Here is a 114,343-nt window from a genome sequence, read left to right as displayed (position 1 = left end):
GATTTGGTGCAGCGTCTACAAGAGAGCCCTCATCATGTGCTCATGCCCGCTTTTGTCACCCTGTCCGGGCGCTCCGTGCGCCTGGAACCTCTCAGCCACGCGGTGGTCGACGACCTGGTCACCGCGGCGAGTGAAGACCGCTCCACGTATGCCTTCACCCGCGTTCCCGTTGGCCGGGAAGAGATGACCTCGTACGTCGAGGCGGCTCTGGCTGAGCAGGCGGAGGGCCGTACCGTGCCCTTCGCCATCCGGTGGCTGCACACCGACAGAATCGTCGGTGCCACCCGTCTCATGCACCTGGAGTACTGGCAGGGCCCCCTGCCCTGGCCTCCCGGCGCGCGGGGCGTGGTGGGCGAGGTCCCGTCCGTGGCGGACATCGGTTACACCTGGCTGGCCGCATCGGCCCAGGGCACCAGCGTGAACCGGGAGAGCAAGTACCTCATGCTCTCGCTCGCCTTCGAGACCTGGCAGGTCCACCGCATCACCCTGAAGGCAGACGTACGCAACGTACGTTCCCGGGCCGCCATCGAGGCCCTCGGCGCACACCTCGACGGGGTGCGGCGGGCGGACAGCCGAGGCGCCGACGACACGGTCCGAGATACCGCCTACTACTCGATCCTCAGCACCGAGTGGCCGCAGGTCCGAGAACGGATGCACGCCAGGCTCGGCCTCGTGGAAGCAGCGTGAGACCCCCGTACCTTCGATGAACCCATGGAACAGACAGCCCGCCCGGTAGCCTTCGCGGCTTCCGGGCGGGCTGCCCTGTTTTCATCGGTCCTTGGGTTCAGCGGTGAGGATCACTGCTCGTCGGCCTCGTAGATGTAGTCCCAACGGCCGCAGTACTTCTTCGTGCCGTGGCTGTTGTCGTAGTAGCAGACCCGGACCTGGATGTTGTCGACGTCGTCCTCGTAGAAGTGGAAGTAGCGGTAGCCGCTGGAGCCGCACTTCTTGGCCCAGTACGTCGAGTCGTCGCCGTCGGAGTTCTCGAACTTCACCTGGACGTAGCCGCAGAGCCAGTTCGGGGAGTTCTTGTCGTACAGCTTGCCCTCGACGTGGAAGCTGCCGTCGTTGTCCTCGTAGACGTGGCCCTTGGCCTTGGCGCGCGAGCCGTGGAAGTACTTGGAGTAGTCGTAGCCCCAGAAGTCGTCGAAGTCGAGACTGGAGGCGGACGCGGCCTTCGTCGTGGTCGCCGCGCTGGCCGAGGAAGCCATGGCGGGAATTCCGACGACGAGGACGGCGGAGGCGGCGGCGAGGCCGAGCATGTTGCGGATCGAGCGGCGCATGATGGTTCTCCTGAAATGAGGGGCTCCCCGGATTCCTGGCTGCCCGGGGCTTATGTCCAAGTGATAGAACCCATCGCCTGCAGGGCGCTTACAACGGCCTTACCTCCGCCTGCAAGGCGCTTGAGCCGGCCCCGCCGGATCGGTGTCGAGCACCCGACCCGGCATCGACGGCCGGTGTCTTACGTGACCGCCCCCGCTCAGGGGCCACGCTCAACTGGCCTCAGCATGGAGTCTTGCGTTCAACGCCAGATCAACGGGGAATCAACGCGCGGATTAACGCCAAGGCACTCGCATATGGCAGAAAGCATCTGGGGAACTATCATTTGCCTATAAAACTGTGTTTAAGGGTGGGGTATTAGGAAAATGGCTGGTCAAGGCACTGAGGCTGGCCTTCGTTTCGCCGTACTCGGACCAGTCCAGGCGTGGCTGGACGGCCGGGAGGTCGAGCTCGGCACGCCTCTGCAACGGTCCATCCTGGCCATGCTGCTGCTCCGCGAGGGCCGCGCGGTGACCCCGATGGAGATGATCGACGCGGTCTGGGGGGAGGACGCTCCGCCCCGGGCGCTGGGCGCGCTGCGCACGTACGTCTCCAGGCTGCGGGCCGTGCTGGAGCCCGACCGCTCGCCTCGCATGCGCCCCGAGCTGCTCACCTCGGTCGGACGGGGCTACGCCCTGCGGCTGGCGCCCGGCGCCCTCGACCTGACCGTGTTCGAGCGCCGCGCCGCCGACGCCGAGACGCAGCGCAGGGCGGGCGACCTGGCGGGCGCCGCCGAGACCGTGCGTAAGGCGCTGGCGCTGTGGTCGGGCGAGCCGCTCGCCGGCGCCGTCGGGCCGTACGCAGAGAGCCAGCGGGGCAGGCTGGTCGAGCGCCGCATCGGCGTCGTCGAGACCCTGATGGAGCTGGACCTGGAGCTCGGACGGCACGCCGACGTCATCCCCGAGCTGATCTCGCTGACGGCCGAGCACCCGCTCAGGGAACGCCTGCGCGGGCAGCTCATGCTCGCCTACTACCGGTGCGGCCGGCAGGGGGACGCGCTCACCGTGTTCACCGACACCCGGCACGCGCTGGTCGAAGAGCTCGGCATCGACCCTGGCCACGAGCTGGCGTCCCTCCACCAGCGCATCCTCGCCGCCGATCCGCGGCTCGCGTGGACGCGCGCGGAGCCCGTACGCCGAGAGCCGGCCACCCGGGGCGCCGGGGACGAAGGGGAGCCCGGGGGCTCGGGCAGGCCGGGCGAGGCGGCCGGTGCCGGCACGGACGAGGCCGAGCACGACGTCCTCCACGAGATGCCCCGACCGGCGCAGCTCCCCGCCGCCGTCAACGACTTCACCGGTCGCAGGGAGGTCGTCAACCGGCTGCGCACGCTGCTGACCAGTGTCAGCGGCAGCGAAGGCGTGCCGGTCGCGGCCGTGTCGGGCATAGGCGGGGTCGGCAAGACGACCCTGGCCGTGCACGTGGCGCACTCCGTGCACGAGGTGTTCCCCGACGGCCAGCTCTACGCCGACCTGCGCGGGTACGGCGAGGAGCCGACGGCTCCCGAGTCCGTGCTCGCGGCGTTCCTGCGCGCGCTCGGCATCCCCGTCGACGTCATCCCCGACGGGCTGTCCGAGCGCGGCGCGCTGTTCCGGTCGCTGCTCGCCGAACGGCGCATGATCGTCCTGCTCGACAACGCCCGCGACGCCGAGCAGGTGGAGCACCTCCTGCCGGGCACGGCGGGCTGCGCGGCCATCATCACGAGCCGCGTCAAGCTGGCGGACCTGCCCTCGGCCCGGCTGCTCGACCTCGAGGTCATGGAGCCCGAGGAGGCCCTGAGCCTGTTCTCGGCCGTCGCCGGCCCCGAGCGCGTCGCCGTCGAGCGCGCCGCCGCGATGGACGTGGTGGCCATATGCGGATTCCTGCCGCTCGCCGTCCGCATCGTGGCCGCCAGGCTCGCGGCCAGGCCGTCGTGGACGGTCGCCTCCCTCTCGCCCCGGCTCGCCGACGAGCGCCGCCGCCTGGACGAGATGCGCATCGGCCACCTCGCCGTGGACGCCACCTTCGCGCTCGGCTACGGCCACCTCGAACCAGGGCAGGCCCGGGCGTTCCGGTTGCTCTCGCTGCCGAACGGCCCGGACATCTCCGTGCAGGCCGCCGCGGCGGTGCTGTCGCTGAGCACGATCGAGACCGAGGACATGCTGGAGTCCCTGGTCGACGTCAGCCTGCTGGAGGCCCCCGCTCCCGGCCGCTACCGCTTCCACGACCTGCTCCGGCTCTTCGCGCGCAAACAGGCGGAGGTGAGCGAGGACGCGAGCGCCCGCGCCCTCGCGTTGCGGCGGCTGCTCGGGTTCTACCTGGCGTCGGCCCAGGCGGCGCACCGGCTGGCGTACGAGGGCAGCGTGATCTCCGACCACCTGGTGTCCACGGGCATCACGGGACGGAGCTTCGGGGGAGCCGACGAGGCCGTGGCCTGGCTCACCATCGAGGCCGAGGCGCTGTTCGCCGCGATCGGGCAGATGGCCGAGATCGTCCCGACTCACGAAACCCTGCTGCCCGCCGCCGACCTGCTCGTCGCCATGGAGCCGCTGCTGGAGTCGGGGGCGTACGTCCGCGAGTTCGCCGGCCGTACGGGCGCGGTGCTGTCGGCCGCGCAGGCCATCGGCGACAAGTCCAGCGAGCTGCGCTGCAGGTACGTCCTCGGGCGGGTGCTGTTCGGGGCCAACCGGCTCAGCGACGCCGAGGAGCAGTTCCGCGCCGCCCTGGCGCTGTCGGAGACCACCGGCGACCGCATCGTCACCGGCGAGATCTTCAACGCGCTCGCGGTGGTCGCCGGGCGGCAGCGGCGGCACGAAGAGGCTCTGACCTGGTTCGACTCCGCGCTCAAGGCGTACAGGGAGATCGGCGCCGCCGCCGGAGAGGCGCTTGTGGCGAGCTACTCCGCCCGTGACCATCTCGGGCTCGGCCACCCCGAGGAGGCGATCGCCGCCGCCGAACGCGGCCTGGCGATCTTCTCCGAGCTCGGCAGCGGGGCGGGCACGGCACGCGCGCGCTACCACCTCGGCATCGTCCTGTCCCGGGTGGGACGGCTCACCGAGGCGGTCGTCCACCACGCCGAGTGCCTCGACTTCTTCCGCGTCGGCAACCAGAAGGTGTGGGAGCAGCGGGTGTGCTGCAGGCTGGCCGAGACCTTCATCGCCGCCGGGCGCTACCAGGACGCGGCGCGGCACGCCGAGCAGGCGCTCACGCTGAGCAGGGAGATCGGTCATCCGTACGGTGAGGCGTTGTCGCTGACCGTGCTAGGGCGGGCCCTCGCCGGGCTGGGCAGTGTCCGGCGGAGCGGCGACTGCCTCAAGCGCGCCCTGGACATCTTCACCCGCCTCGGCTCCCCCGAGGCCGACGACCTGCGCGCCCTCCTGAAGCTCGACCAGGTCAGCGATTAGCTCCCGGACGTTGTAGGAAGGGTCGTCGTCCAATCGCGTCATCCACACGTGGTTGATCACTTATGGTCACCATGTCCCGTTCGATGGGGGACTAAGGAATTAATCCTTTATTTATGAGTGATTCGGGAAATGCCGGTGAGCGCTTGCTTTGAGTGCTTGCTTTGAGTGCTTCTAGGTGCCCGGCCGGTCGTCTAGCCGCCGCTCGGCGCCAGGGGGCCCGGTTGTTTTCCGGAGGCGCCTCGCGGCGGCCGGCCGCCTTACGATGACGACCGGCCGGACGTCGACACGGATCTCGAACCCCCCAAGCTCCGTGCCCACATCCACAGCCTTCCGCCTGGCGTTCAACATCTGATCAACGCCGGATCAACACCCAAAAAGCACGACAAAGCACCAGGTAGAACCGTGATTCAATGACCTGGAGCGCCGGGAACTCAAGTCGTTCGCAAGCCGCGGGTAAGCGGGTACAGATACGACTGGGGCGTACGCCACCCGCACCAGAAATGTTCCAAGGAGCGGATCTCGATGTTGATCCCGTGCTACGCATGTGAGTCCAGGTTCCAGCCGGACGAATATTTTCCCGCGTGCCACGATTACAACCGCGGCATGGATCTCGTCGCGTGGACCTGCCCGAGCTGTGGCAACCGAGATGACCTGAGAGTGCTGCCCGGCGCGATCGGCTTCGGCTACCCGCGCCGCGGGCGCTTCGACGTCCAAGACCGCTTCCAGGTGCCCGGCCTGCGCCGCCACCGCCAGGATCTGCGCCTCGACATCACCCTCGACCAGGAGATCTGGCGCGTCCCCACCCGCCTCCGCCAACTGGCCTAGTACGGCCCCTCAATCCGCCCTCGCCGACATCGGCCGACCGACAACGAACGATCAGGGCAAGATGTCGGCGATGCGGTCGATCTGGGCTATGTCGGAGGACCAGCAGTAGAGCATCACCTCGTCGGCGCCGGCGTCGGTGAAGGCCGTGACGGAGCCACGGATCGCCTCCGGTGTGGTGAGCATCCCTGCGACGACCTTGTCCCTGTAGTCGATGAAGTTGTAGTACGCGCTGATGGCCCGGCGAGCCTCGTCTACGACGGGTTCTGGGCCGAGTGCCACGTTGGCCTGGGCGACCAGGCGCGGACGGCCGGCACGCCCGGCCACCTGCCACGATCTCTCGACCGTACGGAAGAAGCGGCCCATCTCGTCGGGCGAGAACATCGCGCCGAGGAACCCGTCGCCCCAGCGGGCGATGCGATCGGCGGTGGCTGGGACGAAGCCGCCGAACAGCACCTCAGGGCCACCTCGCCGAGCCGGTGCGGGGCCGATCGGCCCGATGCCGTCGCCGTACGCCTCGCCCGACCAGACGCGTCGCAGGGTCGCCATCTGCTCGTCGAGACGACGGCCGCGACGGCGGTACTCCACACCAGCCGCCCTGAAGTCGTCCTCCCGGACCCCCACCCCGACCCCGAGCGTGAACCGGCCGCCGGAGACGCGATCGAGTGTCGCGGTCTCCTTGGCGAGCAGGGCCGTCTGACGCAGTGGCGCGACCAGCACTTCCGTCATCACCCGGATCCGCGAGGTGGCCCCGGCGATGGCGGCCAGGGTCACCAGCGGCTCCGGGTTGTCGTACACGATGCGATCGAGCAGGCCGAGGGTGCTGAAGGGACCGGCCTCGGCACGACGCGCCCAGGACGCCAACGAGTCGGGTTCGCCGATCGGCAGGCCAAGACCTACGTTCATGAGCCGTTCTACCGTCCTGGTCGAGCGTTCCTCGAAGTAAGCCGTTCTCCGTTGAGCGTTCCTCGAAGACCATGATCGGCGGGATACGCCCACTCTAAACGGGGGCTCGGCGGCGCGCCGGACAGGCTCGCCGAGGGTGAAACGCCGGCTCAGCCCATTAGCCCAGTCGTACTGTGACCGTTTGCGAGCTGCCGCCCCGGTCCGAAAGGCGGCCGAAGGTGAGGGTGAGGCTCGGGCCGGTTATGGCGTTTGTCAGGAGGGGGTGTCCGTGGAGGAGTTCGGTCACGGGCCGGTCCCAGGTCACGGTCAGCTCGCTCAGGTCGCGCCGGGGATCCGACACGGTCAGCGTCGCCGTGCCGTCGCCGGTCTCCCTGACGAGGACGGCGCACGGCGCGGAGGCGGCCAGGCCGCCGGCGGCTCCGTCGTTCCAGAAGTTGACGGCGGTGATCCCGAGAGACGGGACGTGGACTCCCTGCTGACGGCCGGTGTTGACCAGCACGCGCGCCCAGCCGAGATCGGCGGCACGGACCCGGGTGGTCGCCAGGCTCGCACCCGGCAGGAGCAGGTAGACGTAACCCGCCTCGCTTGGGTCGCCCCCGTGGTCCAGCCAGAGGGTCACATAGTTCCTGGTCACCGAGCTTGAGCCGCCGGTGCGTTTCTCGCGCGACGTGTTCAGCCGGGGGCAGGCGGGCACGACATAGCCGCCATGTCCCTCCAGATGCGCCCAGCCCGCCGCGTGATCCACCGTGAGCGGCGCGTCGGTTCTGCGGTTGTCCACGATGGTCTCGACCGGCACGCCGTCCTCACCGGTGATCGCGGCGCCGAGGCACACCACCGCGTCGTCGAGGAAGAACCAGGACTTGAAGGCCTCCATCGTGCTCTCGAAGCCGTTCAGGTGCTGGCCGACCGTCGCGTACACGCCGTCGGTCGCGCCGCCCACCCACCGGCCCGGTGGGCAGGTGCCGCCCCACGCCTCGCCGGCGCCGTCGGCCAGTCGCTTGGTGGAGACGGTCGTGCCGGGCAGGCGGTACGGGTCGACGGTGGGCCAGAAGGAGTCGGAATACTGGTCGCCGTGGCCCTCGGCCCACCAGTAGAGCATCCCCGAGCCGGTGTGCCAGCCGCGGAGGTTCTCGCCGTTGCCGTGCTCGTAGTGGCCGATGCGGTAGGACGCCATGCTGAGCGCCGCGCACCATCCCGGCCTGCGGTGGACGGCGCGGGCGCTCATCGGGAACAGCCGGTGCCCCACGGGTTCCCCGGCGGTGGGCACCGCGTCGTCGTCCATGATCGCGGCGAGGCGGGCGTGGAACGCCAGGTCGACGGTCTCGGCCGCCTTGAGCATGGGCTTGGCGGTGTCCCGCAGTGCCCATCCTTTGACCATGCCCTGCCAGCGGGCCCGCTCGGCGGCGGAGGCGGTGTCCCCCAGCAGCAGGATCGAGGAGGCGATCTCACGTCCCCTCCTGTGGTCGCCGAACGGCTCCCTGGCGACCCCCCGGCCGCGGACCAGGTCCATGCAGAAGCCGTCGTGGACGAACGGGGCGAACGACCTCTCCACCATGTCGAAGATGTTCTGGTGGGTGACCTCCCACGGCGAGCCGCGCAGCACCGCGAACAGCGTCGCCAGCCCGGACAGCAGCGAGGCACCGTACGCGCCCTGATAGGGGATGGACGTGTGCTGGATGAACGAGCCGTCCCGGTAGAACCCGTCGCCCTCGGAGACGTACGGGAAGACCGGGGCGAGCGCCGAGACGGCCAGCGCGGCCTTCCTCGGGTCGGACGCCAGCATGGCGCGCAGCAGCGTCACCATGCACAGGTCGACCCGGTTGGCCCCGGTGCTGGTGCCGCTGTAGTCGTCCAGACGGCATTGGGGGACGAAGTGGTCCACCGCCTCCCGTAGCGCCTGGCTCTGCCCGCCGGTGAGGTGCGGACCGATCAGCACTGCCGCGTCAAGGAGCGCCTTGGGGACGCCGATCTGCCAGTGCCACCAGTTGCCGGCCTCGTCGGCGTCCGCGGCGTACACCTGCCGCCGGTAGTGGTCGATGCCCGTGGCGACGGCCCCGGCCAGCTTCGCGTCGCCGGTCAGGCCGGTGCCCGGCAGGACGTACACGCGGGCCATGGACAGCAGCCGCCTCGGGGTGGCGACGAACGAGGGGAACGCCAGATCGGGCCAGAGCGACCCGCCGGCCGGCGCCATGGTGTCCCGATATCCGGCCGCCCTCGCCCCCAGCTTCGCCAGCCGGGTGCGGTACGGCTCGGCCCCGGCGTCGAACCCGGACCCCGCCGTCACCTCCCGCCACCGGCGGCGCAGCAGCGCGAAGGAACCATCCCCGGTGCGGACGGGGTGCGCCGCCGGGGCCGGCACTCCGGTCGCCGGGATCAGCGCCCCGGCCGCGGCGACACCGCCGAGCCGAAGAAACAGCCTCCTGGGATACTGATCCACGCCTGCATTATCGCGAAGATCAGCGCGACCTCAGGCGAGGCGGAGGCTGTGCCAGGCGGCCTCGCAGAGCGCCTGGATCTCCTCTTCGGTCGGCTGGTGGGCGCCGGAGAACCACAGGCGGCACATCTCCGTCGCAGGCCCGAGCCACAGGACGTAACACATGGTGGGGTGGACGGGCCGCAGGATGCCGTCCTTCATGTGGGGGCGCCACCAGTCGGACACCTGGCGGAAGAACGCCCTCCGGGACTCCGCGACCTCCGGACCGCCGGGCTCGTCGCGGCGGGGCGGGCGTTCGCTGATCAGGATGCGCGCCCGCTCGGGATGCTCGCCGCACCAGGCCATGTGCATGGCCACGATCGCCTCGATGCCGCCCTGCGCGCTCTCGTGCCGGCACAGCTCGTCGACGAAGGTCTGCTGGTACATGTTCTGGATCTCGGAGTAGAGAACCCCGAACACGTGCTCCTTGCTCGCGAAGTGGTGGTAGAAGCTGCCGACGCTGACCCCGCTCTCCTCGCGGAGGCTGGCGAGCGTGGTGGAGGAGACCCCGTCCTGGCTGAAGCGGCGCAGGGCGCCCTCGATGATCCTGGTGCGGCCGTCTCGCCCGTTCTTCGCGCTCTTCACACTGTCAATGGTGACCCAACAGAACGTTATTCTGCAAACTCCAGAGCTAATTCATCCTAACGACCTTCACCACCGAACGGATCACGCACATTCCCGAATCGCATTCCGAAAGAGGTGATCTGGTCCGGGTTGCCCAAGAGCGCGCCGATCGGTGCGAGAACCTCGACGGTGCCGGATTCGACGCGCATCTCGGCGTCCGGCCACCAGCGCTTGATGATCGAGAGGACCTTGCGGTTCTCTCCCATGACGTCCATCCCGACCGAGACCGCCCCTCGCGCCGCGGCCCGCCGCAGCAGCACCCGTACGAGACGCGACCCGAGTCCCACGCCCTGCCATTCGTCCGCGACCACCACGGCGATCTCGGTGGCGCCGTCCCGCTTGAAGCTCATCGCGTGGCCGATGACCCGGTCGTCCCCGTCCACGGCCAGCAGGACGTCACGGCGGTCGTCCGTCGCGATCAGCGCGCTCACCAGGCGGCGGTTCGGCCGGGTCAGCCCGGCGAAGAAGCGCAGCGTCCGGCTCCTGAGGGAGAGCTCCTCGACGAACGACCTGACCCTCTGCTCGTCGTCCATCCGGGCAGGCCGGATCTCGACCGCCGGGACCGCCGCGTCGGTGGAGACCTGCGGGATCGCCACCTGAGTTCGTGTCATGGACTCAGCCTTTCCCAGCACACCTGAGTCTGTCAACTAGACTTAGGTGGCGTTGGAGGGACGAAAAATGAGCGCCTACGATGCCTTCATGAGCGAGCCGAACCCCTACCGGGTGGAGAACTGCTCGATCGAGCGCACGCTCGCGATCCTCGGCGAGAAGTGGACCTTCCTCGTGCTGAGGGAGGCCTTCAACGGAGTGCGCAGGTTCGCCGACATGCAGGCCGGCACCAGAGCGCCCCGGCAGGTGCTCAGCGCCCGGCTGGCCAAGCTGGTGGAGGAGGGCCTGCTGCGCAAGGTTCCCTACCGCGAGCCCGGCCGCCGCAGGCGTGACGAATACCGCCTGACGCAGAAGGGTCTCGACCTCTATCCGATCATGGTGAGCCTCATGCACTGGGGCGATCACTACATGGCCGACCCGGACGGCGCGCCGGTGGTGCTCACCCACCGGGGCTGCGGCTCGCCCATCGACGTGCGCCTGATCTGCGACGAGGGCCACGAGGTGCCCTCGCCCCGCCAGGTCACCCCGAGGCTGGGCCCGGGCGCGCGGCTCGCGGGGTAGGCCGGGGCCTCAGTGCCTCTGGACGGCCCGCAGGACGCGCTTGAAGGCGAGCAGCGAGGCCAGGGCCGCCAGCACCATGAGCAGGGCCACCGCCGCCGTCCTGACGATCAGGTAGGTCTCGATGGACTCGCTGAACAGCAGCCACAGGCTGAGCGAGCCGTTGACGAACTGAACGGTGCCCCACAGCAGCGACAGGTGCACGAAGAACCGGCGCATCCGGGGATGGTGCACCAAGTGGTCGGGGAGCGGCACCAGATCGGTCGTGACCCGCTCGATCAGCGGGCGCGGCGCGGCGGCCGTGCCGAGGAACGCCAGGCTCGCGCAGAACACCCCGAGGGTCGGCTGCAGAAAGTAGATCACGACGTCCCCTGTGACCAGGGCGAGCACCGCCCGCACCGTGATCGCCAGCATGGCGAGCAGGACCGTGCCCGGCACCGTCTTGCGCCTGACCAGCCGCAGCGCGACCCCTCCGTACACCCAGGCCACCGCCATCAGCAGGCCGCCGTGGATGCCCGCGACCAGCAGCCCGGCGTAGAACACGGCCACTGGAAGGATCATGCCCTCCAGGACCCGCGGCACCGCGTGCCGGATCAGGACGGGGATCCTGGGCAACACCGGATGCTGCGCGGGCGACGGCAGCGCGATAGTGGGCGCGGTCATGTGGAGAGGGCTCCCGAGGGCCAGAGCGAGGTGCCGGAGACGAATCCCAAACGACCGTACGGCATGCCCCAGCCGTCCGCGAGCGGTTCCACGAGATCATGATCAGCCGGTGCCGGCACCTTCACCACGCGGCTTGCCAGTGCCCCTCCAAGCGGTCCCCGGCGGCGGCGCCGGAGCAGGTCTTCTCGTTACCCGAGGTCGAAGGGCCGCAGGCGAGTCACGGACCGCTCACCTGCTTGCCTAGGCTGAGAGCGTGTACCGGTTCCTCCTGACGCCCCGCTGGCTGGCACTCCACGTGCTGGTCCTGGTGCTCATCCCCTCGTTCGTCTTCCTGGGCAGATGGCAGTTCGGGCGCTACGAGCAGAGGTCCTCCGCGAGCAGCCTCGCGACCGGCAACCTCGCGGCGGCGCCGGTGCCGCTGACCAGCCTCGACGGCCCGGGAGCCGCAGTGCCCGCCTCGGTGAGGTACCGCTCCGTCACCACGACCGGCCGCTACGACCCCTCGCACGAGCTGCTCGTGCGGCGCCGCACCCAGAACAGCCGGCCCGGCTTCTACGTGCTCACTCCGCTGGTCACGGCCGACGGCACCGCCGCCCTCGTCAACAGGGGCTGGGTCAAGATGGGGCCGACCGCGGACGCGCCGCCCGAGGTCCCTCCTCCGCCCTCCGGTGAGGTAAGTGTCACTGGGCGGCTACGCCAGGCCGAGACCGAGGAAAGCACCGGCATCACGAACCGCAGCGGCCTCCCGCCCCGCCAGGTGCTGCTGATCAACACCCCTGACCTCGCCAAGACCGTGCCGTACAAGCTGTTCGGCGGGTACGTCGAGCTGACCGAGCAGCGGCCGGGCGCCGCGACCGCGCCCGAGCCGGTCCCCGACCCCGACATCGGCGGTGGCGGCGGGCTCAACCTCGCGTACGGCGTGCAGTGGTGGATGTTCATCGGCATCGCCATCGGAGGGTGGATCATGTTGATCCGCCGCGAGGCGCGCGATCTCAAAGCGGAGCGCGAATCCTCGGCCGACGCCGGAGCCGTCCCCGCCCCCGGCCATTGACCGCCCCCCGGAACCATCCCCCGGCCACTGACCGCCCCACGGAACCGCCCCCGCGGCCGCTGACCGCGCCCGCGCGGCCGTCCCCGGCCGCTGACCGCGAAGCCGTCCGGAGCCCGATGGTCTCGTCGCCCGATACCCTGGAACGGCGGAGCAGGATGCATGCTTTGTCAGGAGCTTCACCTTATTTGGTAAGCCCCTTAAGCAGGTTGGGTGCCGCTCCTCGGATGAACGGATACCAACCGGAGACCTGCCAGCTTGTCTGGTGTTATTCCTGCGGCATACGGTTTTCCCTGTGAACACATCGCTGCCCCCTGACCCCGAGCCGAGGCGGCGAGATTATGTGATCATCAGCGTCGACGATCACCTGATTGAGCCGCCGGATCTGTTCGACGACCGGCTCCCCGAGAAGTACGTCGACCTGGCGCCCAAGGTCGTCGAGACCGAGGCGGGCCATCAGGTGTGGCGGTACGGCGGAGGCACCTACGCGTGCGCCGGCCTCGACGCCGGAGCCGGGCTGCCGCGTGACCAGTGGACCCTCGACCCGGTGCGGTTCGAGCAGATGAGGCCCGGCTGCCACGACATCGAGGCCCGCATCCAGGACATGGACATCGCGGGGGTATGGGCGGCGCTGAGCTTCCCCGGCATGCTGGCGGTGCAGTCGGGCATGGCCTTCGCCAAGACCCGCGACCAGGACCTCGGCCTGGCCCTCACCCAGGCGTGGAACGACTGGCACTGCGACGTCTGGGCCGGCACCTACCCCGAGCGCATCATCGCGCTCCAGCTCCCCTGGCTGCCCGATCCCGAGATCGCCGCCAAGGAGATCCGCGCCAACGCCGCGCGCGGCTTCAAGGCCGTGGTGTTCCCCGAGTTCCCGACCCGGCTGCGGCTGCCGTCCATCCACACCGGCCACTGGGATCCCTTCTTCGCCGCGTGCGAGGAGACCGGCACGGTCGTGTGCCTGCACACCGGCGCCTCGTCGTGGTCGCCGGTGCCCTCGCCCGACACCCCCATCGAGGCCATCACCACGATGATCCCGGCGAGCGCGATGTTCGCCTGCGCCGACTGGCTCTGGTCGGGCGTGCCGCTGCGCTTCCCGAAGCTGCGCATCCTCATCGTCGAGGGCGGGGTCGGGTGGCTGCCCATGCTGGCCTCCCGCGCCGACTACGCGCTCGACCACCCGGTGGCCGGGGAGGCCACGTGGGAGGGCGGCCTCAAGCCCAGCGAGGTGCTCCGCCGCAACTTCTACTTCGGCACGCTGGACGACTACGCCCTGTCGGGCGTGCGCTTGGCCGTTGGGCTGGAGCACGTGCTGCTCGAAAGCGGCTATCCCCGCTCGGAGTCCACCTGGCCCGACGTGCAGCAGGCGCTGGCGCGTCACCTCGGCAGCCTGCCGCCCGCCGACATCGCCAGGGTGGCGTACGGCAACGCGGCACGCCTATTCGGGCATCCCCTGCCCTCGCGCGCCTGGCTGCTCAGAGAAGAGCTCTAGAACCCGCTGTACGGCCCCGGGAACGGTCCTTCGCGCAATCCCGGGGCCCGGTGCGCCGCGGCGCTCCAGCCGGCACTACAGGACTTCACCGCGTACCTTCTTGTGCTCCCAGTCGAGGTATCGGCCGCTCTCGCCGAGGAGAGAGGTCATCAGCCACAGGAACACGCCGAAGTCGTCGGTCACGCCGATCAGCGGCAGGAAGTCGGGGATCACGTCGATGGGCGAGACGATGTAGAGGATGCCGAGCCCCATGAGGGTCAGCTTGCGCTTGCCCAGGTCCTGATACTCCCCGCGGAGGGAGCCCCCGATCATCCTCGGCAGCGCCTTGATCCGGGTCATCAGACCCGGCGAGCCCGGCCGGCTCACTTCCCGGTAGGCGCGATAGGCCGCGGTCGCGCGTCCAGCCTTGCTCATGATGGCCACCTCCGTCTGTGCCCACGATCACGCGCGCACGGTCGGATCATTTGACCGCGCCACTACCCTTCCGTGCTCCTCGATAACGTCCGGCGCGCCGCCCGGAGTTCCCTGCCTGGTAGGGGCATCAGGGTGCGACCGGGGCCAGGTCGCGCACCGCCTGCGGGATCGGGACCTCGGCGCCCGCGATCGGTGCGAGCACGGGGGTCGTCAGGCCGTTGTCGACGTACTGCCGGATCCGCGCCCGGCAGGTCGCGGCGTCACCGTGCACGATCAGCTCGTCCACGACCTCGTCGGGGATGGCCTTGAGCGCCGCCTGGCGGTCGCCCGCGGCCCACGCCTCGCGCATCGGGCGGAGCACCTCCCCCCGGCCGAGCCAGTCGTGGAACGCCGCGTACACCGGCACGGTGAGGTAGGCGGCCAGCATCCTCCTGCCCAGCGCGCGGACCTTCTCGGCGTCCTCGCTGACGCACACGAACAGGCGGGCGATCAGCTCGGTCTCCCGGCCCACCTCGGCACGCACCTTGCGCACGTCCTCGGGCGAGAGCCAGTTGGTGATGGCGCCGTCGGCCTCCTCGGCCGCCAGGTGCAGCATGCGCGGGCGGAGGGCGGCCAGCACGATCTTCGGGGCCACCTTGGGGGCGCGCTCCAGCCGGAAGCCCTTGACCTCGAACGTCTCGTACTTCTCCGTGACCTTCTCCCCGGCGAGCGCCTTCCTGAGGAAGCGCAGGGTGTCGCGCGTCCTGCCGTACGGCCTGACGAACTCGCCGGCGTTCCAGCGCTCCACGATGACCGGGGACGACGCCCCGATGCCGAGGACGAACCGCTCGGGCGCGAGGTCGGCGAGCGTCGCGGCCGACATCGCGAGCAGGGCAGGGCCCCGGGTCGACACCGGAATGATGGCGGTGCCGAGGCGGAGCCCGGGGGCCCAGTCGGCGGCCAGGGCCAGCGGGACGAAGCCGTCGGTGCCGCCCACCTCGGCGGACCAGGCGTCGGTGTACCCGAGATCGGGCAGCTCGGCGACCAGATCCTTGGACTCGGCCATGGTGAGATCGAAGAACGGGATCGTGATGCCCCAACGCTTCACTGTCCACCTCCTGCCCCGACCATACCAACCGGACGGTATGGAGCGTAGGGGGTTCCGGTGGACCATGCAGCCGGCGACGCCGTCAGGCCCTGAGCTCCCGCATCGCGGTGATGAAATCCTTGGTCACCCCGCGCAGGCCCGGCAGGTGCGACAGGCCCACCAGCCGGTCGATGAGCGGCACCATCACCTCGATCAGCCGGTACGTGCGCTCGCAGCCGGGCGAGGTGTCGTGCACCCAGAACAGCACCATCCCCATGGACGACAGCCACAGCAGCTCGGGCAGCTCCTCGCGCAGCTCGGCGTCGATGCGGTCGGCCGAGCCCTCCACGACCTGCCGGTAGATGCCGATCGCCGCCTCCCTGGCGGGCGTCGACTCCCCGCTGAAGGGGCTGAGCGGGTTGCTGGGCTCGGACGCGTGCTTGAAGAACTTCACGGCGAACCCGTGGTACGGCTCGGAGACCTGAACCCAGGCGCGGAGCACGCCGCTGAGTCGGGCGGCGAACTTACGCTCGGTGGCGAGCAGCTCTCGGCAGGCGATCTCGTGCTCGGTCTGCGCCCGATCGTAGTAAGCCTGGACTAACTGCTCTTTGGACGAAAAATAGTAATAAGCGTTCCCCACCGAGACGCCCGCCTGGGACGCGATGGCCCGCATGGTCGTCGCCTCGTACCCCCGCTCCCGGAAGAGGCGCAGGGCCGTTTCGACGATGACCTCCCGGGTCTTTTCTCCCCCACGCGCTCTCGGCGTCGATTCGACCACGTGGCCACTGTACGACCCGTAGCCCTTCAAGGTCACAGACGCACAGCATGCCCGCCATTTTCCCGCAAAAACACGCAGAGTAGTGGAGTCAGCACTTTCCGAGGGTGGGATAGATCCTCTTGGCGGAGGGGCGCCCTGCGACAGAGGATCAATATGGGTTTGCATCCATGCACTCGGGGGCCCGCATGGCTTGGTGCCTGCGCGTTGCTCGCCGTGCAGATCACGGTGACGGCACTTGCCTCCGCGGGACCGGCCTCGGCGGCGACTCCGAACCGCTCGGGCACGACCGCGCACGGGGCCATGCCCCACGAGGCCCGCAAGCGGGCCGGCGCGCCTGCCGACGCCCGCGCCCAGCGGCTCCGCGCCGTGACCTACTCGACGGCGGCCACGCCCCGCGCGGTCGACGCCAGGAGGCTGCGGCAGGCCGCCCTCCGGCAGGCGCGTGCCGGGCGCGCCGCCGGGATGGTCAGCCCGGTGCTGTGGAAGCAGCACCGGCTCTTCCGCGCCGTACGGCTCCAGCACCCGCAGGCCGCGCGGCGTCTCCAGCACGCGGGTCTGAGGTGGAGGTCATCGGGCCACTGCGCCAACCGGCACCGGCACTCCTGCACGTCGCTGGCCTCGGTACGGCTCGGCACGCTGTGGGGCCTGGTCAACCTCAAGCGGCGCAGCGGCTGCGACGTCATGGTGACAGGCGGAACCGAGGTGGGGCACGCCCCCGGCGCCCACAGCCACGGAGCGGGCTACAAGATCGACGTCGAGCACAACAAGTGCGTCGACAGGTTCATCAAGAACAAGCGCATCGGGCGCGTGCGCGGCGACGGCGCCCGCCTGTACTACGAACGGCGTCCACAGGGCTACACGGTCTACGCCAACGAGCCCAGCCACTGGGACATCATGTTCCTGTGACCCGCACGGCCCGCCCGCACCGGCGGCCGGGCATGTGCGCGACCGAGCACGCGGCTCGCGGCGGCACACGCGTCTCCGACCCGAGGCGCGCGCACCCCCGCGGCGGCGCGCATGGCCGGTGGGAGTCCCGCCGAGACTCCCACACTCCCCATCACTCCCAAGGCGGGCGCCGCGGTCGTGCGCCCCAGCCGGGCGCCGCACCCTCGGGGTGCCACGCCCGAACCTCGGGATGCCTACGCCGAGAACTCCGCCGCGAGCAGCTCGGCGATCTCAGCGGTGTTGAGCGCCGCGCCCTTACGGAGGTTGTCGCCGCAGACGAACATGTCAAGGGTGTTCGGGAAGTCGAGCGCCTGGCGGATGCGGCCGACATAGGTGGGGTCGGTGCCGACCACGTCGGCCGGCGTCGGGAACACGCCGTTCGCCGGGTCGTCCAGGACCACGACCGTGGGGGCCGCCTCCAGCACCGCCCGCGCGGACTCCACCGTCACCGGCCTGGCGAAGGTGGCGTGCACCGCCAGCGAGTGGGTGGTGACGACCGGAACCCGCACGCAGGTCGCCGAGACCTTCAGGCCGGGGATGCCGAGGATCTTGCGCGACTCGTTGCGGACCTTCAGCTCCTCGGAGAACCAGCCGTCCTCCTTGAGGGAGCCCGCGGCGGGAACCACGTTGAACGCCAGCGGCGCGGGGAACGGCGAGTCGACGAGGTCGGGAACGGCCTTGCGGACGTCACCGGCCACGGTGCCGATGGTGCGGTTGCCCGCCACGGCCGCGATCTCGTCGTACAGCCGCTCGGGCCCGGTGACGCCCATGCCGGAGACCGCCTGGTAGGAGGCCACGACCAGCTCCGTCAGGCCGTACTCGCGGTGCAGGGCGCCGAGGGCGGCCATCATCGACAGCGTCGTGCAGTTGGGGTTGGAGATGATGCCCTTGGGCCGCTCGCGCACCTGCTCGGGGTTGCACTCGGGCACGACGAGGGGCACCTCGGGGTCCATGCGGAAGGCGCCGGAGTTGTCGACCGCGACCGCGCCACGGGAGGCCGCGATCGGCGCCCACTCGGCCGACACCTCGTCGGGCACGTCGAACATGGCCACGTCGACACCGTCGAAGGCCTCGGGCGACAGCGCGACGACCTCGACCTCCTGCCCGCGGACCAGGAGCCTCTTGCCCGCCGAGCGAGCCGAGGCGATGAGGCGGATCTCTCCCCACACGTCGGGGCGGTTGGACAGGATGTCGAGCATCACCGTGCCGACGGCACCGGTCGCGCCGACGACGGCGAGGGTGGGCTTGGTGGCGTTCACTCCGGGGTCACTCTCCTCGCTGGCGCGCACTGGCTGGTCGCTCATCGTCCGGTACCCCCGTAGACCACGGCCTCGACCTGGTCGACGTCGAGGTCGAACGCCCGGTGGGCCGCGGTGACGGCCGCGTCCACCTCTTCCTGCCCGACGATGACCGAGATGCGGATCTCGGAGGTCGAGATCATCTCGATGTTGACGCCGGCGTCGGCCAGGGCGCCGAAGAACTTGGCGGTGACGCCGGGATGCGAGCGCATGCCCGCGCCCACCAGCGACACCTTGCCGATCTGGTCGTCGAAGAGGATCTTCTCGAAGCCGATCTGCTCCTGGATGCGCTTCAGGGCCGTGACCGCGACCGTGCCGTCGGCGGAGGGCAGCGTGAAGGAGATGTCGGTGCGCCCGGTGGCGGCGGCCGAGATGTTCTGCACGATCATGTCGATGTTGATCTCGACATCGGCGAGCGTCCGGAAGATGGCCGCGGCCTCTCCGACCTTGTCGGGCACACCGACGACAGTGATCTTTGCCTCGCTCCGGTCGTGTGCGACACCGGAGATGATCGGCTGCTCCATCTCGTTTCCTTCAGTGTTGGGATCGGAGACGACCCATGTGCCTTCCTTGCTGCTGAACGAGCTTCTGACGTGGATCGGCAGGTCGAACCGCCGGGCGTACTCCACGCAGCGCAGGTGCAGGATCTTGGCGCCGCACGCGGCCATCTCCATGGCCTCCTCGTAGGAGATCCTCGGGATCTGGCGGGCGGCGGCGACGATGCGCGGATCGGCGGTGAAGATGCCGTCGACATCGGTGTAGATCTCGCAGACGTCGGCTTCGAGTGCCGCCGCGAGGGCGACCGCCGTGGTGTCGGAACCACCCCGGCCGAGCGTCGTGATGTCCTTCTTGTCCTGCGAGACGCCCTGGAAGCCGGCCACGATCGCGATCTGGCCGACCCTGACCGCCTCCTGGATGCGGCCCGGGGTCACATCGATGATGCGCGCCTTGCCGTGGGTCGAGTCGGTGATCACACCGGCCTGCGAGCCGGTGAACGACCGGGCCTCGTGACCCAGGTTGGCGATCGCCATCGCGAGCAACGCCATCGAGATGCGCTCGCCGGCGGTCAGCAGCATGTCGAGCTCGCGCCCGGGGGGCAGCGGCGTCACCTGCTGGGCCAGGTCGAGCAGCTCGTCGGTGGTGTCACCCATCGCCGAGACGATCACCACGACGTCGTTGCCGGCTTTTTTCGTCGCGACGATTCGCTGAGCGACCCGCTTGATGCCGGATGCGTCGGCGACGGAGGAACCACCGTATTTTTGGACAACGAGCGCCACGGGATGTCTCCCAAAGGTTCAGTCTGCGGAGCTCACAGTCTACTGGGGCCTCCGAAAGGCCCAACTGATTTGGCCAGCATGTGGACAGCCCCGGCCCTGAGCTGTGGAAAGCCGGGCCGGCCTGTGGACAATCAGCGGCCGTGATCTGCTGACGGCCGACCCGAGCACCCGTGGAAGGTCAGGCGGTCGTGGTCTCCTCCACCACGTCCAGCCGGGTGTGCGCGACGAGCGCCTGCAGCGCCCGCATCGCGGCACCCGCGTGGTTGCCCCAGGTGTTGAAGTAGGAGTACTGCCACCACCACAGCGCCTCCAGGGGGCGCCCCGCGCGGTAGTGGCCGAGCCCGTGGATGAGGTCGGCCGCGACGGCCGCCAGATCGTCGGACAGCCGGTAGGGCGTGACGACGGTGTCCTTGTACGGGTCGAAGACCTCGGCGTAGTCGTCCACGGGGCCGAGACGCGTGGCGAGCGCCGTGCGCACCCCGTCGAGGTCGGGGTCGGGGCCGGTCGCGGGCTCGAAGTTGCCCTGCAGGATCACGTCCTGCGCGGCTCCGAGCTGCGAGCCCGCCAGGCTGACCTGGGAGACCTCGACGAGCAGCATGGGAAGCGTCGCGTCGCCGCCCTCGCCGCTCGCGAGCCTGGTCAGGCCATCCAGGTAGTTCTGCGCATGCACCGCGATGCGATCCGCGAGAGCGCTCCACTCATCAAACATCCAGCAGCCTCCGTCCTTCGAAAGCGCGGCCCAAGGTGACCTCGTCGGCGTACTCGAGGTCTCCGCCCACTGGCAGACCGCTGGCCAATCGTGTCACCTTCAAACCCATGGGTTTCACCAGCCTGGCGAGATAGGTCGCCGTGGCCTCCCCCTCGAGGTTCGGATCGGTCGCCAGGATCAGCTCGGTGACCCGCCCGTCCGCCAGCCGTGTCATCAGCTCGCGGATGCGCAGGTCGTCGGGGCCGACGCCCTCGATGGGGCTGATCGCCCCGCCGAGCACGTGATAGCGGCCACGGAACTCACGAGTCTTTTCGATGGCGACGACGTCCTTGGATTCCTCCACCACGCAGATGACGGCGGGGTCGCGCCGGACGTCCCGGCAGATCCGGCACTCCTCCTCGGCCGCGACGTTCCCACAGACGCGGCAGAACCGGACCTTCTCCTTGACCTCGAGCAGGGCGTGCGCCAGCCGCTTGACGTCGGCAGGGTCCGCGGACAGCAGGTGAAAGGCGATCCGCTGCGCGCTCTTGGGACCGACGCCGGGCAGCAGGCCCAACTCGTCGATCAGGTTCTGGACGACCCCCTCATACATGGCGGCTAAAACCCCGGCAGCTGGAATCCGCCCCCGCCAAGGCCCTGCGCCAGCGGGCCGAGCTTCTCCTGCTGGAGCTCGGCGGCCGCCCGCACGGCGTCCCGCACCGCCGCGATCACCAGGTCGGCGATCGTATCGGCCGTGTCCTGCGGGTCGCCGGAGTCGATGGCCTTGGGGCTGATCTTCAGCTCGAGCAGCTCACCACTGCCGTTGACGGTCGCGACGACGAGGCCGCCACCGGCGCTGCCCTCGACCTCCGCGTCGTTGAGCTCCTGCTGGGCCGTCGCGAGCTGCTGCTGCATGAGCTGCGCCTGCTCCAGCAACTGCTGCAAGTTGACATCCCCTGGATTCACGATCTTGCGCTCCTCATGGCTTCGCGTGTGGCACGAGCCTACGGGGTTTGCCACGCATGTTGCACTGGCGCACGTCAGTGTTCGTGTGGGGAGCCCCGGTCGGCGGACCGTCCGCGACCGGCCGATCCCGGAAAGGGCGGATCGGCGTGACCTGCGGCCGATCCCGGAAAGGGCAGACCGGCATGGCCTCGCGGCCGATCCGGAAGGGTAAATCGGCATGAGCCTGCGGCCGGAGGCTACGGGTGGTCGATCTCGTTGATGATCTGCCCGCCGAGCTCCCGCTGGACGAGTGCCATGCCGCGCAGCGAGTCGCCGTCGGCGTCCACGTCGTTGTACGGATCGACCTCGTCGGCCTCACTGGCCGGCGGGCCGGAACGGCGCGGTACGGCGTCGGGCCACCCCGCGGGCCCCGCCTGCCGGGGCCCGGACTGGGCGACCGCCTGCGCCGCCGGACGGGCGGCGGTGAAACCGGCCCTGGGCGCCGTGCCCTCGTCGTCGGGAAGCGGCGCATCCGGCCAGGGGTCGTCCGAGGGCGAGGGCGCGGCCTGCGGCTGCTGCGCGACGGCCGGCCGCCCCCCCTGCGCCGGCGCGTCCTGGGCACCGGCCGGCCCTCTCGGGGCCGCCGGCGGGGAGGGGGCCGCCTGCGGGCCGTCCGGGCGCGATGACGCCGGGCGCGCTGCGGGAGCCTGCCGTACGGCTTGCGCCGGAGCGGATGAGGCCGGGACCGAAGGGGACACTCCGCCCCCCGAGTTGCCGACGACGGCCTCCACGCGCCAGTTGCCGCCCATCACCGCGGCGATCGCCGCCGCGACCACGGAGTCCTTGGCGCCGTTCACGAAGTTGCGCATGGCGCCGACCTGGCTGAAGCCGAGCGTGACGATGTTGCCCTCGACGCCGATGAGCTGGGAGTTGGTGTTGACGTTCGCCCAGACGGCCGGGGAGCGCTGCTTGAGCACGTCGAGGATCTGCGGCCACGTCTGGTGGAAGGCCCCGCCCGCCGGTGACACCTGGGCGGGAGCGGGAGTGCTCTCAGGGCGGCTCTGCGCCGCCTGTGGGGCACCGGGCCGCGACGGGGCGGGCCAGTCGTCCGCGGGCGGGCGGGCGGCGGGCGGGCGCGCCTCGGCCGCCTGAGGCTGCTGCGCGGCCTGTTCCTGCCGCACAGGCTGCGCCGGTCGACCAGACTGAGCGTGCTGTCCCGGCTGAACGTGCTGTGCCGGCTGAGCGTGGTGTGCCGGCTGAGCGTGGTGTGCCGGCTGAGCGTGGTGCGGCTCGTCGGCGGCGATCACCGCGCCGGCCGCCGGAGGCCCGGCGGGGGCGGGTGGAGGAACGGAGCCGGGCACCGGGGCGGCCGTGGCGGCCGGCCCTCCCCGCTCAAGGCGCTCCAGCCGGGCGAGCAGCGCCGCCTCACCCTGCTCGGCCGCGGGAAGCAGCACCCGGGCGCACATCAGCTCCAGCAGCAGCCGGGGGGAGGTCGCACCGCGCATCTCCGTCAGCCCGGCGTTGAACAGCTCGGCGGCCCGGGTCACCTCGGCCGGCCCCATCGACGCCGCCTGCTCGACCAGCCGCTCCAGCTCGTCGGCCGGACGGTCGAGCAGGCCGTTCGCCGCGGCCTCCGGCACGTTGGCGAGCACCACCAGGTCGCGGAAGCGCTCGAGCAGGTCCATGGCGAACCGACGCGGGTCGTGACCGCCCTCGATCACGCGATTGACCGCCTGGAACACCTGGGCGCCGTCGCGCCTGGCGAACGCCAGCACGATCTCGTCGAGCAGGTCCGCGTCGGTGTAACCGAGGAGGGAGACCGCGCGGGCGTAGGTGATGCCCGCGTCGTCGGCGCCCGCCAGCAGCTGGTCGAGGATCGAGAGGGAGTCACGCGCCGAGCCCGCGCCCGCGCGCACGACCAGCGGCAGCGCGGCGGGCTCGTACGGCACCGACTCGGAGCCGAGGATCTCCTCCAGGAGCTGCCGCAGCGTCGCCGGCGGCATCAGCCGGAACGGGTAGTGGTGGGTGCGGGACTTGATGGTCCCGATGACCTTCTCGGGCTCGGTGGTCGCGAAGACGAACTTCAGGTGCGGCGGGGGCTCCTCGACGAGCTTGAGCAGCGCGTTGAAACCCTCACGGGTCACCATGTGCGCCTCGTCGATGATGTAGATCTTGAACCGCGCGGAGACCGGGGCGAAGAAGGCGCGCTCACGCAGGTCGCGGGCGTCGTCCACGCCTCCGTGGGAGGCGGCGTCGATCTCGATGACGTCAAGGTGGCCCGGCCCTGTGGACGAGAGGGCCACGCAGGACTCGCACTTGCCGCAGGGGTCGGGCGTCGGGCCCTTCTCGCAGTTCAGCGAGCGGGCGAGGATGCGGGCGCTGGAGGTCTTGCCACACCCGCGCGGACCGCTGAAGAGGTAGGCATGGTTGATGCGGCCGGTGCTCAGCGCCTGCCGCAGCGGCTCCGTGACGTGTTCCTGACCCTTGACTTCGGCGAAGGTCCCAGGCCGGTATTTGCGGTAGAGGGCGAGACTCATGCCGTCTCCTCGCCTAGGGGGTCGGAGTGCGAATGCGCCGGAAGGCCGGGAGTGTCACGAGGGTCGAGCAGCTCGCTCACGTGACGGAACCGTCCTGGAACTCCAGCGAAGAGACCCCTCGCACACCCGACAGAGCCCGCTTATCCTTGCTGCCTTCCGGCCCTGGGGAGGTTCACAGGATGACGCCGTGCGAGGGGTCCGGTGACAGTCTAGCCGTGCCCGGCAGTGCTCGTGGCCGCCACCGCGCGAACACCGAGACCGATTCGTGGTCATCGTCGTGGTCTTCACAGCCCCCGAAGTCCGGTAAGCTTCTCGGCGGAGGATTCGCCTAGTTGGCCTAGGGCGCACGCTTGGAAAGCGTGTTGGGGGCAACCCCTCAGGAGTTCGAATCTCCTATCCTCCGCCACGGCTGAACAGCCAAAACGCAGAAGCCCGTTCCATCGCGGAACGGGCTTCAGTGCGTCCGGGTCTCAGTTTGGGTCTCAGTCGGCCTGATCGGTGGGGTTCTCGGCCCCGTCCGCCGAGGCGTCATCGACCTTCCAGAGCAGCCCGCCCACTTGATCGGCAACGGTCTGCCGCATGGTGTCGGTCACGTGCTGGTATCGCCCCGTCATGCCGACGCTGCTCCCACTCGGCCCGGGTGATTTCATACTCGACTTCGCCGTGCTCGGAGCCCTCGATCGCCTCTGGCCAGTCCCCAGTAAAGCTCCGGACGAATGACAGGCCGGCCTTTTCCATCACACGCCGGGATCGCGTGTTGACGGTCATGGTGTTCGCGGTCACTCGTTCCACTTCAAGGTCCGTGAATCCCTTCCGGATCAGGGCTCGCGCCCCCTCCGTGGCATAGCCGGCGCCCCAGGCGGCCTTGTTCAGCCGGTAGCCGAGTTCGACCACGGCGGGGCTGTGGTCGGCCACAGGCCGGAACTCGAACCAACCCAGAAAGGTCTTGGTGGTCTTCTGCTCCGCAGCCCAGTAGCCGCGGTTGCCGAAGCATGGGTAGTCGTGGAGGAGTCGCGGCAAGGTCAGTGCCTGGATCACCTCGCGGCTCGTGGGCCGGCCGCCGTTGATGAAGCGCATGACGTCGGGGTCGTTGTCCAGTGCGAGCAGGTGGTCTGCGTCGGCCTCAGTGAACTCGCGGAGCACGAGCCGGTTGGTCTCCAGGAAGATACACATGCCGGAATCTTCACCACCGGCGGCCGGGTTCGCCACGGGATATCGGGTCGGTGAGGAGTGACGGTCTTCATCCGGCGAGAGTTTCCGGGCGTTCGGCCAGGTGACCGCGCTCCAAGCGGGAATCCCGTCCGAGTCCCGAATGGTCCAAGACCATGGTGTCGCCCGGGACACCGCCAGGCAGGCGGTCGGGCCGCGCGTGCGGGCCGGCCCTTTTGGTGTTCCGCCGTAGCTGCTAATGGTGGCCGGAAGGCAGGTCCGGAGGCATGGGCCGCCACTGGACGACGTACGGCAGGCCCGAGTGGTCCGGGGGGCGGGGTTCGGGGCCGAAGCCGCTCGAGAACGGAGCGGTCAGCGCGCACGAGGGGCTCAGCCCGAGGCCCATGCCCGTGCCGGCCGCCAGGGCCAGCACCAGACCGGCGACGAGCGGGCCCTGGGATGTGACCTTGGCCCGTATCCACCTGCCCGTAGGCATGATCGGGCCGCTCCGCACGAAGAAGGCGGGAGGCGGCACCTGATAGGGGAGCGGCTCCTCGTGCACCGTACGCAAGGTCGCCTCCATATCACTGTAAGTGGTCACCTGATCGCCACGATAACCAGCCGTAGACCCGCGGCCCGGTATCCCGCGCCCTGGTCGGGCCGATCACGGCACTCCGTTGGCCCGCAGCGGTGACAGCCTTGAAGAAGAGCCATGTCGCCTCCGGGAGGTGCCGTGACCTGCCACTCTGTACGGGACACGCATGATCGTTTCTCTCCGGGGAACTAGCGGGTTCATAAATGACCCTGAAAACCTAAGAAAAGGGAAAACGGGCCAATGGATTTCCGTGACGATGTCGACCTTGATTCCTCGCAGGTCGAGAACCGTGGTGGCGGTGGCGGGCTTCGCGGTGGCGGGCTGGCCATCGGCGGAGGCGCGGCGGGCATCATCGCCCTTATCGCCGCCCTGATCTTCGGAATCAACCCCGGTGACATCACCGGCGGGGGTGACACGACGGGTGTCCAGCCGACCTCTGACGCCTCCCAGGAATGCAAGAAGGGCTCCGACGCCGACAAGTCGGAAGACTGCCGCGTCGTGGGCGTGGTGAACAGCATCCAGGCCTATTGGACGGACGCCTTCGACAAGGCGGGCAACGGCCAGTACACCAAGGCGAAGACCGTGCTGTTCTCCCAGGCGGTGAACACCGGGTGCGGCCAGGCCACGTCGGAGGTCGGGCCGTTCTACTGCCCGAGCGACAAGCTCGTCTACCTGGACCTGACCTTCTTCGACGAGCTGCAGAGCAAGTTCGGCGCGAAGGGCGGCCCGTTCGCCCAGGCGTACGTCATCGCCCACGAGTACGGCCACCACGTGCAGGACCTCCTGGGGACCATGGACAAGGTCGGCGGCAACAGCCAGGGCGCCGACAGCGCCTCGGTGCGGCTGGAGCTCCAGGCGGACTGTTACGCGGGGGTCTGGGCCAAGAACGCCGTGGACACCGGCTTCTACGAGAAGCCCTTCACCGACACCGACATCCAGGAGGCGCTCGACGCCGCGGCCGCCGTCGGAGACGACCGGATCCAGCAGAAGGCCCAGGGCCGGGTCGATCCGGAAGGCTTCACGCATGGCACGTCGCAGCAGCGCACGAAGTGGTTCAGCACCGGATACAAGTCCGGTGATCCCGGGCGGTGCGACACCTTCTCGGGCAGCATCTGAGCCGCTCGGCACCTCATCGCCGAGTCGCTGAAGCAGGGAAAGGTCGAAAACTCTCTTAAACTGAATAGGTGATCTTCAAGTCAGTCGGTGACAACCGCCCTTACCCCGAGCATGGCCTGTCGCATCGTGAATGGGCGCGCATACCGCCCCGGCAGGTCAGGCTCGACTCATTGATCACCACGAAGGCGGTGCTCGACCTGCATTCCCTGCTCGCCAAGGACTCGACGTTCTACGGCGATCTTTTCCCTCATGTCGTGCAGTGGCGTGGCGAGTTCTATCTTGAGGACGGGTTGCACCGCGCGCTGCGCGCGGCGCTGCACCAGCGCTCGGTGCTCCACGCGCGGGTGCTCGATGTGGACGCTCCCACGGCCGCCCCATCCGAATGATCCGCATACCGCACGTCATCCGCCGGCGTCATAGGTAAAACAGTTCCCTTGCCGGCCATCCCGCGGGCTCCGGGTTCCTAAGCTGCGACAGTCGCGAGGGGCGACACGGCTCAGGCCGCTGGAACGCAACGTCGGACGGTGACCCAATGCGAGATGTCACACACCTCGTGGCGCAGGTCCGTGAAGAGCTCGCCGGAGAGCTGCGCGAACGGCTGCGCGTACGCCTCCACGAGCAACCCACGGACTGGCTGGTCGAGCAGTTGATGGCGTTGGTCCTGCGGCCGGACGAGATCACGTACTCCATCCCCAGGCAGGTGCCGCGGGGCCCTTCGGCCGAGGAAGGCGCGTACGCCCGTCCGGTCCGGGAGAGCGACGGCGAGCACGGCGAGCACGAGGCCACGGCGGAGGACGCCGGCTACGACCAGGCTGCGAACGGTCAGGTCCCTCAGCAGGAGGAGAGCGACCGTGCCGCCAGGGCCGCCCGCATCCGCCGGCTCGCCCTCGACCACACCTCCCTGCCGGGCTACGTCGAGCGCTACCGGGCGCTGACCCGCGAGGTCCTGGAGGGCGAGGGCCACCTTCTCGATCCGCCGCACAAGGGCGGCCCGCTCATCTCCCCCGAGCACCGCGCGCCCAGCGGGGAGGCGCTGCTGACCGAGTCGAAGGATCTCCTGCACGCGCTGCTGTTCGGCGGCGCCGAGGACGGCGTGTGGCTCGATCGCGTGGAGCGCGAGCTGCTCACCCTGACGATTCCCAAGGCCAAGGCGCATGCCATCGGGTCCATCATGCGCACCGCCACGGAGACCGGCGCGGAGGGCGCCTGGCACGATCCCCAGCGCGTAGCCGCCGACGAGCGCGCCGCGAACACGATCCTCCAGATCGAGTACGGCGAGGTGGGCGGCGAGCTAGTCGGCCGCGCCATCACGGCTGCCCTGCGGCTGATCAACAATCTGGAGATCAACGAACAGGTGCTCTACGGCCGCATGGAGAACGTCGAGGAGACCACCCTCGACCCCTGAGAGGGAGACTTCCGGGGCGGGACGGTGATTGCACGCCCGCCCGCGACGGTCGCCCCGAGAGGAGGTCCTCGCGGGGCGACGGAGAAGTGGCCAGGAGCGGGGCCGCTTCTAGTGGTGCCTGATGATGTGCCCCATCCTGTGGGTCTTCTTGTGGGCGTGCGCCTTCTTGTGCAGGCCGCTGGCGTGCTTCTTCTTGTGCTTGGTGCTGTGCTTCTTGTGGTGCGTGACGCGCTTCTTCTTGTGGTGGGCCTGCCTGGTGGCACACCGCTTGCCCTTACAGGAGCTGTGGTCGGTGGTCGGAGAGGCCACAGAGGCGCCTGCCACGGTGGACGCGCTGGCGGAGGTCACCGCCACCGTCCCCGGGATGACAAGGACGGAAGCCACAAGGAATCCGGTGGCGAGAGCTTTTCTGAGCATAGGAGATCACTTCCGTTAATAGAGGTGGTCTGAGGCCCGGGCGACAACCCGGGCATGCGGAGCTTCGTATTGGTTTCCTCGGGATATCCCAAAACGTCGCGAGAAACTACATATCTCACCGTAACCGGACGAAATCCAGCGAGCATCCCGTAAGAGGCAAAGGCTTGGTTTCGGACATTCGGCGCATCTCTGAATCCGATTCGGGCGCTTTCACGGCCACGAGACGGCAGTGGGAGGCTTCCGATTCACCGGTGTACCAAGGAAATCCGGGAAGCTTTCCGCCCCTGCGGGCCCCCGCCCCCGCATCCGTACGGCCCGGCCTCGGGGCTCGGGCCGAGGGCTTATTCGGTTGACGGCTTGTGCTGAGGGCCGAAAGCCTGAACAAGTGTTGATACGACGTGAACTTCCAGCAGATATCCCGAGCATCCGCGAGGTGCACACCGCAGCCTTCGCCACCAGCCAAGCCCCCACGGAGAGCGTTCAGGCGTCCGTGGAGAGCATTCAGGGGTCCGTGGAGGCCCGCCTGGTCGACGCGTTGCGGGCCTGCGACGCCTGGATCCCCGAGCTGTCCCTGGTGGCCACCTCGGGCGACGGATCCGTCGTGGGACACGTGGTCTGCAGCCGGGCTTCCGTGGGTGCCGTCCCCGTGCTCGGGCTCGGTCCGCTCGGCGTGCTTCCCGCCTTCCAGCGCCGGGGAGTCGGTCACGCGCTCATGCACGCCGTGCTCGGGGCCGCGGACGCGCTCGGCGAACCCCTTGTCGTGCTGCTCGGCCACAGCGACTACTACCCGCTGTTCGGTTTCCGCCTGGCCGAGGAGTACGGAATCACGCCGCCGGTCCCGGGATGGGCGCCGAACTTCCAGGCCCGCACTCTGAGCACCTATACCCCCGCCATATGCGGCGAATTCACGTATGCACCGCCATTTGACGACGTATAGCCATAAATCACGGCACGGCCCGGCGGGCACCATCAAGGAAGTCCAAGGAACATAACCCGGCTTATCGCATTATGTCCGGAATGTGCAGCACGAGGCGTCGCCCCCTCGGGACCCGACAACCCAGCTCCCACCACGACGGCCCCGACGGCCCCGATTAAGTCTTTTGTCGGCGACAGCCCGTACCCATGCCAGGTGGTGACACGCGAAGGGCCCCCAGCCGGTGGTGCGGGCTGGGGGCCCTTCGTGGTGGCGGTGGAGGTGGGATTTGAACCCACGGATGGGTTGCCCCATCACACGCTTTCGAGGCGTGCGCCCTCGGCCACTAGGCGACTCCACCGCCGAGCAGCCTACCGGATCCGAGACCCTGCTCGCGCGTCGCAACCGTCCGTCATGCGAAGAAAGGGGGCATTCATCGGCGTCGGTCCGCGAAGAAGTCTCTGAGCACGGCCGAACACTCCTCCGCGAGGACGCCCAGGATCACCTCGGGACGGTGGTTCAGCCGCCGGTCGCGGACGACGTCCCAGAGCGAGCCGGCCGCGCCCGCCTTCTCGTCCACAGCGCCGTAGACGACCCTGTCGACCCGCGCGAGCACCGCGGCCCCCGCGCACATCGTGCACGGCTCCAGGGTGACCACCAGCGTGCAGCCGGCCAGGCGCCATTCCCCGCGTACGCGGGCGGCCTCGCGCAGCGCCAGGATCTCCGCGTGGGCCGTGGGATCGGCGCTCGCCTCACGATCGTTGCCGGCCGCCGCCAGCACCTCGCCAGAGGGCCCGAGGACGACCGCGCCGACCGGCACCTCGCCCCGCTCGCCCGCCCTCACGGCCTGCGCCAGCGCGAGCCGCATGGGTTCCTCGAAGCCGGGCCCGCTCACGTACGCGATCTCGCGCTAGTGCAGCCGGTCGAGCTCGTCGGCGAAGGAGAGCTTCTCGGCGATCACCGACAGGGTGTCGGCGGGGAGGACGCCCTCCTCCATGCTGAGCTCCAGCAGCTCCTCGGCGCTCACCCCGAGGTCGTTCAGCAGCTCGAAGTCACCGGCGGGCCGGACGCCGAGGTCGGCCTCCTTGTCGGGCACCAGCACCCCCGCGAGCTCGCTGAAGAGCTCTCCGAGGGCGTCGCTCGCCGCGGAGTGGACGTCTGAGACGAACGCCCGGGGCTCGGCGTCGCCGTCATAACGGACGAGGGCGAACCACTCGTCCTCCACCTCGACGCAGAGCAGGGCGAGCTCGTCGCCCTGCAGGCCGAGGGCATCCTGCACGGCGTCACCGAGGTCGTCGGCGATCTCGGCGCTCGTGAGGTCGACCTCCGAGCCGCTCCACCCCTGGGGCGTGCGGACGAAGGCGGCGGCGAACATGGCGCTGTGAGTTGGTCTCGAGGGCATGATCGGGGCTCCCGAGGTCAGCCGAGGGCTGAGTCGACGGCACGTTCAAACGGCTGGGAGAACCCGAGCCGCGCGGCGATGCTGGAAAGCACCTCATCAGGCAGCAGTTCGAGATCACCGGAGAGGGCGCCGAGCTCCATCTCGTCGAGCCCGAGGTCGGAGAAGATGGACAGGTCTCCTGCCGGGAGGACCATGTCGAGCTCCTCCTCTTCTGGCACGGGGACATCGAGCAACTCGAGGATCTGCTGGGCCAGGGGCCAGTCCCACGATGCCGTGATGTCGGAAAGAAAGACGTCGACGCGCTCGCCAAACACCCGTAATGCCACGAAGAAGTCATCCCCCACGGCGACCAGGCCAATCGTGGTGCCCATGCTCGGCTGCTGACGCAGGGAGTGGATCAACCCGTGCAGGTCCGCTGTGAGACCCACGGGCAGCATCTCGGCTTCCCACTGGTCGTCCTCGCGGTAGACCACGATGGCGAAGTCAAGAGCATCTACGTCTGTCATCTTCACCCCACCGACGCGGTTCTTACAGTTGGCAATGCTCGCAGAATCACTCAGTCCCCGTACGCCCCTCGGGCAAATTGTGATCAAAAACGGGTGTGCCCGGCCAGCTTAGGGTGTGATGGCCGATACCGCCCCACTCGTACCATTTACCCGGTCTCAGGAGATACCTTTGGCAGCCATGAAGACCCTCGTCGTCGACCACCCGCTCGTCGCCCACAAGCTGACCACGCTGCGGGATGTGCGCACGGACTCCCCGACGTTCCGCAGGCTCGCGGACGAACTCGTCACCCTGCTGGCGTACGAGGCGACTCGCGACGTGCGGGTCACCGAGGCGACGGTCGAAACCCCCGTCGCCCCCGCCCACGGGGTACGGCTGGCGCGCCCCGCACCCCTGGTCGTGCCGATCCTCCGCGCGGGCCTCGGCATGCTCGACGGCATGACCCGCCTGCTGCCCACCGCCGAGGTCGGCTTCCTCGGCATGATCCGCGACGAGGGCACCCTCAAGGCACAGACCTACGCGACCCGGCTTCCGGAAGATCTCTCCGGCCGCCAGTGCTATGTGCTCGACCCCATGCTCGCGACCGGCGGCACCCTCGCGGCGGCGATCGAGCTGCTGTTCGAGCGCGGCGCCGAGGACGTCACGGCCATCTGCCTCCTGGCCGCCCCGGAAGGCCTGGCCTACATGGAGAAGGTCTTCGCCGACTCCCTCCGGCCGCTGCGCGTGGTCACGGCCGCGCTGGACGAGCGGCTCAACGAGAACGGGTACATCGTGCCCGGCCTCGGCGACGCCGGCGACCGCCTCTACGGCGTCGTCTGATTCCTTTCCCTTCTTTTCCTCAGGTTGACGATCGTCTCGTTACATAATGTGTTTCGGTGGGTACACAGAGTGATGACGATGTCACTGTGTTCCGGTCCCTCAGGCCGTGAACGCACACCTGGGAGAGCTATGGACCAGCTGCCGGATATTGACGCCTATACACAGGTCGAGACCGTGCTTAAGGTCGAGTTCGCCGGGGTTCATCCCGCCGCGACGGTGACGCGCTGCATCGAAGCGGCTCACCACGGTGCGATGGAAGTCACTGGTTACGCGTACCCCAGCTTGGTCGAGCGAATCGCTCGCAAGCACCTCCAGGTGCTGGCAGTGGTCGCCGGCGAGCAGGGGTGACGCAGGTCACATCCAGACCCCTAAAGACTATGGGGTGCGGATGCGCTTTACCCGGCCATGCGGCTGGGTAATGTATACGGTGGGTGCAGTGGGTGAGTGGTTAACGGAGGCGGCAGTGCAGGTCAAGAAGGTTCTAACGTACGCAGCCATCGCGTTTGTGGCTTTCTACCTGTTCACCAGACCGGCTGACGCGGCAAGCGCGGTCAAGGGAGCAATGGACACTGTGGTGAATGCCGCGGATTCGCTGGCTCTATTCTTCACGAAGCTGACATGAGACTTGTGACCCACGGGGACTCTGCTCCGTCGTCGGTCAATCGTTACCTTCTCCCCCACGAACACCAGGTCATCATGGTGCGGCGCCACCCGGCCGTCCTGTTACGCCCGGTCGCCGAGGTCTTCGGCGGCCTGGTGCTGGCGGGGCTGCTGAGCAAGTGGCTCGGTGCGAACCAGGGGTCGCAGGCGTTGGTCATCGTCTGGTGGGCCTGGCTTCTGTTACTGATCCGCTTCGTGTGGAAGGTGGCGGAGTGGTCGGTCGACTACTTCGTGGTGACGTCCAAGCGCATGCTGCTGACCACCGGGCTGATCACTCGCCGGGTGGCGATGATGCCACTCGGCAAGGTGACCGACATGAGCTTCCAGCGCTCACTGCTCGGCCGCATGCTGGGGTACGGCGAGTTCGTCCTGGAGTCGGCGGGTCAAGATCAGGCCCTGTCGACGGTCCCCTTCATTCCGTATCCGGAGACCCTGTACCTCGAGGTCTGCCAGATGCTCTTTCCCAGTTCTGACGACGATGATTAGTCCGCTTTCGTCCTGAATCCCGAGGGGTGAGACAGACTTCCCCTCGGGATTCTTGACGTGGGTATACCCGATTCGGCTGCTTCGTGCCATCATGGCGGAACCATTGACCATACCCCCGCCCTAAGAGATCACATGCCGAGTCAGGGAACCATCGGTGACCGCGTCCGCGGGCTGCGTCTGAGCAGGAGAATGTCTCAGGCCCAGCTGGCTGGACCCGACCTCTCCGACAGTTATGTCTCTCTCATCGAGTCCGGCAAGCGCACTCCGACGCCGGTGGTCGCCCGCCTGCTCGCGGAACGCCTAGGATGCACCACCGAGTTTCTCCTCCACGGGATCGAGCCGCGCCAGCGCATCGACACCGAGCTCGGGTTGCGTCACGCTGAGCTGGAGCTTTACCACGGGGACGCGGCCATCGCCGCGGACCGTTTCGGCGACATCGTCAAGGCCGCGGGCGAGGACAACGCGCTCCTCGCCGCGCATGCCCGCCTCGGGCGTGCGCGTGCTCTGGAGGCCCAGGGTCGCATCGGGCGCGCGGTCGAGGCGTACGAGCGCCTGCGCCGCGAGGCCGCCGCGCACCCCGAGCGCCTGGCCGACGTGCCGCTCACCGTGGCGCTGTGCCGGTGCTACCAGCGCGCCGGCGATGTCATGCGTGCCCGCGATCTGGGTACCAAGGCGCTGGACCAGGTGACACAACTGTCACTTTTCCACGGGGAGGTCGCCGTCGACCTCGCCGCGGCGCTGGCCGACGCCGAGATCGGGCTGCCGTACGTCGAGCAGGTGCTCGCCGAGACCGGCGTGCCCGTCCCGGCCGACCGTACGACGGAGATCCTCTCGCTCTGGCAGGCCAGTGTCTCGGCCGCCGAGGGCGAGGATTCGGCGCTCGCGGTGCAGTTCGCCGATGACGCCCTCTCCGCGGGCCGGCCCGCGAGGATCGCCGCCCAGATGGCCCGCATCGCCATGCGCTGGGCGGAGATCTCCGCGTCCCGCGCCACTGGCGGCCTGGACCAGGTCGACGAGCTCGTCTCCCGCGCCACCCAGGTCTTCTCCGTACTCCCGGCCGAGTCCGTCGAGCACTCGCGGAGCCTGATCGCGCTGGCACGCGTCCAGCTCAGGTCAGGCGACGCCCGTCGCGCGGAGGACCTCGCCTCGAAGGCCCTGGAGCTGCTGTCCGGCGCTCCCGGAACCCTCGCGGCGTCCGGGCACCTGGTGCTGGCCGAGGCCGCTTTGGCACGGTCCGACGGCGCTCTCAAGACGCATCTGGAGCGCGCCGGAGCCCTGCTGTCGGCTGCGCCGGCCGCGGGAACGGTCCGCGACCGGGAGATCGCGGGCGTCTGGCGCGAGCTGGGCGACCTGTGGGGCAAGGCCGGTAACCGGGAGCAGCAGACGGGCGCGTATCGTAGGGCACTCGAAGCGGTCGGAGTCAGGTCGACCGTCGCCGGTGCCGTGACGTCCGCGGTTTTCGCACGGTAGGCCTCCCCGCCGGAGCTCCGGATTTGGCGCGGAGACACCGGAATAATTAAGGTCGACCAATCATTGACTCGTAGGATGATTGGTTTCCCGGAGGAGGCAGACTGTGAGTCTGCGTACGGCGCAGCGGGCTTCCCTCGTCGACCAGGTGATCGAGCAGCTCAAGGACCAGATCACCTCCGGATCCTGGCACCTGCATGCCAAGATCCCTACGGAGACGGTGCTCGCTGAGCAGCTCGGCGTCGGTCGTAACACCGTGCGCGAGGCGGTCCGCGCCCTCACCCACGCGGGCCTGCTGGAGTGCCGCCAGGGCGACGGCACGTACGTGCGCGCCACCAGCGAGCTCTCCGGAGCCATGGCCAGGCGCCTGCGTGCGGCCGAACACCTGGAGATCCTCGAGGTGCGCCGGGCGCTGGAGGTCGAGGCCGCCAAGCTCGCGGCCGTCCGGCGCACCGAGGGGGACATCGAGCTGATCGAGGCGGCGCTCGCCCGCCGGGAGCAGGCGTGGGTGGAGGCCGAGGTCGACGCCTTCGTGGAGGCCGACCTGGCCTTCCACATCGCGGTCGTCGAGGCCACGCACAACCGCGTGCTCATCGAGCTCTACAAGGACTTCTCGGCCGCCCTGCGCGCGAGCATCGCCGCCGCGGGCGCGCCGCTGGAGAACGGCCACATCCCCCACGACTCCATCGCCCGTGCGATCGCCTCCGGCGACGCGGCCGCCGCCGAGCGCGCCGGCCACGCCTGCATGGAGCACATCGCGATCGCGCTCACCGACACCCCCGCGCTCCTCGACTGACCGCGCGCCTCAGGCCAGGCGCAGGGACATCACCAGATAGCGGAACGCAGGGTCGTCCTCGTCGTCGGTGATCAGCACGGGACGGGTCGGCGACGCCATGTTGATGCGGGCCGTCTCGCTCTCGACGCCGGCGAGGCCTTCGAGCAGGTAGTGCGGCTGGAAGGCGATCTGGATGTCGTCGCCCTCCAGCTCGGCCTCGACGGCTTCCGCGCCACGGCCGATGTCACCGCCGCCCGCCTGGACCAGCACCTGGCCCTGTGTGAACGACAGCCGGATCGCGGTGTTGCGCTCGGCGACCAGCGCCACGCGCTTGATGGCCTCGATGAACGGGCCGACCTTGACCCCCGCCCTGATCGACCAGTCGTCGGTCAGGCGCGCGCGGTAGTCGATGAACTGGTCGTCCAGCAGGCGCACCGTCGTGACGCGGCCGGCGCACTCGAAACCGGCGATGCCGTCGCCGAACCCGATCGACACCTCGCCCGCGCGCAGCGAGCGCCCCACCTCGACCATCACCCTCGCGGGGACCATCACGGCGGCCGTGTGCCCCTGCCTCTCGGGGTGCCACAGGAAGTCACGCGCCGCGATGCGGTAGCGGTCGGTGGCGGCCATGGCGACGTTGACGCCGTCGATGTCGACGCGGATGCCCGTGAGCATGGGAAGCGTGTCGTCGCGGCTCGCGGCGACGGCCACCTGGCCGACCGCCGAGGCGAAGACGCCCCCGCCCACCGCGCCTGCCTTCGCGGGCATGGCGGGAAGGGTCGGGAAGTCCTCCACCGGCATCGTGAGCAGGCCGAACTCGGCTCCGCCGCAGGTCAGCACCGCCTCGGACCCTGAGGTGACGATCTGGACAGGCTCGGCGGGCAGGCTCTTGGTGATCTCGGCGAGCACCCGGCCCGGGATCAGCACCTTGCCCGGCTCGGCGACGTCGGCCTCGATCGAGGCGCGCGCGGACACGTCGTAGTCGAACGCCGAGAGCGAGAGGCCGTCGTCGAGCGCCTCCAGCAGGATGCCGGACAGCACCGGCAAGGCGGGACGGCCCGGCAGCGTGCGGGCGGTCCACGCCACCGCGTCGGCGAGGATATCGCGGTTCACCTGGAACTTCACCCTGATCCATCCCCTTCGAAACGTCTCGTTCCCAAGAAAGGTAGCGCCTGGGACGGACATTTGGCGGCCAGGTGAACGCCTCCCTGGTCAGCTCCGGGTGCCGTTGAGGTAGGTGAGCACCGCCAGCACGCGGCGGTTGTCGTCGTCGGAGACGGCGAGGTCGAGCTTGGCGAAGATGTTCGCGGTGTGCTTGCCCACCGCGCTCTCGCTCAGGAACAGCCGCTGGGCGATGGCGGCGTTCGAGCGGCCCTCGGCCATCAGCTCCAGCACCTCCCGCTCGCGCGGGGTGAGCCTGCCCAGCGGCTCGTGGCGGGCGTTGCTGGCCAGCAGCTTGGCGATGACGTCGGGGTCCATGGCGGTGCCACCGGACGCGACCCGGCGCACCGCGTCGATGAACTGCCCGGAGTTGAAGACGCGGTCCTTGAGCAGGTAGCCCACGCCCCCCGTGCCGTCGGCGAGCAGCTCCCTGGCGTACAGCTGCTCCACGTGCTGGGACAGGACCAGCACCGGCAGCCCGGGGATCGCCCTGCGGGCCGCGAGCGCCGCCTGGAGCCCCTCGTCGGTGAACGTGGGCGGCAGCCGTACGTCGACCACCGCCACCTCGGGACGCTCGTCCAGCAGGGCTCTGAGCAGCTCGGGCCCCGACTCGACCGCCGCGACGATCTCGAACCCGTGCGCCTGGAGCAGGTGCACCAGGCCGTCACGCAGCAGATAGAGATCCTCTGCCAGGACTACTCTCACGCGTCGTCTCGTTCCTTCGCCTGCTGGGCGGCTTTGGCCGCGAACCAGACCATACCGGCGCCAAGAGCGATCATGCCGATGATGACCGGCCACTGGAGCGGCTCGGGCATGTAGAGCGCGAGGAACCAGCTCCGCTCGTCCGCCCCGAAGATCTTCATGAACATCGCCACCAGGCCCTGGGGGAACAGCGGCAGCCAGAACAGCCCCCAGCAGACGCTCATCAGCTTCTGCTTCCACGCGGGCAGTGTGGACCCGCAGGCCTCCGCGGGGAACGCGCGCGGAAGCTCCACGGTGGCCACGGTCGGTCCCCCCGGAGGGCTGTTCAGCGCGAGGACGCCGTCGAACGCGGACAGCCGCCGCTCGATGCCGCGCAGGCCGCTGCCCCGCGAGGGATCGGCTCCCCCGTGGCCGTCGTCGGTGACGGTGACGCGCAGGGCCGAGCGGCGGTGGCTGATGTCGATCGCGACGTTCCTGGCGTCGCCGTGCCTGCTGGCGTTCGCGAGCAGCTCGCTGATGACGAAGTAGGCGGCCGACTCGACCGGCGCCTCGGGGCGTAAGGGCAGCTCGACGCCGACCGTGACCTTGAGCGGGCTGTCGAGGGCGAGAGCCCGTACGGCGTCGCCCAGGCCGCGCTCGGCGAGAACCGGCGGGTGGATGCCGCGTACGAGCTGGCGCAGCTCGATCAGCGAGGCCGCCGAGGCCTCCCTCACCTTGGCGATGAGCGCCTTGGCCGCCTTCGGGTCAGAGTCCATGAGCTCCTCGGCCGCGCCGAGGGTCATGCCGATGGCCACCAGGCGCGCCTGGGCGCCGTCGTGCAGGTCGCGCTCGATGCGCCGGAGCTCGGCGGCCTGCGAGTCGACCACCTCGGTGTGCACCTGCGTGAGGTGCCGCACCTCGTTGGCCAGGCGGGCCTTGTGGGTGGGGGCCAGCAGCAGGCGTGTCCACAGGCCGTGGACACGGGCGATCCTCGGGGCCACGAGCACCCCCGCGACGACGAGGACGACCCCGGCGAGCACCTCCACCGGCTGCCCCACCCGCGCGAGGACGAGGCCGTACCCCACCATGAGCAGCGGCGAGATGGCCAGCAGGCCGCCGATCAGCGGCTCGGCGAGCAGCCAGGCGAAGTCGCGCCAGGTGGCGGGGTCCTTGATCATCCAGTTCCAGGTCCTGTTGAAGGACGGGACCAGGGACGTGCGGTAGAGCTGCCGGCCCTCGCGGTACCAGCCGTCCCGCTGGGGCTGGGGCGGGGGCGGCGCGGCGCGGTAGGGGGCGGCGATCTCCACTCCCGACCACGCGCGGGCGACCGCGCGTGCCTGGCCCGCGCGGCCGCGGACCATGCGCACCGTGACCGGGAACAGGAAGACCATCCCGAGCCCGAAGCACAGCACGAACACCACCGCGCTGATCGCGAGCATGACCATGTTCGTGACGGCCAGCGTGAACAGCACGAGACCGCGACCGAAGCCGACCACCGTCCTGAGAACCATGCGCCCCAGTCTGGTTCACCGGGCCAGTAGTTCGAAGTAGCCGTGGACACCCTATTCAGGTGTACCTAAGTACACCCCCGTTCGGGCCGCAGGCGCATTCCGGCGGCAGGCCGCGATTCCTAGCGTCGATGGCATGGAAATCATCGAGATCACCAAGCTGCGCAAGCTGTACGGCAAGCAGGTGGCGGTCGACGACGTGTCGTTCGCCGTGGAGGAAGGCGAGATCTTCGGCGTGGTCGGCCGGAACGGCGCGGGGAAGACCACGACGGTCGAGTGCGTCTCGGGGCTCCGCACGCCCGACGGCGGCACGATCAGGGTCACGGGTCTCGATCCGCGCCGCGACCGCGACGAGCTGCGGCAACGGGTCGGCGTGCAGCTCCAGGACTGCTCGCTGCCGGACAAGCTCAGGGTGTGGGAGGCGCTCGACCTCTACGCCTCCTTCTACGCCAGGCCCGCGGACTGGAGGGGGCTGATGCAGGAGGTCGGCCTCGGCCAGAAGCGGGACACGGCGTTCGCCAAGCTCTCCGGCGGGCAGCGGCAACGGCTCTCGATCGCCCTGGCCCTGGTCGGCGCCCCGCGCGTGGCGATCCTGGACGAGCTCACGACGGGCCTCGACCCGCAGGCGAGGCGGGAGACCTGGGACCTCATCGAGCAGGTCAGGTCCCGTGGCGTCACGATCGTCCTGGTCACCCACTTCATGGAGGAGGCCGAACGGCTCTGCGACCGGGTCGCCGTGATCGACGGGGGCCGGGTGGCGGCCGTCGACTCCCCCGCGGGGCTGATCGCGCGGGTGGACGGCGGGCAGCGGGTGAGCTTCCGCGGCCCGCCCGGCGCCGACAGCATCCTCAGGTCGGTCCCCGAGGTGTCCGGTGTCACCAGGGACGGCGAGAACGTCACGGTCACCGGATCGGAGAACCTCCTCCTCGCCGTGACCACGGCCCTCGCGGCCGGCCAGATCGTCCCCACCGGGCTCCGGACGGAGCGCGCCACGCTGGACGACGCCTTCCTCGCCCTCACCGGCCGCCCGGCCACCGACGCGTCCTAGGAGACCCTCATGCCGACCACCGCCCCGCCGCTCATGAACACCCGCAGCCTGCGCAAGCTCGCCCTCACGGAGACGAAGCTCTACCTGCGAGAACCTCTCACCGCCTTCTTCGCGCTGCTGCTGCCCCTCACGCTGCTGCTCGTGCTCGGCAGCGCGATCCCCGGCTTCCGCGACCCCGACCCCGCGCTCGGCGGTGAGCGGGTGGTGGACACCCAGCTGCCCGCCATGATGATCCTGCTGTCGGTGGTGACCTCGGCCTTCAGCGTGATCCCGACGGTGCTCGCGGTGTACAGGGAGCGCGGGGTCCTGCGCCGCCTTTCCATCACGCCGGCCTCCCCCGGCTCGCTGCTGGCGGCACAGCTGCTGCTCAACCTGGTGACGACGGTTCTGGCGACCCTGCTGATGATCCTTTTCGGGCACCTGGTCCTCGGCACGCACGTGCCCGCGCGGCTCCCGTGGTTCGTCCTGGTCTTCCTGCTCGGGCTCTGCGCCATGTTCACCCTCGGCCTGTCCATCGCGGCCGTGGTCCCGAACAGCCGGGCCGCCGGCGGGATCGGGGCGATCGTGATGTTCCCCCTGCTTTTCCTCGCAGGGATGTGGCTACCCCGCGAGCTGATGCCCGAGCTCCTGCGGAGGCTCAGCGACTTCACCCCGACGGGCGCGTTCGGCCAGGCCCTGCGCGACACCTGGGCCGGCGCGTCTCCCCAGGTGCTTCACCTCGGCGTCCTCGCCGTGTGGACGCTGGCGTCCGGCCTGTTCGCGGCGCGGGCGTTCCGCTGGGAGTGACCCTCACCGGGGGTACGGCCCGCGCGGGGCGGCCGTACCCCCATTTAATTTGACCGATCGTTCCTGATACGGTGCAGGCATGGCGAGGACCAAGGAGTTCGATCCGGAGGCGGCGCTCCAGGCGGCGCTGGAGCTGTTCTGGGAGCGGGGGTACGAGGCGACCTCCATGGCCGATCTCGTGGAGCGCCTGCGGGTCGGCCGGGCCAGCCTGTACGCCACCTTCGGCGGCAAGCACGACCTCTACATGAAAGCGCTGGCCCGCTACATCGAGACGCGCAGGCCCTCGCCCATCGAGATCCTCTCCCAGCCGGGCCCCGCGCTGCCCGCCGTACGGGCGCTGGTGGAGTTCTACGCGGCCGACTCGATCGAGGACGTGCGGCGACGGGGGTGCATGATGGTCAACGCGGCCGCCGAGATGCTTCCCGGGGACGGCGAGGTCGCGCGCGTCCTCGACGCCAACTGGGCGGGGCTGGAGGGCGCGCTCACCTCGACGCTGATGCGGGCGCGCGCCGAGGGCGAGCTGCCCGCCGGCAGGGACCCGAGGGCGCTGGCACGGTTCCTGCTGGTGTTCCTGCAGGGTCTGCGGCTGATGAGCAAGGGCTCCCCCGACCCGGCACGCCTCCGCGACGCCGCCGCCCAGGCCCTCTCGGTACTCGACTGACCCACTTGCCCGGCCTTCCTGTACGTGCCGACGCATGCCCCCTATTTGGAATGAACGGTCTAGATATCTTTAAGGAGAAGCAATGAAATTTCAGGACAAGGTAGTGCTGGTGACTGGAGGCGGGAGCGGCATAGGCCGGGCGGTGGCGCTCGGCTTCGCCCAGGAGGGTGCCACGGTCGTGGTCGCCGCCCGCCGCCGGGAGCCGCTCGACCAGACCGTCAAGCTCATCGAGGCCGCGCAGGGCCGTGCTACCGCGCTGACTGCGGACGTGACCCGCCCGGCCGAGGTCGCCGGTCTCGTCTCCGAGATCGTGCGGCGGCACGGCCGGCTCGACATCGCGGTCAACAACGCCGGGGTGTTCACTATGGGGCAGGTGGCCGACATCGACGAGGCCGACTGGTCGCACACGCTCGACGTCAACGTGACCGGCGTCTTCCTGTCGATGAAGCACGAGATCGCCGCCATGCGCGAGGGCGGCGGCGGGGTGATCGTCAACGTCGCCTCGCAGATCGGCGCCCACAAGAGGATCCCCGGGCTCGGCGCGTACGCCGCGTCCAAGGCGGCGGTGGCCGCGCTGACCCGCACCGCCGCACTGGAGTACATCCGCGAGGGCATCCGGATCAACGCGGTGAGCCCTGGCCCGCACGACACCCCGATGTCCATGCGCCCCGGCGAGACCCTGTCCGACCGCGACGACCGCATGAAGGCGCAGCTCCCCATCGGACGGGTCGGCACGCTGGAGGAGATCACCGCCAGCGTCCTCTGGCTGGCGTCGGACGACGCGGGCTTCGCGGTGGGCCACGACCTGGTCGTCGACGGAGGCTCGACCGCGTGACGCGTCGCGGCCTGAAAGCCTCCGCTTACCTGGGACGTAATCGCGGCTGGTGACCCGAGCGAATAGCCTCGCACCATGACGACCACGGCGCTCTCCCAGCGGCCCATAGGCGAGCTCCTGCGCCAGTGGCGCGAGCATCGCAGGCTCAGCCAGCTCGACCTGGCCATCCAGGCCGACATCTCGACCCGCCACCTGAGCTTCCTTGAGACCGGGCGGTCGAACCCGAGCCGCGAGATGGTCCTCCACCTGTCGGAGGAGCTCGACCTGTCGCTGCGCGAGCGCAACCGCCTGCTCCTCGCCGCCGGGTTCGCTCCCGTGTTCTCGGAGACCACACTGGACGCGCCCCAGATGACGGCCGTGCGCAAGGCTCTGAGGCAGATACTCACCGGTCACGAGCCCTATCCCGCGGTCGTGGTGGACGGGCGCTGGAACCTCGTCGACGCCAACGCGAGCCTTTCGCTGTTCACCCGGCTCGTGTCGCCCGACCTGCTGGCGGCCCCCGCCAACGTGCTGCGGGCCAGCCTGCACCCCGAGGGCATGGCGCCCCACATCGTCAACCTCGGCGAGTGGCGGGGTCACCTGCTCGGACGGCTGCGGCGCCAGATAGCGCTCACCGCCGATCCACAGCTTGAGGCCCTCCACGAGGAGCTCCGCTCCTACCCCTGCGACCAACCGGAGCCGGAGGTGGAGATGCCGGGCCCCGGTGAGATCGTGGTACCGCTACGCCTCCGCCACGAAGGTCACGAGCTCGCGTTCTTCAGCACGATCGCGGCCTTCGGCACTCCGCTGGACATCACCATCGCCGAGCTGGCCATCGAGTCCTTCTTCCCCGCCGACCACCTGACCGCGGAGATCCTCAGGTCGACTGCGCCGCAGCCCCTGGCATGAGCGTCTTCCGATCGGAACAACGGCGATAGCGGCCGTTGTGAAAGCCTTGATGTCATGATCACACTGGTCCATGTCAGCGATGTCCATCTCGACGGCTCCGCGCGGAGCACCGAGCGCGTCGAGCGGGTCGTACGCCATATCTCCGGCCTTCCCGGGCCGATCGACGCCGTGCTGGTGACCGGTGACATCGCCGACCACGGGACCGCGGAGGAGTACGAGACCGCCCGCGATCTGCTGCGGTTCCCGTACCCGACGATCATCTGTCCCGGGAACCACGACAGCAGGCCGGAGTTCCGCAAGGTGCTGCTCGGCGAGGCCGGCTCGGGTGCGCCCGTCAACCAGGTGCTGCGGCTGGGCGACGCCACGATCGCCCTGTGCGACTCCAGCATCCCGGGCCGCGACGACGGTTACCTCGACGACGAGACCCTGCGATGGCTCGCCGAGGTGCTGGAGTCCTCCGGCGCGCCGGTCCTCGTCGGCATGCACCACCAGCCGGTGCCGGTCGGCATCCCCTACGTCGACGAGATCGCGCTCAAGGAGCCCGAGCGCCTGGAGGAGGTGCTCCACGCACATCCCCAGGTCGTGGGCCTCCTGGTCGGGCACGTGCACACCGCCGCCGCGACGACCTTCGCCGGCCTCCCGGTGTACGTCGCGCCGGGCGTGGCCTCGACGGCCCTGCTCCCGCAGGAGTCCACGGCATGGCCCCCGATCGACTTCGACCTGCCCCCGGGATTCGCCCTGCACGTACTGGCCGACGGCCGCCTGACCTCCCACGCCCGCGTGGTGCTCTGACCGTCAGTGCCCCTGTAGGAACCGCACTTGCGTGAGCACATGTTGCTGCGGAAACACCGGAATCCGCGCTTGATGCGCGCTGAGTGTCCGGCTCTGGATGAGCAGCGGCTCAGATCTGAGTGCAGTCGCTGGACACGTAGCGTCACGGTCCTCCGGCAGCCTCGCCATCCGACCATGGCTAGTCAGGAGGACCCCGACCATGTTCATGGCGTGGTTGTCCTTCTGTATGAACCCAAGCGCCACGTGATCGGGACGCCCCATCTGCGTGCGTTTCGAGCCAGCGTCGTGGGACTAACGCCAGCTTCGTGGGCAAGATCACGAACGGTTCGGCCATTGACGACATGCTCGCGGGTGAACCACTCTCGGGACAAGAAGTAGCGGCGGGACATGTCCGACATCGCAGAGCGTCATCAAAGGTCATGATCACGCGGATTTGCCGTCAGGTACGGTTCCAGCCGGACAAACCGTGTCCGTCAGTCTTGTTACCAGGGTGTTCGGCTGGTGAGAAGATCGGGGGTGCTCCGAATGGCAAACGCAGTACTCGCAAGATTCCCGGAACCGCTGCACGCACTTGCGCTGAAGCACCGTGAACTGCTGAAGTTCGCGGTGGTGGGTGGAACAGCGTTCTTAATGGACAACACGGTGTTCTATGGGCTGAAGCTGACCATTTTGGAGCCGAAGCCGGTGACCGCGAAGGTCATCGCGGTGCTCGTGGCGACGATCGTGTCCTACGTGTTGAATCGCGAATGGTCGTTCCGGACCAGGGGCGGCCGCGAGCGCCGTCACGAGGCGGCGCTGTTCTTCCTGGTCAGTGGCGTCGGTCTGGTGCTCAGCTCCGCGCCGCTATGGATCTCCCGGTACGCATTCCGCCTGGAAACCCCGGACGTGAGCCTGGTGACCCAGGAGATCGCCGACTTCGTGAGCGCGCAGATCATCGGCACGCTGATCGCCATGGTCTTCCGCTTCTGGGCGCTCCGGAAGTGGGTCTTCCCCGACGAGAAGGCCCAGTCCGGCCGCGTGCGGCTGGCTCCCACTCCCGATCCCACGGACGAGGCGGCTTGATGGCAGCGAATCCGGAAGCCGTTTCAGCGATTGGACTGGTTCATGCCGCTGCTGCGCCCCACGGGCTTGGCCCTGCGGATGACCGCCGAACAACATATCCGGAGCGTACGGATCTACGGCACGTCCCACTCCACGGATCACAAAAGTCCCGTAAGTCCGACATCACGGAACGTTATCAAAGCTCATGATCACGCGGATTTGCTCGGACAGTGCTCATGATCAGCCGCACTTGCTCACGGAATCGCGGATCCTACAGGGGGCGGCTCAGTGCGGAGCCATGTCCACGAAGCGGCTGTAGTGGCCCTGGAAGGCGACCGTCACCGTGGCGGTCGGGCCGTTACGGTGCTTGGCCACGATGAGGTCGGCCTCGCCCGCCCGGGGTGACTCGCGCTCGTAGGCGTCCTCCCTGTGGAGGAGGATCACAACGTCGGCATCCTGCTCAATGGAATTATGCAGGCTTATCCCATTGGCAATGAAGTTGTGGGTGCCCAAAACGGTGGCATCGTAGACCGGTTGTTCTCCGATGCTCTCCACAGAGGCGATCTCATCCCAGAAAATGTCATTCGTGGCGAGCATTTCGAGGTCGGAATCGTCGAGAATCGTCGCTATCTTACTCAACCTCGTACGGCTGGGAGCATGCTTCCAAAGCGTCGTTCCACAGAACTGGGTTCCGAGGGCGGCAGCGAATTCCCGGTGGGTCATCGCGCGCTCCATCAGAGCCTGCCTCACACGGTCCCACACGTCCCTCGGCACCGTGTCCAGGTTCGTGTTGCCCTTGATACCTCTCAGACGCTCAGCACATGTCGTCGCCGCCGCCCCACGCGCACCGTGCACTCCGATTTCATCGAAGAAACGCACTTGATTCTCCGCCCCGCAGATGTGGAGCTGATAGCCCGGCCGATGGGCACCCTTACGGTGTGTCTCTATTCGCGTCATGACGTTGAAGCGCAGCAGAAGGGCCGCCACGTCGTCGATGAGACGTCGGCTCGTAGAAGCGTAGTAAACGCGTGCCTGACCAGCCGACTCATCCCACCATACGCAACCATCCGTGGCCCATAGATGCCGTAGGAAGAGAGCGATCTGTTTCTTGGGGAGAGACAATAGCTCCGCCGGAACGAACTTCTCATGGCTGCGCAGTCCGAAGAGCCCAAGGTCGTCGAGCCAGGCGGCTATCGGATTGCGTTTGCCATGCGTCAAGCGGTACGGAGCCGGAAGCCGCAGCGATGTGCATCGTGCGGCCTCGTGATTGTCACGCACTCCGTTTATGCCGAACCTGCGGCGTGCCGCCGCGGAAACGGCTTCGAGGTTCTCTTCGTCAGTGCTGGCGTAACGGACAGGCTGCCGCCGCAAGAAGGAACCATCACCTATCAGATGGGCAAGAAGGATCAACTCGTCCGGCTCCCACTCCCGGGCATCTAGAGGGGGCGGGACGTGGCGAGGCACGGCGACTCTTGTACCAGGATGCAAATCACCCAGCGGGCGCCACCCGTCGTACGTGAGGAAGGGGTGGTTCGCCGTCGCCTCGACCTCGCGGCCTGACCTCAACCGGACCCGGAATGCTTCTTTCACCCCGCTACGGAATGCGTGGGTCATGGTGCGAGGAACCAGCTTGAGTCTCTCATCTAGCGACCACACGGGAATGTCACGTGCGCCGGACTCCAGCAACTCGCCGAGAGAGATCTCGGCCCCGGTGTCAGCCCGCATGATGCGCGTTCCGGCGGTCAGGCAACCGGACTCGCGCAGGTCGGACACCTGGGGGCGCTTGTCGGTGCGTTGCTCGGGGCCGCGGTTGAGCTGGGAGATCGCGATGACGGGCACCTCCAGCTCCTTGGCGAGGAGCTTGAGGGCACGGGATATCTCGGACACCTCCTGCTGACGGCTCTCGGTCTTCTTCGGGGAGCTCATCAGCTGGAGGTAGTCGACGATGACGAAGCGCAGGTCGTGACGCTGCTTGAGGCGGCGGCACTTGGCGCGGATCTCCATCATCGACATGTTGGGCGAGTCGTCGATGAACAGCGGGGCCTCGGCGACCTCGCTCATGCGGCGCGCGAGGCGGGTCCAGTCGTCGTCGCTCATCGTGCCGGATCGCATCGTGTGCAGGGCCACCCGCGCCTCGGCCGACAGCAGGCGCATCGTGATCTCATTGCGGGACATTTCCAGAGAGAACACGACGGTCGCCATATGGTGCTTGATAGCAGCAGATCTGGCGAAATCCAGTCCCAGCGTCGACTTGCCAATGGCGGGGCGGGCGGCTACGACGATCATCTGGCCGGGGTGGAGGCCGTTCATGAGGGCGTCCAGGTCCTGGAAGCCGGTCGGGACGCCGACCATCTGGCCGCTCCGGCTGCCGATGGCCTCGATCTCGTCGAGCGCGCCCGGCATGATCTCGGACAGCGGGCGGTAGTCCTCGCTGGTGCGGCGCTCGGTGACCGCGTAGATCTCGGCCTGGGCCCGGTCGACCAGCTCGTCGACCTCTTCGTTCTGCCCGCCGTACCCGTAGGAGACGATGCGGGTGCCGGCCTCGATGAGCCGCCGCAGGATCGCCTGCTCCCGAACGATCTTGGCGTAGTAGCCGGCGTTCGCCGCCGTGGGGACCACGGCGGTCAGGGTGTGGACGTACGCGCCGCCGCCTACGCGCGCGATCTCACCGCGCTTGGACAGCTCGCCGAAGATCGTCACCGCGTCCGCCGGCTCGCCCCGCCCGTACAGATCGAGGATGGCGTCGTAGATGATCTGGTGCGCGGGCCGGTAGAAGTCGTCGGAGCGGAGCACCTCGACCACGTCGGCGATGGCGTCCTTGGACAGCAGCATGCCGCCCAGCACCGACTGCTCGGCCTCGATGTTGCTGGGGGGTGTGCGCTCGAAGGGTGCGTCGAAGGCGGGGACCACTTCACTGCTCATCCGGCCGCCTCCTTCTTACTCCCGTGCCACCCCCGCAGTAGCCGGGGTGACAGTTTCGCCGGTTCTGAACGAACCGGCAACGCGTCCTGTCGACAAGCCTGTGGATAACGTGTGCAGTTCTCGTCACGAGATGTGGGCACGCTGGGGACAACCCTGTGGATAACCGATGTGCATAACCTCAGACCTCCTACTGAGCAGGGGAAACGATGTCCACGAGCTGTGGAGAAAAGAAAGTCGGCGCGACACGTGGATACTCGCCCGCCCCGGTCTCAACCACGGCCACGTAAGGGGCAAGATGGATAAGTGACTCTTACCCCCCACGTCGGAAGCCGGGAGATCCTCAGGCTCGCCATTCCCGCCTTCGGCGCCCTGGTGGCCGAGCCACTCTTCATCCTCGTGGACTACGCCATCGTCGGCCGTCTCGGCACGACCTCGCTCGGCGCGCTCGGCATCGCGGGCACCGCCCTGACCACCCTGGTGAACGTCTGCGTCTTCCTGGCGTACGGCACCACCGCGGCGGTGGCGAGGCAGGTGGGCGCGGGGAACCTCGCACGGGCCGTCAAGCAGGGCATCGACGGGCTCTGGCTCGCCGCGGCCATCGGCCTGGCACTGATCGTGACATGCTGGCCGCTCGCCCCGTGGATCGTCGAGCTGTTCGGCGCCTCCCCCGGCGTGGCCGGCCAGGCGGTGACGTACCTGCGGATCAGCCTGCTGGGCACCCCGCCCATGCTGGTCATCCTGGCCGGCACGGGCATCCTGCGCGGCCTGCAGGACACGGTGACCCCGCTGGCCGTCGCGATCGGCTCGTTCACGCTCAACGCGGTGCTGAACGCCGTGTTCGTGCTCGTGCTCCACTGGGGCATCGCGGGGTCCGCCTGGGGCACCGTCCTCGCCCAGGGTCTCGGCGCGGCGGTCTACCTGGTCGTCGCGGCCAGGGCGGCCCGCGAGCACCGGGTCTCGCTGAAGCCGGACCCGGCGGGGATCAGGGACTCGGGCACGGCGGGCATCGCACTGCTGATCCGCACGGTCTGCCTGCGCGTGGTGCTGATCGTCGCGACGGCCGTCGCCACCCGCATGGGAATCGCCCAGCTCGCCGCCCACTCGATCGCAACGCAGATCTGGTCCCTGCTGGCCTTCGCCCTCGACGCCATCGCGATCGCCGGGCAGGCGATCACCGGGCGCGCCCTCGGCGCAGGGGACGTCCGGCGGACGCGTGCGGCCACGCGCACCATGGTGACCTGGGGCATCGGGTACGGGGTGTTCCTCGGGCTCGCGATCCTCCTCCTGCGTCCCGCCATTCCCCACCTGTTCGGCGCCGACCCCGACGTGAGCGCCGAGCTCGCGGCGGTGCTGTGGATAGTCGCGCTGCTCCAGCCGCTGGCCGGCGTGGTGTTCGTCCTCGACGGTGTGCTGATCGGAGCGGGCGACCGGCGCTACCTCGCCTGGGCCTCCGCGCTCACCACGATCGTCTATCTCCCGGCGGTCTTCGGCGTGGTGCACCTCGGCGGCGGGCTCGTGGCGCTGTGGCTGGCGTTCGTCGCGTGGATGGCCGCCCGGGCGGTCACCCTCGGGCTGCGCGCGTACGGCCGCGCGTGGCTGGTCACCGGCGGCTGACCGGCCCCGCGCACGCCTCCCGTACACCACCGTCGTGTGCGCTGTGGTCATATGCGACGGGCGTCGAGCACCCGGCGGAGGAACTCCCGGGTGCGGGGCTCCCGGGGATCTGTGAAGATCTGCTCGGCCGTGCCCTGCTCCAGCAGGACGCCTTCGTCCAGGAAGCACACCTTGTCGGCGATGTCGCGGGCGAAGCCCATCTCGTGCGTCGCGAGGATCATCGTCATCCCCGACTCCTTGAGCTCGCGGATGATCTCCAGCACCTCGGCGACCAGCGCCGGGTCGAGGGCCGAGGTCACCTCGTCGAGCAGGAGCAGGCGGGGACGGGTGGCCAGTGCCCTGATGATGGCCACCCGCTGCTGCTGGCCGCCGGACAGCCGGTCGGGGTAGGCCTCGGCCCTGCCGTCCAGGCCGAACCGCGAGAGCAGCTCGCGGGCCTGCTCCTCGGCCTGCGCCCTGCCGATGCCGTGCACCTTCCTCGGCGCGAGCGTGATGTTCTCCAGAACGGTCATGTAGGGGAAGAGGTTGTAGGACTGGAAGACCATGCCGATGCGCTTGCGCACGTCGTCAGGGTTCGCCCGCACGTCGGTGATCTCGGTGCCGTCGAGCAGGATCGCACCGTCGTCCACGGTTTCGAGCAGGTTGACGCAGCGCAGCAGGGTGGACTTGCCCGAGCCCGAGGCGCCGATCAGGCAGACGACCTCGTGGGAGTCCACCGACAGGTCGATGCCGCGCAGCACGCTGTGCCGGTGGTAGTGCTTCCAGACGCCCTCGATCTCCAGCAGTCCCTGCCCGGGGGTGCGCTCGCTCACACGCCTCGCCGCCTCTGTGAACGGGCCGACAGGTAGTCGGTGAAACGGGCCATCGGGATCGTCAGCAGGATGAACAGCAGCGCCGCCGCGAGGTAGGGGGTGTAGTTGAAGCTCTCGGCGGCGTGGATCTGCGCCTGGCGCAGCGCCTCCAGCGGCCCGATCGTCGCCACCAGGGCGGTGTCCTTCTGCAGCGAGACGAAGTCGTTGAGCAGCGGCGGCACGACCCGGCGTACGGCCTGGGGCAGCACGACGAACCGCATCGTCTGGCCGTGGGTGAGCCCGAGGGATCGCGCGGCGGAACGCTGGCTGGGATGCACGGATTCGATGCCCGACCTGAACACCTCGGCGACGTAGGCGCCGTACGAGAGCGTCAGCGCGATGATCCCCAAGGTGGCGAAGTCGGTCGGCATGCCCTGCAACTGCAGCGCGGGTAGCCCGAATCCCACCAGGTAGATGACCAGGATCGTCGGCACGCCGCGGAAGACGTCGGTGTACAGGACGGCGAGGGCTCTCAGCGGGAAGAACACCGGCGCGTGCAGGTTGCGCACGAGCGCGACCACCAGGCCCACGATCAGGATCAGCGGCTCGGCGATCAGGAAGATCTTGATGTTGAGCAGGAAGCCCCAGAGCACGTCGGGGAACGCGCCGGTGAACTGCCCGAGGTCGAAGAAGGTCTCCTTGACCCTGGGCCAGCCCGGCGAGGCGGTGACCAGCCAGAACACCAGCACGATGAACACGACCGTGGAGGCGGTGGCGACCGAGCTCGACCGCATGTCAATGCGGCGGCGGAGCCGCTCACGCTCACGCTGACGGTCGCTCTTGGCCCACCCCTCGGCGGGACCGCCGGACAGGTCCGTCGGTGTCCCGCCGCGATCGACGGAGCCGACGCCGGACGGATCGCTCACTGCAGCTCCGGCGCACCGGCCGCGGAGCCGAGCCACTGGGACTCGATCTTCGCCAGCTCGCCGGAGGAGGTGAGCTCCCCGATCGCCTTGTTCACGCAGCTCACCAGCGGGCTGCCCTTCTGGAGGACCAGGCCGAACTGCTCGGGCGTACCGGAGCCGCTGCCGAACTGGCCGACGATCTTCGAGCCCTCGACCTGCGCGGCGGTGACGTAGAACGCGGTCGGCAGGTCGACCACCAGGGCGTCGACCTGCTTGTTCTTCAGCGCGGTCACCGCGTCGATCTGCTCGTTGTAGACGTTCGGCTCGGCGGTGGGCTTGATGACGTCCTTCACGGCCTGGAGGGACGTCGTGCCGACCTGGACGCCGATCTTGGCGTCCTTGAGGTCGGCGAGCGAGGCGGCCGAGGCGAACTTCGAGTCGCCCAGCGAGACGGCGGCCTGCTTGACGGTGTAGTAACCGTCGCTGAAGTCGACCGCCTTGGCCCGTGCCGGGGTGATGGACACCTGGTTGACGTCGAAGTCGAACTGCTTCTGGCCGGGCGCGAAGGCGGAGTTGAACGGGGCGACCGTCCAGGAGACGTCACTGGTCGCGAAGCCGAGCTTGTTCGCCACGGCGTAGGCCACGGCGCTCTCGAAGCCCTGGCCGTTCGCCGGCTTGTCGTCCTTGAACCACGGCTCGTAGGCGGGCTTGTCGGTGCCGATGGTCAAGGTGCCCGGCTTGAGCAGCTTGAGCTGGTCCTTGGCGCAGGACTCCGACGCGGAGGGGGCGGCGGTGGTCGTACCCGACGGGGAGGAGGTGTCGGAGGCCGGAGCGCACGCCACCGCCGCCGTCGCGAGGGCGCCGAGCGCCAGCAGCATCGAGGGACGGAGCATTCAGGCCTCCAGAAGGGGGTGTACCCAAGGGAATTCGTCGCTCAGGATATCCGGTACGACGCATTACCACTTACAGCCCCAACTCAGGTGGAACTCCGGCGGCGACATTGCCCGCCATGAGGGCCGTACCGTCACCTGGCGGCGGCTCTGAGCGGGCCCGCGGCGACCTCGGCGGTACGTCCAGGGCGGCCCGCACACGGCGAAGGGCCCCTCCCGGATCGGGAGGGACCCTTCCTTTTACGTCGCGAGCTGGTCGCTCAGTTGCCGACGACCTCGACGTCGAGGTTGGCCGCGACCTCGGGGTGCAGCCGGACCGAGACGCGGTGGGAGCCGACGCTCTTGATCGCGTTCGTGATCTCGATGCGGCGACGGTCGAGCAGCGGACCGCCGGCGGCCTTGACCGCGTCGGCGATGTCACCGGTCGTCACCGAGCCGAACAGGCGGCCGGAGTCGCCCGCCCGGGTCTTCAGCGTCACCCGGAGGGAGCCGAGCCTGCCGGCGACCTCCTTGGCGGTGCCGAGGTCACGGATCTCGCGGGCGTCGCGCGCCTTCTTGATGGACTCGATCTGCTTCTCGCCGCCACGGGTCCAGCGCATGGCGAACCCGCGCGGGATCAGGTAGTTGCGGCCGTAGCCGTCCTTGACCTCGACGATGTCACCGGGGGCGCCGAGGCCCGAGACCTCGTTGGTGAGAATGAGCTTCATGTCTCCGCCTCCTGTCAGCGCGCGGTGCTCGTGTACGGCAGCAAGGCCATCTCACGGGCATTCTTGATCGCGGTCGCCACGTCACGCTGGTGCTGGGTGCAGTTGCCCGTCACCCGGCGGGCACGGATCTTGCCGCGGTCGGAGATGAACTTCCGAAGCAGCGCCGTGTCCTTGTAGTCGACGTAGGAGATCTTGTCATGGCAGAACAGGCAAACCTTTTTCTTCGGCTTGCGCAGTGCCGGCTTCGCCATCGTGGTGCTCCTCCTAAGAGAGCCCCGCTTGATGCGGGAATGGTCGATCGGTTACTGGGATTGAACTACTGATCAGAAGGGAGGCTCGTCGCTGAGGTCGCCACCACCGTGGGAGCCGCCGAAGCCGCCACCCTGGTTGTAGCCACCGCCACCGCCACCGCCGCCGTAGCCGCCGCCACCCGGAGGTGCCGGAGTGGCCGAGGCCCACGGGTCGTCGGCTCCGCCGCCGAACCCGCCGCCACCGCCGCCCTGCCGCGCGGTCTTGTTGACCTTGCACGTGGCATTGCGGAGGGACGGGCCGACCTCGTCGGCCTCGACCTCGTAGACGGTGCGCTTCTCGCCTTCCTTGGTCTCATACGACCGCTGGCGCAGCCGCCCCTGAACGATGACCCGCATGCCGCGCTGGAGGCTCTCGGCGACGTTCTCCGCCGCCTGTCGCCACACGTTGCAGGTCAGGAAGAGGCTCTCGCCGTCCTTCCACTCGTTGGTCTGTTTGTCCATGAACCGCGGAGTGGATGCGATGCGGAACCGGGCCACGGCCTGCCCCGAAGGGGTGAAACGCAGCTCGGGGTCGTCGACAAGGTTGCCGACGATGGTGATCGTTGTGTCGCCTGCTGCCATCGGTCGCTTTCGCCTTCCTGCGTGAATCTGCGCAGCCTGTTGGGCCTCAGAGTACGGCTACCGCCCGACAAAAAGCCGGGCTTCGGCATGACCCGAAGCCGCTCAGTGCATGTCGGGACGCAGCACCTTGGTACGCAGGATGCCCTCGTTCAGGTTGAGCTGGCGGTCCAGCTCCTTGACCGTGGCAGGCTCGGCCGTGAGGTCGACGACGGCGTAGATGCCCTCGGACTTCTTGATGATGTCGTAAGCCAGCCGGCGACGACCCCACACGTCGACCTTCTCCACGGTGCCGCCGTCATTGCGGACGACCGTGAGGAACTGGTCGAGCGAGGGAGTCACCGTGCGCTCATCGAGGGACGGGTCAAGGATGACCATCAGTTCGTAACGACGCATGCGGACTTCCAACCTCCTCTGGACTCTTGCGGTCACGACACCATGCCGTGACAGGAGGACGCCGGCGTTCTCGTGCCGCCTTCGGTGGCGGAGCGACTAGCGCGGTTGATAACACGCACATAACAAACGCGGCCCCAGAAGTCTACCAGGACCGGCCGACTGCCTCGTCGTGATTGTCCGCCGCCCGTAAGGGGAACGTCACGGAGAGAAGAGAGGAGGTGGCCGCCATGCCACAAGCCCTTGGCCCTACCGAGAGCGAGCCCTTCCGACTCACGCTCAACTCCGACGGCAGGAAGCACACCCGCGAGAACACCCTGACCATGGTCGCGTTCGCCTGCGGTCTGGTGGCGTTCGTCAGCGGACTCGTCGTCAGCGCCCACATGGTCGCGTCCTGGGCCGGACTGGTGGGGTTCGTCGTCGGGATGTACTCACAGTACGTCTCCGCGACGACCGCTGAGCGCTCGGTCAACATCGTCGCCATCGTCTTGTCATTCGTCGGCGTGGCGACGGGCATCTACCACGGCGGGTTCATTCCCTGACGGTGACGCCACGAACGACGGGGCGCCCCCCGAGGCGCCCCCGTCGGCGTGCCAGGTGGGCGGATGCGATCTCAGCCCCCGATATGAAGGTCGACGCCGAGCAGGATGAGGAACCAGAGGAAGACAGCGAGCAGGGCTTGGGCGATCTTCTTGAGCAGGCTGGGCGTGATGTAGTCGTGGACCCAAGCGACGTAGATGCCGATGAGAATGTAGATCAGGCCTAACAGGCTGATTCCGCGGCGGGGATAGGCCACAGTCGTCTCCTATGTCTCACGGTACGCGGGTTTCTGGGCGTACCAACCCGGCGCTCCACCTGCCCCTGGGCCGGTTCTTGAAACGGCTACGCTCGTCTCATGGTGCGTATCGGAGCTCACGTCGACCAAGACGACCCTTTGGCCCACGCCACGGCGCGAAAGGCCGAGGTCGTCCAGTTCTTCCTCGGTGATCCCCAGGGCTGGAAGGGGCCGGTCATCCCGGCGGCCGCGGGCGCCCTCAAGGCGTCGGAGGTCGACGTCTACGTCCACGCGCCCTACGTGATCAACGTGGCGACCGCGAACAACCGCATCCGCATCCCCAGCCGCAAGCTTCTGGCGAGCCAGCTTGAGGCCGCGGCCTCGATCGGCGCCAAGGGCCTGATCGTGCACGGCGGCCACGTCGGCAAGGACGACGATCCGCAGGTCGGCTTCGACAACTGGCGCAAGGTGTTCGAGCGGCTCGACACCCCCATCCCGGTGCTGATCGAGAACACCGCGGGCGGCGGCAACGCGATGGCGCGCAAGCTGGAGCGCGTGGCCCGCCTGTGGGAGGCGCTCGACGGCTTCGACGTCGGCTTCTGCCTGGACACCTGCCACGCCCACGCCGGCGGCGAGGAGCTCGCCGACGTGGTCGACCGCGTCAAGGCCATCACCGGCCGCATCGACCTGGTGCACTGCAACGACTCTCGTGACGCCTTCGACTCCGGGGCCGACCGGCACGCCAACCTCGGCAACGGACAGATCGACCCCGAGCTGATCCTGAGCGTGTGCCGCGCGGCGGGGGCGCCGATCGTGGTGGAGACCCCCGGCGATGGCCAGGCGGCCGACATCGCCTTCCTCCGCGACCACCTTTGATCCACAGCCTGTGGATAAGTCCCTGGATTACTTCACCGGGAAAGTGGGTACAGGCTGCGGCTCAGCGCCTCAGCCTGCCCATGCCCCGTTCATGAAGGTCATGGTGTTGAGCACCATGAGCGGCCCCGCCACCAGCGCGTACAGCACGAGCACGGAGCGCCGCCGGGTGGAGACCTGGCCGAGCATGACCCAGAGCGGCCACCACAGCAGCAGGGCGCGCGGGATCGACAGGTAGTACGCCGAGAAGACCAGCGCTCCGAGCTGGAGGCCGACGTAGACCAGCTCGCTCCACCGCCGCGCGAGGAGCAGCCAGATCACCACGGCGAACCCCACGAGCGCGCCGGCGATCTCCATGCGGAACGCCCAGACGAACTGCCCGTCGCCCGCGGCCATCTGCCAGGTGGTCCAGAACGACTGCCACGGCCACACCATCTGACGTCCCCAGCCGGCCTCCTGGGCGTGCTGCCAGGCGAGCCAGTCGCCCGTACGGCCGTGCTGGTAGGCGGAGTAGAGCACGAGCGGCACGAACGGGACCAGCAGCCACGCGGCCTTGCCCGCCCGGCCCCTGCGCATGACGAACTCCACGATGAGAGCCAGCGCGAGGAACAGTCCTGTGATGCGCACGCACGAGGCGCCGGCGGCGAGCAGCCCTGCCGCCATCCAGTTCTGGCGCCGGGCATAGAGCCAGGCGGGCACCGCGAAGGCCAGGAAGAGCGACTCGGTGTACCCCGCGAACAGGAACACCGCCGTGGGGCAGAGCAGCAGCGCCAGCACGGCCCGCCGTCCCGCGCCCTCGGGCCCCTCGAAATCGCCGAGCCTCGCCAGCGCCGTCATCGCGACCAGCCCCGCGACGAGCGAGATGAGCAGGCCGGCGAGCGACCAGTCGGGCACGATCACATGGACCAGGCGCAGGGCGAGGGGCATCCCGGGGAAGAAGGCAGGCAGACCGGCGTCGGGATCGGCGGCCGGGTTCCCGTCATAGCCGTACTTCGCGATGTCCACCAGGAGCTTGGCGTCCCAGTGCTGCCAGCGCTCGAGGAACGGCGTGAGGAGCTTGTCCCCCGCCAGCACGCTCGCCCCCACCGTCGCCGCGACGACCGTCCCCAGGCGCGATCCGAGCCACAGGACCAGCACATCGCCGTCGGACCGGTGCACCGGGGGCACCCGGGAATCGGTCTCCTGGGGGGAGGTCTGCACACAAAGGAGAATAGAGGGTCATCCTGGACTTCCGATCAGGAACGTCAGGCCGAGCTCGACGCCGGCTTGACGTCGGCCGGGCGCGGGGCGACCCGCAGGACGAAGCGGTCGCCGGCCCCGTCGAAGACGCCCCCGGTCGGGTCGTCCACGCCGCCCTGCCTGATCACGTCGTGCTCGGGCCGCAGGATGTCCCTGACGACGAACGCCGCCATGATCGCGATCGTGATCGCCCGCCCCCACACCGCGGTGAAGTACGTGCCGTCGCTGATCCCTAGAGCCTCGTTGCCGGGCTGGATGCCGACCAGGTAGAGCCAGATCGCGAAGAAGTACCAGCACTCGGCCACCTGCCAGAGCAGCAGCGGCTTCCAGTTCGGCCTGGCCAGCACCGCGAACGGCACCAGCCACAGCACGTACTGCGGGGACCAGACCTTGTTGGTCACCATGAACGCGGCCAGCACCAGGAAGCAGAGCTGCATCAGCCTCGGCCTGGTGCGCGAGGTCAGCGCCAGCACGGCGATGGCCAGGCACAGCAGGCCGAACGACACGATGCCGAGGGTGTCGAGCCTGCTCGCGTCCCCGAGGATCGGCCACTGCTTCATCTGGAAGAAGTACCAGAGCGATCCCCAGTCGGCTCCGCGCTCGCTGCTGAAGGCGTAGAACTTCTTCCAGCCCTTGAACGCCAGCACCATGAACGGCAGGTTCACCACCACCCAGGTGATCACGGTGCCGCCGAGCGTCCAGAAGAAGGCCTGGAACCTGCGGGTGCGCAGCGCCAGCAGGAACAGCGGGCCGAAGAAGACGAGCGGGTAGAACTTCGTGGCGATCGCCAGGCCCAGCAGCACCCCGGCCAGGAAGTGCCTGTTCCTGGACCACGCGAGGAAGGCCCCCAGGCTGAGGGCCCCGCACAGCAGGTCCCAGTTGATGAACGCCGTGAGGATGAGCGCGGGCGCCAGCGCGTACCAGGCGGCGTCCCAGGGACGGCCCTGCATCCCGGCCAGCGACGCCATGACCAGGACGCCGACGATCAGCGACGCCGCCATGACGAGCACGGTGAGGTCGTAGAACCAGACCCCCGGCTCGTTCAGCCCGGACACGATCTTCTGGATGACCCACATCAGGGAGCCGATGCCGACGGGATACTCCACGTCGTGGCCGAAGTACGGCGCGAGCCCCTGGTCGAGCTTCTCGTTCCACCACAGCGGATAGATGTCGGTGTAGCAGAAGTTGAGGAACTGCTGGGTGCCGTCGTTCCACGCCCCGCCGAACCGGCACGGCGCCTTCCAGGCGTACGCCAGCACGGCCCCGAGGGCCGCGAGCAGCCCCACGGGAACCAAGGGCAGCACGGCACGCGCGACGGGGCCTGCGGGACCTGGGGCGTACGTCGATCGGCTCATGGCGTTATTCGATCACCGGGTGGGAGTGGGCGTCGAGCGTCGCCCGCCTGTGGGCGTCGGTGAGGGTGTGGGCGGGGGTGGCGTGGTCTTGGTGCTGCCCGTGGCGTCGCCCTGGTTCATCGGATCGCCGCCTCCGTTGTTGCAGGCGTCGTCCCAGGGAAGGCAACCGCCGCCGCCGTTGTCGCCGCCGCCATGGTCCCCGCCTCCGTTGTCGTTCGGCCAGCCGTTGTCGTCGGGGAACCCCGGGTCGGTCGGCGTGGGGGTGGGCGTCGGGGCCGGCTTGGGCGCGAGGTCGAGCGGCGAGCCGATGTTCGTCGGCGGGGGGAACTCCTCGACCTTCTGGCCCTTCATGGCCTCGGACATGAACGCCCGCCAGACGCGGGCGGGGACGGTGCCTCCGTCGAAGTTGTTGCCCAGGGACAGCTCGGCGCCGGTCTTGCGGTCTTCCTTGTACATGCCGACCGCCGACGAGAGCTGCGGGGTGAAACCGACGAACCAGGCTTCCTTGTTGTCATTGTTCGTACCGGTCTTGCCCGCGACCGGACGGTCGGCCAGGGCGGCCGCCGTACCGGTGCCGCCCTTGACCACGGACTGCAGCGCGACGATGGCGTCCGCGGCCACCTCTTCGGAGATGACCTGCTTGGGCGTCTTGTCCTCGGGGATGACCTCGACCTTCTGCTGATTGATCACCCTGATGACCGTGTGGGTCGGGAAGTGCTTGCCGTTGTTGGCGAAGATGGAGTACCCGCCGGCCTGCTCGACGGGGGTCACGCCGGCGCTGCCGATGGAGAACAGGAAGCGGTGGTCGTTGACGTCCTTGTCGAGGCTGTCCTTGCTCAGGCCGGCTTCCTCGGCGATGCGCTTGACGGCGTCCAGCCCGACCTCCGCGCCCATCTGGCCGAAGGCCGTGTTGATGGAGTGCTGCGTCGCGTAGATGATGTCCATCGAGGCGGGCGTCGAGTGGCCGTTGGAGATCGGCGTCGTGCCTTCGAGCTTGAGCGGCTGCTTGCCGCTCACGTAGCTCTTCAGGCTGTGGCCCGCCTCCAGCCACGCCGCCAGCACGTACGGCTTGAACGCCGACGCCGCCTGCTTGCGCGCCTGGAAGGCCTCGTTGAACTGGTCGGGGTGCTTGCCCAGGTAGTTGTTGCCTCCGTAGAAGGCGACCACCCGGCCGTTGCGCGGGTCGACGGCGGCGAGGCCGGTGTGGACCTCCTTGGGCAGGCCGCTGGTGGTCTGGACGACCGCGTTCTTCGCGGCGAGCATGAGGTTCTTGTCGAAGGTGGTGTAGATCTTGTAACCACCGGTCTCGATATCGGAGCGCGGCAGCCCCTTGGACTCCAGCTCCTTGAGCACCTCGGTCAGCATGTAGCCGCGGAGCCCGCCGAACGCCTGGGAGTCCTTGCGGGGGTCCGGCTTCGGGAACTTCAGCGTGGTCGGGAGGTTGCCGTACTCCTTGGGGTTCAGCTTCGCCATCTGCCCGAGGACGTAGTTGAAGCGGAACTGGGTGCCGGAGTAGTTCTTCTTCTCCTCGGCGACGTCGAAGTTGCCCGGCTGCTGGATACGTCCGGCGAGGTAGGCGCCCTCGGCCTTGGTCAGTTTCTTGACGCTGTGACCGAAGAACTTCTGAGCGGCAGCCTCGATGCCATAGGTGTTGCGACCGAAGGGGACGGTGTTCAGGTAGTACTCGAGAACCTTCTTCTTGTCCCAGTCCTTGTCCAGCTTGATCGCGATGAAGATCTCCTTGACCTTCCTCTTGATCGCTACCTCCTGGCTGAGGCCCTTGAAGTAGTTCCTGGCCATCTGCTGGGTGATCGTGGAGGCGCCCTGGAGCTGTGTTCCGGTCGCGGTGCTCCATGCCGACCGCGCGATGCCGGACAGCGAGATGCCGGGGTCGGTCCAGAACGTGTCGTTCTCGGCCGCGACCACCGCGTCCTGGACGTACTTCGGCACGTCGTCGAGCTTGACGGCCTTGCGCTCGGTGCCCAGGCGGGCCATCGCCGAGCCGTCCGCGTAGTAGAAGGTGCTGGCCTGGGCGGTCGCGGCCTCCTGGGCATCCTTTTCGCTCGGCAGCGGGGTGTTGGCGTAGGCGACGGCGATCATGCCGAAGACGCCGGCCGCCAGGACGGCGAAGCCGACCATCACGATCTTCCAGTTGGGGACGAACCGCCTCCAGCCCGTGCGGCCGGGCGGCTCGTCGTCCTTCATGCGCCGCCTGCCGGGGCCATCACCGGGAGGCCCGTCACCCGGGCCCATGCCACCGGGCCCACCGGGACCACCGGGACCACCGGGACCACCGGGACCACCCGGACCGCCCTGTGCCCTGCGGCTTCGCCTGCCGCCCATGTCACGGCTCACGACGGTCTCCGAGCCGGAGACGTCGCGCCGGGGCGTGCCCTGGCCGGGCGGGGGCAACTGCCCTATGGACTGGGTGCCCTCGAAGGCCGCCTCTGAGCGCCGGCCCCGGGGCTCACCCTGGGCACGGCGCGGATCACCGCCCCCCGGGAAGGCATCGGGGCGCGATCGCGGGTCGGGGGACCCGGTACGCGAACGGGGGTCGGCAGGACCCGGGCGCGAGCGCGGGTCCGCGGATCCGGAGCGAGAACGCGGGTCGGGCGAGCCTGGGCGGGAGCGTGGGTCGCCCGCGCCCTGCCTTGGGTCACCGGAGCGGCCCTGTGGCGGCGGCGCGGCGCGCCTGCCGGCGGCCGGGTCGGGTGCCGGGCGTGGTGACGACTGTCCACCTGCGGGCGCGCCCTCTGGGGCAGAGCGACGGCGCCGCCCGGGGCGAGCTGATCCGCCGGGGCCCTCGGCTGGGTCGGGGCGGCCGGTCGGCTCGGAGCCATAGCTGCTGTAACTCACGCGTCCTCGTTGGGTCATCTGGCGATCTGGAGGGTCTTCGACGTCTGTCAGCGGCAGGCGGAGAGGCGTACCTCCTGAGCCGGGGGACTCGACTGCGCTGGACTATGTCTCGGCGGTCTGTCCGTCTTTGCCGGAGTTGCCCGGTGGCCCGCCGTTGCCTAGGACGAAGGAAACCGTCAGGTGATTCCATGAACAACCTTGGCAGACCTCAACAACGTAGACCCGGAATTCCTCGTATTCATGGGCCATCTGAACAAGGTCTGACGTGGCTTTTACACGACCCGCACTGCGTCCTAGCTGGTCGCCGTACACATATGTGACATGAGTCACGTTCCGGTACTCGCAGATTGGGCAGACGCGCTCGGTGGGCTCACCGTGATATCTGGCGGCACGCAGAAGGTAGGGATGAGCATCACACACGTCACTCCTGGCCGCGCGACCGGAGCGGAGCGACTGGACGGTCGCCCGCTTCGCAAGGCCGTAGTCCACGACCCCTCGCTGTGACCACATGAGCGCCAGACTACGACTTTTTTGGCTATTCCGCCCAACCGCTTGAGCTTTTGCCGATTGCACACTATGCCGACCCGACGTATCCTCTGGATGTATCGACTCGATACATCGGCAGAACACATCGATGCGAGAGGGGGCGGTTCCAGTGGCGGTAAGCAGAGGCGGAGTCCTGGAACTGGCCGTGCTCGGCTCGCTTCACGAGACCCCTTTGCACGGCTATGAGCTGCGGAAACGGCTCAATGCCCTGCTCGGCATGTTTCGTGCGTTCTCCTACGGCTCGCTCTATCCGTGCCTTCGGCAGCTGCTGGCCGACGGTCTCATCGCGGAGGAGCCGCCGGACGAGCGCGGTCCATGCACCACGACGCAGAGCCCGCGCGACACCACTCTGCCGCTCACCGGCCGCCGGTCGAAGATCGTCTACAAGCTGACGGCCGAAGGCAAGGAACGCCTGCACGAGCTGCTCACCCAGGCAGGGCCCTCCTCCTGGGAGGACGAGAGCTTCGGCGTCCACTTCGCCTTCTTCCGCCACACGGAGGCCGAGGTACGGCTGCGCATCCTGGAGGGTCGCAGAAGCCGCCTGGAAGAGCGGCTCGACGGGGTCCGCACGGCTCTCGCCCGCACGCGTGAGCGGTTGGACAGTTACACCCTGGAATTACAGCGCCACGGTTTGGAATCAGTCGAGCGTGAAGTGCGCTGGCTGAACGAGCTGATCGATACCGAACGAGCGCAAGCCGTCCGGCCAACTGCGGAGAGGGCGGAGGCGCAGGACGCCGAGCCCGTTCCTGATAAGACGAACGAGTAAAGGAGCGAGTGCGATGGGTTCCGTGCGCGTAGCCATCGTCGGAGTCGGCAACTGTGCCGCGGCGCTGGTGCAGGGCGTGCAGTTCTACAAGGACGCCGACCCCGCCAGCCGGGTGCCGGGCCTGATGCACGTCCAGTTCGGCGACTACCACGTCGGTGACGTGGAGTTCGTCGCGGCGTTCGACGTCGATGCCAAGAAGGTCGGGCGCGACCTGTCCGAGGCGATCGTGGCCTCGGAGAACAACACGATCAAGATCTGCGACGTGCCGCCCACGGGCGTCACCGTGCAGCGTGGCCCCACCTATGACGGTCTCGGGGAGTACTACCGCGAGATGATCGAGGAGTCCGACGAGACTCCGGCCGACGTGATCGCGGTGCTCAAGGAGGCCAGGGTCGACGTCCTGGTGTCCTACCTTCCCGTGGGCTCCGAGGAGGCCGACCGCTTCTACGCCCAGTGCGCCATCGACGCGGGCGTCGCCTTCGTCAACGCGCTTCCGGTCTTCATCGCCTCCGACCCGGTCTGGGCGAAGAAGTTCACCGACGCCGGCGTCCCGATCGTCGGAGACGACATCAAGTCCCAGGTCGGCGCCACCATCACCCACCGGGTCATGGCGAAGCTCTTCGAGGACCGCGGGGTCGAGCTGCTGCGCACGTACCAGCTCAACTTCGGCGGCAACATGGACTTCATGAACATGCTGGAGCGCAAGCGGCTCCAGTCCAAGAAGATCTCCAAGACGCAGTCCGTCACGTCGCAGATCCCGCACGAGATGGCCAAGGCCGACGTCCACATCGGCCCGTCGGACCACGTGCCGTGGCTGGACGACCGCAAGTGGGCCTACGTCCGCCTTGAGGGCAAGTCCTTCGGCGACACCCCGCTGAACCTCGAGTACAAGCTGGAGGTCTGGGACTCCCCGAACTCCGCCGGCGTCATCATCGACGCTGTGCGCGCCGCCAAGATCGCCATGGACCGCGGCATCGGGGGGCCGATCCTGTCGGCTTCGTCCTACTTCATGAAGTCGCCGCCGGAGCAGTACTCCGACGACGACGCCCGCGAGTCCGTCGAGAAGTTCATCCGCGGCGAGATCGAGCGCTGACACGCCGGCGGCCGCGCGCGAGCACCGGGCGCGGGGCCGCCGCCGACATAAGCAGCAGCCACCGACATAAGCAGAGGAGAAGCGCCCGGGTCTCGAACCCGGGCGCTTCTTCGCATGCGGTGAACTACCGGGGGCTTCTGGCCGCCGGAGGCAGGTCCGCAGGGTCCGCGGGTTCCCAGGTGGAGGGGTCGGCGCCGAGAGCGGTGAGGAGCGGCACCTGCTCACCGCACCAGGGGGAGATCGCGAGCAGGCCGCTCATGACGTCGCCGGTGAACTCCTTCCACGGCATCCACCGGGTCTCCCCGACCTCGTCCGGGTTGGGCCGCGGATCGCCGGAGACGATGGCCCGGTAGACGGGGCACATCTCGTGCTCCACCGTGCCGTCCTCCATGACCGCGCGGTAGGCGAACGCGGGGAGCATCAGGTCGAGGCTGTCGGCCGTGAGGCCGAGCTCGTACGCGAGCCTGCGGACCACCGCGTCCACGGGGGCCTCGCCCGGCAACGGGTGCCCGCAGCAGCTGTTCGTCCACACCCCCGGCCAGGTGCGCTTGTGAGACGCGCGCCGGGTCAGCAGGACCCTTCCCTCGCCGTCGAAGACATAGCAGGAGAACGCCAGGTGCAGGGGCGTGTCGGCACCGTGCACAACGGACTTGGGGGCGGTGCCGATGGCCTCGCCTTCGGCGTTCACGAGCACGACCTGTTCGTCAATGGTCACCCGATCGAGGGTACGTGATCATGTCTACTGACTTCATGTACCCACCGGCCCCATCTTTGGAGAAGCGTCATCTCCGGGTGGGCAAACGTCCTCCCTGGTGGAGCAAGCGTCTACCTTCGGCAAACCGGAAAGGAACGCGCCCGGATCGATGGCGTGTTAGGCGATCAGACCCTGGCGAAGCCGCCTTCCACCGCACCGGCCGGGGCTCGGGCACCGCGATCTCGGCCGGACGACTGGCCGCCCGCCGTCCGGGAGGCTCCGCGATGACACGTGCGTAACCCCTCTGGTCCCGCATCTGAGCCCCGGCCCGGACCCGGCGTACCGGCGGGCGTTCGATCCCCTAGGGCATATCCGGGATGTTCCCGATGTGGCCTCCGACACAAGCCCAGTAGGCTGACCCGCGTGTCCTACGTCTCCGACCTTCGTGCCGTCCTTCGAGGCCGGGACTTCAGACGTCTGTTCGCCACTCGCCTGGTCTCGCAGTTCTCCGACGGTGTCTTCCAGTTCGCCGTGGCGGGGTACGCCTTCTTCACACCCGAGAAGCAGACCAGCGCCGCCGAAGCGGCCGTCGCGTTCGCCGTCCTCCTGCTTCCCTACTCCATCCTCGGCCCGTTCGCCGGAGTGTTCATCGACCGCTGGTCGCGCCGCCAGATCCTGGTGATCGCGCCGGTGGTCCGGGGTGTCCTGCTGATCGGCGCCGCCCTGCTGGTGGCGCTGAACGCCCCCGACTGGTGCTTCTACGGCGCCGCGCTCGCGGTGCTCGGGGTCAACCGCTTCTTCCTGTCGGCGCTCAGCGCCGCGCTGCCCCACGTGGTCGACAGCGAGCGCCTGATGCTGGCCAACGCCGTCACCCCGACCTCCGGCACGATCGCCACGTTCATCGGGGCCGGGATGGGATTCCTGCTCCGCCTCCTCTTCGGCGCCGAGCACAGCGGCACGGCCATGCTGCTGGTGGTCTCGGGCGTGGTCTTCGGCCTGAGCGCGCTGATCGCCTCCACCATGCGAAGGACCCTGCTCGGCCCCTCGTACGACCCGAACCGGCCGCAGGCCCGCGAGGCCGTGCGCAACGTGATCACTGGCATGATCGACGGCGGCCGTCACATCGTGCACCTGCGGGCCCCGGCCGCGGCACTGGCCAGCATGGCCGCCCACCGGTTCCTGTACGGCATGACCATCGTCATGACCGTGATGCTCTACCGGTTCTACTTCACCACGAACGTCGAGGCCGGCCTGAACCACATCACCGGGGTGCTCGCCACCTCGGGCCTCGGCTTCTTCGTGGCCGCGCTGATCACCCCGTGGGCCACCGACCGCTTCCGCCCCGAGGCGTGGATTCCGATCATGCTCGTGCTGGCCGGCGTGCTGGAGCTGGCGCTCTGCCTGCCGTTTCAGCAGGTCGGCTTCCTCGTGGCGGGCTTCGTCCTCGGCGTGACCGGGCAGAGCGTGAAGATCTGCACCGACACGATCGTGCAGCGTGACGTCGAGGACGCCTACCTCGGCCGGGTGTTCTCCATCTACGACATGCTCTTCAACGGGATGCTCGTGCTGGCCGCCGTCTTCGTGGCGCTGATCCTCCCGGCCAACGGCAAGTCCTACCTGGTGCTCGTGATCGCCTCCGTGGGATACATCCTCAGCGCCCTCGGCTACCGCCTCATAGCCGGCAAAACCACGCCCCTCACCCCCCAGGAAGTCACCCAGTAGGCACGCCACCTCCCACGGGCAACCCGTGACGCCCGCACCTCCGAAGAAGGCGAGTCACCGACACCGCCCTCCAAACACCGGGCACCCAATGGCCGTTCCCGGGCAGGGCGATCACCCTCGCCTTCTCGGTAGGTGGGGTGGCGGGACTACGCGGGGAGTGTGGCCGCCGCGGCGGTCATCGCGGTCGTGATGCGCGCCAGCTCGTCGGGAGCGGTGATGTACGGCGGCATCGTGTAGACAAGCCGCCCGAAGGGGCGCAGCCAGACGCCGTGCTCCATCACGATGTCCTGGATCTTCGAGGTGTCCACGGGGTGCACGGTCTCGACCACGCCGATCGCGCCGAGGACGCGCACGTCCCTCACCCCGGGAGCGCCGGCCACGCCCGCCAGCCCTTCGACGAGGCCGGCCTCGATGCGCTTGACCTCCTCCCGCCAGGGGCGCTCCTCCAGCAGGGTCAGCGAGGCGTCGGCGACCGCGGCCGCCAGGGGGTTGCCCATGAACGTCGGCCCGTGCATGAGCACGCCGACCCGATCGGCCACCTCGGCCGTGCAGAGCGTGGCGGCCATGGTCAGATAGCCGCCGGTCAGGGCCTTGCCGACGCACATGATGTCGGGCCTGATGCCCGCGTGGTCGCAGCCGAACATCTCACCCGTGCGGCCGAAGCCCGTCGCGATCTCGTCGGCGATGAGCAGGACGCCGTACTCGTCGGCCAGCTCGCGCAGCCTTCTGAGGTAGGCCGGGTGGTAGAAGCGCATGCCCCCCGCGCCCTGCACCACGGGCTCCACGATGATCGCCGCCAGCTCACCGGCATGCCGTGCCACCAGGTCTCCCAGATGGCCGAGATAGGCCTCGTCGACCACCTGCTCCCCGGCCACCGCAGCCGAGCCGCGGTCCCCGGCCACCACGGGCGAGCCGCGCTCCCCGGACACCGCGGGCGTGCCGCCTCCAGGGCCCGGCGCAGACGAGGCGGGGGCTTCCAGACGCCGGCCATGGCCATCGGGGGCTCCGGGGTGGAGGCCGTAGCCGCCCGGGGGTCTGCCGGCGAAGACGTGCTGGGGCAGCACACCGCTGAACAGGTGGTGCATGCCGTTGACCGGGTCGCACACAGACATGGCGCCGAAGGTGTCGCCGTGGTAGCCGCCCTTGACGGTGAGCAGGCGGCTCCTGCCCGTGCACTGGATCGCGATCTTGATGGCCACCTCGACGGCCACCGACCCCGAATCGGCGAGGAACACCCTCTCAAGACCCGTCATCTCGGCCAGCCGCCGCCCCAGCCGCACGGCCGGCTCGTGGGTGAGGCCGCCGAACATCACGTGGGCCATGTCGTCGAGCTGCTCGCGGGCGGCGGCGTTGAGACGCGGATGGTTGTAGCCGTGGATCGCCGCCCACCAGGACGACATGCCGTCGACCAGCTCACGGCCATCCGCGAGCGTCAGCCGCACACCCTCGGCCTTCACGACGGGGTGGGCGGGGACGGCGGGAGAGGCCTCGGCATAGGGGTGCCAGAGGTGCTCGCGGTCGAGGTCGGTCAGAGTTCGGGCGTCCACTCGGTCACCCTAACCCCGGCCGTGTGCCCCGCCACGAAGACCGAGCCCACCTGTGGACAACTCCACGGAACAGCCGTCCACCTGTGGACAACTCCGGAACGCGAGCAGGCCGGCGCGCTCAGCCCACGCCCTGAGCGCGCGCCCACTCCACCAGAGCCGCCTTGGCGGCCTCCTTGCCGACGATGCCCTCGTCAAGGCGCATGTCGAGCAGGAACTTGTAGGCCTTGCCGACCACCGGCCCTGGACCGACGCCCAGGATCTCCTGGATCTCGTTGCCGTCGAGCTCGGGCCGCATCTTCGCCAGCTCCTCCTCGTCGGCGAGGCGGGCGATGCGCTCCTCAAGGTCGTCGTACGTGCGTGAGAGCTCCTGGGCCTTGCGCTTGTTGCGGGTCGTGCAGTCGGCCCTGGTGAGCTTGTGCAGCCGCTCGACGAGGTGCCCGGCGTCACGCACGTAGCGGCGCACGGCCGAGTCGGTCCACTCGCCGGTGCCGTAGCCGTGGAAGCGCAGGTGCAGCTCGACGAGGCGGGAGACGTCGGCCACGACATCCTTGGGGAACCGCAGCTCGGCGAGGCGCTTCTTGGTCATCTGGGCGCCCACGACCTCGTGGTGGTGGAAGGAGACGCGGCCCCCCTCCTCGTACCGCCGGGTCTTGGGCTTGCCGATGTCGTGCAGCAGGGCGGCCCAGCGGAGCACGCGGTCGGGGCCCGCGGCTTCCAGCGCGATCGCCTGCTCCAGCACGATGAGCGTGTGCTCGTAGACGTCCTTGTGCCGGTGGTGCTCGTCGATTTCCAGGCGCAGCTTGGGCAGCTCGGGCAGCACGTGGGCGGCGAGGCCGGTGTCCACCAGCAGGCCCAGGCCCTCCCTCGGGTGCGCGCCGCAGATGAGCTTGTCGAGCTCGTCGCGGATGCGCTCGGCGGAGACGATCTCGATGCGGTCGGCCATCGAGGTCATGGCCGCCACGACCGCCGGATCGACGGCGAAGCCGAGCTGGGAGGCGAAGCGCGCGGCCCGCAGCATCCGCAGCGGGTCGTCGTCGAAGGACTGCTCGGGGGTGCCCGGGGTGCGCAGGACCTTCGCGGCCAGGTCGGACAAACCGCCGTAGGGGTCGACGAACTCGTGCCCCGGCAGCCGCACCGCCATCGCGTTGACCGCGAAGTCGCGGCGCTCCAGATCGGCCTCGAGGGTCTCGCCGTAGATCACCTCTGGCTTGCGGGACTTCGGGTCGTACGACTCGCTGCGGTAGGTGGTGATCTCCAGGACCCAGCTGCCCTTGCGGACGCCCACCGTGCCGAAGTCGATGCCGATGGTCCAGATGGAGTCGGCCCATCCCTTGACGATCTCCAGCACCCGCTCGGGGCGCGCGTCGGTGGTCAGGTCGAGGTCGTTGCCGATGCGCCCGAGGAAGACGTCGCGAACGGAGCCGCCGACGACGGCGAGCTCGTGCCCATGGTCGGCGAACAGCGCGCCGAGCTCATCGGCGACTGGGGCAATCCGCCGGAATAGGTCGATCACGGCCCTCTGCTGACTAACGCTCAGATTTGAGACGGACAAGCTGGGTAGGTCCTTCGGTTACGGAAGAGAATCTCCGCGCTAGCCCTGGTGTAACCCGCCCGGGAGCACTCCCCATGCGATCACCAGGTTTACGGTCGGTCGCAGATCTGTCGGGGGCACCCGGACAAGACAAGGAGCACGAGAGATGAAAGACGCCCTCGCGATCCACCGCCGGCTCCTGTCCCACCAGATCCACCATGAGATCGTACGGCTTCCGCGCGCCTTGACGTGCGCCGACGACCTCCCCGAAATTCTGCACGTCGACCGTGGTTCCTGCATCCGCGTCACGGTGTTCGAGGTGACGACGCGCAGCTCACGCGAGCCCGTGGCCGTGGTCACGACGGTCGCCTCACCCCCTCGGCCGGGTGCCGTCGGCGCGCTCCTCGGTGCGCGCCGGGTGCGGCCCGCGCCCGCTTTCCTGGTCAATTCCGCGACCGACTACGCCGCCACATCGGTGTCACCCCTGCTGCTTCCCGATGAGCTCACCGTACTGATCGACGAGCGCCTGGCGGACTCCAGGGACGCCGACGACCTGGTGTACACCCCCACAGGGGAGCGACGTACGGCCCTGCGGCTCAGGGCCCTTGACCTGCTCACACTCACCCCCGGAAAGTACGTGAACCTCCAGGCGACGCGGCACAGGACCGTGCGGATGCCCGGCTCCCGGGAAGTGCGGCCCGTGATGGGCCTCCCCCGCTGCGAATCGCCGCCCGCTCTGCTTTAGGCCATACCATTCTGGGCGTGCGCCGAACTCCACCCCTGGCCGGCACGTGACCCGCGGAGCCGCCCTGATCTCCGTTCTGACCGCCGCGTTCCTCATCGCCCCGGCGGCCGTCGCCAGTGCCGCCATCGCTCCCGGGGCCGTCACGAGCGCCGCGGGCAAGGCGTCCACCAGCACCGCGCAGACCGGCAATGGGGTCACGCGCGCGGCGGCTTCGAGCCGTCAGGACGCCCAGATCGTGGTGGACTCCATAACGCCGCAGGCGCCTCGTGAGCCCTCCACGCCCATCCTCATCTCGGGATCGGTCACCAACACCAGCGCGGCTCCTCTCGCGGGGATCTCGGTCCGCCTGCGCTTCTCCCGCCAGCCGTTCGCCAACCGCACCGAGATGCAGGCCTTCGCCGACGGCGGCCAGATCTTCGACTCCTCGCGGCGCACGGTCTACGTGAGCCAGCTCCCGGCCGCGGGCAAGCTCCCCTGGGAGTTCAGCCTCACCCCGGCCTCGCTGGAGATGTTCCGGTTCGGGGTCTACCCCTTGACGATCGAGCTTTGGGACCCCGTGAGGGGGCAACTGGCCGCCCAGCGCACATTCCTCACGTACGCCCCGAAGGACCAGCCGATCACCCGCACCAAGATCGCCTGGGCGCTTCCCATCGTCGACCAGCCGCATCGTGGCGACGACGCCACCTTCGTCGACGACGGCCTGCGGCAGGCGGTCGCCGACGACGGGCGCCTGGGGAAGATCCTGAAGATCGCCGAGACGCCGTCCAAGGGCGTGAGCTGGTTCGTCGACCCGGCGCTCCTCGACGACGCGCAGGCCATGTCCAAGGACTACAGCCTCAGCGTCAAGCCGGGCACGACACCGACGAGGAAGACGGCCGACCAGGGTGTCGCGCAGTGGCTGCAGAGGCTGCGCGCCTCGCTCGCCAAGGTTCCCGTCACCGCCACCCCGTACGCCGACCCCGACGTCGCGGCCGTGAGCCACCAGGGGCTCGACACCGCCACGGGCATCGCGATCGACAAGGGCGCGTCCGTCGCGAGCGATCTGCTCGGCAAGGAGGTCGGCACCGCCACGAACTGGCCGATGGGGGGTGTGATCGACCACGACGCCCTCGACGCGCTGGCCGTCGCCGACGTCCGCACGGTCCTGCTCGCCTCGACGGCCCTTCCCGCCAGCCCTCCGCTGACGTACACGCCCGACGCCGCCACCTCGCTGGAGACCGTCCAGGGCACGGTCAACGCGCTGCTGGCCGACCCGGTGCTCAGCGCGCTCCTGACGACGGCGGGCACCTCCGCCCCCGGCGCCACCACCCTGGTCACCCAGCGGTTCCTCGCCGAGACCGCGATGATCAGCATCGAGCGGCCGGAGGAGCCTCGTTCGGTGGTCGCGGCGCCGCCCCGCCGCTGGAATCCCGACCCTGCCTTCGTCACCACCCTGCTGAAGACGGCCGCCTCCGCGCCGTGGCTCAAGCCGGTCGCCCTGAGCTCCGTCAAGCCGCCGAAGGCCGGGGTGCCCCGCACCGACCTGGTTTACACCGACAAGGACGAGCAGGCCGAGCTCGCGAAGTCCTACATCAGCGGAGTCAAGAAGCTCAGTAACCGCGCCGAGCTCACCGCCACCGTCACCAAGGACCACCGCCGGGTCTTCGACACCGCCCTGCTGAGGCTCACCTCGACGGCCTGGCGTGGCCGCACGGGCAGCGTGGGCCCGCTGCTCAAGCAGGTCGACTCGGCCGTCAGCGAGCGCACCAGCGCGATCTCGGTCTCCACGGGCGAGCAGCGCACGCTCGCGGGAAAGAACGGCATCGTCCCGATCAGCATTCGCAACGACCTCCAGGACGAAGAGGTCACGGTCGGCGTGAAGATCACCTCCGGCGACCGCAAGCTGCTCACGATCGGCGCGTACGAGTCGCTGGTCACCATCAGCCCAGGCAAGACCAGGTCTCTCGACATCCCGATGATGGGCAACGGCGACGGCCAGACGAAGGTCAAGGTGCAGCTCACCAGCGAGAGCGGCAAGCGCTACGGCCTTCCTGTCGAGGTCACCGTGCGCATGACCGGATACACCGCCATCGTCCTGGTGATCGTCGGTGCCGTGCTCACCGTGGTGCTCGCCGCGGTGATGCTGCGCGTCCTGCGCCGCCACTCCCGCCGCCCCGCGAAGGGCCACAGGGCCGGGCAGGCGGCCCCGCGAGCCGTACCGGAACCCGCACAACATCGAGAGGGGCCTTCATGAGCCGGATGTTGCGCGCCAGCGCGGTCATGGCCGCGGGCACGATGGTGTCCCGCCTGACCGGCTTCGTACGTACGGCCGTGCTCGCGTCGGCCATCGGCGTGGCGGCCCTGGGCGACGCCTACAACGTCGCGTACACGATCCCGTTCATCCTGTTCGACCTCCTCATCGGAGGGGTGCTGAGCAGCGTCATCGTCCCGATGATCGTCAAGGCGCAGAAGCACGACCCCGACGGCGGGCGGGCCTACGAGCAGCGGCTGATGACCGTGGCCACGATGGCGCTGCTGGCCATCGCCGTGCTCGGGGTGCTGTGCGCCCCGCTGCTCATCGCACTCCTCACCACCGACCTGGATCCCCGCAGCGCCCAGGTCGCCACCACGCTGGCGCGCTTCATCCTTCCCCAGATCGCGTTCTTCGGCATCGGCGCGATCGCCGGCGCCATCCTGAACACCCGTGACCGGTTCGCGGCGCCGATGTGGGCGCCCGTGCTCAACAACCTCGTGGTCATCGCGGTCGGCCTGATCTACCACTTCGTCAGCCGGGCGGGCGGTGACATCGGGGCAGCGACGGCCTCCGACCTGGCCCTCCTCGGCATCGGCACCACGGCGGGCATCGTGATCCAGTCGATCGTCCTCATCGTCGCCGTGCACCGCGTGGGGTTCAGGTTCGTCCCCCGGTTCGACCTGCGCAACGCGCGGCTCGGCGAGATGGGCAAGGCGGGCGTGTGGACCCTCGCCTTCGTCGTGCTCAACCAGATCGGCTACATCGTCACCACCAACCTCGCCACGGGCGCCACCGGCAAGGCCGCCGAGGAGGGGGCCGGCCACGTCGCCGGCATCGCCTCGTACAGCTACGCGTTCCAGCTCTTCCAGCTCCCCTACGGCATCATCGCCGTCTCGGTGATCACGGCGATGCTCCCGAGGATGAGCCGGTACGTGCACGAGGGCGAGCTCGGCGCCATCCGTGACGAGTTCGCCTCCGGAGTGCGGCTGGTCTGCGCGGTCATCGTGCCGTCCGGGCTGCTGCTCATGGTGCTGGGCCCCGCGGTGACCGTGCTGATCTTCGCCCACGGCAGCACCTCGGTGGACGACGCCCTGAACATGGGAAACGTCCTGCAGGTGTTCGGGCTCGCGCTCGTCCCCTTCTCGATCTACCAGCTCCTGCTGCGGGTCTTCTACAGCTTCGGCGACACCCGCACGCCCGCGCTGATCGCGGGGGGCAATGTCGCGGTGAACGCCCTGCTGAGCTTCATCCTGTACCTCACGCTGCCCCCCCACCTCATCGTCATGGGGCTCGCCCTGGCCTTCACCGCCGCGTACGTGGTCGGCGGGGCGGTCGCCTGGACCCTCGCCAGCCGCAAGGTCGGCGGCGGGCTCGGCGGCAGGGTCGTCGCCTCCGGGCTGTCGCGGATGTACGTCGCCGCCATCCCCGCCGCGGTCATCGCCCTCGGCGCCCTTTGGGCGACCAAGCAACTGGCCGGTGTGACGCCGCTCAGCTCCACGATCATGCTGGTGGCGGGCGGCGGGCTCGGCGGATTGATCTACCTGGTCACATCCCACCGGATGCGGATCGCCGAAATCAGCTCGATCATTGGACTTGTGGCGGGACGGGTAGGCCGCTAGTCATAGGTAAGCCGGAAGTCCGGTTCGCCCGTGTTCCAAGGGCAACACGGGCGGCACCCGCTCCGGACTACCATGGTGCCCTGTGCACGGTGGAGATCGGGCACCACCGGCTGACAAGGAGCAGGAGGGGCGTGGCGGTATTCGCACGGACATCGCCCACGACCAGGGAGAGGATCGCCTCATGAGCGCCCCGGCCGTGGAACCCGGTGGCCGCCTGGCCGACCGGTTCCGCCTGGAAGACCGCGTCAGCGAGTCCGGTGGCGCCACCTTGTGGAAGGCCATCGACGAGGTGCTCGCGCGGCCCGTCTGCGTTCTCACGCTCTCCCCCGACTTCGAGCGGGTGGCCGAGGTCGTCACCGCCGCCCGCGGGGCGAGCCGCCTGACCGACCCCCGCCTGACCCAGGTCTTCGACGCCGCCGAGGAGGACGGGCAGGCCTATGTCGTGAGCGAGTGGGTCACCGGCGAGACCCTGACCGACATGGTCTCCTCGGGGCCGATGGCGCCCGAGCGCGCGGCCGCGCTGGTCGCGGAGGCCGCCGAGGCCGTCGCCCACGCTCACGAGGCTGGGCTGGCCCATCTCTGCCTGACCCCCGACCGCCTCATCTGGACCGCCGGCAGCACCGTCAAGCTTCTCGGCCTGGCCGTGGACGCCTCTCTCTGCGACATCGAGAGCGAGGACCCCGCCCGCGACGACGCCCAGGGGCTCGGGCGCCTGCTCTACACCGCGCTCACCGGTCACTGGCCGGGTGACGGCGAGGTCGATCTGCCGCCCGCGCCGCTCGACGATGGCAAGGTCTGCACTCCGCGCCAGGTCACGGCCGGTGTTCCCGGCTTTCTCGACGCCATCACCTGCCGGGCTCTGCTGCAGGAGCCCAGGCGCGGGCTGCCCGCGCTCGCGACCCCCGCCGCCGTGGCGGAGGCCCTGGCCGAGGTGCCGAGGCCCGCTCCCGTGCCGGTGTCGGTCTCGGCGATGCCTCCCGCGCTGAGCCTGCGTTCCGAGGCGCCCGAGGACATCGAGCACACCAGGCCGCCCCGGCAGCCCGCGCCTCAGCGCCCTCCCGTCCAGGCCCCCCAGCGCCACTCGGGCGGCATGGCGAGCCGGGCGATGATCAGCGTGGTGATCGTCCTGGTCATCGCCGCGGTCGGCCTCGGCGCCTGGACTCTGGGGCAGAGCCTCGGCAAGCGTCCGCCGTCGCCCGAGGCGTCCTCGTCGGCGTCGCAGGCGCCGTCCCCGAAGATCGTCACGGTGAAGCCGTCGAGAGCCGACGGCTTCGACCCGCTGGGCAGCGACCATGCCGAGCACCCTGAGCTCGCCCGCCTGGCCATCGACGGCAAGCCCTCGACCGAGTGGCACACCGACAAGTACGAGAGCGCCGAACTCGGCGGTCTCAAGAAGGGCGTCGGCCTCATCGTGGAGCTGGGCAAGCAGACCACGATCGCCGACGTGGTCGTCTCACTGGGCGACACGCCCGGCTCCACGATCGAGCTCAGGGTCGGCGACACCGCCGACCTGAGCTCATTGAAAACCGCCGCCAAGCAGGAAAATGTCTCAGGAACGGTGACCCTCACCCCGGAAAAGGCCACGAGCGGTCAGTACGTTTTGATCTGGTTTACGCGCCTTCCGGCCTTTGAGGGGAAGTTTCGTGGCACCATCTATGACGTAGTCGTGCATTCTCCCGGATCGGCCTAACAGGACACGCGTTGTGAACCCTCCTCCCGATAGCCCGCCGGCGGCTCAGCACGCCGCACGGTCAGCGTTGTCCGACGCCGACCTGCTGACGAGCCATATCGGCGGTGATCCACACGCCTTCAGCGAGATCGTCCGCCGCCATCGTGATCGCATGTGGGCCGTCGCGCTGCGTACGCTCGGTGACCCCGACGAGGCCGCTGACGCCGTTCAGGACGCCTTCGTCTCCGCCTACCGCAAAGCCGACAGCTTTCGCGGCGAAGCGGCGGTGACCACCTGGCTCCACCGCATCGTCGTGAACGCCTGCCTCGACCGCATGCGCCGCAAGTCCATCCGCCCGGTCGCCGACGACGAGCTCGTCGAGGCCGCCGAGCGGGACACTCCGATGCCCGACCAGACAGGTGAGCGCGACGTCTCCATGGAGGTCTCGGCCGCGCTCAAGCTCCTCCCCGCCGACCAGCGAGCCGCCTTGGTGCTGGTCGACATGATGGGTTACTCGGTGGAGGACGCCGCCCAGGTGCTCGAGGTGCCCACGGGCACGATCAAGAGCCGGTGCGCGCGTGGCCGGGCGAAACTCGCCCCGATTCTTTCGCATCTGCGGAACCGATCAGACCTGTCTCGCGTCTCATCCGCGAAGGGAGCAGAACTTCGTGACGGGTGATACGCACTACGACTTGGAGATCCTCGCCGAGCTGGCAGAGGGCCTCCTGGACGACGCTACGGCCGTGCGGGTCCGCGAGCATCTCGCGGTATGCGATCCCTGTGGGGAGAGCCTCGCCGACCTGGCGGCGGTCCGCGAGATGCTCGCGGCGATGCCGGTTCCCGCGATGCCCATGGGCGTCGCGTTCCGCATCGACAAGGCCCTCGGCGCAGAGGCGGAGACCAGACGGGCCGGTGGCGGGCTCACGCTCGACGAGGCCCCCGACTGGGACCGCATCATGGGCGACTCCCCATGGGAGACCGCGCCTTCGACGCCGCTGACGGCTCCGACGCCGATCGTTCCACCGGTGCCGGCGGCACGACCCGCGCCATCGCTGCCGGAGCCCGCGATCGCGGTGCTGGGCGTCGTGGCCGACGACGGCTCGATCGTCCCGGCCAGGCGCAGGAAGGCCTCCCGGCGCCGCTCGTGGGCGATGCCCGCTGCGGCGAGCGTGGCGGCGGCCGCCGTGATCGGCATCGCCGGAATGTCGGCGACCATGCTTTCGGCCTCGGGCACCGGGGCGGGGCCCGATCACAACAACGTGGCCCTGCCGCCCGCGCAAACCAGCGCGCCGTCCAGCGTGGGCCCCGGCCAGGAGCAGGTGGTCCCCAAGCCGCCGGCCCCGGGCCGCAGCTACGTGATCAGCCACAGTGACTTCAACTATTCCAGCGACGTGCTCAACGGACCTCTGGCGACCTACGTCGGCGCCACGGGTCCGGGGTCGTTGTCGGGAGGCGACGCCTCCGTGGACCCCGCGGTCGTGCGATGCGTGACCAAGATCTCCGAGAGGGTCGGGAAGCGGCTCAACTCACAGACCGCCGCCAAGCCGATCGGTGTCGACCAGGCCCTCTACCAGGGCAACGAGGCCATGGTGATGGCCTTCTGGAAGGACCGCCTCCGCAACGCCGTCTGGGTGTACGTCGTGGACTCCAACTGCGCGAACGTGCGGCAGCCGGCCGTGGGCCGCTGGCAGTAAGCCTAATCTGACCTGGGCATACAGCCCTTTCCTCTAGCCTTTACGAAGTCCCTCGCGGGTAACCCCGGGGGACTTCGTCATGTCCGGAAGCGCGCTTGGCCGTGGAGGGAATCCCGGACGCCTAGGATCTGTTGACGCCACTGCATCGAACGAACAGGCCAGCAATAGTCGGAGCGGTGTGGCAACGCGCACCGGCAGTCGAGCGAACGACCACCATGGGCACGAAAGGCGAGAGGCGTGAGCGACGTCCGTAATGTGATCATCATTGGGTCGGGCCCGGCCGGGTACACCGCCGCGGTCTACGCGGCCCGCGCGGACCTCAACCCGCTCGTGTTCGAGGGCTCCGTCACCGCCGGTGGCGCGCTCATGAACACCACCGACGTGGAGAACTACCCGGGCTTCCCCGACGGCATCCTCGGGCCGGACCTGATGGACAACTTCCGCAAGCAGGCCGAGCGGTTCGGCGCCGAGCTCCTCGCCGACGACGTCACCGAGGTCGACCTCACCCAGAACCCCAAGGTGGTCAAGACCCACACCGAGACCTACCTGGCGAGGACGGTCGTCGTCGCCACCGGCTCCGGCTACCGCGAGCTTGGTCTCCCCAACGAGAAGCGGCTCTCGGGCCGGGGCGTCTCGTGGTGTGCGACCTGCGACGGGTTCTTCTTCCGCGACCAGGACATCGTGGTCGTCGGCGGCGGCGACACCGCCATGGAGGAGGCCACCTTCCTCAGCCGGTTCGCCCGGTCGGTAACGGTGGTCCACCGGCGCGACGAGCTGCGCGCGAGCAAGATCATGCAGGATCGCGCCTTCGCCAACGAGAAGATCCGCTTCGTCTGGGACAGCGAGGTCGTCGACATCCTGGGTGACACCAAGGTCGCCGGCGTCGTGATCAGGAACCTCAAGACCGGGGAGCAGACCGAGCTGCCGGTGACCGGCGTGTTCATCGCGATCGGCCACGATCCCCGCAGCGAGCTCTTCAAGGGCCAGCTTGACCTCGACGATGAGGGCTACATCCTGGTCGACACCCCCACAACCAGGACGAACGTCGACGGCGTCTTCGCGGCCGGCGACGTCGTCGACCACACCTACCGCCAGGCCATCACCGCAGCGGGCACCGGTTGTTCTGCGTCGCTGGACGCCGAGCGCTGGCTCGCGGACCACGCCACCAGTTAAGGGGAGAACCACCTTGGGCGAGATCAAGTCAGTCACCGACGCCACCTTCGAGGCCGAGGTCCTCAAGAGCGACAAGCCCGTGCTCGTCGACTTCTGGGCCGAGTGGTGCGGCCCGTGCCGCCAGGTGGCGCCGATCCTCCAGGAGATCGCGACCGAGCACGCCGACAAGCTGACCATCGTGAAGATCAACATCGACGAGAATCCCGCCACTCCTCGCGACTACGGCGTACTCCAGATTCCGACGCTGAACGTCTACAAGGGTGGAGAGGTCGTGAAGCAGATCATCGGCGCCAAGCCGAAGGCCATGCTGCTCCGCGAGCTCGACGGCGTCATCTAGACGCCCCTGCGGACCGCGCACGCCATGCGGGCGCGAGCCGTACCACCGCCTCTTCCGGCGGCACCCACCCCAGCAGAGCCCCCTGCGCCATCTGGCGCAGGGGGCTCTGTGCTGTCGGTCGTGGGGCTGAGATGGCCTCAGACGGGGCGAAGCGCGCGTTCGGGTGACATGGAGCCCAGGAGCCGTTCCAGGGCCACCTCGACGTCCTCACGCCACGACGCCGCCGTCTTCAGCTCCAGCCGGAGCCTCGGAAAGCGCAGATGCGGGCGAACGGTCTTGAAACCGACCGCGAGGAGGTACTCGGCGGGCAGGACGCAGCCCGGCTGCTCCCATTTGAGGTCGCCGAACGCCTCGATGGCCCGGACGCCGCGCCGGGTCAGGTCCTTCGCCACGCCCTGGATCAGCATCCGCCCGAGCCCTCCCCCGGAGAACTCCGGGATGATGTGGGCGGTCATCAGCAGGACGGCGTCCGCGCTCACTGGCGAGGTCGGGAACGCCACGGACCTGGGCACGTACAGCGGCGGCGCGTACAGGACGAACCCGGCAGGCACCCCGTCGACGTAGCAGATCTTCCCGCAACTGCCCCACTCGAGCAGGGTCGCCGAGATCCAGGCCTCCTTCTCGAGCCCTGGATCACCCACCAGCTGGGCGCGCTCCCCGCTGACGGGATCGAGCTCCCAGAAGACACACCGCCTGCAGCGGCGTGGTAGATCGTCAAGGTTGTCCAGCGTGACATTCACCAGCCGACGCGACACCCCGGGGCCCCCAATCCTTGCGAGACGAACGCGAGTCATGGCGGAAAAGCGCACGAATTACGGCGTCTCCAAACTGGCATGGTAGCCGAGTGAAAGCGGAGTACGGCGGTCCTGGTCATCGAACCTCCTGGCCTGTCGCGCCTGGAGGCCTTCCAGCAGGCAGGAAGCCTCGGGAACGTGATTGCGGGCGTGGCGGAGAATGGGGTGGTATGCCCAGAAAGGTGCTTCGAGGGAAGAAATAAGGGAGGCAGTGGCACACGCTGCCGTACTCTGGTCTTTCCGCAATGACCTAGCTCGGCTATGCCCTAGGAGGTGGACCGTGACGGAAGAGCAGGATCACGGTCGGAGGAGCGCGACCCACGGGTCGCGCATCGACGCCTACATCGACCGGTACGCGGCACGTGCAACCGGGATGGTCGCCTCAGAGATCCGAGCTCTTTTCGCCGTCGCTTCGAGGCCCGAGGTGGTCTCGCTCGCCGGCGGCATGCCGTACGTCACGGCCCTCCCCCTCGACACCGTCGGCGAGCTGGTCGCCGACATCGTGGCCCGGCGCGGCACGGTGGCACTGCAGTACGGCTCCGGCCAGGGCGACCCGCACCTGCGCGAGCAGATCTGCGAGGTCATGCGCCTCGAGGGCATCGACGCCGGCCCGGACGACGTCGTGGTGACCGTCGGCTCGCAGCAGGCCCTCGACCTGATCACCAGGATCTTCATCGACCCGGGCGACGTCGTCCTCGCCGAGGGGCCCTCGTACGTCGGGGCGCTCGGCACGTTCGCCGCCTACCAGGCGTCCGTGGTGCACATCGCCATGGACGACCAGGGGCTCGTCCCCGAGGCGCTCGCGCAGACCATCGAGTCGATGACACGCTCCGGCCGCCGCGTCAAGTTCCTCTACACCGTTCCGAGCTTCCAGAACCCCGCCGGGGTCACCCTCAGCGCCGACCGCCGCCGCCAGGTGATGGAGATCTGCCAGCGCGCCGACGTGCTCGTCGTCGAGGACAACCCGTACGGCCTGCTGGGCTTCGACGGCGACCCCATGCGAGCGTTACGTGCCGATGATCCCGATGGTGTCGTGTATCTCGGGTCGTTCTCCAAGACGCTGGCGCCGGGGTTCCGCGTCGGGTGGGCCCTCGCACCGCACGCCGTCAGGGACAAGCTGGTGCTCGCGATGGAGTCCGCGGTGCTGTCGCATTCGAGCTTCTCGCAGCTCGCCGTCGGGCAGTACCTCACGACCCAGCCCTGGAAAGAGCAGATCAAGTCGTTCCGCGAGCTCTACCGCGAGCGCCGTGACGCCATGCTCGGCTCGCTGGAGGCGCTCATGCCGCCCGGCTGCTCCTGGACCCGGCCCGCCGGCGGCTTCTTCGTGTGGATGACGCTGCCCGAGGGCCTCGACTCCAAGGCGATCCTGCCGCGCGCCGTGGCCGAGCGGGTGGCGTTCGTGCCCGGCACCGGGTTCTACGCCGACGGCTCGGGCGCGCGCAACATGCGCCTCTCCTACTGCTACCCCGAGCCCGACCGCATCCGCGAGGGCGTCCGCCGCCTCGCGGGCGTGGTCCAGCAGGAGCTCATGCTGCGCGACACGTTCGGCACCGGCTCGATGCCCGCCCACGGCGGCGTGGACACGCCCGGTCCCGACCTAGCCTGAAGATGACGTACGGAAGGCGCCTCGCCCGACCGGCGGGGCGCCTTCCGGTCCCACGACGCAAGAAAGGTCCTTGATGAGCGATCTCGGCCATGTGCTGGTGCTGGCAGGCGGGCTGTCCTACGAGCGAGAGGTCTCCCTCCGCTCAGGTCGCCGCGTGACCGAGGTGCTGCGTGCCGCCGGGATCGACGTGGAGTCGCGCGACACCGATTCGAGCCTGGTGCCCTCCGTCCTCGCCGACCCGCCCGACGTGGTGTTCGTGACGCTGCACGGCGGCAGCGGTGAGGACGGCGCCATCCGCTCGGTGCTGGAGCTGCTCTCCCTGCCGTACGTGGGGGCCGCGCCGGAGGCCTGCCGCATCGCCTACGACAAGCCGGTCGCCAAGACGACGGTCCGGTCCGTCGGGGTTCGCACGCCCGACTCGGTCGTGCTGCCCAAGGAGACCTTCCACGACCTCGGCGCTTCGGCCGTGCTGGCGCGCATCGTCGACCGGCTCGGGCTCCCGCTGTTCGTCAAGCCGTCACGCGGCGGGTCGGCCCTCGGCGGCTCCATCGTCCGCAAGGCCGAGGAGCTGCCGGCCGCCATGGTCGGCTGCTTCGCCTACGGGGACACCGCGCTGATCGAGCAGTACATCGAGGGCGTGGAGGTCGCCGTCTCGGTGGTCGACCTCGGAGACGGGCCTGTGGCACTTCCGCCCGTCGAGATCGTCGCCGACGAGGGCGTCTACGACTACTCCGCCCGCTACACCGCCGGGCACACCGAGTTCTTCGCTCCGGCGCGGCTACGGCCCGAGGTGGCTGAGGCGTGCTCCGAGCTGGCCGTCACCGCCCACACGGCCCTCGGCCTGCGCGACCTCTCGCGCACCGACCTGATCGTGGACGCGCTCGGCCGGCCGCACTTCCTGGAGGTCAACGTGGCTCCAGGGATGACGGAGACCTCCCTTCTTCCTATGGCCGTGGAGGCCGCGGGCAAGGACCTCGGCGCCATCTGCCGCGGCCTCCTGGAAGCCGCCGTCCGGCGCGCCTGAGCGACGACCACCGTAGTCCACGTATTGGGCGCCCACGTCCTGCGCGTCCTGGTTCGGGTGCGGCGTAGCCTGGCGGCGTGATCGAACCGCTTTACGCCAAGAGCTTCGCCAGCGACAACCACGCGGGAGCACATCCGTCGGTGCTCGACGCCGTCAACGCCGCCAATTCGGGGGACGCTCCCGCCTACGGTGACGACCGCTGGACGAGCATCCTCGCCGACCAGATCCGCGCCGAGTTCGGGGACGACGCCACCAGCCTCGTCGTACTCAACGGCACGGGCGCCAACATGGTCTCGCTGAGCCTGATGCTGGGACGCCGCTACGAGGCGATCATCTGTCCGGAGACGGCGCACATCGCCACCCACGAGACCGGGGCCAGCGAGCGCATCCTCGGGGTCAAGCTCGTGACCGTTCCGACGCCCGACGGGAAGCTGACTCCGGGGGACGTGACCGCGCGCCTCGGCGGCCGGGGCAACATCATCGAGGTCCAGCCGAGGGTGGTCTCCATCTCGGAGGTCACCGAGCTCGGCACCTGCTACACGCGGGACGAGATCGCCGCGCTGGCGGACACCGCCCATGCCAACGACATGCTCCTCCACCTGGACGGCGCTCGCCTGGCCAACGCCGCCGCCTTCCTCGGCTGCTCCCTGCGGGACCTGACGACCGACGCCGGGGTCGACGTGCTCAGCTTCGGGGCCAGCAAGAACGGCGCCCTGGTCGGGGAGGCGGTGGTCGTGCTCCGTCCCGAACTGGCGGACGCCGGCCCCTATCTCCGGCGGCAGACGCTCCAGCTCGCCTCGAAGATGCGCTTCATCTCGGTGCAGCTGTCGGCCCTTCTGACCGGAGAGCTGTGGCGGGAGAACGCCGCCCACGCGAACGCGATGGCGCGCAGGCTGGCGGACGGCCTGGCCGATCTCCCTGGGCTGAGCCTCCGGTGGCCGGTCGAGTCCAACGCGGTCTTCGCCTCGCTTCCCGCCGAGGCGATCGCCGAACTCCAGTCTCGCTATCTCTTCCACATGTGGGACGCGCCCAGCGGCGTCGTGCGGTGGATGACCGCCTTCGACACCTCCCTTGAAGACGTGGACACCTTCATCACCGACATCCGCCAGGCGCTCAAGAAGTAGCGCACCTATGGCTAGGGGCTGGTCGCTGTTTCACGTGAAACAGCGACCAGCCCCTAATTGCTTCGCTCAGTCGTCCAGGGCGCGGATGGAAGTGGCCGCGCCGGGGGCCATCGCGCCGATGATGCGCTCAAGGTCGTCCATGGTGGCGAACTCGACGACGATGCGGCCCTTGTGCCGACCGAGGTCGACCTTCACCCGGGTCTCGAAGTGATCGGAAAGCCGGGTGGCGAGGTGCACGAGCGCGGGCTCGGGTGCGTCCTTGGCACGGCGCGTCTTGGGAGCAGGGGCGGCGGTCGCCTCCCCCATCGACACGATCTCCTCCACGGTCCGCACGGAGAGGCCCTCGGCGAAGATGCGGGCGGCGAGACGCTCCTGCGCCGCAGGGTCGCTGAGACCCAGCAGTGCCCTGGCGTGGCCGGCGCTGATCGTGCCGGCCGCGACCTTGAGCTGGACGTTGGCGGGGAGGTTGAGAAGGCGCAGCGTGTTGCTGATGTGCGAGCGGGAGCGCCCGACGCGCTGGGCGAGCTGCTCGTGGGTCGCGCCGAAGTCATCCAGGAGCTGCCGGTAGGCCGCGGCCTCCTCCAGCGCGTTGAGCTGTTCCCGCTGGAGGTTCTCGATGAGGGCGTCGCGGAGCAGCTCGTCGTCCTGGGTGCTCCGGACGATCGCCGGGATCTCCTTGAGGTCGAGCAGCTGGGAGGCCCGCCAGCGCCGCTCCCCCATGATGAGCTCGTAGCGTCCCCCGCCCACCGAGCGCACCACGATGGGCTGGAGGAGCCCCACCTCGCGGATCGAGTCGGCGAGCTCGCGTAGAGCGTCCTCGTCGAAGATCTCTCTGGGCTGCCGGGGGTTCCGGGTGATCGCTTCGAGGGGGATCTCCATGAAGTAGGCACCCGCGACCGGCCTCAGCCCGTCGTCGGGTGCCGGCGAGGTCTCCGGCGCCGCTCCCGTCGCAGCCGGAACCTCGACGATCGGCCCGGTGGGGATCAGGGCTCCGAGTCCCTTCCCCAGTCCACCACGCCTCTGCTGGGCCACGAATCCTCCTCGCCGACAACCCGCTCGCAGGGAGACGGCCACCATCGGCGCCGTCTCTGCCCGCCGCGTCCTAATTGATCCTGACGTTCCGATCGAACCCGGCGCGGGACACTCCCAGGAGAGTACCGCTGCCGGGCGGGGTCAGCTTCCCGCCATCGCCGCGGCGCGGAAGGCGATCTCCCTCGCCGCCTCCATGTACGCCATGGCGCCGCTGGAGCCCGCGTCGTAGGTCAGCACGGACTGGCCGTAGCTGGGCGCCTCGGACACCCGGACGCTGCGGGGGATCACCGTGCTGAGCACCGTGTCGCCGAAGTGCGAGCGGACCTCGTCGGCCACCTGCGAGGCGAGCCGCGTACGGCCGTCGTACATCGTGAGCAGGATGGTGGAGACCCGGAGCGCCTGGTTCAGGTGCACCCGGACCAGCTCCACGTTCTGGAGGAGCTGGCTGACCCCCTCCAGTGCGTAGTACTCGCACTGGATCGGGATCAGCACCTCCTCCGCCGCGACCATGGCGTTCACGGTCAGCAGCCCCAGCGAGGGCGGGCAGTCGATGATGATGTAGTCGAGCTCGATCGCGTCGAAGGCCTCCAGGGCTCGCTTGAGCCTGGCCTCCCTGGCGACCAGTGACACGAGCTCGATCTCGGCGCCGGCCAGGCCGATGGTCGCCGGCGCGCAGTAGAGGTTCGGCATGTCGGGAACCGGGCTGACGATCTCCCCCAGCGCGAGATCCTCGACCAGCACCTGGTAGACCGAGGGGATGTCGCCCCGGTGCTCCACGGACAGCGCGGTCGACGCGTTGCCCTGCGGGTCCAGGTCGACCACGAGCACTCGCTGGCCGTGCATCGACAGCCCGGCCGCGAGGTTCACCGCCGTCGTGGTCTTGCCGACGCCGCCCTTCTGGTTGGCGATGGTGATGATGCGCTGTTTCGGGGGCCGTGGCCAGTCACCCTCCTGCATGGGGGAGGTATAGCCGGTGGAAGCGGCGGCCACGGGAGCGGATGGAGCTGTTTCACGTGAAACCACTGAGCTGAGCGCCTCTCGGACCAGCGGCGAATCGCCGGGGTTAAGGGGGGGCTGTGACACGGTCGTCGTCCTTTCAACCGGCGTGGCAGCAGCAGGGGAAGAAGGCCAGCCGAGACCCGAAGGCCGTCCGCCGGAAACGGAGACATGACTGACCGGCCAGCCAAGGCCGCCTGCCGCATCCGGCATAACCGTCACCTCTTCCGTCGGCGCCGCGTACCCTGCGCAACTCGAGCTGGCGAGTGTCCGGCGACCACCCGGACGAGAGTCGCGGGCGGATCGACCTTACCGCGCCCGACCGTGACAAGCTCGGCAGTCTCAGCACCATAAGCCCGCAATTGCCGCGCGGCGGCGTCGAGTTCCTCGGCCGCGCGCTCTCCCTTCATCGCCAGGAGCTGGCCACCCTCCCGGAGGAGGGGCATCGACCACGCCAGAAGGCGGTCAAGCGGCGCCACGGCACGGGCCGAGGCCACATCGAAGAACTGCTTCCCCGCCAGCTCCTCGGCGCGACCGCGCACCACCTCCACGTTGGTCAACTTCAGCTCGTCCACGCACTCCTCCAGGAACGTCGTCCTGCGGAGAAGCGGCTCCAGGAGGGTCACCCGCACGTCGGGACGTACGATCGCCAGGACGATGCCGGGAAGGCCCGCGCCGGAGCCGATGTCGACGAGGTGGGCGCCCTCGGGCACCGCCTCGGCCACCACCGCGCAGTTCAGCAGGTGCCGGTCCCAGATGCGGGGGATCTCCCTCGGCCCGAGAAGCCCTCTCACCACTCCGGGGCCGGCCAGCATTTCCGCGAAAGCCTGGGCCCGGGGCCAGGCCTCTCCGGTGAAAACCTCGCGCGCCACAGCGGGCGCGTCGGGCAGCTCGTCGCTTTCCGCCATCACTCACTCAACTAGAACGGTCACAACATCTCCGCGTAAGGGTAGCCGTCCCGGCACTCCTCCCTGCTTACGACGCGTCGGGCCGTACCACCTGGAGCCATATGTCCGGTCCCCTACCGGGCCGCCGAACCGCAAGCCGTACGGGCTCCGTACCTGCGAAGGGGGGCCCAGAGGAACGCCCAGCAGCACGATGGAAACGCGCGGGCAATGGGCGGCCCAAGAAAAGTACGAGATTCCGGAAACGTGGGAGAGCCTGCGCCATACGGCGCGGCGGAACCGCTACAACGGAAGTGACGCATCGGAAGCCCAGCCTCGACCTTGACGGGGAGAGCCTGGAACGCCGAAGGGCCGCCGATCCAGTGGATCGGCGGCCCGTAATTCCCAGATCTGGGACCCGGCCCCGCAGGCGGCGGCGCTACACGGGCAGGACCACGACGAAGCGCTCGGGCTCCTCGCCCTCGGACTCGCTCCTCAGCCCCGCGGCCGCGACGGCGTCGTGCACGATCTTGCGCTCGAACGGCGTCATCGGCTGGAGGGACTTCGCCTCTCCAGAGCGCTTGACGTCCTCGGCGGCCTTGGCACCGAGCTTGCTCAGCTCCACTCGCCGGCCCTGGCGGTAGCCGGCGACATCGAGCATCAGGCGCGACCGCTCGCCCGTACGGCGGTGCACGGCGAGACGCGTGAGCTCCTGCAGCGCCTCCAGCACCTCACCGTTGGCGCCGACCAGGTCGCTCCCCTTGATGTCAACGACGGACACGAGGGCGCGGTCGCCTTCGACGTCCATGTCGATGTCGCCGTCGAGGTCGGCGATGTCCAGCAGCCCTTCGAGGTAGTCGGCCGCGATCTCACCTTCCTGTTCGAGGGCGGCGATGTCGGGCGCGGCCTGGGGGGCCTGCTCCTCGTTGACTTCGGTCACGTCCGGACTCTCCTTCAAGACAACCGGCTACGGCTTCTTAGTACCTGTGCGCTTGCTGCGCGGCTGCCGGGTGGGCTGCTGGCGGATGACCTTCTGCTCGGGCTCGGGCGGCGGAGCGTCTTCCGGCTCCTTCGCCGCCTTGCTCGGCAGGATCTTGCTCAGCAGCCCTGGCTTGGGCTCGGGCTCCACCACGTTGCCCTTGGCGTCGACGACCGGCATCGGATGCCGACTGTAGAACCAGTGTTGCTGACCAAGGGTCCACAGGTTGGTGGTGACCCAGTAAAGGATAAGCCCGAGCGCGAAGTTCAAGCTGAAGATCGCGAACAGCGGCGAGATGTACATCAGGATCTTCTGCTGCTGCGCCATGGGGTTGTCCGGCATCTGCGCCATCGACCGGGTGACGCTCTGGCGCACCGTGAGGAAGGTCGTGGTCGAGCTGATCGCCACGAAGATGCCCAGGACGATCTTCGTGAGGATGGGCTCGGCGCCCAGGGCGTGGATCTCGTTGGCACTGGTGAAGAACGTCGCGGGGATCGGCGCCCCGAAGATGTGCCCGGCACGCGCGCTGTCCACGAGCTGCTGGGTCATGCCGTGGGCGGCCTTGTCCTCGGCGATCGCCCTCAGCACGGTGAACACGGAGATGAAGATCGGGAACTGCGCCACCACGGGGAGGCAGCCACCGAGGGGGTTGGCTCCCCCCTCCTGGTAGACCTTCATGACCTCCTGGTTCATGCGTTGCTTGTCGTTCTTGTACCGCTTGCGAAGCTCCTGCACCTTGGGGGCGAGCTCCTGCATCTTCTTCGACGAGCGCATCTGCTTGAGGAAGAGCGGGAAGATCAGCAGACGCATCAGCACGGTCAGCGTGATGATGGTGAGGGCCCAGTTCAGCCCGTTGTCTGGGGGGATGATGACGCTGTAAGCCGCGTGAATCCAGGCGATCACCGTAGCGACCGCTGTATACAGCGGCTCCAGGAATGACAGCTCCACCGAGCTAGCTCCCTTGCGTTTCGTCGTGGGACCGGACCGGGCGCGGAGGCACCGGGTCGTAACCTCCCGGGTGGAAGGGGTGGCAACGCCCGATTCGCCTGGCGGTCAGCCAGAGCCCCCGCAGCGCACCGTGGACGGCGATCGCTTCGAGTCCGTAGGCACTGCAGGATGGTTCGAAGCGGCATCGCGGCCCAAGGAGGGGGCTTATGAAGGCTCGATAGAACCTGATCGGGAGCATGAGGGCTCGGGCCGCCGGAGAGACCTGCGTGGTCTGCTGCCGCGTGCTCACGGACGCGCTCGGCGGAAGGAGGCTCGCTCCGCCCGCGTCCCGCTCTCTCGCCCCCGGGTCACCGCTGTTCATGCCTGTCCATCCGTCGCGGCCGGACGATCGGATCGTCGCCCAGGCACCCGTCGCCCGATCAAACGATCCAGCGCGACGTCGAGCTCGGCGGCGAGGTGCTCGCTTCGCGCGGACGCCGCCTGTGGATTGGCGCGTACAACAAGCAGGCTACCTCGCGGTAGGGAGTGCAGGCGGTGGCGCATCAGGTGCCTCAGCCGGCGCTTGACGCGGTTCCTGACGACCGCGCCGCCGACGGCCTTGCTGACCACGAACCCCACAAGGGGAGGGTCCTGAGGATTGCCTCGCGTGCTCAGGTGGGCGACCAAGGTGGGGCGTCCTGCGCGCTTTCCTCCGCGGATAGCGCTCGCGAACTCCTCGCCACGGCGCATACGGGAAGCGGACGGCAGCACGAGTGGACCTGCTTTCTGACGGACACGGGCCCGGGTACGGCTATCGCCCGCCGGTCAGTTCCGACGGGCGAGGAAACCACGCACCGGGCGCTCCGCGCTGTCAGGCGGACAGCTCCGCGCGGCCCTTGCGGCGGCGGGCGGCGAGGATCGCACGGCCGGCCCGCGTGCGCATGCGCAGCCGGAAGCCGTGGGTCTTCGCGCGGCGACGGTTGTTCGGCTGGAAAGTACGCTTGCTCACGAGTGGGCTCCAGGCTTGAGTTCACCCGCACACGGTGCGAGCGATTGACACACAGGGCAAGGCCTATCGAATGCGTGGGCACGCCAAAGTGCCGTCGCGCGACAAGCCGACCGTCGTACGTTACGGGGCGAACAGGCCAAAGGTCAAACCAGAACGGCCGGGCGGCATGCCCGTCCAAGGTTATCCACTATTCCACAGCCCCTGTTTCCACCGCCGCCACGTCATCCACAGTATGTGCACCATGCCTCCCCCAACCAGCCACTAGGCTGTGGACAACGTCTTGAACAGGGATGTGCACAACGCTACTGTCGGCCCTCCAGACCTTTCCCCTCCATCTCATCGATGTGCTTGTACGCACGTCTGAGTGTTGTGGACACTGTGTGGATCGTATGTGGACAGGGTGTGGACCCCTTGTGGACCGCCGAAAGGAGCCTGCGGACAACGCTGTGGGGACAGCCGCGAGGCCCGGCGCCGACGGAGCTTGCTCCGGCAGGCGTTCATGTGGATAACGAATCGCGGCGAGCGTGCGGGGGCCGCGTAAGGGAGGAGGGGCCGACCAATGGATGGCGTCGACCTCGGCCCGTTGTGGGCCCGAGCGCTGGAGAGCTTCGCCGAAGGAAGCGTCCCGCCTCAGCAGCGCGCGTGGCTCAACATGACCCGCCCTTTCGGCCTGGTCAACGACACGATCATCCTCGCGGCGCCGAACGACTTCGCCAAGGACGTCCTTGAGACCAAGCTCCGCCCCCTGATCGCGCAGGCGCTCTCCCAGGAGTTCGGCCGTCCGATGCGGGTGGCCGTCATGGTCGACCCGATGGCCGGCGTGGGTGACGACCCGGCCCCGAGGCCGGACGGATATCCCCAGGCGTCCCCAGCCGGTTATCCCCATGGTGGACAACCGCAGCCCGGGTACGGACAGCCTGGCAGGCAAGGCCCCATGGGCCAGCAGCCCTTTCCCGACCAGGGGTCGTCCACCGACTATCCACAGGCTCGGCCACAGGCGCAGCCTTACTCCTATTCCTATGGGGGCAACTCCGAGGACCCCTATCCGGCCGGTCCGGGGGGGCCCTCCCAGCCTTATCCACAGGACGGCTACCAGGGCCAGGAGAGCTACCCCGCTCAGCCGGGGCAGGGCGGCCAGGAGCAGCCCCAGTCCACCCAGCAGGAAGCGCCGCCGTCCCAGCAGTACTCCCGCGGCGACGGGTCGCAGCCCTTTCAGCGCGGCGACGCCGCGCAGTCCTTTCCCCGTGGCGACACCCAGCAGCAGTACCCCCGCGGTGAGACGCCCCAGCCGTTCCCGCGCGGCGAGTCCCAGCAGCCGTTCCCCCGTGGCGAGTCTCCTCAGTCGTACTCACGGGGCGACGCGTCGCAGCCGTACCCCCAGCAGACCGGGGGATACGGCGGGCAATCCCCGTATTCCGGCAGGCCAGAGAGCCAGCCACCGCGCCCGCGGCAGGAGTCGGAGAGCTACGACCGACCTGTGCAGAACCGCTGGGACAGCCGCGGCGGCAAGCCCAGCGAGCCCGCCAGGCTGAATCCCAAGTACACCTTCGAGACCTTCGTCATCGGCGCGTCGAACCGCTTCGCGCACGCGGCCGCCGTCGCGGTCGCCGAGGCGCCGGCCAAGGCGTACAACCCGCTGTTCATCTACGGCGACTCGGGGCTGGGCAAGACCCACCTGCTCCACGCGATCGGGCACTACGCGCAGCGGCTGTACGACGGGGCCCGCGTGCGATATGTCAGCTCCGAGGAGTTCACGAACGACTTCATCAACTCGATCCGCGACCACAAGGCCGACGGGTTCCGCGCCCGATACCGCGCGGTCGACATCCTGCTTGTGGACGACATCCAGTTCCTGGAGGGCAAGGAGCAGACGCAGGAGGAGTTCTTCCACACCTTCAACACGCTCCACAACGCCAACAAGCAGATCGTCATCTCCAGCGACCGGGCGCCCAAGCAGCTGGTGACCCTGGAGGACCGGCTCCGCAACCGCTTCGAGTGGGGGCTGATCACCGACGTCCAGCCGCCCGAGCTGGAGACGCGCATCGCGATCCTCCGCAAGAAGGCGATCCAGGAAGGCCTCGCGGCACCCGGTGACGTGCTCGAATACATCGCGAGCAAGATCTCCACCAACATCCGCGAGCTGGAGGGCGCGCTCATCCGCGTCACGGCCTTCGCGAGCCTCAACCGCCAGTCGGTCGACCTCCAGCTCGCCGAGGTCGTCCTGAAGGACCTCATCACCGAGGACTCCAGCACCGAGATCACGATCGCCACGATCATGGCGCAGACGGCGGCCTACTTCGGGCTGTCGATCGACGACCTCTGCGGCAGCTCCCGCTCGCGTGTGCTGGTGACGGCCCGTCAGATCGCCATGTACCTGGCCAGAGAGCTCACCGACCTGTCGCTCCCCAAGATCGGCCAGCAGTTCGGCGGGCGCGACCACACGACAGTCATGCACGCCGAACGCAAGATCCGCTCGCTGATGGCCGAGCGCAGGTCGATGTACAACCAGGTCACAGAGCTGACGAACCGCATCAAGCAGAACTCTCGCAACGCCTGATGATCCACAGCCTGTGGATATCTCTGTGGATCAGGGCACAGTGCCGGTGAATACCGGGAATACCGCCCGAGAAGCGCGACCAAGCAAGCGAACGGCCGGTTCGAGCCGCTTCGGCGCCTGGGGACAACTCTGGGGACATCTTGGGGAAGACCTGGGGACTACCGGTGGACGACCTGGGGACGCCCTGTGGGTAGGGTCTGAAGGCGACCCGGAGCACTGCTCTTACCCCGTGGATAACCGGTGGAAACCTCGTGGATGACCGGTGGATGAAGACCCCCCAAACTGGGGACGGCCTGTGTGTAACGCTCGGTTGTCCCCAGGCGCGGCTCGGAAATGCACCGTCCACCCACAGGGCCGGTGGACAAAAAACAGTCGCTGACCTGCGAAGACATTAGACTTCCACAGTATCCACCCCCCCTAATGAGATGACCTGTATCTCTCTCTACTAAGAACTCAAGACCCATAGAAGGGTTCTGGCCGTCCTCCCGTGCGGGAGGGTGAACACTTGAATCAACGGCGCGGAGCAGTCGAGCCGGGATGAAGACCGCGATCAAGACGATCAAGACAGCAGAAATAACAGGAGGCGGATCCACGTGATGTTCCGTGTCGACCGAGACGTGCTCGCAGAGGCGGTCGCGTGGACCGCACGCAGCCTGCCCGCGAGGCCGTCCGTGCCGGTGCTCGCCGGCATGCGGCTGGAGGTCACCGACCAGCAGCAGCTCAAGCTCTCGGGTTTCGACTACGAGGTCTCCGCCGAGGTGACCCTGGAGCTGCAGACCGGTGACCCCGGCCTGGTGCTCGTCTCCGGCCGCCTGCTCGCCGAGATCACCCGCGCGCTTCCCGCACAGCCTGTGGACTTCCTGGTCGAGGGCGCCAAGGCCGTCGTCACGTGTGGAAGCGCCAGGTTCACCCTGTTGACGATGCCCGCCGAGGACTACCCCTCGCTGCCCGCGATGCCCCCCGCCGCGGGCCGGGTCGGCAGCGACATCTTCTCCTCCGCCGTCGCCCAGGTCGCCGTCGCCGCGGGCAAGGACGACACGCTGCCCATGCTCACCGGTGTCCGCATGGAGATCGAGGGCGACACCGTGACCCTCGCCGCGACCGACCGCTACCGGCTGGCCGTCCGCGAGCTCAAGTGGCAGCCTGACCAGCCCGACTTCTCGTCCATCGCGATGATCCCCGGCAGGACCCTCGCCGACACGGCCAAGTCGCTGACGACGGGCGCCGAGGTCGAGATCGCGCTCAGCTCCACCGGTGGCACCGGCGAAGGCATGATCGGGTTCTCCAGCGCGGGCCGCCGCACCACCACCCGGCTCCTCGACCCCGAGTTCCCGAAGTACCGCTCGCTGCTGCCCACGGAGTTCTCCGCCCACGCCGACCTCGCGACCTCGGCCTTCGTCGAGGCGGTCAAGCGCGTCGCGCTGGTGGCCGAGCGCAACACCCCGGTGCGCCTGGCCTTCCACGGGGGCGAGGTCGTGCTCGAGGCCGGCAGCGGCGACGAGGCGCAGGCGGTCGAGGTGCTCCCGGTCGAGTTCGAGGGCGACGACATCAACATCGCCTTCAACCACCAGTTCCTGCTCGAAGGCCTCGGCGCGATCGACTCCGACGTGGCCCGCCTGCAGTTCACCACGTCGACCAAGCCCGCCATCCTCACCGGTGGCAAGCCTGTGGACGACGGCATCACGCCCGACTACCGCTACCTCATCATGCCCATTCGCCTGTCCAGCTAGGATCCCGTCGTCCGCCTGATTGGACCCGGCGGGGCGGGGTACGGCGCGTGCGTCGCGTCGTGGATGATGGAGACCTTCACGAGGGGTGGCTGGGATGCAGATCGGCATGGTCGGGCTGGGCAAGATGGGCGGCAACATGGCCGAGCGGCTCCGCCGCGCCGGTCATGACGTGGTCGGCTACGACCGCGACCCGAAGACCAGCGACGTCGGCAGCCTGCAGGAGCTCGTCGAGCGGCTCCAGGCCCCCCGTGTGGTCTGGGTCATGGTCCCGGCCGGCGAGCCCACCAGGGCGACGATCGAGGAGCTCGGCAAGCTGCTCTCCGAGGGCGACATCGTCGTCGACGGCGGCAACTCCCACTACCTCGACGACAAGAAGCACGCCGATCAGCTCAAGGTCAAGGGCATCGGGTTCGTCGACGTCGGCGTGAGCGGCGGGGTCTGGGGTCTTGAGAACGGCTATGCCCTGATGGTCGGCGGCGACCCCGAGTACGTCCAGCGGCTCATGCCGATCTTCGAGACGCTCAAGCCCGAGGGCGAGGACGGCTTCGTCCACGCGGGCACCGTCGGCGCCGGCCATTTCGCCAAGATGGTCCACAACGGCATCGAGTACGGCATCATGCAGTCGTTCGCCGAGGGCTGGGAGCTGCTGGAGGCCACCGACATCGTCACCGACGTGCCGGGCGCGTTCAGGAGCTGGCGCACCGGCACGGTGATCCGCTCGTGGCTGCTCGACCTGCTGGTCCGCGCGCTCGACGACGACGCCGACCTGTCCGAGCTCAAGGGCTACGCCGAGGACTCCGGCGAGGGCCGCTGGACCGTCCAGGCCGCCGTGGACCACGCGGTGCCCCTGCCGGCCATCACGGCCGCGCTGTACGCCCGCTTCGCCTCGCGGCAGGAGGACTCCCCCGCGATGAAGATGGTCGCGGCCCTGCGCAACCAGTTCGGCGGCCACGCCGTCTCCTCCGTCGAGGGCCAGCACGCCAAGGGCGCCGACGCTCCCGGCGCCGACGTCACACCTCCCGTGGAGGCGCAGCGCTGACGGTCGCGCCCTGAGCGTCCCCCGGACCCTTGCGCCTGGGGTGATTCTGCCTGCGCGTCTGAACGTTGCCCTCGGGCCGCCTGGGCCCCTCCTGGGCATCTCTGAGCCGGCGCCCGATGCTGCCCACGGAACTGATTTGGCGTCGGATGCCGGTTGTGCAGATGTTGTCGTAGTGGCCCACTAACCTTCGTGGGGTGCATGTCGCCCATCTGTCGCTGACCGACTTCCGGTCCTACTCCGCCGTGGAGCTGGCCCTGGAGCCGGGGGTGACGGCGCTCGTCGGCCCCAACGGGCAGGGCAAGACCAATCTGGTCGAGGCCTTGGGCTATGTGGCGACGCTCGGCAGCTTCCGCGTCGCCACCGACGCCCCGCTCGTGCGGCAGGGCGCCGCGCGGGCCATCGTCCGTTCCGTGGTGGTCCGCGACGACCGCCGCGCGCTGGTCGAGATCGAGATCAACCCCGGCCGGGCCAACCGCGCCAGGCTCAACCGCTCACCGGTCCCCCGGCCGCGCGACGTCCTCGGCCTGCTCCGCACGGTGCTGTTCGCCCCCGAGGACCTCGCGCTCGTGAAGGGCGACCCCGCCGATCGGCGCAGGTTCCTCGACGATCTGCTGGTCGCCCGCGCGCCCCGCTTCGCCGGCGTACGGGCCGACTACGACCGGGTGCTCAAGCAGCGCGGCGCCCTGTTGCGCAGCGCCATGCAGGCCAGGCCAGGGCGACGGCAGAGCCCCCGCCGCCAGGAGGCGGAGGCGGGGTTCTCCGCGGCCGGCGCCGGTGACGCGCTCAGCACGCTGGAGGTCTGGGACGCCCATCTGGCCCGCCACGGCGCCGAGCTGCTCGCCGCGCGGCTGGAGCTCGTCCAGGCGCTGCGCCCGCTCGTGGCCAAGGCGTACGCCCTGCTGGCCCCCTCGTCGGCCCCCGCCGACATGGAGTACCGCGACTCGCTGTCCACAGAGGCGGGGGAGTCTCGGGAGTTCATGACTCCCCCGCCGTCCACAGCCACGGGGGCGGCCGTGGTCGACCGCGCGGCGCTGGAGGAGGCGCTGCGCGCGAGCCTGATCGAGGTGCGGCAGGCAGAGCTCGAGCGCGGCGTGACCCTCGTCGGGCCGCACCGCGACGATCTGCTGCTGCGTCTCGGCGAGCTGCCCGCGCGCGGCTACGCCAGCCACGGCGAGTCGTGGTCGTTCGCGCTGGCGCTGCGCCTCGCCGCGTACGACCTGCTCAGGGCTGAGGGCGGCGACCCTGTGCTCATCCTCGACGACGTGTTCGCCGAGCTCGACAGCCGCAGGCGCCGCAGCCTCGCCGACATCGTGGCGCCCGCCGAGCAGGTCCTGATCACCGCGGCCGTGCCGGAGGACGTCCCGGCCCAGCTCGTCGGCGCCCGGTTCGACGTCGCGGAAGGGAGCGTCACCCGTGTCAGGTGAGCCGTCCGGAGTCCAGTCCCCCGACGTCGTCGCGGCGCGCGGGGCCGCCATGGCGCGCGAGAAGCTCGCCCAGGCGAAGGCCGACGCGGCCAGGCGCGGGCAGCTCCCCCGCCGCGAGCCCCGCCGCCGGGCCGCGGCACGGCGCGACGCCGGCGATCCGCAGCTTTTCGGCCGTGCCATTCGCGACCTGCTCGCCGACCGGGGGTGGGAGCAGCCGCTGGCCGTCGGAGGGGTGTTCGGGCGCTGGCACGAGATCGTCGGGCCCGATCTGGCGCTCCACACCAAGCCCGAGACCTTCGCCGACGGAGAGGTGCTGGTCGTCGCCGACTCCACGGCGTGGGCGACCCAGGTGCGCCTGCTGGCGTCCACGCTGGTCAGACGCCTGAACGAAGAGCTCGGCGACGGCACGGTGCGCCGGGTGAAGGTGCGCGGCCCACAGAACGGGCCGCGCCCGTCGGGCGGGCTCAGGGTGACCGGGAGCCGCGGCCCGGGGGACACCTACGGCTGAGCCGGGCCTCACAGCATCGCCCGACCAGCGAAATGAGGGGGAGACCCCCGGGGAAACCGATCAGAATCACGTTGGCGGTTGTGACCCCCTTCCTCGTGGGGGGATGCTCAAGAGCACATTCAACGCCCGACAGGCCATCACAGCGGCCGTCAATGCCACCTGATGCGCTTCTGACCGGTAGAATGAAATCGGATTCCGGACACGTCCGCATGCGAGTCACCCCCGGCTGCGCGCCGATCTCCCTGGGTGGTCGCATCGAGGCACTCACGACGGTGACGGGCACGGCAGGGGCAGCCGATTGTTGGTCTCTCCTGCCGCGTGTCCGCGGCAGGAGGATTTCGCACTTGTCCTACGACGCTAGCTCAATCACCGTTCTCGAAGGACTTGAGGCGGTTCGTAAGCGCCCTGGCATGTACATCGGCTCGACGGGCGAGCGTGGTCTCCACCACCTCGTGCAAGAGGTTGTGGACAACTCCGTCGACGAGGCACTCGCGGGGCACGCCGATCACATCGAGGTCACCCTCCTCGCCGACAACGGCGTCCGGGTAGTGGACAACGGCCGCGGCATCCCTGTCGGCATCGTCCCGGGCGAGCAGCGCCCGGCCGTCGAGGTCGTCCTCACCGTCCTCCACGCGGGCGGCAAGTTCGACAGCAAGTCCTATGCCGTCTCCGGCGGTCTGCACGGCGTGGGCGTGTCGGTGGTCAACGCGCTGTCCACCCGCCTTGAGGTCGAGATCAAGACCGAGGGCCACCACTGGCGGCAGTCGTACGTCGAGAGCAAGCCGACCGGTCCCCTGGTCAAGGGCGAGCCCACCGGCGAGACCGGCACCTCGATCACCTTCTGGGCCGACGGCACCATCTTCGAGACCACGACCTGGAACTTCGAGACGCTGTCGCGCAGACTCCAGGAGATGGCCTTCCTGAACAAGGGCCTGTCGATCGTCCTGCGTGACGAGCGGCCCGACCACGTCAACGGCGAGCCCCACGTGGTCACCTATCACTACGAGGGCGGCATCTCCGACTTCGTCAAGCACATCAACTCCAAGAAGGAGCCCGTCCACAGCTCGGTCATCGACTTCGAGGCCGAGGGCGACGGCATCTCCGTCGAGATCGCCATGCAGTGGAACGCCTCCTACAGCGAGTCGGTCTACACCTTCGCCAACACCATCAACACCGCCGAGGGCGGCACCCACGAGGAGGGCTTTCGCGCCGCGCTGACGACCATCGTCAACCGCTACGCCCGGGAGCAGAAGTTCCTCAAGGAGGGCAAGGACGACAACCTCACCGGGGACGACATCCGTGAGGGCCTGACCGCCATCATCTCGGTGAAGCTGGCCGACCCGCAGTTCGAAGGCCAGACCAAGACCAAGCTCGGCAACACCGAGGCCAAGTCGTTCGTGCAGAAGGCCTGCAACGACTCCATCCGCGACTGGTTCGAGCGGAACCCCGGCGAGGCCAAGGAGATCCTGAGCAAGTCCCTGCAGGCCTCCCGCGCCCGCATCGCCGCGCGCCAGGCCCGTGACCTCACCCGGCGCAAGTCGCTGCTGGAGGCCGGCTCGGGCCTGCCGGGCAAGCTGGCCGACTGCCAGTGGACCGAGCCGGAGAAGTGCGAGCTCTACATCGTCGAGGGCGACTCGGCCGGCGGCTCGGCCAAGGGCGGCCGCGATCCCAAGTTCCAGGCGATCCTCCCGATCCGCGGCAAGATCCTCAACGTCGAGAAGGCCCGCATCGACCGGGTCCTCAAGAACAACGAGGTCCAGGCGCTGATCACCGCCCTCGGCACCGGTGTGCACGCCGAGTTCGACATCCAGAAGCTCCGCTACCACAAGCTCATCCTGATGGCGGACGCCGACGTCGACGGTCAGCACATCACCACGCTGCTGCTGACGCTGCTTTTCCGCTTCATGCGGCCCCTGATCGAGGCGGGCCACGTCTACCTTTCCCAGCCCCCGCTCTACAAGATCAAGTGGGACAGGAAGGGCGAGGACGCCAGCTACGCCTACTCCGACCGCGAGCGGGACTCCATCATCCAGAGCGGCATCGACGCGGGCAGGCGCGACCCGCGCCAGCACGACGGTGTCCAGCGCTTCAAGGGTCTGGGCGAGATGAACGCCTCGCAGCTCTGGGAGACCACGATGAACCCGGCGACCCGGGTTCTTCTTCAGGTCACCCTCGACGACGCGGCCCAGGCCGATGAGATGTTCACCGTGCTGATGGGTGAGGACGTCGAGGCACGGAGATCGTTCATCATCAGAAACGCACGGGATGTCCGATTCCTGGACGTGTAGCGGCAGCCGTAGAGACTCATCTTCCAAAAGGACATACCACTCGTGACCGAAGTGAACATCCCGCCGGGACCTCCCGCTGACCGCATCGAACCCGTCGACATCCAGTCCGAGATGCAGCGCAGCTACATGGACTACGCGATGTCGGTCATCGTGTCGCGGGCGCTGCCCGACGTGCGTGACGGCCTGAAGCCCGTACACCGGCGTGTGCTCTACGCCATGTACGACGGCGGCTACCGGCCCGACCGCGGATATTTCAAGTGCTCCCGCGTCGTCGGCGACGTGATGGGCTCCTACCACCCGCACGGCGACGCGTCGATCTACGACACCGTCGTACGTCTGGCGCAGCCCTGGGCGCTGCGCTACACGCTGGTCGACGGCCAGGGCAACTTCGGCTCGCCCGGCAACGACCCCGCCGCCGCCATGCGGTACACCGAGTGCCGGCTCGCGCCGATCGCCATGGAGATGCTCCGTGACATCGACAAGGAGACCGTCGACTTCCAGCCCAACTACGACGGGCGCTCCCAGGAGCCGATCGTCCTGCCCGCGAGGTTCCCGAACCTCCTGGTCAACGGTGCCGCCGGCATCGCGGTCGGCATGGCGACCAACATCCCGCCGCACAACCTACGCGAGGTCGCCGAGGGTGTCACCTGGTGCCTGCAGAACCCCGAGGCCACCGACGAGGAGCTCCTCGAGGCGCTGATCGCCCGGGTCAAGGGCCCCGACTTCCCCACCGGCGCGCTGATCGTCGGCCGCCGTGGCATCGACGACGCCTACCGCACCGGGCGCGGGTCGATCACCATGCGGGCGATCGTCGAGGTCGAAGAGGACGCCAAGGGCCGGCAGAACCTCGTCGTCACGGCCCTGCCGTACCAGGTGAACCCCGACAACCTGGCGCTGACCATCGCCGAGCTGGTGAAGGACGGCAAGGTCACCGGCATCGCCGACGTGCGGGACGAGACCTCCTCGCGCACCGGCCAGCGCCTCGTGATCGTCCTGAAGCGCGACGCCGTCGCCAAGGTCGTGCTGAACAACCTCTACAAGCACACCCAGCTCCAGACGACCTTCGGTGCCAACATGCTGGCCCTGGTCGACGGCGTGCCGAGGACGCTGCGCCTCGACCAGTTCGTCAAGTACTACGTGGCCCACCAGATCGAGGTCGTGGTCCGGCGCACCCGCTACCTGCTGCGCAAGGCCCAGGAGCGCGCCCACATCCTGAGCGGTCTGCTCAAGGCCATGGACCGCATGGACGAGGTCATCGCGCTGATCCGCAGGTCGCCCTCCGCGGCGCAGGCGGTCGGCGGGCTGATCGAGCTGCTGGAGATCGACGAGATCCAGGCGCAGGCCATCCTCGACATGCAGCTGCGCAAGCTGGCCGCGCTGGAGCGCCAGCAGATCGTCGACGAGTACGAGTCGCTGATGGCGCAGATCGCCGAATACCAGGCGATCCTGGCCTCCGAGCCTCGGCAGCGGCAGATCGTGGCCGACGAGCTCGGCGACATCGTCGGCAAGTTCGGCGACGAGCGCAAGACCGAGATCATCGCCTACGACGGCGACATGTCCATCGAGGACCTCATCGCCGAAGAGGACATGGTCGTCACGATCACCCGTGGCGGCTACGCCAAGCGCACCAAGACCGACCTCTACCGCGCGCAGAAGCGCGGCGGCAAGGGCGTTCGCGGCGCGCAGCTCCGGCAGGACGACATCGTCGAGCACTTCTTCGTGACGACGACCCACCACTGGCTGCTGTTCTTCACCAACAAGGGCCGCGTCTACCGGATCAAGGCGTACGAGTTCCCCGACGCCGGCCGGGACGCGCGCGGGCAGCACCTGGCGAACCTTCTGGCGATGCAGCCCGACGAGCACGTCATGGAGATTCTCGACCTTCGTGACTACCAGGTCTCGCCCTACCTCGTGCTGGCTACCCGCAGCGGCCTGGTGAAGAAGACCCGGCTCTCGGAGTACGACTCCCCCAGGTCGGGTGGCCTGATCGCGATCAACCTCCGCGAGGACGACGAGGTCATCGCCGCCAAGCTCGTCTCGGAGGAGGACGACGTCCTGCTGGTGTCGCGAGGCGCCAAGTCCATTCGCTTCACCGCCTCCGACGAGGCACTGCGCCCGATGGGCCGCGCGACCAGCGGTGTCATCGGCATGCGGTTCCTCGACGGCGACGAGCTGCTGGCGATGAACGTCCTCAGCGACGGCGCCGACGTGCTTATCGCGACCGAAGGCGGGTATGCGAAGCGGACGCCGGCGGATCAATATCCCGTTCAAGGTAGGGGCGGGCAAGGTGTGCTGACTGCGAAGATTGTCAGTGCTCGTGGCAAGCTGGTCGGAGCAGTAATGGTGAGTCCCGAGGACGAGGTGTTCGCTATCACCTCCGCAGGCGGGGTGATCCGCACCAGCGCGGGCGAGATCAAGCAGTCCGGCCGCCAGACCATGGGAGTGCGCCTGATGAACCTCTCGGAGGGAGACAGCGTGGTTGCCCTCGCCCGCAACGCCGAAGCGCTGGACAGCGAGGACAATGGGGGAGAGGACGAGGAATGAGCCCTCAGGTCAACTCCGGAGGTTCCGGTAATTCCGGTAAATCGCCCGGCACTTCGGCAAATCGCAAGCGGAACCCACCCAAGGGGGTCCGCCCTGCCTCCTCGGTGAACTCCTCCACTCGCAACCAGGTGACGGAGAGCGTGAACACCTCGGAAAGTACGGGCAAGGCGCGACCTCCTGCCGGCCCGAGTGATGACAGGGTTGTCGTCGTGTCCAGTGACGATGACGCGGTGACCCCTGTCGGCGACGGTGAGAACGGAGACGCGACCCTGCGCATCCGCTCCTCGTCCGTTCCCGACAAATCCTGGTCGCCATCTCCCGACGGTCCGGGCGGCGGCCCGACCAGGCCCGCACAGAAGCCCCCGGCCCCGCCTTCCGGGTCGCCGGCGGGCCCGTCGGCCGCTCCGCGCCCCGGTTCGGACGTCGACCCGAGGCCCGGCGCCAGGCCGGGCTCCGGTGGCGGCGCGAGGCCCGGTTCGGCTCCGCAGCCCCGCCCTGACGGCGCTCCGCGGCCCGGTGCCGATGGCGGTCCCCGGCCGGGTTCCGGCGCTCCGGGTTCCGCCGGCGCTCTGCACCCCGGTCCCGGCGGTGCTCCGCAGCCCGGTCCCGGCTCCCGTCCTGGGAAGCCCGCCTCGGGTGCCGGTTCCAAGCAGGGCGGGTTCGGGGCCGTGTCGGCCCTGTCCACCCCGGAGCCGGCCCTCGGCCGCACCGAGCAGCGTGACAAGCCCTCGCCGATGAAGGCTCCCCGCAAGGCCCACCTGGTGCTGCGCAGGATCGAGCCCTGGTCGGCGATGAAGTTCAGCTTCGTCGTCTCGCTCGTCTGCTTCGTGGTGCTGTTCGTGGCCGTCGCCGTCCTGTACGGCGTGCTGTCGGCGCTCGGCGTCTTCGACTCCATCGTGAACACCGTGACGCAGCTCACCGTTCCCGACGGCAAGACGACCAGCGGCATCGACATCAAGTCGTGGTTCGAGCCCGTACGGATCCTCGGCTACACCGCCCTGCTCGGCGCGGTGAACGTCGTCCTGATCACCGCGCTCTCCACGCTCGGGTCCGTCATCTACAACGTCGCCTCCGACCTGGTGGGCGGCGTCGAAGTGACCTTCAGCGAGGCCGAATAGCCCCGCAGATGCCGTTGAGGGCTCGGCCGGGCGCCCTCAACGGCATCCCTCGCATCCCCCTGCTCCCTGGCATCAGACGATAACGAGTGCATCCCGTTGGCGCGGGCGGCCTCAGAGCACGGTAAGCTTTTCCGTGTCAGAGAGACGGTTCGCTTCCGCTCCGCGGGGGCGATAGTCTTCTCTGCGTCGCACAGCGGGGCTATAGCTCAGACGGTTAGAGCGCTTCCCTGATAAGGAAGAGGTCCCAGGTTCAAGTCCTGGTAGCCCCACCATCGATTACCTGCGCAAAGGCCGCTCCCCATGATCGGGAAGCGGCCTTTTTGATCTTCTGAGTGACTAATCCGAAAATTGGACAGTAGTTGGGCAGGCGGCAGCGGACGACACCCTGGAACACCACTACCAGCCAGGCCAGGCGCTCCCGGGAGAGGCATTTCTCGCCTCCGAGTACGCCACCTCACGCCCGACCATCCGCAAGGCGATCGCCCAGCTCGCCGGGGAAGGGCTACTCACCATCGCCCATGGACGCGGTACCTTCGTCCGCCCCACCCCAGATCGCCGCATGATTCTCACAGGGTGGCATGAAGACCTACTCAACCCGGCTTACGACCCTGCCAAGCAGCACTGGGAGCACGTCACCGTTCCCAGCGAAGCCGAACGCGCACAGAACAAGGTCACCCCCAATTCAGCGCTGTTCATGACCGCCGAAGGCAGCAGAGCCGATGTCCTAGCCGTACGGCGAGGCAGCGTGGCCGTCTACCGGTACGCCTACTGGCAGCACACCAAGACCCGCGCCCGCATCCATCTGTGTTCCTATGTCCTGGCCGACTTGGTCACCACCATCACCGGCGAAGGCGCAGACCGGGAGGTCGACTCCCACGTCGAGCCCGAGGACTACTACGCCCACCTGGAACGCGAACACGGACCTCTGCGCTGGACCACCTCCGTGCATGCCCAGATGCCCTACATCGAGACCTACGAGGACCTCGGCATGGAACCGATCGGCACACCACTACTGGTCATCCGCAGGATCATGCTCAGCCGGCACGGCCGGCCACTGGAGTTCACCGAGATCGACGCCCCTGGGGACCGATTCGAAGTGGCAGCCGTCAGCGACTACAACTCAGCCGAGCCGAGAGGACTCTCGGCACTGCGCGTGTAGTGGGCTCAAAGTTTCTTTACTGGATCAAGGCGCCGCCGCTTCGCGCCGCCGCCCCGCATCGTATTGAGCGGTCCCGCACTGATCTTCCCGACCACCAATGCAGGTGACGCCGCTAGATCGTGCCGCTCAGGTTGTGCGAGCGGTCATGGCATGGTCATCACATTCAGTGTGCATTAAGCTAGCTGATCATGAATGGGCGAAACGGATTCTTACTCCTCGGATCAACGATCCTCTTCTTCACTTTTCTTGCCGCGTTGTCAAGAAATGGAAGTGTAAGTACTGGGTGGGGTCTTGCTGGAATCGGCTTCATGATCGGTGCAGTTGCTTGCGCTATCTCCGATCTAAAAACGCACCTGCCTGCTACGAAGCCGCAACCCTCCAACGATGCTGGAGATGTGTGATTCTGACCGGTGATGTCCGGCCCGTCCACCAGCGGTTAGCTCACGCCGTCCGTCCATACGACAAGGTCCGCCCACACCGACACCAGCACCAGGCCGTAACCGTCGTGAACGTCGGCAGCGATGCCATGGTGCTCCAGTTGTTGACATAACCGCCAGGCCGCGCGGACAGGTGGAGAGGGGGACGCCATCCCAAACGCAGATGCGAGCTGCTGTTGGCTTGAGGCCGCCACGGTCCGGCGAGACTGGGCGGGGACGTTTCTCCGGCTCACCATACGTCCCAAGGATGCGAACCCACATGGGACGGGGGAACTTCGTCAAGGACGGCTCGTGGGACGTCTTGCGCGGCGTATAAACGTCCCATGACGCCGAATGAGCGGCTGCGCTCAGCCATGGTCAGCAAAGGGCTCACCACCAGGGAACTCGCCGCGTCCACCGGAATGGACGTGAAGACCGTGGAACGGTGGCTCAGCACCGGACGCACCCCGCACCGCTCCATCGCCTACCGAGCAGCAGAGGCACTCAGCGAAGACCTTGCCTACTTGTGGCCCACAATCGAGCAAGGCCGTCGGCAGCAGCGCGGAAACAGCGAACTCATCGCCGCCTATCCGACCCGTACCGACGCCCCACTCGCGATGTGGCGCACCATGTTCGAGCAGGCCGCAGAACACATCGGCATCCTGGTCTACGCGGCGGTGTTCCTGTACGAGTCGCTACCCGACTTCAACGAGATGCTCGCCGCCAAAGCCGCCGCCGGTTGCCGGGTACGAGTCTTGCTAGGCGACGCCGACTCCCCGGCAATCTTCGCGCGAGGCCAGGAGGAGAAGTACGGTCACGGCATCGAGTCGCGGTGCCGCGTGGCACTCATGCACTACCGGCCCCTCATCAGTGCAGGGGTCGAGGTACACCTTCACGACACGACGCTGTACAACTCCCTCTACATCGGGGATGACCGCATGATCGTCAATGCGCACGTGTTCGGGATGAACGCCTACGGGGCACCGGTCTACCACTTGCGCCGTGCAGGTCAGGGTGGCCTCTTCGATTCCTACGCCCAGAGCTTCGAGGCCGTCTGGGACTGCTCACGCCCAGCGCCGGAGGAGTGACGATGGCCCGCACTGAGTACTACGACGACCCACAGGCCCCCAGACCCAACAGTCTCGTAGTCGGGGTCTCCGCCGTCGTGACCGACGAGCACGGTCGCATCCTCATGCAACGACGCAGAGACAACAACCTGTGGGCGCTCCCCGGAGGAGGCATGGACCTCACCGAGTCCGTACCGCAGGCAGCGTTCCGCGAGGTCAAAGAGGAGACCGGCTACGACATCGAGATCACAGGGATGGTCGGCCTCTACACCGACGCCCGCCACATCATCGCCTACACCGACGGGGAGGTTCGCCGACAGTTCAACATCTGCCTCACCGCTCGCATCGTGGGAGGAACGCTGGCGATCAGCGACGAGTCCACTGAGGTCCGGTGGGTTTCTCCTGATGAGCTGGGTGATCTCGACGTGCACCACACGCAACGGCTGCGGTTGCGCCACTACATGGAAGGCCTACAGAGCCCATACATCGGCTGATTCTCCTGCTTGTGGACATCATTCCCTGAAGGTGGACAGAAGTGCGCGCCGGTGCGATGACTCGGCCTCGGCGTCTCGGAGATGGGGGAGGAACTGTGAAGCGTGCGGGAAGCCAACCCTTGGTGATCTCCGCACGCTCTAGTGGATCCCACCAGCGCGCCGACCGCCGGCCCGCCACTGCCCGGCATGGGGTCAGCGCATAATTCGATCCATGGCGGACCAGCAATCAACCGACATCTCACACCCGTGTCCGTGTTGTGGCTACCTGACCCTAGACGAGCCGGGAAACTACGAGATCTGTCACCTCTGCTTCTGGGAAGACGACGGCGACGATGGACGTGGACCCAACCGCACGTACATGGCAGAAGCCCGAGCTAACTTCCTGAGGTGGGGCGCAATGGACCAGCGCTTCATCTACAGCGTCCGCCCTCCGGAACCTCAGGAGATACCGCCGGATGGCAGCGCTCTGCCCCTGCCTCCGATGGCCACCGTCAAGCGCCGACGGCGCCTACCCTGACTGCTTTCACAAGGACCAGACAATCTCGCTGGCCTGGTGGGTGACGAACTGAGTGATAACCGCAGCGTCCGACAGTGGATATCCACAGACTTCGGCGGACCGTTCCCGCAGGTCAGCACTCGTATGTAAGCAGGTCGTCGCTCCGTGATCGTGAGTCTTCCCACGAGCGTACGGCGTCGCCCACGGTGTAGTTTTGAGCCGCAGTGGTCGGGCCGTCGTGAACAGCAAATCAGCTGATGGTTGTCTGCTCCTCAGCCTGGAAGCCTTCCGAAACGGCGCTCCGATCGGCGGTGAGCTCCGCAGGAAACCGGCGGCCGCTGCGAACCAGTTCAAGGCCAGGGAGTAGAGTTATGCGATCTCCCAAGTTGACGCGGTGCTCACCACCGCGGTGAAGCATGACCTCTGTACCGTCTTTGAGCGCCAGTAACGTGCCGTTGGCGCTCGTATCCCGGACAGAGAGTCGCTCCCCCTCCAGGAGCAGAACCAGATGAGATCGGCTGACCTGAAGGCGCTCCGCACTGTCAAGCCAGGGACTGACGTTCAGACCGCCCAGTGGAGGCTGGCGTCCTATGACCACCTCGGAGTCCTCCAGTACGGTGAACCGCTGCACCTCACGATCATTCTTCAGCAACTTGACCTGTACTGCGAGGGGGCGGGAACCCAGGTCGACCATGTCCAGGCCGTGCTGGTCACAGAACACCCGGCCGTCTCGCCAGCGTGGCAGCAACACGTATGGGCTGCGCCGGGGGTCGTGACGGAAGCAGCGGGTGTCTGGGCAGCCCCACAGCCGCTCAAGCACGTCGAATCTCGGCTTCCTGCCGGTCCCCAGCCCTTGCTGGACGAGCAGGTCGCCCTCTTCGGAGGCGGACAGGTCCCAGGCGGGCACGGGGGTCAGCATGATGTGTCTCAGCGCGATTCTCCCGTCCGGGGCGGTGTACGGCTCCAGCACGACGTCGTCCCTGCCGTCGAGCCAGGGGAACTCCCGGCGGTGTCCCCTGAACCTGTCACTTGTGATGATCGGCAGCCCTGTCACTTCAGCGATCTGCAGGAGCCTGACGTCCGCCTTGCTCTCGACTTCGATCAGCCGGTCATCCCTCCACCGGCGGACCAACCGGAGCTGGCCAGGGTCGTTGAACAGGCCACCTCGGACCAGGCTCTGATCAGACACCGCGTACAGCGCGATGTTCGCCGCGCTGTAAAGCTCGGCGAGAGCCTCGGCCACCCGATGCAGACTGGTCAGATCGGCTGCGCCCCGACTACCGAGCCTGCTGCTCCGGACAATGTTGGACAGGTCGACGAGTGCGTCCGCACGATCGATGTCGGCGGTCAGGTGATCATCCATCCAGGCTTCGTCTCCTCGCTGAACCTTCCGCTACTAGGTCGCGGAGGCGAATGTTCCGCTCGCCTTGAAGTCGTCGAAGGAGGCCTTCATCACGGAGGCTCGGTCGGGGACGTTCACGACGATTCCCGCCGCGCCGTTCGGGAGGGGAAAGCCGTCGGTCACAGATTCCACGTGTTCCCCGTCCAGCCACATGCTGAGCCTGAGGCCATCCGGCTGTTCGGAGCACTCGACTTGAAGCCGTCGGTAGCCGTCCTTGGCGGCCGTCCCCACCTGGATGTTCGCTAGGTTCCAGCCGGCCCCATTCTGAAGCCTGCGAATCCGGGCGCCTCCTACTGCGTCGAGCAGGAACTCGTATCTGGTCTGCTCGGAGTTCAGGTTCCCCCGGCAGAAGACACCGTAGGTGCCCCGGCCCGTGGTGCCCTGCCTGGTGGAGAGATCAACGAAGATCGCTACCCTTTCGGGAAGTCTCTCCGGGGTCGAAGGATGGGACGACTTGTCGCTCCTCAAGGCCATCCCCGGGATCGGAGCGACACTTGTCATACCAGATGTTCTGGAGCCGCTGATATCGATGGCGTAGAACCCGCCGGAGGCATAGCCGAAACCGTAGTCCGAGTCGAGATAGTAGTTTCCTCCGCTCCACCCGGATCCGTACTGCTCGAAGTCGTCCTGGAAAAGTACGGGCAGATCCTGCGGCGGTCCACTGGCCCAGGGCGGCGAGATGCCGAGCCAGCCCGCCAGAGCGCCCGCAACGACCCCGGCGGCGACACGCCCCGCTCTGCGCACGCTCCTCCGGTTGGTCCTCCGCCGAGGGTCGTCTTCGGAGGACGACAGCGCCGCGTCGTCAGGGGCCTCTTCGCGGAAGATCAGAGTCTCCGTGTTGGGAGGAGCTTCCTGCCCCGTCGGTGCGGTCACCGGAGACGTGGTCCTGACCTGTGTCGGGTCATCGTCGGAACGGCCGAGCAGGTGGTCGAGGAGTTGCTGCGCCGTTGGCCGGAGTCCAGGTGTTTTCGCCAGTGCCGCCCGAACCAGCTCGTGCAGGTCGCTCTTAAGGAAGTCCAGCCGGGGCTCCGCGTCCAGGATCTGCTGGCGAACGACCGAGATGTCTCCCGAGATGTCTCCTTCGAACGGCGGGTGGCCGGTCGCAGCGAACACCACCAGACATCCCCAGGCGAAGACATCACAGGCTGCGGTGACTTTCTCGCCGCGGAGTATTTCTGGTGCCGTGTATCGTGGCGTGCCGACCACTTGGCCATGGGCAGTGATGTCCGCGAGAGCATCGAGTGGGCGGGCGATACCGAAGTCGATCACACGCCACCCGCTCAGGGAGAGCAGCACATTGGACGGCTTGAGATCACGGTGAACCAGACCGACCTCGTGGATGGCGACTAGCGCGGTCGCGAGGTTCACCGCGAACCCGTGGAGAGCGGCACCCTTGAGGTGACCCGATTGCTTCACGAACTCATCGAGGTCCGGTCCTTCGATGTACTCGGTTACGAGATACAGCTGAGCTCCGGTCAGCGCGGCCTCGACGACCTCGGCCGTCGTGAACTGTGGTACGCGCCGGGCCGCCTCGACCTCCCGCTCGAAACGCCTTCTGAACTGCTCGTTCCCGCTGTACTCGGGCCTGATGACCTTGATGGCGAGGAGCCGCCCGTTGGCATCTTCTCCCAGGTAGACGGTGCCCATGCCGCCCTGGCCCAAGGGTCGTAGCACGCGATACGCGCCTATTTTCAGCGGTCCGTTAAGATCCGGGCCATTCAACCCTGAACCCCACCTGTATCAAGGTATACATTGATTCACAGCAGTATAGCGCCACATTCAGCTACGTGCGATACCTGAGGTAACATGCGGGCATTTGGTCCATGTAGCTTAATAGATGTCGCTTCTTCTCATGTATTCATGAAAGGGACATGGTGGTCGTTAGTTGTGCATCGCGGGACGCGCGTACTGCCCGACTTGCTCCCGCGCCGGATGTGCCCGGGGCGCCCCTGCGCACACACGGCGGGCGCATGGCAGTCGCTCGCGCTTGCTCTTGTCGGTGGGCGTGCATCGGGCAGCGCTTCCGTCGCGAGGCCGGCAAGTCCTTGCTTCGCTGCTCCCCGTTCGACGCATAGTACACGCCCTGCTGGACGAGGCCGAGACCTTGATCACTGGCGCAGCCGAATACAGGGAAGACGAGCCCGCGTGGATGTACTTCTACGACGAGACGTGGTTCACACTCCAGCCCGGGATGGCCGAGTTGCATCTGAGCAACTGCGCACAGGCCGTTGAGCTCCTCGCGTCCGGACTGGTCCGCCTGCCGGAGTCCTACCGCGAGACCGCGCGTGGTACGCCTCATGCCTGGGCACGCTGCGCACGCCGAGGCCAGCATGAGCACGGCCTGCCCATCGTGGCCGACGCCATCCAACTGAACCGCCACGCGGTCAAGGAGTTGGCCGATACGCCTTCGGAACTCAGCCGACGAGGCGCACGCCATGCCGTGACCGTGAGAGATGCCCTCGCCGCAGCCCGGTAGCTGGGTGACCAACTGAGTGACAACGCCGACGTACAGGCCCGGACGACCATGAACACCGAGACACCGTTCTCGCAGGTCAGGCGCATTATCCTCGCAGTTGTGACCTCTGCTTTGGTTGACTGATAAGGAAGAGGTCCCAGGTTCAAGTCCTGGTAGCCCCACCATCGATTACCTGCGCAAAGGCCGCTCCCCATGATCGGGAAGCGGCCTTTTTGATCTTCTGAGTGACCAATCCGAAATCGGACAGTAGTTGGGCAGGCGGCAGCGGAGCTCAGACGGAGTGGCCCGTCCGGGTCGTGCCTCGCATGGAGCTGGAAGATCTCGACATGCACCACAGGCAGCGGCTGCGGCTACGTCACTACGCGGAAGGGCGACGCGCCGTACATCGGCTAGCCTTCGCCGGCGGTGCGTGGCTGTGACGATGTGGCCGAGGAACGGCTGGCTATAGCTTCGGCGGGTACTGGCCAAGACGGCGAATTGCGTCCGGCGCTGGCGGGCGGCCGAGCGCCGATGATCGGGGGTGCCACCGCTCCGGCGGAGGGTTTGGGGTGTAGGTCGGGTATCGAGACCGCCCTTGACAAGGTTTTGCCGATGTCGGGGTTGAACGCCTCCGGCTCGCGGTACGGCTCGTTTGTGGCGTACGCGCCGAAGCTGCTCATATAGGCGCGCAGGTACGGGGGGCGATCTGGCCGAGCTCGGCGCCACGGGGAGAAGACGCCATGACGCCGGGCTCGTCGATGTTCAAAGCCCTAATCCTTCAATAGGGATGGTTTATACGAGCTTTTGTACCCTTTGAAGCGTTTAATGCCTCTCTGTCGATAGATTGCGTGCGAAGCGGTCCAGGCCCAGGAATTTGCGAGGGCAGTGGATGAGAGATCTTTTACACCGTCATTCGATCCAGGCGCGCTTCACGATGCTCGCGGCGGTCGCGTCTCTGCTCCTCATCACCCTGATAGGCATCGGGTTCGACCTCGCCGTTCGCAACCAGGTTCAGAACCGCGTCTTCAGTCAGACGCAGGAGGCCGCGACCGAATGGATCGCCTTGATGAGAACGGGCGAGAGGCTGCCCCCGCCCCCCGACACGCCCGTGGACGTGCTCCAGCTCGTCAACTCCCGCGGGCAGGTGATCGCGGCGAGTGCCGGAGTCACGGGATCGCCCCCGCTGACCACCGTCCGGCCATCGGCCGACAGGCCGATCGTCCATCTGACCGACTGCCCGGGCGACGGCTGCCACCTGATCACCGCGGTCCGTATCCCGCCACAGGTCCACCCGCGGGTCGCAGCGGGCCAGCCTGACTTCGTGTACGCAGGCATGGAACCACCCCCCATCCTGGCGACCCACGTGCTGGATATCTCGACGTTGGTGCTGGGCATACTGGTCGTCCTGGTCACGACATGGCTGACCTGGATCCTCATCGGCCGGACGCTGCGTCCCGTGGAACTGATCCGGGCGAGGATGTCGGAGATCAGCGTGACGAACCTGAGCTTGCGCGTTCCCGAGCCCCGGAGCGACGACGAGATCGGACGGCTCGCCCGCACCGCCAACCAGACGCTTACCCGGCTCGAAGGGGCGATGGAGCAGCAGCGCCGGTTCGCGCACATCGTCTCGCACGAGCTCAAGACCCCCCTGGCCGGACTGCGGACGCAGATGGATGAAGCGCTGCTGTATCCAAACGACGTCGATCCGCGTGAAGCGATCAGAACAGGGCTTCGCGCCGCCGACCGGCTCCAGGAGCTGATCGACGAGATGCTGGCGTACGCCCGGATCAAGACGACTCCCGCGCCCTTTGAACCGCTCGACCTCGGCGCCCTGGTGAAAGAGGAGATGATCACGACGGCCAGGCCCGTGCCGGTGTCCACCCACGTGCGCGGCGAGGTGAAGGTGCTTGGCAACCGGTTGCAGCTGGCAGCTGTCCTGAACAACCTCGTTGTCAACGCGCAGCGGCATGCGAAGACGGCCGTCGAGGTCACCGTACAGTGCGCTGCCGGCGCAGCCGTCGTGACGGTGATCGACGACGGAAAGGGCATCGCGCCCGAAGACCGCGAACGCGTTTTCCAGCCCTTCGTCCGCCTCAGTGAGGGACGACGCAGAGACCCTCTGGGCAGCGGCCTGGGGCTGGCCATCTCCCGTTCGATCGTCGCCGCCCACAACGGAACACTGAAGATCGAGGACTCGCCGCGGGGCGCACGGTTCGTCCTCCGCCTGCCTCCGCTGGAGGCGGACAGGCTCGCATCGGCGGGGCCGTACGTGACCGCGGTGTGATCCGGGCCCGTGAACCGTGAAGACCTCGCAGGAAGGGATCCGGCGAGGTCTTCACGGTGGTGCGGGCCGTCAATCAGAACGACTCACGAAGTCGAGCTCCCTCAGTTGAAGGGGTTGTCGTAAGTCGCGGTTCTGGTGCGCTCGCGGTAGACGTTGTTGTTGAAATCCGAGCCCACCAAGGTGAGGGCCACATTCACGACCGTGCTGCCGTTGTCCACCGCGCTCCTGCCGTTCGTTGGGCGGGGTGTGTAGAAGTGGTGCAAATAGCGTGAAACTCCTGCTTGGTCTGTAGCGGCTCACGCAGGACGGCCGGGACACTCCACCCGTGCCGATGTCTCATCTGAAGTCCGCCCGCTGGTCCAGGTGGCCCGTCCTCGTGGCCACCTTCGGATGGATCTTCCTGGCCGCCGCCAGCTACCTGCAGATCCCGCTCTACCGGCAGATGTGGTTCTTCAGCTGGCTGGTCATCGCGTTCGGCTGGGTATGGGCTTGCCTCTGGAGCTTCACCGCGGTCATCTCGCACCTCTCGGTCCAGGCGTACGCGCGAGCGACGGTCGCATTGATCATCGCTGTGACGCTTGGGGCGGTCATCTGGAGAGTCGATTGGCGAACCACGTTCATCGACAGCACGCTGCGACTTCACCAGGGGAGCTTCGCGGAGCTCGCCGCCGCCTATCGGGAGGGGAGGCCGCTCGACCCTCCCTGGTGGATGAAGTACCTATCGGTCGACGGAGAGGTCCAGGCGCAGAACGACGGACTCTATCTGCCGATCTACGTGGATGAATGGAGATCAGAGTACGGGGCGGGTGTCGCCTACTTTCCAAGCCGGCCCGGCGACGACTCCCTGATCCAGACTGCCGAGGGGGGCCTGGGCCGAGCCACCCGCGACCTGGGGAACGGCTGGTGGTGGGTGGAGTAAGCCTCAGAGCTGGGGCTTTCCGTTCCCAGACAAGAGCATCACTGCGCTTGACCGCGCTCGCGAGTGAAGTGGGCGAGGTGGAGTGCCCAGATCGCGACGGTGAGGGCCAGCAGTCGTAACAGGTTGCCGCGGTGCCAGAGCCGGAGCAGCCGGCGGATCTCCGTCGCGCTCAGCGGTTCATTGCTCCGCAGCAGTCGGAGATTGACGGTTCGTACGAGGTAAGCCGTCAACGCCGTCGCCGCTGTCGTGCTCACCGCGGCCGTGATGATGACACGTCTGTCACCACCGGATCGCCAACGGTCGACCAGAGTGGCCGCGGTGGCCGCGAGTGTCACGGGTGCTACCGGGAGGTAGTAGCGCAGCGGGCTTCCGGCACCCAGAAGCTTCGGCGCCCGGTCCGATCGAGCGTCCGCCAGCAGTTGAGGCATGTCGACCATCGCCTCGTAGACATTGCCGAAGAACCAGTGGACTTGGCCCAGCCGGGCAACCGCGGCCCACACGGTTCGCGATCGCATGCCCTGTTTACCCGAATGCTTCCGCATGCCAGCAGCATCCCAGACCTCGACGCCTATGTCTGACCGGTGGACAGGCAGGCTGCCTGGGAGACCTCTGGGGGCGGGGTGGCTGATGATGGCGTCCAGCATGGTGCGTGCGGCCTGGAGCTCATCGATGGTGTGGCTGATCCGGTCACGTTCCCGCGAGTTCAGGGACCAACTCCGGGCAGGCCGGCGCCAGGATTTCCCCGTCACCGATACCGGCGGAGTAGGCGCTTCTCCGGACTTCATTCCTCAAGGGGTTCCGCACCGAGGAAGCGCAGGTTCAGCACATCAGGGGAGAACCGGAGGCCGGTGATCCTTCTGGCCAGGGCGAACGAACGCCCAATCGGGAAGCCGATGGACGGACCGTCGAAGTCGTGATCAGGGTTCAGCCCGACCTCACGCATCTCCGCGACGAAGCGGTCCGGATCGCCGCCCGACCGCGTCTCTGGATCCAGCGGATCGAACGATACGACCGCCTTGCCGTCGACCAGGTAGGTGAAGGTGTCCTCGGCGTAGTCGTGGCGACAGACCGACACGACCTCGGTTCCCTGCGAGACCCGGGCGCCTATCTCGGAGTCGACGGCGATCTTCCATCCCCCCGGTTCGATGACCACCGTCCAGTCATCGATCTTCACTGCGCCGATGTAACCGGCCGCGTCCACCGCGTTCTCCGCCGAGCGCTCGTTCAGCTCGTCGAACGTCGCCTCCTCCACCGTGCTCTCGTCCACACCGAATCGGCGGAGCGCCTCGTCCGGGGACAGACCCCGGACGAAGGACACGCAGTAGATGTCACCCAGTGGTTCACGGTCGGAGAGCCAGCGGAACTCTTCGTAGGGCTCTGTCATCGTCACTCCCATGGTCAGGTGAACGGCATGATCGCAGCCATCACCGACAAAGAGCTCGATCACCTGTCCAATGCGTCACTGGTGTGGTTGGCAGCACAAGGTCGCTCGTGGGATTGCCGTCGGGGCGAACAACGGCCATGGAGGGCTAACGAACGGTGTAGGACGGGGGCTCAT

Annotated in this window: 110 protein-coding genes, 3 tRNA genes, 1 other RNA gene and 1 pseudogene (1 of these 115 only partly in view); 59 read left to right on the top strand and 56 right to left on the bottom strand. The window is 68.4% G+C overall.

What is annotated here, in order from left to right; translation table 11 throughout:
• Positions 1 to 42 precede the first annotated feature (42 nt).
• Positions 43 to 687 carry a GNAT family N-acetyltransferase gene (locus OG589_RS36875; protein WP_405142971.1) on the top strand — a complete coding sequence of 215 codons (645 nt, stop codon included), beginning with the start codon at positions 43 to 45 and terminating at the stop codon, positions 685 to 687.
• 110 nt (positions 688 to 797) lie between these two features.
• On the opposite strand, the gene OG589_RS36870 is transcribed toward OG589_RS36875, so the two are convergent.
• Entirely contained in the window at positions 798 to 1,283 is a 486-nt protein-coding gene (locus tag OG589_RS36870) for a hypothetical protein (protein WP_405142969.1), read from the bottom strand.
• 363 nt (positions 1,284 to 1,646) lie between these two features.
• Between OG589_RS36870 and OG589_RS36865 the strand changes: the two genes are divergently transcribed.
• Complete coding sequence (locus tag OG589_RS36865) at positions 1,647 to 4,700, top strand: AfsR/SARP family transcriptional regulator (RefSeq protein WP_405142967.1); 3,054 nt, start codon at positions 1,647 to 1,649, stop codon at positions 4,698 to 4,700.
• Positions 4,701 to 5,303: 603 nt separating this feature from the next.
• Positions 5,304 to 5,525: a hypothetical protein gene (locus OG589_RS36860; protein WP_405142966.1), complete on the top strand. Its 222-nt coding sequence runs from the start codon at positions 5,304 to 5,306 to the stop codon at positions 5,523 to 5,525.
• Positions 5,526 to 5,576: 51 nt separating this feature from the next.
• On the opposite strand, the gene OG589_RS36855 is transcribed toward OG589_RS36860, so the two are convergent.
• The 4 genes from OG589_RS36855 to OG589_RS36840 form a co-directional block, all read right to left on the bottom strand.
• Positions 5,577 to 6,428 carry an LLM class flavin-dependent oxidoreductase gene (locus OG589_RS36855; RefSeq protein WP_405142964.1) on the bottom strand — a complete coding sequence of 284 codons (852 nt, stop codon included), beginning with the start codon at positions 6,426 to 6,428 and terminating at the stop codon, positions 5,577 to 5,579.
• 157 nt (positions 6,429 to 6,585) lie between these two features.
• Complete coding sequence (locus OG589_RS36850) at positions 6,586 to 8,865, bottom strand: polysaccharide lyase 8 family protein (RefSeq protein WP_405142963.1); 2,280 nt, start codon at positions 8,863 to 8,865, stop codon at positions 6,586 to 6,588.
• 30 nt (positions 8,866 to 8,895) lie between these two features.
• Complete coding sequence (locus tag OG589_RS36845; protein WP_363914077.1) at positions 8,896 to 9,486, bottom strand: TetR/AcrR family transcriptional regulator; 591 nt, start codon at positions 9,484 to 9,486, stop codon at positions 8,896 to 8,898.
• 56 nt (positions 9,487 to 9,542) lie between these two features.
• Positions 9,543 to 10,136 (bottom strand): GNAT family N-acetyltransferase, encoded by a 594-nt coding sequence (locus tag OG589_RS36840; RefSeq protein ID WP_405142960.1) that lies wholly within the window; start codon positions 10,134 to 10,136, stop codon positions 9,543 to 9,545.
• A gap of 67 nt (positions 10,137 to 10,203) precedes the next feature.
• Here OG589_RS36840 and OG589_RS36835 point away from each other — a divergent pair, with 67 nt between their 5' ends.
• A complete protein-coding gene (locus tag OG589_RS36835) occupies positions 10,204 to 10,695 on the top strand; it encodes a winged helix-turn-helix transcriptional regulator (protein WP_405142959.1) in 492 nt (163 codons plus the stop codon).
• A gap of 9 nt (positions 10,696 to 10,704) precedes the next feature.
• Here OG589_RS36835 and OG589_RS36830 read toward each other — a convergent pair whose 3' ends face one another.
• Positions 10,705 to 11,355, bottom strand: a complete 651-nt coding sequence (locus OG589_RS36830) for a VC0807 family protein (RefSeq protein WP_405142957.1) — start codon at positions 11,353 to 11,355, stop codon at positions 10,705 to 10,707.
• Between the two features lie 253 nt (positions 11,356 to 11,608).
• Between OG589_RS36830 and OG589_RS36825 the strand changes: the two genes are divergently transcribed.
• Positions 11,609 to 12,406: an SURF1 family protein gene (locus tag OG589_RS36825; RefSeq protein ID WP_405142955.1), complete on the top strand. Its 798-nt coding sequence runs from the start codon at positions 11,609 to 11,611 to the stop codon at positions 12,404 to 12,406.
• 292 nt (positions 12,407 to 12,698) lie between these two features.
• Positions 12,699 to 13,895, top strand: coding sequence for an amidohydrolase family protein (locus tag OG589_RS36820; protein ID WP_405142953.1), 1,197 nt, complete (start codon positions 12,699 to 12,701; stop codon positions 13,893 to 13,895).
• A gap of 75 nt (positions 13,896 to 13,970) precedes the next feature.
• Here OG589_RS36820 and OG589_RS36815 read toward each other — a convergent pair whose 3' ends face one another.
• The 3 genes from OG589_RS36815 to OG589_RS36805 all read right to left on the bottom strand — a co-directional run bounded on the left by OG589_RS36815 (position 13,971) and on the right by OG589_RS36805 (position 16,153).
• A complete protein-coding gene (locus tag OG589_RS36815; RefSeq protein WP_405142951.1) occupies positions 13,971 to 14,309 on the bottom strand; it encodes a YkvA family protein in 339 nt (112 codons plus the stop codon).
• Positions 14,310 to 14,436: 127 nt separating this feature from the next.
• Positions 14,437 to 15,396, bottom strand: a complete 960-nt coding sequence (locus OG589_RS36810) for an LLM class F420-dependent oxidoreductase (protein ID WP_405142949.1) — start codon at positions 15,394 to 15,396, stop codon at positions 14,437 to 14,439.
• A gap of 82 nt (positions 15,397 to 15,478) precedes the next feature.
• Entirely contained in the window at positions 15,479 to 16,153 is a 675-nt protein-coding gene (locus tag OG589_RS36805; RefSeq protein WP_405142947.1) for a TetR family transcriptional regulator, read from the bottom strand.
• Positions 16,154 to 16,357: 204 nt separating this feature from the next.
• On the opposite strand from OG589_RS36805, the gene OG589_RS36800 reads away from it, so the two are divergent.
• Entirely contained in the window at positions 16,358 to 17,059 is a 702-nt protein-coding gene (locus OG589_RS36800; RefSeq protein WP_405142945.1) for a hypothetical protein, read from the top strand.
• 233 nt (positions 17,060 to 17,292) lie between these two features.
• Here OG589_RS36800 and OG589_RS36795 read toward each other — a convergent pair whose 3' ends face one another.
• The 7 genes from OG589_RS36795 to ffs all read right to left on the bottom strand — a co-directional run bounded on the left by OG589_RS36795 (position 17,293) and on the right by ffs (position 24,045).
• Positions 17,293 to 18,402 carry an aspartate-semialdehyde dehydrogenase gene (locus tag OG589_RS36795; protein WP_405142943.1) on the bottom strand — a complete coding sequence of 370 codons (1,110 nt, stop codon included), beginning with the start codon at positions 18,400 to 18,402 and terminating at the stop codon, positions 17,293 to 17,295.
• Entirely contained in the window at positions 18,399 to 19,673 is a 1,275-nt protein-coding gene (locus OG589_RS36790; RefSeq protein WP_405142941.1) for an aspartate kinase, read from the bottom strand. The genes OG589_RS36795 and OG589_RS36790 overlap by 4 nt, the downstream gene beginning before the upstream one ends.
• A gap of 178 nt (positions 19,674 to 19,851) precedes the next feature.
• The gene (locus tag OG589_RS36785; protein WP_363914101.1) at positions 19,852 to 20,382 is read right to left on the bottom strand and encodes a DUF5063 domain-containing protein; all 531 of its coding nucleotides are present in this window, start codon (positions 20,380 to 20,382) and stop codon (positions 19,852 to 19,854) included.
• Positions 20,375 to 20,974, bottom strand: coding sequence for a recombination mediator RecR (gene recR / locus OG589_RS36780; RefSeq protein ID WP_405142939.1), 600 nt, complete (start codon positions 20,972 to 20,974; stop codon positions 20,375 to 20,377). Before recR ends, OG589_RS36785 begins: the two co-directional genes overlap by 8 nt.
• Before the next feature lie 5 nt (positions 20,975 to 20,979).
• Positions 20,980 to 21,327 carry a YbaB/EbfC family nucleoid-associated protein gene (locus OG589_RS36775; RefSeq protein ID WP_358551417.1) on the bottom strand — a complete coding sequence of 116 codons (348 nt, stop codon included), beginning with the start codon at positions 21,325 to 21,327 and terminating at the stop codon, positions 20,980 to 20,982.
• 236 nt (positions 21,328 to 21,563) lie between these two features.
• Positions 21,564 to 23,843: a DNA polymerase III subunit gamma and tau gene (locus tag OG589_RS36770; protein ID WP_405142938.1), complete on the bottom strand. Its 2,280-nt coding sequence runs from the start codon at positions 23,841 to 23,843 to the stop codon at positions 21,564 to 21,566.
• Positions 23,844 to 23,949: 106 nt separating this feature from the next.
• Positions 23,950 to 24,045, bottom strand: an RNA gene (ffs, locus tag OG589_RS36765) — signal recognition particle sRNA small type.
• 115 nt (positions 24,046 to 24,160) lie between these two features.
• On the opposite strand from ffs, the gene OG589_RS36760 reads away from it, so the two are divergent.
• Positions 24,161 to 24,249: transfer RNA gene (locus OG589_RS36760), tRNA-Ser, on the top strand.
• 122 nt (positions 24,250 to 24,371) lie between these two features.
• Here OG589_RS36760 and OG589_RS36755 read toward each other — a convergent pair.
• Together OG589_RS36755 and OG589_RS36750 are read right to left on the bottom strand one after the other, a co-directional pair.
• Positions 24,372 to 25,052, bottom strand: a complete 681-nt coding sequence (locus tag OG589_RS36755) for a GNAT family N-acetyltransferase (RefSeq protein WP_405142936.1) — start codon at positions 25,050 to 25,052, stop codon at positions 24,372 to 24,374.
• A gap of 196 nt (positions 25,053 to 25,248) precedes the next feature.
• Entirely contained in the window at positions 25,249 to 25,563 is a 315-nt protein-coding gene (locus OG589_RS36750) for a hypothetical protein (RefSeq protein WP_405142935.1), read from the bottom strand.
• A gap of 264 nt (positions 25,564 to 25,827) precedes the next feature.
• On the opposite strand from OG589_RS36750, the gene OG589_RS36745 reads away from it, so the two are divergent.
• The 3 genes from OG589_RS36745 to OG589_RS36735 all read left to right on the top strand — a co-directional run bounded on the left by OG589_RS36745 (position 25,828) and on the right by OG589_RS36735 (position 28,108).
• Entirely contained in the window at positions 25,828 to 26,703 is an 876-nt protein-coding gene (locus tag OG589_RS36745) for a neutral zinc metallopeptidase (protein WP_405142934.1), read from the top strand.
• A gap of 68 nt (positions 26,704 to 26,771) precedes the next feature.
• The gene (locus OG589_RS36740; RefSeq protein ID WP_405142932.1) at positions 26,772 to 27,089 is read left to right on the top strand and encodes a type II toxin-antitoxin system VapB family antitoxin; all 318 of its coding nucleotides are present in this window, start codon (positions 26,772 to 26,774) and stop codon (positions 27,087 to 27,089) included.
• A gap of 146 nt (positions 27,090 to 27,235) precedes the next feature.
• Positions 27,236 to 28,108 (top strand): hypothetical protein, encoded by an 873-nt coding sequence (locus OG589_RS36735; RefSeq protein WP_405142931.1) that lies wholly within the window; start codon positions 27,236 to 27,238, stop codon positions 28,106 to 28,108.
• Positions 28,109 to 28,216: 108 nt separating this feature from the next.
• Here the strand turns inward: OG589_RS36735 and OG589_RS36730 are convergent, their stop codons facing one another.
• Positions 28,217 to 28,492 (bottom strand): hypothetical protein, encoded by a 276-nt coding sequence (locus tag OG589_RS36730; protein ID WP_405142929.1) that lies wholly within the window; start codon positions 28,490 to 28,492, stop codon positions 28,217 to 28,219.
• 466 nt (positions 28,493 to 28,958) lie between these two features.
• Here OG589_RS36730 and OG589_RS36725 point away from each other — a divergent pair, with 466 nt between their 5' ends.
• Positions 28,959 to 29,462 (top strand): GNAT family N-acetyltransferase, encoded by a 504-nt coding sequence (locus OG589_RS36725; RefSeq protein WP_405142928.1) that lies wholly within the window; start codon positions 28,959 to 28,961, stop codon positions 29,460 to 29,462.
• A gap of 247 nt (positions 29,463 to 29,709) precedes the next feature.
• Here OG589_RS36725 and OG589_RS36720 read toward each other — a convergent pair.
• The 4 genes from OG589_RS36720 to OG589_RS36705 all read right to left on the bottom strand — a co-directional run bounded on the left by OG589_RS36720 (position 29,710) and on the right by OG589_RS36705 (position 31,346).
• A tRNA-Ser gene (locus OG589_RS36720) sits at positions 29,710 to 29,799 on the bottom strand.
• Positions 29,800 to 29,871: 72 nt separating this feature from the next.
• The gene (gene tadA, locus OG589_RS36715) at positions 29,872 to 30,306 is read right to left on the bottom strand and encodes a tRNA adenosine(34) deaminase TadA (protein ID WP_405152203.1); all 435 of its coding nucleotides are present in this window, start codon (positions 30,304 to 30,306) and stop codon (positions 29,872 to 29,874) included.
• A gap of 42 nt (positions 30,307 to 30,348) precedes the next feature.
• Positions 30,349 to 30,840: a tRNA adenosine deaminase-associated protein gene (locus OG589_RS36710; RefSeq protein WP_405142927.1), complete on the bottom strand. Its 492-nt coding sequence runs from the start codon at positions 30,838 to 30,840 to the stop codon at positions 30,349 to 30,351.
• Between the two features lie 17 nt (positions 30,841 to 30,857).
• The gene (locus OG589_RS36705) at positions 30,858 to 31,346 is read right to left on the bottom strand and encodes a tRNA adenosine deaminase-associated protein (RefSeq protein WP_363914120.1); all 489 of its coding nucleotides are present in this window, start codon (positions 31,344 to 31,346) and stop codon (positions 30,858 to 30,860) included.
• A gap of 178 nt (positions 31,347 to 31,524) precedes the next feature.
• Between OG589_RS36705 and upp the strand changes: the two genes are divergently transcribed.
• The 6 genes from upp to OG589_RS36675 all read left to right on the top strand — a co-directional run bounded on the left by upp (position 31,525) and on the right by OG589_RS36675 (position 35,572).
• Positions 31,525 to 32,163, top strand: a complete 639-nt coding sequence (upp, locus tag OG589_RS36700) for a uracil phosphoribosyltransferase (RefSeq protein ID WP_405142925.1) — start codon at positions 31,525 to 31,527, stop codon at positions 32,161 to 32,163.
• A gap of 129 nt (positions 32,164 to 32,292) precedes the next feature.
• Positions 32,293 to 32,511, top strand: coding sequence for a three-helix bundle dimerization domain-containing protein (locus tag OG589_RS36695; RefSeq protein WP_358551441.1), 219 nt, complete (start codon positions 32,293 to 32,295; stop codon positions 32,509 to 32,511).
• Positions 32,512 to 32,599: 88 nt separating this feature from the next.
• Entirely contained in the window at positions 32,600 to 32,785 is a 186-nt protein-coding gene (locus OG589_RS36690) for a hypothetical protein (RefSeq protein WP_363757878.1), read from the top strand.
• Positions 32,782 to 33,309: a PH domain-containing protein gene (locus OG589_RS36685; RefSeq protein WP_405142923.1), complete on the top strand. Its 528-nt coding sequence runs from the start codon at positions 32,782 to 32,784 to the stop codon at positions 33,307 to 33,309. Before OG589_RS36690 ends, OG589_RS36685 begins: the two co-directional genes overlap by 4 nt.
• 132 nt (positions 33,310 to 33,441) lie before the next feature.
• Positions 33,442 to 34,779 (top strand): helix-turn-helix domain-containing protein, encoded by a 1,338-nt coding sequence (locus tag OG589_RS36680; RefSeq protein ID WP_405142922.1) that lies wholly within the window; start codon positions 33,442 to 33,444, stop codon positions 34,777 to 34,779.
• A gap of 103 nt (positions 34,780 to 34,882) precedes the next feature.
• Positions 34,883 to 35,572: a FadR/GntR family transcriptional regulator gene (locus OG589_RS36675; protein WP_405142921.1), complete on the top strand. Its 690-nt coding sequence runs from the start codon at positions 34,883 to 34,885 to the stop codon at positions 35,570 to 35,572.
• Between the two features lie 9 nt (positions 35,573 to 35,581).
• On the opposite strand, the gene dnaN (OG589_RS36670) is transcribed toward OG589_RS36675, so the two are convergent.
• The 3 genes from dnaN (OG589_RS36670) to OG589_RS36660 all read right to left on the bottom strand — a co-directional run bounded on the left by dnaN (OG589_RS36670) (position 35,582) and on the right by OG589_RS36660 (position 38,904).
• Positions 35,582 to 36,676: a DNA polymerase III subunit beta gene (gene dnaN, locus OG589_RS36670; protein ID WP_405142920.1), complete on the bottom strand. Its 1,095-nt coding sequence runs from the start codon at positions 36,674 to 36,676 to the stop codon at positions 35,582 to 35,584.
• An 87-nt stretch (positions 36,677 to 36,763) separates the two neighbouring features.
• Positions 36,764 to 37,417 (bottom strand): LuxR C-terminal-related transcriptional regulator, encoded by a 654-nt coding sequence (locus OG589_RS36665; RefSeq protein WP_405142919.1) that lies wholly within the window; start codon positions 37,415 to 37,417, stop codon positions 36,764 to 36,766.
• On the bottom strand, positions 37,414 to 38,904 hold the full coding sequence (locus OG589_RS36660; protein WP_405142918.1) for a sensor histidine kinase: 1,491 nt from the start codon (positions 38,902 to 38,904) through the stop codon (positions 37,414 to 37,416). Before OG589_RS36660 ends, OG589_RS36665 begins: the two co-directional genes overlap by 4 nt.
• Before the next feature lie 133 nt (positions 38,905 to 39,037).
• On the opposite strand from OG589_RS36660, the gene OG589_RS36655 reads away from it, so the two are divergent.
• The 7 genes from OG589_RS36655 (at position 39,038) to OG589_RS36625 (ending at position 44,973) form a co-directional block, all read left to right on the top strand.
• Complete coding sequence (locus tag OG589_RS36655; protein WP_405142916.1) at positions 39,038 to 39,949, top strand: ABC transporter ATP-binding protein; 912 nt, start codon at positions 39,038 to 39,040, stop codon at positions 39,947 to 39,949.
• Between the two features lie 9 nt (positions 39,950 to 39,958).
• On the top strand, positions 39,959 to 40,735 hold the full coding sequence (locus OG589_RS36650; RefSeq protein ID WP_405142914.1) for an ABC transporter permease: 777 nt from the start codon (positions 39,959 to 39,961) through the stop codon (positions 40,733 to 40,735).
• Between the two features lie 79 nt (positions 40,736 to 40,814).
• Positions 40,815 to 41,396 (top strand): TetR/AcrR family transcriptional regulator, encoded by a 582-nt coding sequence (locus tag OG589_RS36645; protein WP_405142913.1) that lies wholly within the window; start codon positions 40,815 to 40,817, stop codon positions 41,394 to 41,396.
• A gap of 82 nt (positions 41,397 to 41,478) precedes the next feature.
• Positions 41,479 to 42,231: an SDR family NAD(P)-dependent oxidoreductase gene (locus tag OG589_RS36640; protein ID WP_405142911.1), complete on the top strand. Its 753-nt coding sequence runs from the start codon at positions 41,479 to 41,481 to the stop codon at positions 42,229 to 42,231.
• Between the two features lie 75 nt (positions 42,232 to 42,306).
• Entirely contained in the window at positions 42,307 to 43,119 is an 813-nt protein-coding gene (locus OG589_RS36635; protein ID WP_405142910.1) for a helix-turn-helix domain-containing protein, read from the top strand.
• A gap of 54 nt (positions 43,120 to 43,173) precedes the next feature.
• Complete coding sequence (locus tag OG589_RS36630; RefSeq protein WP_405142909.1) at positions 43,174 to 43,911, top strand: phosphodiesterase; 738 nt, start codon at positions 43,174 to 43,176, stop codon at positions 43,909 to 43,911.
• A gap of 525 nt (positions 43,912 to 44,436) precedes the next feature.
• Positions 44,437 to 44,973 (top strand): GtrA family protein, encoded by a 537-nt coding sequence (locus OG589_RS36625; protein ID WP_405142907.1) that lies wholly within the window; start codon positions 44,437 to 44,439, stop codon positions 44,971 to 44,973.
• Positions 44,974 to 45,237: 264 nt separating this feature from the next.
• Here OG589_RS36625 and OG589_RS36620 read toward each other — a convergent pair whose 3' ends face one another.
• The gene (locus tag OG589_RS36620; protein WP_405142905.1) at positions 45,238 to 47,874 is read right to left on the bottom strand and encodes a replicative DNA helicase; all 2,637 of its coding nucleotides are present in this window, start codon (positions 47,872 to 47,874) and stop codon (positions 45,238 to 45,240) included.
• 303 nt (positions 47,875 to 48,177) lie between these two features.
• Here OG589_RS36620 and OG589_RS36615 point away from each other — a divergent pair, with 303 nt between their 5' ends.
• Positions 48,178 to 49,488 (top strand): MATE family efflux transporter, encoded by a 1,311-nt coding sequence (locus tag OG589_RS36615; RefSeq protein WP_405142904.1) that lies wholly within the window; start codon positions 48,178 to 48,180, stop codon positions 49,486 to 49,488.
• Positions 49,489 to 49,535: 47 nt separating this feature from the next.
• Here OG589_RS36615 and OG589_RS36610 read toward each other — a convergent pair whose 3' ends face one another.
• The 7 genes from OG589_RS36610 to rpsF all read right to left on the bottom strand — a co-directional run bounded on the left by OG589_RS36610 (position 49,536) and on the right by rpsF (position 54,046).
• A complete protein-coding gene (locus OG589_RS36610) occupies positions 49,536 to 50,300 on the bottom strand; it encodes an amino acid ABC transporter ATP-binding protein (RefSeq protein ID WP_405142902.1) in 765 nt (254 codons plus the stop codon).
• A complete protein-coding gene (locus OG589_RS36605) occupies positions 50,297 to 51,205 on the bottom strand; it encodes an amino acid ABC transporter permease (protein ID WP_405142900.1) in 909 nt (302 codons plus the stop codon). The genes OG589_RS36610 and OG589_RS36605 overlap by 4 nt, the downstream gene beginning before the upstream one ends.
• Entirely contained in the window at positions 51,202 to 52,077 is an 876-nt protein-coding gene (locus tag OG589_RS36600; protein ID WP_405142898.1) for an ABC transporter substrate-binding protein, read from the bottom strand. Before OG589_RS36600 ends, OG589_RS36605 begins: the two co-directional genes overlap by 4 nt.
• Positions 52,078 to 52,334: 257 nt before the next feature.
• Positions 52,335 to 52,781: a 50S ribosomal protein L9 gene (rplI, locus tag OG589_RS36595; protein WP_405142896.1), complete on the bottom strand. Its 447-nt coding sequence runs from the start codon at positions 52,779 to 52,781 to the stop codon at positions 52,335 to 52,337.
• A 14-nt stretch (positions 52,782 to 52,795) separates the two neighbouring features.
• Positions 52,796 to 53,032 (bottom strand): 30S ribosomal protein S18, encoded by a 237-nt coding sequence (rpsR, locus tag OG589_RS36590; protein ID WP_061256131.1) that lies wholly within the window; start codon positions 53,030 to 53,032, stop codon positions 52,796 to 52,798.
• Between the two features lie 72 nt (positions 53,033 to 53,104).
• Entirely contained in the window at positions 53,105 to 53,653 is a 549-nt protein-coding gene (locus tag OG589_RS36585; RefSeq protein ID WP_358551476.1) for a single-stranded DNA-binding protein, read from the bottom strand.
• Positions 53,654 to 53,755: 102 nt separating this feature from the next.
• Entirely contained in the window at positions 53,756 to 54,046 is a 291-nt protein-coding gene (gene rpsF / locus OG589_RS36580) for a 30S ribosomal protein S6 (protein ID WP_358551478.1), read from the bottom strand.
• 227 nt (positions 54,047 to 54,273) lie between these two features.
• On the opposite strand from rpsF, the gene OG589_RS36575 reads away from it, so the two are divergent.
• On the top strand, positions 54,274 to 54,585 hold the full coding sequence (locus OG589_RS36575; protein WP_405142892.1) for a hypothetical protein: 312 nt from the start codon (positions 54,274 to 54,276) through the stop codon (positions 54,583 to 54,585).
• Between the two features lie 71 nt (positions 54,586 to 54,656).
• On the opposite strand, the gene OG589_RS36570 is transcribed toward OG589_RS36575, so the two are convergent.
• Positions 54,657 to 54,839 carry a hypothetical protein gene (locus OG589_RS36570; protein ID WP_405142891.1) on the bottom strand — a complete coding sequence of 61 codons (183 nt, stop codon included), beginning with the start codon at positions 54,837 to 54,839 and terminating at the stop codon, positions 54,657 to 54,659.
• Positions 54,840 to 54,938: 99 nt separating this feature from the next.
• On the opposite strand from OG589_RS36570, the gene OG589_RS36565 reads away from it, so the two are divergent.
• Positions 54,939 to 55,694: a deoxyribonuclease IV gene (locus OG589_RS36565; protein ID WP_405142889.1), complete on the top strand. Its 756-nt coding sequence runs from the start codon at positions 54,939 to 54,941 to the stop codon at positions 55,692 to 55,694.
• Between the two features lie 69 nt (positions 55,695 to 55,763).
• Here OG589_RS36565 and OG589_RS36560 read toward each other — a convergent pair whose 3' ends face one another.
• The 4 genes from OG589_RS36560 to OG589_RS36545 all read right to left on the bottom strand — a co-directional run bounded on the left by OG589_RS36560 (position 55,764) and on the right by OG589_RS36545 (position 61,651).
• Entirely contained in the window at positions 55,764 to 56,891 is a 1,128-nt protein-coding gene (locus tag OG589_RS36560; RefSeq protein ID WP_405142888.1) for a mannosyltransferase family protein, read from the bottom strand.
• A gap of 44 nt (positions 56,892 to 56,935) precedes the next feature.
• Positions 56,936 to 58,285 carry a glycosyltransferase family 87 protein gene (locus tag OG589_RS36555; protein WP_405142886.1) on the bottom strand — a complete coding sequence of 450 codons (1,350 nt, stop codon included), beginning with the start codon at positions 58,283 to 58,285 and terminating at the stop codon, positions 56,936 to 56,938.
• Between the two features lie 12 nt (positions 58,286 to 58,297).
• A complete protein-coding gene (locus tag OG589_RS36550) occupies positions 58,298 to 60,490 on the bottom strand; it encodes a transglycosylase domain-containing protein (RefSeq protein ID WP_405142885.1) in 2,193 nt (730 codons plus the stop codon).
• 753 nt (positions 60,491 to 61,243) lie between these two features.
• Positions 61,244 to 61,651, bottom strand: a complete 408-nt coding sequence (locus OG589_RS36545) for a DUF5318 family protein (RefSeq protein WP_405142883.1) — start codon at positions 61,649 to 61,651, stop codon at positions 61,244 to 61,246.
• Between the two features lie 145 nt (positions 61,652 to 61,796).
• Here OG589_RS36545 and OG589_RS36540 point away from each other — a divergent pair, with 145 nt between their 5' ends.
• Both OG589_RS36540 and OG589_RS36535 read left to right on the top strand, forming a co-directional pair.
• A complete protein-coding gene (locus OG589_RS36540) occupies positions 61,797 to 62,453 on the top strand; it encodes a helix-turn-helix transcriptional regulator (protein ID WP_405142881.1) in 657 nt (218 codons plus the stop codon).
• Between the two features lie 13 nt (positions 62,454 to 62,466).
• A complete protein-coding gene (locus OG589_RS36535; protein WP_405142879.1) occupies positions 62,467 to 63,546 on the top strand; it encodes an inositol-3-phosphate synthase in 1,080 nt (359 codons plus the stop codon).
• 124 nt (positions 63,547 to 63,670) lie between these two features.
• On the opposite strand, the gene idi is transcribed toward OG589_RS36535, so the two are convergent.
• Positions 63,671 to 64,261 carry an isopentenyl-diphosphate Delta-isomerase gene (gene idi / locus OG589_RS36530; protein WP_405142877.1) on the bottom strand — a complete coding sequence of 197 codons (591 nt, stop codon included), beginning with the start codon at positions 64,259 to 64,261 and terminating at the stop codon, positions 63,671 to 63,673.
• Between the two features lie 402 nt (positions 64,262 to 64,663).
• On the opposite strand from idi, the gene OG589_RS36525 reads away from it, so the two are divergent.
• Positions 64,664 to 65,962, top strand: a complete 1,299-nt coding sequence (locus OG589_RS36525) for an MFS transporter (RefSeq protein WP_405142875.1) — start codon at positions 64,664 to 64,666, stop codon at positions 65,960 to 65,962.
• A gap of 146 nt (positions 65,963 to 66,108) precedes the next feature.
• On the opposite strand, the gene OG589_RS36520 is transcribed toward OG589_RS36525, so the two are convergent.
• Both OG589_RS36520 and OG589_RS36515 read right to left on the bottom strand, forming a co-directional pair.
• Positions 66,109 to 67,509, bottom strand: a complete 1,401-nt coding sequence (locus tag OG589_RS36520; protein WP_405142874.1) for an aspartate aminotransferase family protein — start codon at positions 67,507 to 67,509, stop codon at positions 66,109 to 66,111.
• Positions 67,510 to 67,627: 118 nt separating this feature from the next.
• Positions 67,628 to 69,061, bottom strand: coding sequence for a CCA tRNA nucleotidyltransferase (locus tag OG589_RS36515; protein WP_405142873.1), 1,434 nt, complete (start codon positions 69,059 to 69,061; stop codon positions 67,628 to 67,630).
• Between the two features lie 145 nt (positions 69,062 to 69,206).
• Here OG589_RS36515 and OG589_RS36510 point away from each other — a divergent pair, with 145 nt between their 5' ends.
• The 8 genes from OG589_RS36510 to trxA all read left to right on the top strand — a co-directional run bounded on the left by OG589_RS36510 (position 69,207) and on the right by trxA (position 78,510).
• Positions 69,207 to 69,785 (top strand): aminoacyl-tRNA deacylase, encoded by a 579-nt coding sequence (locus tag OG589_RS36510; protein WP_405142872.1) that lies wholly within the window; start codon positions 69,207 to 69,209, stop codon positions 69,783 to 69,785.
• Between the two features lie 46 nt (positions 69,786 to 69,831).
• Complete coding sequence (locus OG589_RS36505; protein ID WP_405142870.1) at positions 69,832 to 72,018, top strand: DUF6049 family protein; 2,187 nt, start codon at positions 69,832 to 69,834, stop codon at positions 72,016 to 72,018.
• Positions 72,015 to 73,637 carry a murein biosynthesis integral membrane protein MurJ gene (gene murJ / locus OG589_RS36500; protein WP_405142869.1) on the top strand — a complete coding sequence of 541 codons (1,623 nt, stop codon included), beginning with the start codon at positions 72,015 to 72,017 and terminating at the stop codon, positions 73,635 to 73,637. Before OG589_RS36505 ends, murJ begins: the two co-directional genes overlap by 4 nt.
• 181 nt (positions 73,638 to 73,818) lie before the next feature.
• Positions 73,819 to 75,327: a serine/threonine protein kinase gene (locus tag OG589_RS36495; protein ID WP_405142868.1), complete on the top strand. Its 1,509-nt coding sequence runs from the start codon at positions 73,819 to 73,821 to the stop codon at positions 75,325 to 75,327.
• 13 nt (positions 75,328 to 75,340) lie between these two features.
• Complete coding sequence (sigM, locus tag OG589_RS36490; RefSeq protein ID WP_405142867.1) at positions 75,341 to 75,985, top strand: RNA polymerase sigma factor SigM; 645 nt, start codon at positions 75,341 to 75,343, stop codon at positions 75,983 to 75,985.
• A complete protein-coding gene (locus OG589_RS36485) occupies positions 75,975 to 77,000 on the top strand; it encodes an anti-sigma factor family protein (protein ID WP_405142866.1) in 1,026 nt (341 codons plus the stop codon). Before sigM ends, OG589_RS36485 begins: the two co-directional genes overlap by 11 nt.
• Positions 77,001 to 77,237: 237 nt before the next feature.
• Positions 77,238 to 78,173 (top strand): thioredoxin-disulfide reductase, encoded by a 936-nt coding sequence (gene trxB / locus OG589_RS36480; RefSeq protein ID WP_405142865.1) that lies wholly within the window; start codon positions 77,238 to 77,240, stop codon positions 78,171 to 78,173.
• Between the two features lie 13 nt (positions 78,174 to 78,186).
• Complete coding sequence (trxA, locus tag OG589_RS36475; RefSeq protein WP_405142864.1) at positions 78,187 to 78,510, top strand: thioredoxin; 324 nt, start codon at positions 78,187 to 78,189, stop codon at positions 78,508 to 78,510.
• A 137-nt stretch (positions 78,511 to 78,647) separates the two neighbouring features.
• Here the strand turns inward: trxA and OG589_RS36470 are convergent, their stop codons facing one another.
• Positions 78,648 to 79,265, bottom strand: a complete 618-nt coding sequence (locus tag OG589_RS36470) for a GNAT family N-acetyltransferase (protein WP_363914193.1) — start codon at positions 79,263 to 79,265, stop codon at positions 78,648 to 78,650.
• A gap of 412 nt (positions 79,266 to 79,677) precedes the next feature.
• Between OG589_RS36470 and OG589_RS36465 the strand changes: the two genes are divergently transcribed.
• From OG589_RS36465 to OG589_RS36455, 3 genes are all read left to right on the top strand, one after another.
• Positions 79,678 to 80,910: a PLP-dependent aminotransferase family protein gene (locus OG589_RS36465; RefSeq protein WP_405152202.1), complete on the top strand. Its 1,233-nt coding sequence runs from the start codon at positions 79,678 to 79,680 to the stop codon at positions 80,908 to 80,910.
• A gap of 73 nt (positions 80,911 to 80,983) precedes the next feature.
• A complete protein-coding gene (locus OG589_RS36460; RefSeq protein WP_405142863.1) occupies positions 80,984 to 81,934 on the top strand; it encodes a D-alanine--D-alanine ligase in 951 nt (316 codons plus the stop codon).
• A gap of 77 nt (positions 81,935 to 82,011) precedes the next feature.
• The gene (locus OG589_RS36455) at positions 82,012 to 83,058 is read left to right on the top strand and encodes a threonine aldolase family protein (protein WP_405142862.1); all 1,047 of its coding nucleotides are present in this window, start codon (positions 82,012 to 82,014) and stop codon (positions 83,056 to 83,058) included.
• 66 nt (positions 83,059 to 83,124) lie between these two features.
• Here the strand turns inward: OG589_RS36455 and OG589_RS36450 are convergent, their stop codons facing one another.
• The 8 genes from OG589_RS36450 to rpmH form a co-directional block, all read right to left on the bottom strand.
• Positions 83,125 to 84,090 carry a ParB/RepB/Spo0J family partition protein gene (locus tag OG589_RS36450; protein ID WP_405142861.1) on the bottom strand — a complete coding sequence of 322 codons (966 nt, stop codon included), beginning with the start codon at positions 84,088 to 84,090 and terminating at the stop codon, positions 83,125 to 83,127.
• Between the two features lie 141 nt (positions 84,091 to 84,231).
• Positions 84,232 to 85,047: a ParA family protein gene (locus tag OG589_RS36445; RefSeq protein ID WP_405142860.1), complete on the bottom strand. Its 816-nt coding sequence runs from the start codon at positions 85,045 to 85,047 to the stop codon at positions 84,232 to 84,234.
• A 257-nt stretch (positions 85,048 to 85,304) separates the two neighbouring features.
• Positions 85,305 to 85,994: a 16S rRNA (guanine(527)-N(7))-methyltransferase RsmG gene (gene rsmG / locus OG589_RS36440; RefSeq protein ID WP_405142859.1), complete on the bottom strand. Its 690-nt coding sequence runs from the start codon at positions 85,992 to 85,994 to the stop codon at positions 85,305 to 85,307.
• Between the two features lie 415 nt (positions 85,995 to 86,409).
• Positions 86,410 to 86,910 (bottom strand): protein jag, encoded by a 501-nt coding sequence (locus OG589_RS36435; protein WP_405142858.1) that lies wholly within the window; start codon positions 86,908 to 86,910, stop codon positions 86,410 to 86,412.
• 27 nt (positions 86,911 to 86,937) lie between these two features.
• On the bottom strand, positions 86,938 to 87,897 hold the full coding sequence (gene yidC, locus OG589_RS36430) for a membrane protein insertase YidC (protein ID WP_405142857.1): 960 nt from the start codon (positions 87,895 to 87,897) through the stop codon (positions 86,938 to 86,940).
• Positions 87,898 to 87,901: 4 nt separating this feature from the next.
• Complete coding sequence (gene yidD, locus OG589_RS36425; RefSeq protein WP_405152201.1) at positions 87,902 to 88,135, bottom strand: membrane protein insertion efficiency factor YidD; 234 nt, start codon at positions 88,133 to 88,135, stop codon at positions 87,902 to 87,904.
• Positions 88,136 to 88,254: 119 nt separating this feature from the next.
• Positions 88,255 to 88,626 carry a ribonuclease P protein component gene (gene rnpA / locus OG589_RS36420; protein ID WP_405142856.1) on the bottom strand — a complete coding sequence of 124 codons (372 nt, stop codon included), beginning with the start codon at positions 88,624 to 88,626 and terminating at the stop codon, positions 88,255 to 88,257.
• A 121-nt stretch (positions 88,627 to 88,747) separates the two neighbouring features.
• Positions 88,748 to 88,885 (bottom strand): 50S ribosomal protein L34, encoded by a 138-nt coding sequence (gene rpmH, locus OG589_RS36415; protein ID WP_010849920.1) that lies wholly within the window; start codon positions 88,883 to 88,885, stop codon positions 88,748 to 88,750.
• A 559-nt stretch (positions 88,886 to 89,444) separates the two neighbouring features.
• Between rpmH and dnaA the strand changes: the two genes are divergently transcribed.
• The 14 genes and pseudogenes from dnaA to OG589_RS36345 all read left to right on the top strand — a co-directional run bounded on the left by dnaA (position 89,445) and on the right by OG589_RS36345 (position 105,746).
• Positions 89,445 to 91,442: a chromosomal replication initiator protein DnaA gene (gene dnaA / locus OG589_RS36410; protein ID WP_405142854.1), complete on the top strand. Its 1,998-nt coding sequence runs from the start codon at positions 89,445 to 89,447 to the stop codon at positions 91,440 to 91,442.
• Positions 91,443 to 92,035: 593 nt separating this feature from the next.
• Positions 92,036 to 93,172 carry a DNA polymerase III subunit beta gene (dnaN, locus tag OG589_RS36405; protein WP_405142853.1) on the top strand — a complete coding sequence of 379 codons (1,137 nt, stop codon included), beginning with the start codon at positions 92,036 to 92,038 and terminating at the stop codon, positions 93,170 to 93,172.
• 85 nt (positions 93,173 to 93,257) lie between these two features.
• Positions 93,258 to 94,211: a phosphogluconate dehydrogenase (NAD(+)-dependent, decarboxylating) gene (gene gnd / locus OG589_RS36400; RefSeq protein WP_405142852.1), complete on the top strand. Its 954-nt coding sequence runs from the start codon at positions 93,258 to 93,260 to the stop codon at positions 94,209 to 94,211.
• A gap of 194 nt (positions 94,212 to 94,405) precedes the next feature.
• Entirely contained in the window at positions 94,406 to 95,635 is a 1,230-nt protein-coding gene (gene recF, locus OG589_RS36395; RefSeq protein WP_405142850.1) for a DNA replication/repair protein RecF, read from the top strand.
• Positions 95,625 to 96,143: a DUF721 domain-containing protein gene (locus tag OG589_RS36390; RefSeq protein ID WP_405142848.1), complete on the top strand. Its 519-nt coding sequence runs from the start codon at positions 95,625 to 95,627 to the stop codon at positions 96,141 to 96,143. The genes recF and OG589_RS36390 overlap by 11 nt, the downstream gene beginning before the upstream one ends.
• 344 nt (positions 96,144 to 96,487) lie before the next feature.
• Entirely contained in the window at positions 96,488 to 98,431 is a 1,944-nt protein-coding gene (gyrB, locus tag OG589_RS36385; protein ID WP_405142847.1) for a DNA topoisomerase (ATP-hydrolyzing) subunit B, read from the top strand.
• Positions 98,432 to 98,473: 42 nt separating this feature from the next.
• Positions 98,474 to 100,975 (top strand): DNA gyrase subunit A, encoded by a 2,502-nt coding sequence (gyrA, locus tag OG589_RS36380; RefSeq protein WP_405142845.1) that lies wholly within the window; start codon positions 98,474 to 98,476, stop codon positions 100,973 to 100,975.
• Between the two features lie 209 nt (positions 100,976 to 101,184).
• Positions 101,185 to 102,093 carry a DUF3566 domain-containing protein gene (locus OG589_RS36375; protein WP_405142844.1) on the top strand — a complete coding sequence of 303 codons (909 nt, stop codon included), beginning with the start codon at positions 101,185 to 101,187 and terminating at the stop codon, positions 102,091 to 102,093.
• A 195-nt stretch (positions 102,094 to 102,288) separates the two neighbouring features.
• Positions 102,289 to 102,365 (top strand) — tRNA-Ile (locus OG589_RS36370).
• 113 nt (positions 102,366 to 102,478) lie between these two features.
• Positions 102,479 to 102,619 (top strand): annotated as a pseudogene (locus OG589_RS36365) (GntR family transcriptional regulator); the annotation flags it as partial.
• Positions 102,620 to 102,652: 33 nt separating this feature from the next.
• On the top strand, positions 102,653 to 103,252 hold the full coding sequence (locus OG589_RS36360) for a UTRA domain-containing protein (protein ID WP_405142843.1): 600 nt from the start codon (positions 102,653 to 102,655) through the stop codon (positions 103,250 to 103,252).
• A 760-nt stretch (positions 103,253 to 104,012) separates the two neighbouring features.
• Entirely contained in the window at positions 104,013 to 104,756 is a 744-nt protein-coding gene (locus tag OG589_RS36355) for an XRE family transcriptional regulator (RefSeq protein WP_405142842.1), read from the top strand.
• A 2-nt stretch (positions 104,757 to 104,758) separates the two neighbouring features.
• Positions 104,759 to 105,229, top strand: coding sequence for an NUDIX hydrolase (locus OG589_RS36350; RefSeq protein ID WP_405142841.1), 471 nt, complete (start codon positions 104,759 to 104,761; stop codon positions 105,227 to 105,229).
• Positions 105,230 to 105,440: 211 nt separating this feature from the next.
• Positions 105,441 to 105,746 (top strand): CPCC family cysteine-rich protein, encoded by a 306-nt coding sequence (locus OG589_RS36345; RefSeq protein ID WP_405142840.1) that lies wholly within the window; start codon positions 105,441 to 105,443, stop codon positions 105,744 to 105,746.
• A 229-nt stretch (positions 105,747 to 105,975) separates the two neighbouring features.
• Here the strand turns inward: OG589_RS36345 and OG589_RS36340 are convergent, their stop codons facing one another.
• Entirely contained in the window at positions 105,976 to 107,088 is a 1,113-nt protein-coding gene (locus OG589_RS36340; RefSeq protein WP_405142839.1) for a hypothetical protein, read from the bottom strand.
• A 33-nt stretch (positions 107,089 to 107,121) separates the two neighbouring features.
• A complete protein-coding gene (locus tag OG589_RS36335; RefSeq protein WP_405152200.1) occupies positions 107,122 to 108,801 on the bottom strand; it encodes a serine/threonine protein kinase in 1,680 nt (559 codons plus the stop codon).
• 475 nt (positions 108,802 to 109,276) lie between these two features.
• Between OG589_RS36335 and OG589_RS36330 the strand changes: the two genes are divergently transcribed.
• The 3 genes from OG589_RS36330 (at position 109,277) to OG589_RS36320 (ending at position 112,785) form a co-directional block, all read left to right on the top strand.
• Positions 109,277 to 109,603: a hypothetical protein gene (locus tag OG589_RS36330; RefSeq protein ID WP_405142838.1), complete on the top strand. Its 327-nt coding sequence runs from the start codon at positions 109,277 to 109,279 to the stop codon at positions 109,601 to 109,603.
• 868 nt (positions 109,604 to 110,471) lie between these two features.
• On the top strand, positions 110,472 to 111,866 hold the full coding sequence (locus OG589_RS36325) for a sensor histidine kinase (protein WP_405142837.1): 1,395 nt from the start codon (positions 110,472 to 110,474) through the stop codon (positions 111,864 to 111,866).
• A 376-nt stretch (positions 111,867 to 112,242) separates the two neighbouring features.
• Entirely contained in the window at positions 112,243 to 112,785 is a 543-nt protein-coding gene (locus tag OG589_RS36320; protein WP_405142836.1) for a hypothetical protein, read from the top strand.
• A 38-nt stretch (positions 112,786 to 112,823) separates the two neighbouring features.
• Here OG589_RS36320 and OG589_RS36315 read toward each other — a convergent pair whose 3' ends face one another.
• The 3 genes from OG589_RS36315 to OG589_RS36305 all read right to left on the bottom strand — a co-directional run.
• Positions 112,824 to 113,327 (bottom strand): hypothetical protein, encoded by a 504-nt coding sequence (locus tag OG589_RS36315; RefSeq protein ID WP_405142835.1) that lies wholly within the window; start codon positions 113,325 to 113,327, stop codon positions 112,824 to 112,826.
• Between the two features lie 239 nt (positions 113,328 to 113,566).
• Entirely contained in the window at positions 113,567 to 114,169 is a 603-nt protein-coding gene (locus tag OG589_RS36310; RefSeq protein ID WP_405142834.1) for a DUF6461 domain-containing protein, read from the bottom strand.
• 170 nt (positions 114,170 to 114,339) lie between these two features.
• A protein-coding gene (locus OG589_RS36305; protein ID WP_405142833.1) for a hypothetical protein crosses the window boundary here: on the bottom strand, positions 114,340 to 114,343 show its 3' portion. 1,397 nt of this gene lie beyond the right edge of the window; only the last 4 of its 1,401 coding nucleotides appear in the window; its start codon lies off the right edge, out of view — the gene reads right to left on this strand; its stop codon occupies positions 114,340 to 114,342.

It is taken from the genome of Sphaerisporangium sp. NBC_01403 (genome assembly GCF_045040145.1).
Classification (GTDB): domain Bacteria; phylum Actinomycetota; class Actinomycetes; order Streptosporangiales; family Streptosporangiaceae; genus Sphaerisporangium; species Sphaerisporangium viridialbum.
Note: the sequence above shows the minus strand (reverse complement) of the source record. Positions and strands in the feature narration are given on the sequence as shown.

Coding starts and splice junctions, on each gene's coding strand:
- OG589_RS36550 (WP_405142885.1), bottom strand. CDS start 60,490: ATGAAGGACGACGAGCCGCCCGGCCGCACGGGCTGGAGGCGGTTCGTC.
- OG589_RS36840 (WP_405142960.1), bottom strand. CDS start 10,136: ATGACACGAACTCAGGTGGCGATCCCGCAGGTCTCCACCGACGCGGCG.
- OG589_RS36325 (WP_405142837.1), top strand. CDS start 110,472: ATGAGAGATCTTTTACACCGTCATTCGATCCAGGCGCGCTTCACGATG.
- rnpA (WP_405142856.1), bottom strand. CDS start 88,626: ATGCGCCGTGGCGAGGAGTTCGCGAGCGCTATCCGCGGAGGAAAGCGC.
- OG589_RS36795 (WP_405142943.1), bottom strand. CDS start 18,402: ATGAGCGACCAGCCAGTGCGCGCCAGCGAGGAGAGTGACCCCGGAGTG.
- OG589_RS36350 (WP_405142841.1), top strand. CDS start 104,759: ATGGCCCGCACTGAGTACTACGACGACCCACAGGCCCCCAGACCCAAC.
- OG589_RS36655 (WP_405142916.1), top strand. CDS start 39,038: ATGGAAATCATCGAGATCACCAAGCTGCGCAAGCTGTACGGCAAGCAG.
- OG589_RS36340 (WP_405142839.1), bottom strand. CDS start 107,088: ATGGATGATCACCTGACCGCCGACATCGATCGTGCGGACGCACTCGTC.
- OG589_RS36770 (WP_405142938.1), bottom strand. CDS start 23,843: ATGAGTCTCGCCCTCTACCGCAAATACCGGCCTGGGACCTTCGCCGAA.
- OG589_RS36565 (WP_405142889.1), top strand. CDS start 54,939: ATGGTGCGTATCGGAGCTCACGTCGACCAAGACGACCCTTTGGCCCAC.
- OG589_RS36650 (WP_405142914.1), top strand. CDS start 39,959: ATGCCGACCACCGCCCCGCCGCTCATGAACACCCGCAGCCTGCGCAAG.
- OG589_RS36860 (WP_405142966.1), top strand. CDS start 5,304: ATGGATCTCGTCGCGTGGACCTGCCCGAGCTGTGGCAACCGAGATGAC.
- OG589_RS36680 (WP_405142922.1), top strand. CDS start 33,442: ATGCCGAGTCAGGGAACCATCGGTGACCGCGTCCGCGGGCTGCGTCTG.
- OG589_RS36705 (WP_363914120.1), bottom strand. CDS start 31,346: ATGACAGACGTAGATGCTCTTGACTTCGCCATCGTGGTCTACCGCGAG.
- OG589_RS36870 (WP_405142969.1), bottom strand. CDS start 1,283: ATGCGCCGCTCGATCCGCAACATGCTCGGCCTCGCCGCCGCCTCCGCC.
- OG589_RS36355 (WP_405142842.1), top strand. CDS start 104,013: ATGACGCCGAATGAGCGGCTGCGCTCAGCCATGGTCAGCAAAGGGCTC.
- OG589_RS36625 (WP_405142907.1), top strand. CDS start 44,437: ATGGCAAACGCAGTACTCGCAAGATTCCCGGAACCGCTGCACGCACTT.
- murJ (WP_405142869.1), top strand. CDS start 72,015: ATGAGCCGGATGTTGCGCGCCAGCGCGGTCATGGCCGCGGGCACGATG.
- OG589_RS36785 (WP_363914101.1), bottom strand. CDS start 20,382: ATGTTTGATGAGTGGAGCGCTCTCGCGGATCGCATCGCGGTGCATGCG.
- OG589_RS36735 (WP_405142931.1), top strand. CDS start 27,236: ATGCGAGATGTCACACACCTCGTGGCGCAGGTCCGTGAAGAGCTCGCC.
- OG589_RS36875 (WP_405142971.1), top strand. CDS start 43: ATGCCCGCTTTTGTCACCCTGTCCGGGCGCTCCGTGCGCCTGGAACCT.
- OG589_RS36865 (WP_405142967.1), top strand. CDS start 1,647: ATGGCTGGTCAAGGCACTGAGGCTGGCCTTCGTTTCGCCGTACTCGGA.
- OG589_RS36855 (WP_405142964.1), bottom strand. CDS start 6,428: ATGAACGTAGGTCTTGGCCTGCCGATCGGCGAACCCGACTCGTTGGCG.
- OG589_RS36600 (WP_405142898.1), bottom strand. CDS start 52,077: ATGCTCCGTCCCTCGATGCTGCTGGCGCTCGGCGCCCTCGCGACGGCG.
- OG589_RS36635 (WP_405142910.1), top strand. CDS start 42,307: ATGACGACCACGGCGCTCTCCCAGCGGCCCATAGGCGAGCTCCTGCGC.
- OG589_RS36535 (WP_405142879.1), top strand. CDS start 62,467: ATGGGTTCCGTGCGCGTAGCCATCGTCGGAGTCGGCAACTGTGCCGCG.
- OG589_RS36575 (WP_405142892.1), top strand. CDS start 54,274: ATGCCACAAGCCCTTGGCCCTACCGAGAGCGAGCCCTTCCGACTCACG.
- OG589_RS36835 (WP_405142959.1), top strand. CDS start 10,204: ATGAGCGCCTACGATGCCTTCATGAGCGAGCCGAACCCCTACCGGGTG.
- OG589_RS36330 (WP_405142838.1), top strand. CDS start 109,277: ATGTACTTCTACGACGAGACGTGGTTCACACTCCAGCCCGGGATGGCC.
- OG589_RS36745 (WP_405142934.1), top strand. CDS start 25,828: ATGGATTTCCGTGACGATGTCGACCTTGATTCCTCGCAGGTCGAGAAC.
- OG589_RS36545 (WP_405142883.1), bottom strand. CDS start 61,651: ATGTGGTCACAGCGAGGGGTCGTGGACTACGGCCTTGCGAAGCGGGCG.
- rpsF (WP_358551478.1), bottom strand. CDS start 54,046: ATGCGTCGTTACGAACTGATGGTCATCCTTGACCCGTCCCTCGATGAG.
- rplI (WP_405142896.1), bottom strand. CDS start 52,781: ATGAAGCTCATTCTCACCAACGAGGTCTCGGGCCTCGGCGCCCCCGGT.
- rsmG (WP_405142859.1), bottom strand. CDS start 85,994: ATGGCGGAAAGCGACGAGCTGCCCGACGCGCCCGCTGTGGCGCGCGAG.
- OG589_RS36585 (WP_358551476.1), bottom strand. CDS start 53,653: ATGGCAGCAGGCGACACAACGATCACCATCGTCGGCAACCTTGTCGAC.
- upp (WP_405142925.1), top strand. CDS start 31,525: ATGAAGACCCTCGTCGTCGACCACCCGCTCGTCGCCCACAAGCTGACC.
- OG589_RS36555 (WP_405142886.1), bottom strand. CDS start 58,285: ATGAGCCGATCGACGTACGCCCCAGGTCCCGCAGGCCCCGTCGCGCGT.
- OG589_RS36640 (WP_405142911.1), top strand. CDS start 41,479: ATGAAATTTCAGGACAAGGTAGTGCTGGTGACTGGAGGCGGGAGCGGC.
- OG589_RS36685 (WP_405142923.1), top strand. CDS start 32,782: ATGAGACTTGTGACCCACGGGGACTCTGCTCCGTCGTCGGTCAATCGT.
- OG589_RS36695 (WP_358551441.1), top strand. CDS start 32,293: ATGGACCAGCTGCCGGATATTGACGCCTATACACAGGTCGAGACCGTG.
- OG589_RS36660 (WP_405142918.1), bottom strand. CDS start 38,904: ATGGTTCTCAGGACGGTGGTCGGCTTCGGTCGCGGTCTCGTGCTGTTC.
- recR (WP_405142939.1), bottom strand. CDS start 20,974: ATGTATGAGGGGGTCGTCCAGAACCTGATCGACGAGTTGGGCCTGCTG.
- OG589_RS36630 (WP_405142909.1), top strand. CDS start 43,174: ATGATCACACTGGTCCATGTCAGCGATGTCCATCTCGACGGCTCCGCG.
- OG589_RS36315 (WP_405142835.1), bottom strand. CDS start 113,327: ATGCGGAAGCATTCGGGTAAACAGGGCATGCGATCGCGAACCGTGTGG.
- OG589_RS36710 (WP_405142927.1), bottom strand. CDS start 30,840: ATGCCCTCGAGACCAACTCACAGCGCCATGTTCGCCGCCGCCTTCGTC.
- OG589_RS36645 (WP_405142913.1), top strand. CDS start 40,815: ATGGCGAGGACCAAGGAGTTCGATCCGGAGGCGGCGCTCCAGGCGGCG.
- OG589_RS36815 (WP_405142951.1), bottom strand. CDS start 14,309: ATGAGCAAGGCTGGACGCGCGACCGCGGCCTATCGCGCCTACCGGGAA.
- OG589_RS36510 (WP_405142872.1), top strand. CDS start 69,207: ATGAAAGACGCCCTCGCGATCCACCGCCGGCTCCTGTCCCACCAGATC.
- OG589_RS36495 (WP_405142868.1), top strand. CDS start 73,819: ATGAGCGCCCCGGCCGTGGAACCCGGTGGCCGCCTGGCCGACCGGTTC.
- yidD (WP_405152201.1), bottom strand. CDS start 88,135: ATGCTCCCGATCAGGTTCTATCGAGCCTTCATAAGCCCCCTCCTTGGG.
- tadA (WP_405152203.1), bottom strand. CDS start 30,306: ATGCGGCTCGCGCTGGCGCAGGCCGTGAGGGCGGGCGAGCGGGGCGAG.
- OG589_RS36460 (WP_405142863.1), top strand. CDS start 80,984: ATGAGCGATCTCGGCCATGTGCTGGTGCTGGCAGGCGGGCTGTCCTAC.
- OG589_RS36360 (WP_405142843.1), top strand. CDS start 102,653: ATGATTCTCACAGGGTGGCATGAAGACCTACTCAACCCGGCTTACGAC.
- OG589_RS36465 (WP_405152202.1), top strand. CDS start 79,678: ATGGTCGCCTCAGAGATCCGAGCTCTTTTCGCCGTCGCTTCGAGGCCC.
- OG589_RS36620 (WP_405142905.1), bottom strand. CDS start 47,874: ATGAGCAGTGAAGTGGTCCCCGCCTTCGACGCACCCTTCGAGCGCACA.
- OG589_RS36445 (WP_405142860.1), bottom strand. CDS start 85,047: ATGCAGGAGGGTGACTGGCCACGGCCCCCGAAACAGCGCATCATCACC.
- OG589_RS36830 (WP_405142957.1), bottom strand. CDS start 11,355: ATGACCGCGCCCACTATCGCGCTGCCGTCGCCCGCGCAGCATCCGGTG.
- OG589_RS36310 (WP_405142834.1), bottom strand. CDS start 114,169: ATGACAGAGCCCTACGAAGAGTTCCGCTGGCTCTCCGACCGTGAACCA.
- OG589_RS36345 (WP_405142840.1), top strand. CDS start 105,441: ATGGCGGACCAGCAATCAACCGACATCTCACACCCGTGTCCGTGTTGT.
- rpsR (WP_061256131.1), bottom strand. CDS start 53,032: ATGGCGAAGCCGGCACTGCGCAAGCCGAAGAAAAAGGTTTGCCTGTTC.
- dnaA (WP_405142854.1), top strand. CDS start 89,445: ATGGATGGCGTCGACCTCGGCCCGTTGTGGGCCCGAGCGCTGGAGAGC.